The organism is Smaragdicoccus niigatensis DSM 44881 = NBRC 103563, assembly GCF_000380645.1.
Lineage (GTDB): Bacteria > Actinomycetota > Actinomycetes > Mycobacteriales > Mycobacteriaceae > Smaragdicoccus > Smaragdicoccus niigatensis.
The window spans coordinates 173015-288357 of record NZ_AQXZ01000014.1 but is presented as its reverse complement, the minus strand read 5'-3'; the positions used below and the strand labels follow the sequence as shown (position 1 = coordinate 288357).

113 protein-coding genes and 2 pseudogenes (2 of these 115 running past the window's edge) are annotated in these 115343 nt (G+C 64.3%); 41 read left to right on the top strand and 74 right to left on the bottom strand.

Annotation, left to right across the window (positions count from 1 at the left end):
- On the top strand, window positions 1–515 hold the 3' portion of the coding sequence (locus F600_RS0108370) for an FAD-binding and (Fe-S)-binding domain-containing protein (protein WP_018160156.1). The gene continues 2176 nt to the left of window position 1, outside the view; 515 of the gene's 2691 nt are visible here — the last part of the coding sequence; its start codon lies off the left edge, out of view; its stop codon occupies window positions 513–515.
- Here F600_RS0108370 and F600_RS30240 read toward each other — a convergent pair.
- From F600_RS30240 to F600_RS0108350, 4 genes are read right to left on the bottom strand one after another with little or no spacing between them, the layout of a single operon-like run.
- On the bottom strand, window positions 488–2710 hold the full coding sequence (locus F600_RS30240) for a sensor histidine kinase (protein ID WP_156024490.1): 2223 nt from the start codon (window positions 2708–2710) through the stop codon (window positions 488–490). The genes F600_RS0108370 and F600_RS30240 overlap by 28 nt on opposite strands.
- 5 nt (window positions 2711–2715) lie before the next feature.
- Window positions 2716–4947 carry an ATP-binding protein gene (locus F600_RS30235; RefSeq protein WP_018160154.1) on the bottom strand — a complete coding sequence of 744 codons (2232 nt, stop codon included), beginning with the start codon at window positions 4945–4947 and terminating at the stop codon, window positions 2716–2718.
- A gap of 2 nt (window positions 4948–4949) precedes the next feature.
- Window positions 4950–7178 (bottom strand): ATP-binding protein, encoded by a 2229-nt coding sequence (locus tag F600_RS0108355; protein ID WP_018160153.1) that lies wholly within the window; start codon window positions 7176–7178, stop codon window positions 4950–4952.
- A 41-nt stretch (window positions 7179–7219) separates the two neighbouring features.
- A complete protein-coding gene (locus F600_RS0108350) occupies window positions 7220–9451 on the bottom strand; it encodes an ATP-binding protein (RefSeq protein WP_018160152.1) in 2232 nt (743 codons plus the stop codon).
- 42 nt (window positions 9452–9493) lie between these two features.
- Here F600_RS0108350 and F600_RS0108345 point away from each other — a divergent pair, with 42 nt between their 5' ends.
- The 3 genes from F600_RS0108345 to F600_RS0108335 are packed head-to-tail and all read left to right on the top strand — an operon-like array spanning window position 9494 to window position 11879.
- The gene (locus F600_RS0108345) at window positions 9494–10462 is read left to right on the top strand and encodes a pirin family protein (RefSeq protein ID WP_018160151.1); all 969 of its coding nucleotides are present in this window, start codon (window positions 9494–9496) and stop codon (window positions 10460–10462) included.
- Window positions 10455–11357 (top strand): DNA-3-methyladenine glycosylase family protein, encoded by a 903-nt coding sequence (locus F600_RS0108340; protein ID WP_018160150.1) that lies wholly within the window; start codon window positions 10455–10457, stop codon window positions 11355–11357. Before F600_RS0108345 ends, F600_RS0108340 begins: the two co-directional genes overlap by 8 nt.
- A 39-nt stretch (window positions 11358–11396) precedes the next feature.
- A complete protein-coding gene (locus F600_RS0108335) occupies window positions 11397–11879 on the top strand; it encodes a glutathione peroxidase (protein WP_018160149.1) in 483 nt (160 codons plus the stop codon).
- A 198-nt stretch (window positions 11880–12077) separates the two neighbouring features.
- Here F600_RS0108335 and F600_RS27475 read toward each other — a convergent pair whose 3' ends face one another.
- The 5 genes from F600_RS27475 to F600_RS27470 all read right to left on the bottom strand — a co-directional run bounded on the left by F600_RS27475 (window position 12078) and on the right by F600_RS27470 (window position 18060).
- The gene (locus F600_RS27475) at window positions 12078–13007 is read right to left on the bottom strand and encodes an alpha/beta fold hydrolase (RefSeq protein ID WP_018160148.1); all 930 of its coding nucleotides are present in this window, start codon (window positions 13005–13007) and stop codon (window positions 12078–12080) included.
- Window positions 13008–13486: 479 nt separating this feature from the next.
- Entirely contained in the window at window positions 13487–14680 is a 1194-nt protein-coding gene (locus F600_RS0108325) for an AAA family ATPase (protein WP_018160147.1), read from the bottom strand.
- A gap of 73 nt (window positions 14681–14753) precedes the next feature.
- A complete protein-coding gene (locus F600_RS0108320) occupies window positions 14754–14960 on the bottom strand; it encodes a hypothetical protein (RefSeq protein ID WP_018160146.1) in 207 nt (68 codons plus the stop codon).
- 53 nt (window positions 14961–15013) lie between these two features.
- Window positions 15014–17458 (bottom strand): molybdopterin-dependent oxidoreductase, encoded by a 2445-nt coding sequence (locus F600_RS0108315; protein ID WP_018160145.1) that lies wholly within the window; start codon window positions 17456–17458, stop codon window positions 15014–15016.
- Between the two features lie 47 nt (window positions 17459–17505).
- Window positions 17506–18060 (bottom strand): TetR/AcrR family transcriptional regulator, encoded by a 555-nt coding sequence (locus F600_RS27470; protein ID WP_018160144.1) that lies wholly within the window; start codon window positions 18058–18060, stop codon window positions 17506–17508.
- Window positions 18061–18151: 91 nt separating this feature from the next.
- Between F600_RS27470 and F600_RS31565 the strand changes: the two genes are divergently transcribed.
- Window positions 18152–18847 (top strand): hypothetical protein, encoded by a 696-nt coding sequence (locus tag F600_RS31565; RefSeq protein WP_156024482.1) that lies wholly within the window; start codon window positions 18152–18154, stop codon window positions 18845–18847.
- On the opposite strand, the gene F600_RS32345 is transcribed toward F600_RS31565, so the two are convergent.
- A complete protein-coding gene (locus F600_RS32345) occupies window positions 18753–21194 on the bottom strand; it encodes an AMP-binding protein (RefSeq protein ID WP_018160141.1) in 2442 nt (813 codons plus the stop codon). The genes F600_RS31565 and F600_RS32345 overlap by 95 nt on opposite strands.
- Window positions 21195–21347: 153 nt before the next feature.
- Here F600_RS32345 and F600_RS0108290 point away from each other — a divergent pair, with 153 nt between their 5' ends.
- Window positions 21348–21560, top strand: coding sequence for a heavy-metal-associated domain-containing protein (locus F600_RS0108290; RefSeq protein WP_018160140.1), 213 nt, complete (start codon window positions 21348–21350; stop codon window positions 21558–21560).
- A complete protein-coding gene (locus tag F600_RS0108285; RefSeq protein ID WP_018160139.1) occupies window positions 21557–23689 on the top strand; it encodes a heavy metal translocating P-type ATPase in 2133 nt (710 codons plus the stop codon). The genes F600_RS0108290 and F600_RS0108285 overlap by 4 nt, the downstream gene beginning before the upstream one ends.
- On the opposite strand, the gene F600_RS0108280 is transcribed toward F600_RS0108285, so the two are convergent.
- From F600_RS0108280 to speB, 5 genes are all read right to left on the bottom strand, one after another.
- Entirely contained in the window at window positions 23682–25037 is a 1356-nt protein-coding gene (locus F600_RS0108280) for a reverse transcriptase family protein (RefSeq protein WP_018160138.1), read from the bottom strand. The two genes, F600_RS0108285 and F600_RS0108280, sit on opposite strands and share 8 nt — an antisense overlap.
- Window positions 25038–25136: 99 nt before the next feature.
- Window positions 25137–25886, bottom strand: coding sequence for an acyl-[acyl-carrier-protein] thioesterase (locus F600_RS0108275; protein ID WP_018160137.1), 750 nt, complete (start codon window positions 25884–25886; stop codon window positions 25137–25139).
- Window positions 25887–25897: 11 nt separating this feature from the next.
- Window positions 25898–26308, bottom strand: coding sequence for a DUF5313 family protein (locus F600_RS0108270; protein ID WP_018160136.1), 411 nt, complete (start codon window positions 26306–26308; stop codon window positions 25898–25900).
- 22 nt (window positions 26309–26330) lie between these two features.
- Window positions 26331–27167, bottom strand: coding sequence for a DUF2189 domain-containing protein (locus tag F600_RS27465; RefSeq protein ID WP_156024480.1), 837 nt, complete (start codon window positions 27165–27167; stop codon window positions 26331–26333).
- 14 nt (window positions 27168–27181) lie between these two features.
- Window positions 27182–28159, bottom strand: a complete 978-nt coding sequence (gene speB, locus F600_RS0108260; RefSeq protein WP_018160134.1) for an agmatinase — start codon at window positions 28157–28159, stop codon at window positions 27182–27184.
- 60 nt (window positions 28160–28219) lie between these two features.
- Between speB and F600_RS0108255 the strand changes: the two genes are divergently transcribed.
- Together F600_RS0108255 and F600_RS0108250 are read left to right on the top strand one after the other, a co-directional pair.
- Window positions 28220–29008 carry a carbon-nitrogen hydrolase family protein gene (locus F600_RS0108255; protein ID WP_018160133.1) on the top strand — a complete coding sequence of 263 codons (789 nt, stop codon included), beginning with the start codon at window positions 28220–28222 and terminating at the stop codon, window positions 29006–29008.
- The gene (locus tag F600_RS0108250; RefSeq protein ID WP_026306302.1) at window positions 29005–30690 is read left to right on the top strand and encodes a flavin monoamine oxidase family protein; all 1686 of its coding nucleotides are present in this window, start codon (window positions 29005–29007) and stop codon (window positions 30688–30690) included. Before F600_RS0108255 ends, F600_RS0108250 begins: the two co-directional genes overlap by 4 nt.
- Here the strand turns inward: F600_RS0108250 and F600_RS0108245 are convergent.
- The 12 genes and pseudogenes from F600_RS0108245 to F600_RS32680 form a co-directional block, all read right to left on the bottom strand.
- A complete protein-coding gene (locus F600_RS0108245; RefSeq protein WP_156024479.1) occupies window positions 30687–32600 on the bottom strand; it encodes an acyltransferase family protein in 1914 nt (637 codons plus the stop codon). The genes F600_RS0108250 and F600_RS0108245 overlap by 4 nt on opposite strands.
- 126 nt (window positions 32601–32726) lie before the next feature.
- Window positions 32727–33734, bottom strand: a complete 1008-nt coding sequence (locus tag F600_RS0108240) for a DUF5685 family protein (RefSeq protein WP_026306301.1) — start codon at window positions 33732–33734, stop codon at window positions 32727–32729.
- A gap of 150 nt (window positions 33735–33884) precedes the next feature.
- Complete coding sequence (locus F600_RS0108235) at window positions 33885–35339, bottom strand: NAD-dependent succinate-semialdehyde dehydrogenase (RefSeq protein WP_018160129.1); 1455 nt, start codon at window positions 35337–35339, stop codon at window positions 33885–33887.
- Window positions 35336–36679 (bottom strand): 4-aminobutyrate--2-oxoglutarate transaminase, encoded by a 1344-nt coding sequence (gabT, locus tag F600_RS0108230; RefSeq protein WP_018160128.1) that lies wholly within the window; start codon window positions 36677–36679, stop codon window positions 35336–35338. Before gabT ends, F600_RS0108235 begins: the two co-directional genes overlap by 4 nt.
- A 49-nt stretch (window positions 36680–36728) precedes the next feature.
- Window positions 36729–37904, bottom strand: coding sequence for an ABC transporter permease (locus F600_RS0108225; RefSeq protein WP_018160127.1), 1176 nt, complete (start codon window positions 37902–37904; stop codon window positions 36729–36731).
- A complete protein-coding gene (locus F600_RS0108220; RefSeq protein WP_040630907.1) occupies window positions 37901–38809 on the bottom strand; it encodes an ABC transporter ATP-binding protein in 909 nt (302 codons plus the stop codon). The genes F600_RS0108225 and F600_RS0108220 overlap by 4 nt, the downstream gene beginning before the upstream one ends.
- 53 nt (window positions 38810–38862) lie before the next feature.
- On the bottom strand, window positions 38863–39534 hold the full coding sequence (locus F600_RS27460) for a response regulator transcription factor (protein WP_018160125.1): 672 nt from the start codon (window positions 39532–39534) through the stop codon (window positions 38863–38865).
- The gene (locus F600_RS0108210) at window positions 39531–40898 is read right to left on the bottom strand and encodes a sensor histidine kinase (RefSeq protein ID WP_018160124.1); all 1368 of its coding nucleotides are present in this window, start codon (window positions 40896–40898) and stop codon (window positions 39531–39533) included. The genes F600_RS27460 and F600_RS0108210 overlap by 4 nt, the downstream gene beginning before the upstream one ends.
- A gap of 158 nt (window positions 40899–41056) precedes the next feature.
- A complete protein-coding gene (locus tag F600_RS0108205) occupies window positions 41057–42148 on the bottom strand; it encodes an acyltransferase family protein (protein ID WP_018160123.1) in 1092 nt (363 codons plus the stop codon).
- A gap of 181 nt (window positions 42149–42329) precedes the next feature.
- On the bottom strand, window positions 42330–43313 hold the full coding sequence (locus F600_RS0108200) for a CobW family GTP-binding protein (protein WP_018160122.1): 984 nt from the start codon (window positions 43311–43313) through the stop codon (window positions 42330–42332).
- Window positions 43314–43326: 13 nt separating this feature from the next.
- Window positions 43327–44466, bottom strand: coding sequence for an acyl-CoA dehydrogenase family protein (locus F600_RS0108195; RefSeq protein ID WP_018160121.1), 1140 nt, complete (start codon window positions 44464–44466; stop codon window positions 43327–43329).
- Window positions 44467–44880: 414 nt separating this feature from the next.
- Window positions 44881–45435: pseudogene (locus tag F600_RS32680) on the bottom strand (DinB family protein); the annotation flags it as partial.
- Between the two features lie 96 nt (window positions 45436–45531).
- Here F600_RS32680 and F600_RS0108185 point away from each other — a divergent pair.
- Window positions 45532–46482: a helix-turn-helix transcriptional regulator gene (locus tag F600_RS0108185; RefSeq protein WP_018160119.1), complete on the top strand. Its 951-nt coding sequence runs from the start codon at window positions 45532–45534 to the stop codon at window positions 46480–46482.
- Here the strand turns inward: F600_RS0108185 and F600_RS0108180 are convergent.
- The 3 genes from F600_RS0108180 to F600_RS0108170 form a co-directional block, all read right to left on the bottom strand.
- Entirely contained in the window at window positions 46479–47462 is a 984-nt protein-coding gene (locus F600_RS0108180; RefSeq protein ID WP_018160118.1) for an Acg family FMN-binding oxidoreductase, read from the bottom strand. The two genes, F600_RS0108185 and F600_RS0108180, sit on opposite strands and share 4 nt — an antisense overlap.
- 115 nt (window positions 47463–47577) lie before the next feature.
- Entirely contained in the window at window positions 47578–49794 is a 2217-nt protein-coding gene (locus F600_RS0108175) for an MMPL family transporter (RefSeq protein WP_018160117.1), read from the bottom strand.
- Window positions 49795–49895: 101 nt separating this feature from the next.
- Entirely contained in the window at window positions 49896–50513 is a 618-nt protein-coding gene (locus F600_RS0108170) for an FHA domain-containing protein (protein ID WP_245541494.1), read from the bottom strand.
- A gap of 88 nt (window positions 50514–50601) precedes the next feature.
- Between F600_RS0108170 and F600_RS0108165 the strand changes: the two genes are divergently transcribed.
- Window positions 50602–52527 (top strand): serine/threonine-protein kinase, encoded by a 1926-nt coding sequence (locus F600_RS0108165; RefSeq protein WP_018160115.1) that lies wholly within the window; start codon window positions 50602–50604, stop codon window positions 52525–52527.
- 109 nt (window positions 52528–52636) lie between these two features.
- Here F600_RS0108165 and F600_RS0108160 read toward each other — a convergent pair whose 3' ends face one another.
- Together F600_RS0108160 and F600_RS0108155 are read right to left on the bottom strand one after the other, a co-directional pair.
- Window positions 52637–53425 carry an alpha/beta fold hydrolase gene (locus F600_RS0108160; RefSeq protein WP_018160114.1) on the bottom strand — a complete coding sequence of 263 codons (789 nt, stop codon included), beginning with the start codon at window positions 53423–53425 and terminating at the stop codon, window positions 52637–52639.
- Window positions 53418–53684 carry a DUF1272 domain-containing protein gene (locus F600_RS0108155; RefSeq protein ID WP_245541493.1) on the bottom strand — a complete coding sequence of 89 codons (267 nt, stop codon included), beginning with the start codon at window positions 53682–53684 and terminating at the stop codon, window positions 53418–53420. The genes F600_RS0108160 and F600_RS0108155 overlap by 8 nt, the downstream gene beginning before the upstream one ends.
- 13 nt (window positions 53685–53697) lie before the next feature.
- Between F600_RS0108155 and F600_RS0108150 the strand changes: the two genes are divergently transcribed.
- On the top strand, window positions 53698–54336 hold the full coding sequence (locus tag F600_RS0108150) for a TetR/AcrR family transcriptional regulator (protein ID WP_162141399.1): 639 nt from the start codon (window positions 53698–53700) through the stop codon (window positions 54334–54336).
- A gap of 166 nt (window positions 54337–54502) precedes the next feature.
- Here F600_RS0108150 and F600_RS32675 read toward each other — a convergent pair.
- Window positions 54503–54670 (bottom strand): annotated as a pseudogene (locus F600_RS32675) (DUF1707 SHOCT-like domain-containing protein); the annotation flags it as partial.
- Window positions 54670–55128 carry a PadR family transcriptional regulator gene (locus F600_RS0108140; RefSeq protein ID WP_211220049.1) on the bottom strand — a complete coding sequence of 153 codons (459 nt, stop codon included), beginning with the start codon at window positions 55126–55128 and terminating at the stop codon, window positions 54670–54672. The pseudogene F600_RS32675 and the gene F600_RS0108140, both read right to left, overlap by 1 nt.
- A 300-nt stretch (window positions 55129–55428) precedes the next feature.
- Here F600_RS0108140 and F600_RS0108135 point away from each other — a divergent pair, with 300 nt between their 5' ends.
- A complete protein-coding gene (locus F600_RS0108135) occupies window positions 55429–56280 on the top strand; it encodes a VOC family protein (protein WP_018160109.1) in 852 nt (283 codons plus the stop codon).
- On the opposite strand, the gene F600_RS0108130 is transcribed toward F600_RS0108135, so the two are convergent.
- Together F600_RS0108130 and F600_RS0108125 are read right to left on the bottom strand one after the other, a co-directional pair.
- Complete coding sequence (locus F600_RS0108130; protein ID WP_018160108.1) at window positions 56277–56744, bottom strand: hotdog fold domain-containing protein; 468 nt, start codon at window positions 56742–56744, stop codon at window positions 56277–56279. The genes F600_RS0108135 and F600_RS0108130 overlap by 4 nt on opposite strands.
- Before the next feature lie 9 nt (window positions 56745–56753).
- Window positions 56754–57197 (bottom strand): PaaI family thioesterase, encoded by a 444-nt coding sequence (locus tag F600_RS0108125; RefSeq protein ID WP_018160107.1) that lies wholly within the window; start codon window positions 57195–57197, stop codon window positions 56754–56756.
- A gap of 112 nt (window positions 57198–57309) precedes the next feature.
- Between F600_RS0108125 and F600_RS0108120 the strand changes: the two genes are divergently transcribed.
- Together F600_RS0108120 and fdxA are read left to right on the top strand one after the other, a co-directional pair.
- Window positions 57310–57885 (top strand): TetR/AcrR family transcriptional regulator, encoded by a 576-nt coding sequence (locus F600_RS0108120; RefSeq protein ID WP_018160106.1) that lies wholly within the window; start codon window positions 57310–57312, stop codon window positions 57883–57885.
- A gap of 41 nt (window positions 57886–57926) precedes the next feature.
- Window positions 57927–58253 carry a ferredoxin gene (gene fdxA, locus F600_RS0108115; RefSeq protein WP_018160105.1) on the top strand — a complete coding sequence of 109 codons (327 nt, stop codon included), beginning with the start codon at window positions 57927–57929 and terminating at the stop codon, window positions 58251–58253.
- Here fdxA and F600_RS0108110 read toward each other — a convergent pair.
- The 11 genes from F600_RS0108110 to F600_RS0108060 all read right to left on the bottom strand — a co-directional run bounded on the left by F600_RS0108110 (window position 58247) and on the right by F600_RS0108060 (window position 67481).
- On the bottom strand, window positions 58247–58690 hold the full coding sequence (locus F600_RS0108110; protein WP_018160104.1) for a GNAT family N-acetyltransferase: 444 nt from the start codon (window positions 58688–58690) through the stop codon (window positions 58247–58249). The two genes, fdxA and F600_RS0108110, sit on opposite strands and share 7 nt — an antisense overlap.
- On the bottom strand, window positions 58687–59106 hold the full coding sequence (locus F600_RS0108105) for a globin domain-containing protein (RefSeq protein WP_018160103.1): 420 nt from the start codon (window positions 59104–59106) through the stop codon (window positions 58687–58689). The genes F600_RS0108110 and F600_RS0108105 overlap by 4 nt, the downstream gene beginning before the upstream one ends.
- Before the next feature lie 28 nt (window positions 59107–59134).
- Window positions 59135–61018, bottom strand: coding sequence for an ABC transporter ATP-binding protein/permease (locus tag F600_RS0108100; protein WP_018160102.1), 1884 nt, complete (start codon window positions 61016–61018; stop codon window positions 59135–59137).
- Between the two features lie 59 nt (window positions 61019–61077).
- Window positions 61078–61380, bottom strand: a complete 303-nt coding sequence (locus F600_RS0108095) for a hypothetical protein (RefSeq protein WP_156024476.1) — start codon at window positions 61378–61380, stop codon at window positions 61078–61080.
- A gap of 90 nt (window positions 61381–61470) precedes the next feature.
- On the bottom strand, window positions 61471–62313 hold the full coding sequence (locus F600_RS0108090; RefSeq protein WP_018160100.1) for an alpha/beta fold hydrolase: 843 nt from the start codon (window positions 62311–62313) through the stop codon (window positions 61471–61473).
- A 30-nt stretch (window positions 62314–62343) separates the two neighbouring features.
- Complete coding sequence (locus F600_RS0108085) at window positions 62344–63531, bottom strand: hypothetical protein (RefSeq protein WP_018160099.1); 1188 nt, start codon at window positions 63529–63531, stop codon at window positions 62344–62346.
- A gap of 6 nt (window positions 63532–63537) precedes the next feature.
- Window positions 63538–63996 carry an MTB12 C-terminal domain-containing protein gene (locus tag F600_RS27450; protein WP_081628765.1) on the bottom strand — a complete coding sequence of 153 codons (459 nt, stop codon included), beginning with the start codon at window positions 63994–63996 and terminating at the stop codon, window positions 63538–63540.
- 404 nt (window positions 63997–64400) lie between these two features.
- Window positions 64401–65588 (bottom strand): hypothetical protein, encoded by a 1188-nt coding sequence (locus tag F600_RS0108075; protein WP_081628764.1) that lies wholly within the window; start codon window positions 65586–65588, stop codon window positions 64401–64403.
- Window positions 65589–65594: 6 nt separating this feature from the next.
- Window positions 65595–66053: an MTB12 C-terminal domain-containing protein gene (locus tag F600_RS27445; RefSeq protein ID WP_018160096.1), complete on the bottom strand. Its 459-nt coding sequence runs from the start codon at window positions 66051–66053 to the stop codon at window positions 65595–65597.
- A 291-nt stretch (window positions 66054–66344) separates the two neighbouring features.
- Complete coding sequence (locus tag F600_RS0108065; RefSeq protein WP_018160095.1) at window positions 66345–66725, bottom strand: nuclear transport factor 2 family protein; 381 nt, start codon at window positions 66723–66725, stop codon at window positions 66345–66347.
- Between the two features lie 9 nt (window positions 66726–66734).
- Entirely contained in the window at window positions 66735–67481 is a 747-nt protein-coding gene (locus F600_RS0108060) for an SDR family oxidoreductase (protein ID WP_018160094.1), read from the bottom strand.
- A 74-nt stretch (window positions 67482–67555) separates the two neighbouring features.
- Here F600_RS0108060 and F600_RS0108055 point away from each other — a divergent pair, with 74 nt between their 5' ends.
- Window positions 67556–68047 (top strand): RrF2 family transcriptional regulator, encoded by a 492-nt coding sequence (locus F600_RS0108055; RefSeq protein ID WP_018160093.1) that lies wholly within the window; start codon window positions 67556–67558, stop codon window positions 68045–68047.
- On the opposite strand, the gene F600_RS0108050 is transcribed toward F600_RS0108055, so the two are convergent.
- Complete coding sequence (locus tag F600_RS0108050) at window positions 68048–68566, bottom strand: hypothetical protein (RefSeq protein ID WP_018160092.1); 519 nt, start codon at window positions 68564–68566, stop codon at window positions 68048–68050.
- Window positions 68567–68689: 123 nt separating this feature from the next.
- Here F600_RS0108050 and F600_RS0108045 point away from each other — a divergent pair, with 123 nt between their 5' ends.
- Window positions 68690–69739 (top strand): YncE family protein, encoded by a 1050-nt coding sequence (locus tag F600_RS0108045; RefSeq protein ID WP_211220048.1) that lies wholly within the window; start codon window positions 68690–68692, stop codon window positions 69737–69739.
- On the opposite strand, the gene soxR is transcribed toward F600_RS0108045, so the two are convergent.
- Entirely contained in the window at window positions 69736–70203 is a 468-nt protein-coding gene (soxR, locus tag F600_RS0108040; protein WP_018160090.1) for a redox-sensitive transcriptional activator SoxR, read from the bottom strand. The two genes, F600_RS0108045 and soxR, sit on opposite strands and share 4 nt — an antisense overlap.
- A gap of 80 nt (window positions 70204–70283) precedes the next feature.
- On the opposite strand from soxR, the gene F600_RS0108035 reads away from it, so the two are divergent.
- Complete coding sequence (locus F600_RS0108035; protein ID WP_018160089.1) at window positions 70284–70976, top strand: SDR family NAD(P)-dependent oxidoreductase; 693 nt, start codon at window positions 70284–70286, stop codon at window positions 70974–70976.
- On the top strand, window positions 70976–72016 hold the full coding sequence (locus F600_RS0108030) for an S-adenosylmethionine:tRNA ribosyltransferase-isomerase (protein ID WP_018160088.1): 1041 nt from the start codon (window positions 70976–70978) through the stop codon (window positions 72014–72016). Before F600_RS0108035 ends, F600_RS0108030 begins: the two co-directional genes overlap by 1 nt.
- Here F600_RS0108030 and F600_RS27440 read toward each other — a convergent pair.
- A complete protein-coding gene (locus F600_RS27440; protein WP_018160087.1) occupies window positions 72013–72693 on the bottom strand; it encodes a GntR family transcriptional regulator in 681 nt (226 codons plus the stop codon). The genes F600_RS0108030 and F600_RS27440 overlap by 4 nt on opposite strands.
- Before the next feature lie 108 nt (window positions 72694–72801).
- Between F600_RS27440 and F600_RS0108020 the strand changes: the two genes are divergently transcribed.
- The 5 genes from F600_RS0108020 (at window position 72802) to biuH (ending at window position 78257) form a co-directional block, all read left to right on the top strand.
- Complete coding sequence (locus F600_RS0108020; RefSeq protein ID WP_040630795.1) at window positions 72802–74337, top strand: ABC transporter ATP-binding protein; 1536 nt, start codon at window positions 72802–72804, stop codon at window positions 74335–74337.
- Window positions 74334–75380, top strand: coding sequence for an ABC transporter permease (locus F600_RS0108015; protein ID WP_018160085.1), 1047 nt, complete (start codon window positions 74334–74336; stop codon window positions 75378–75380). The genes F600_RS0108020 and F600_RS0108015 overlap by 4 nt, the downstream gene beginning before the upstream one ends.
- Window positions 75377–76297, top strand: coding sequence for an ABC transporter permease (locus tag F600_RS0108010; RefSeq protein WP_018160084.1), 921 nt, complete (start codon window positions 75377–75379; stop codon window positions 76295–76297). Before F600_RS0108015 ends, F600_RS0108010 begins: the two co-directional genes overlap by 4 nt.
- 38 nt (window positions 76298–76335) lie before the next feature.
- On the top strand, window positions 76336–77475 hold the full coding sequence (locus F600_RS0108005; protein ID WP_018160083.1) for a BMP family ABC transporter substrate-binding protein: 1140 nt from the start codon (window positions 76336–76338) through the stop codon (window positions 77473–77475).
- A gap of 74 nt (window positions 77476–77549) precedes the next feature.
- Window positions 77550–78257: a biuret amidohydrolase gene (gene biuH / locus F600_RS0108000; protein WP_018160082.1), complete on the top strand. Its 708-nt coding sequence runs from the start codon at window positions 77550–77552 to the stop codon at window positions 78255–78257.
- Here biuH and F600_RS0107995 read toward each other — a convergent pair whose 3' ends face one another.
- The gene (locus tag F600_RS0107995; protein WP_018160081.1) at window positions 78258–79052 is read right to left on the bottom strand and encodes a PIG-L family deacetylase; all 795 of its coding nucleotides are present in this window, start codon (window positions 79050–79052) and stop codon (window positions 78258–78260) included.
- Window positions 79053–79180: 128 nt separating this feature from the next.
- Window positions 79181–79390, bottom strand: a complete 210-nt coding sequence (locus tag F600_RS0107990; RefSeq protein WP_156024475.1) for a hypothetical protein — start codon at window positions 79388–79390, stop codon at window positions 79181–79183.
- 348 nt (window positions 79391–79738) lie between these two features.
- Here F600_RS0107990 and F600_RS0107985 point away from each other — a divergent pair, with 348 nt between their 5' ends.
- Entirely contained in the window at window positions 79739–80620 is an 882-nt protein-coding gene (locus tag F600_RS0107985) for a DUF5995 family protein (protein WP_156024474.1), read from the top strand.
- Entirely contained in the window at window positions 80620–81468 is an 849-nt protein-coding gene (locus tag F600_RS0107980; RefSeq protein WP_018160078.1) for a DUF5995 family protein, read from the top strand. Before F600_RS0107985 ends, F600_RS0107980 begins: the two co-directional genes overlap by 1 nt.
- Before the next feature lie 28 nt (window positions 81469–81496).
- Here F600_RS0107980 and F600_RS0107975 read toward each other — a convergent pair whose 3' ends face one another.
- A complete protein-coding gene (locus F600_RS0107975) occupies window positions 81497–81925 on the bottom strand; it encodes a hypothetical protein (RefSeq protein WP_026306296.1) in 429 nt (142 codons plus the stop codon).
- Window positions 81926–81990: 65 nt separating this feature from the next.
- On the opposite strand from F600_RS0107975, the gene F600_RS0107970 reads away from it, so the two are divergent.
- Complete coding sequence (locus tag F600_RS0107970; RefSeq protein WP_040630885.1) at window positions 81991–82629, top strand: CPBP family intramembrane glutamic endopeptidase; 639 nt, start codon at window positions 81991–81993, stop codon at window positions 82627–82629.
- Here the strand turns inward: F600_RS0107970 and F600_RS0107965 are convergent.
- The 3 genes from F600_RS0107965 to F600_RS0107955 form a co-directional block, all read right to left on the bottom strand.
- A complete protein-coding gene (locus tag F600_RS0107965; protein ID WP_156024473.1) occupies window positions 82589–83536 on the bottom strand; it encodes an NAD(P)H-binding protein in 948 nt (315 codons plus the stop codon). The two genes, F600_RS0107970 and F600_RS0107965, sit on opposite strands and share 41 nt — an antisense overlap.
- 70 nt (window positions 83537–83606) lie before the next feature.
- Window positions 83607–84092 carry an anthrone oxygenase family protein gene (locus F600_RS0107960; protein WP_018160074.1) on the bottom strand — a complete coding sequence of 162 codons (486 nt, stop codon included), beginning with the start codon at window positions 84090–84092 and terminating at the stop codon, window positions 83607–83609.
- A gap of 9 nt (window positions 84093–84101) precedes the next feature.
- Complete coding sequence (locus F600_RS0107955; RefSeq protein WP_040630882.1) at window positions 84102–85007, bottom strand: NAD-dependent epimerase/dehydratase family protein; 906 nt, start codon at window positions 85005–85007, stop codon at window positions 84102–84104.
- A gap of 150 nt (window positions 85008–85157) precedes the next feature.
- On the opposite strand from F600_RS0107955, the gene F600_RS0107950 reads away from it, so the two are divergent.
- Window positions 85158–85706: a dihydrofolate reductase family protein gene (locus F600_RS0107950; protein WP_018160072.1), complete on the top strand. Its 549-nt coding sequence runs from the start codon at window positions 85158–85160 to the stop codon at window positions 85704–85706.
- Between the two features lie 62 nt (window positions 85707–85768).
- On the top strand, window positions 85769–86416 hold the full coding sequence (locus tag F600_RS30230) for a hypothetical protein (protein WP_018160071.1): 648 nt from the start codon (window positions 85769–85771) through the stop codon (window positions 86414–86416).
- A 1-nt stretch (window position 86417) separates the two neighbouring features.
- On the opposite strand, the gene F600_RS0107940 is transcribed toward F600_RS30230, so the two are convergent.
- On the bottom strand, window positions 86418–87272 hold the full coding sequence (locus F600_RS0107940; protein ID WP_018160070.1) for a 3-hydroxybutyryl-CoA dehydrogenase: 855 nt from the start codon (window positions 87270–87272) through the stop codon (window positions 86418–86420).
- A gap of 146 nt (window positions 87273–87418) precedes the next feature.
- Here F600_RS0107940 and F600_RS0107935 point away from each other — a divergent pair, with 146 nt between their 5' ends.
- Window positions 87419–89167, top strand: a complete 1749-nt coding sequence (locus tag F600_RS0107935) for an N-acyl-D-amino-acid deacylase family protein (RefSeq protein ID WP_018160069.1) — start codon at window positions 87419–87421, stop codon at window positions 89165–89167.
- Window positions 89164–89766 (top strand): TetR/AcrR family transcriptional regulator, encoded by a 603-nt coding sequence (locus F600_RS0107930; protein ID WP_018160068.1) that lies wholly within the window; start codon window positions 89164–89166, stop codon window positions 89764–89766. Before F600_RS0107935 ends, F600_RS0107930 begins: the two co-directional genes overlap by 4 nt.
- Window positions 89767–90105: 339 nt before the next feature.
- On the opposite strand, the gene F600_RS0107920 is transcribed toward F600_RS0107930, so the two are convergent.
- Window positions 90106–90747: a hypothetical protein gene (locus F600_RS0107920; protein ID WP_156024472.1), complete on the bottom strand. Its 642-nt coding sequence runs from the start codon at window positions 90745–90747 to the stop codon at window positions 90106–90108.
- A gap of 310 nt (window positions 90748–91057) precedes the next feature.
- On the opposite strand from F600_RS0107920, the gene F600_RS0107915 reads away from it, so the two are divergent.
- Both F600_RS0107915 and cspE read left to right on the top strand, forming a co-directional pair.
- Window positions 91058–92110 (top strand): alpha/beta fold hydrolase, encoded by a 1053-nt coding sequence (locus F600_RS0107915; RefSeq protein WP_018160065.1) that lies wholly within the window; start codon window positions 91058–91060, stop codon window positions 92108–92110.
- Between the two features lie 246 nt (window positions 92111–92356).
- The gene (gene cspE, locus F600_RS0107910) at window positions 92357–92560 is read left to right on the top strand and encodes a transcription antiterminator/RNA stability regulator CspE (RefSeq protein WP_018160064.1); all 204 of its coding nucleotides are present in this window, start codon (window positions 92357–92359) and stop codon (window positions 92558–92560) included.
- Window positions 92561–92785: 225 nt separating this feature from the next.
- Here cspE and dnaB read toward each other — a convergent pair whose 3' ends face one another.
- The 5 genes from dnaB to rpsF form a co-directional block, all read right to left on the bottom strand.
- Window positions 92786–94180: a replicative DNA helicase gene (gene dnaB, locus F600_RS0107905; protein ID WP_018160063.1), complete on the bottom strand. Its 1395-nt coding sequence runs from the start codon at window positions 94178–94180 to the stop codon at window positions 92786–92788.
- Between the two features lie 440 nt (window positions 94181–94620).
- Window positions 94621–95073, bottom strand: a complete 453-nt coding sequence (gene rplI / locus F600_RS0107900; protein ID WP_018160062.1) for a 50S ribosomal protein L9 — start codon at window positions 95071–95073, stop codon at window positions 94621–94623.
- A 14-nt stretch (window positions 95074–95087) separates the two neighbouring features.
- A complete protein-coding gene (gene rpsR / locus F600_RS0107895; protein WP_018160061.1) occupies window positions 95088–95342 on the bottom strand; it encodes a 30S ribosomal protein S18 in 255 nt (84 codons plus the stop codon).
- Window positions 95343–95382: 40 nt separating this feature from the next.
- The gene (locus tag F600_RS0107890; RefSeq protein WP_018160060.1) at window positions 95383–95898 is read right to left on the bottom strand and encodes a single-stranded DNA-binding protein; all 516 of its coding nucleotides are present in this window, start codon (window positions 95896–95898) and stop codon (window positions 95383–95385) included.
- 89 nt (window positions 95899–95987) lie between these two features.
- Entirely contained in the window at window positions 95988–96275 is a 288-nt protein-coding gene (gene rpsF, locus F600_RS0107885; protein ID WP_026306295.1) for a 30S ribosomal protein S6, read from the bottom strand.
- A 130-nt stretch (window positions 96276–96405) separates the two neighbouring features.
- Here rpsF and F600_RS31115 point away from each other — a divergent pair, with 130 nt between their 5' ends.
- The gene (locus F600_RS31115) at window positions 96406–97782 is read left to right on the top strand and encodes a glycosyltransferase 87 family protein (protein WP_018160058.1); all 1377 of its coding nucleotides are present in this window, start codon (window positions 96406–96408) and stop codon (window positions 97780–97782) included.
- On the opposite strand, the gene F600_RS0107875 is transcribed toward F600_RS31115, so the two are convergent.
- Genes F600_RS0107875 through F600_RS0107865 form a run of 3 tightly spaced genes read right to left on the bottom strand, consistent with a single transcriptional unit; the run spans window position 97665 to window position 101783 of the window.
- On the bottom strand, window positions 97665–99179 hold the full coding sequence (locus F600_RS0107875; protein WP_081628776.1) for a glycosyltransferase family 87 protein: 1515 nt from the start codon (window positions 99177–99179) through the stop codon (window positions 97665–97667). The genes F600_RS31115 and F600_RS0107875 overlap by 118 nt on opposite strands.
- Window positions 99180–99189: 10 nt before the next feature.
- Entirely contained in the window at window positions 99190–101325 is a 2136-nt protein-coding gene (locus tag F600_RS27425; RefSeq protein WP_018160054.1) for a transglycosylase domain-containing protein, read from the bottom strand.
- Window positions 101326–101351: 26 nt separating this feature from the next.
- A complete protein-coding gene (locus F600_RS0107865; protein ID WP_018160053.1) occupies window positions 101352–101783 on the bottom strand; it encodes a DUF5318 domain-containing protein in 432 nt (143 codons plus the stop codon).
- Between the two features lie 83 nt (window positions 101784–101866).
- Between F600_RS0107865 and F600_RS31560 the strand changes: the two genes are divergently transcribed.
- The 4 genes from F600_RS31560 (at window position 101867) to F600_RS0107845 (ending at window position 104908) form a co-directional block, all read left to right on the top strand.
- The gene (locus tag F600_RS31560; protein WP_162141396.1) at window positions 101867–102169 is read left to right on the top strand and encodes a DUF1707 domain-containing protein; all 303 of its coding nucleotides are present in this window, start codon (window positions 101867–101869) and stop codon (window positions 102167–102169) included.
- A gap of 21 nt (window positions 102170–102190) precedes the next feature.
- Window positions 102191–103081 (top strand): DUF1707 SHOCT-like domain-containing protein, encoded by an 891-nt coding sequence (locus tag F600_RS0107855; RefSeq protein ID WP_018160051.1) that lies wholly within the window; start codon window positions 102191–102193, stop codon window positions 103079–103081.
- Window positions 103082–103253: 172 nt separating this feature from the next.
- Window positions 103254–103820, top strand: coding sequence for a PadR family transcriptional regulator (locus F600_RS0107850; RefSeq protein ID WP_026306293.1), 567 nt, complete (start codon window positions 103254–103256; stop codon window positions 103818–103820).
- A complete protein-coding gene (locus tag F600_RS0107845; RefSeq protein WP_018160049.1) occupies window positions 103817–104908 on the top strand; it encodes an inositol-3-phosphate synthase in 1092 nt (363 codons plus the stop codon). The genes F600_RS0107850 and F600_RS0107845 overlap by 4 nt, the downstream gene beginning before the upstream one ends.
- Before the next feature lie 150 nt (window positions 104909–105058).
- On the opposite strand, the gene F600_RS27420 is transcribed toward F600_RS0107845, so the two are convergent.
- The 6 genes from F600_RS27420 to F600_RS0107815 all read right to left on the bottom strand — a co-directional run bounded on the left by F600_RS27420 (window position 105059) and on the right by F600_RS0107815 (window position 111446).
- On the bottom strand, window positions 105059–107218 hold the full coding sequence (locus F600_RS27420; protein ID WP_081628762.1) for a transglycosylase domain-containing protein: 2160 nt from the start codon (window positions 107216–107218) through the stop codon (window positions 105059–105061).
- A gap of 141 nt (window positions 107219–107359) precedes the next feature.
- Complete coding sequence (locus tag F600_RS0107835) at window positions 107360–107803, bottom strand: GyrI-like domain-containing protein (RefSeq protein WP_018160047.1); 444 nt, start codon at window positions 107801–107803, stop codon at window positions 107360–107362.
- Window positions 107800–108255, bottom strand: a complete 456-nt coding sequence (locus tag F600_RS0107830; protein ID WP_026306291.1) for a GyrI-like domain-containing protein — start codon at window positions 108253–108255, stop codon at window positions 107800–107802. The genes F600_RS0107835 and F600_RS0107830 overlap by 4 nt, the downstream gene beginning before the upstream one ends.
- 31 nt (window positions 108256–108286) lie before the next feature.
- Window positions 108287–109147 (bottom strand): carbohydrate ABC transporter permease, encoded by an 861-nt coding sequence (locus F600_RS0107825; protein ID WP_018160045.1) that lies wholly within the window; start codon window positions 109145–109147, stop codon window positions 108287–108289.
- Window positions 109147–110163 (bottom strand): carbohydrate ABC transporter permease, encoded by a 1017-nt coding sequence (locus tag F600_RS0107820; protein ID WP_018160044.1) that lies wholly within the window; start codon window positions 110161–110163, stop codon window positions 109147–109149. Before F600_RS0107820 ends, F600_RS0107825 begins: the two co-directional genes overlap by 1 nt.
- Window positions 110164–110186: 23 nt before the next feature.
- Complete coding sequence (locus F600_RS0107815; protein WP_018160043.1) at window positions 110187–111446, bottom strand: ABC transporter substrate-binding protein; 1260 nt, start codon at window positions 111444–111446, stop codon at window positions 110187–110189.
- A gap of 344 nt (window positions 111447–111790) precedes the next feature.
- Here F600_RS0107815 and F600_RS0107810 point away from each other — a divergent pair, with 344 nt between their 5' ends.
- Both F600_RS0107810 and F600_RS0107805 read left to right on the top strand, forming a co-directional pair.
- Window positions 111791–112540 (top strand): DUF2786 domain-containing protein, encoded by a 750-nt coding sequence (locus tag F600_RS0107810; RefSeq protein ID WP_018160042.1) that lies wholly within the window; start codon window positions 111791–111793, stop codon window positions 112538–112540.
- On the top strand, window positions 112537–113070 hold the full coding sequence (locus tag F600_RS0107805; RefSeq protein ID WP_018160041.1) for a TIGR04338 family metallohydrolase: 534 nt from the start codon (window positions 112537–112539) through the stop codon (window positions 113068–113070). Before F600_RS0107810 ends, F600_RS0107805 begins: the two co-directional genes overlap by 4 nt.
- A gap of 7 nt (window positions 113071–113077) precedes the next feature.
- Here F600_RS0107805 and F600_RS0107800 read toward each other — a convergent pair whose 3' ends face one another.
- On the bottom strand, window positions 113078–114145 hold the full coding sequence (locus tag F600_RS0107800) for an ABC transporter ATP-binding protein (RefSeq protein ID WP_018160040.1): 1068 nt from the start codon (window positions 114143–114145) through the stop codon (window positions 113078–113080).
- Window positions 114146–114328: 183 nt separating this feature from the next.
- Here F600_RS0107800 and F600_RS0107795 point away from each other — a divergent pair, with 183 nt between their 5' ends.
- Window positions 114329–115099, top strand: a complete 771-nt coding sequence (locus F600_RS0107795) for an LLM class F420-dependent oxidoreductase (protein ID WP_018160039.1) — start codon at window positions 114329–114331, stop codon at window positions 115097–115099.
- 9 nt (window positions 115100–115108) lie between these two features.
- Here F600_RS0107795 and F600_RS30215 read toward each other — a convergent pair whose 3' ends face one another.
- Window positions 115109–115343 carry the 3' portion of a YVTN family beta-propeller repeat protein gene (locus tag F600_RS30215; RefSeq protein WP_018160038.1) on the bottom strand. It continues 782 nt past the right edge of the window, so the window shows 235 of its 1017 coding nt (coding positions 783–1017); the start codon falls outside the window, past its right edge; its stop codon occupies window positions 115109–115111.

The following is a 115343-nucleotide window of genomic DNA, read 5'->3' as shown; positions in this document are numbered from 1 at the left end:
CCGTCGACGCCCTGTGGCCGCACGTGAGCCGGGGTGGACTCATCGTCGGCGTCGAACCGTCGTGCCTGGCGGCTCTCAAGAGCGATCTACCGGAATTGGTAGACGACGCAAGAGCCCGGCAGATTGCCGCCGCGACCCGCACGCTCGCACAGTTCCTCCTCGAGCAGCCGGAATGGCAGATCCCCGACCTGCAGGGGAAGCGATTCGTCGCCCAACCGCACTGTCACCAGCACGCAGTCTTCGGATTCGCCCACGATCGGTCCTTGCTCCGAAGGGCCGGCGCCACCGTGACCGAAATCAGCGGGTGTTGTGGCCTGGCGGGCAACTTCGGCATGGAAACCGGGCACTTCGACGTGTCGATGGCGATCGCCGCCAACGGAATCGGACCGGCCCTCGCGACGGGCGAAACCCTGCTCGCTGACGGCTTTTCGTGCCGCACGCAAGCCGCACAGCTCAATGCACCCGCGCTCACCCTCGCCGAAGTGCTCTACGCGGCGATGGGTACCGGCAGATGAACCCGTAGCCAGGTGACCGTGTCGGCTACCGTCAGCTGAAACTCGCCGTCCGCCAAGGCATCCCGCACCAGAGCTCGGACGTTGTCGGTGCTGTCGCTCACCACGCTCACGGTCACCGTCTCCTGGGACGACGACACCACCAGCCGAACCCGATTGTTCGAGCCCTCCACCAGGTGATCGATCGCCGCGGCGATCGGTTCGATGTCCTGGTCGGCGAGATCCGGTGGCCGCGACTGGACGTCGAACGTCACGTCAACACCTCGGTCAGCGGCCGCATCGAACACCGGCCGCAGACGCTGCATGAGGGGATGCTCGAACGAGTCTGCCTGCGCGAAGAGCCTGCGCAGACGCGAGTACTCGGCCTGCGCCCGCTCTTGGACCCGCACGTCTCCGGCCTGAAGCGAACGATCGGCCAACCCGCGGAGCAGAACGATGACCTCGGTCGTCAGTCGTTCGAACCGCTTCCGGTAGTCCTGCTGCAGGGCTTGTTCCACCGCGAAACGCGTTTCCGCGGCGTGCTGCCCGCGACCGAGGTCGTCGGCCCGGTGCACGGCTTCGGCGAGCAGCCAGCCACAGAACAAGCCCGCGAACTGCATGCTCGCGATCGCCGCGAGGTTGTAGCCCGCCCACTCGATGACCGGCCCGCTCGGATCCCGCCACACCATGATCACCGTGTCGATGACCCACATCGCGCCGAGGATTGCTGTCCCGATCCAGACTCGACGCCACGATCCGACCCATCCGCACAGCACCGCCACCACGGCCCATCCCACGGCGTTCGTCACCCAGTTCTGCGGGCTGAGGAAGTCCGAGGTCGGCAGCGTGACGAGGTACCAGTGGTCGAGAACGGCCAGCAGCACGACCCACAGCCAGCGTAGGAACATGAACCGCTCGCGCACGAGCAATGTCACCACGACCCACGTACCGAACAGCATCGCAGCGGTGACGGTCGACAGCCCCCACTTGATCCCGTCGACCCCGAACACGATGAGCACCAGTTGTATGAGCAGGAGAACCTGCGCGAACGCGAGCCCGTATTGAAAGCTCCGCAGCACTCGGCCGACATCGGTCGGTGAACTGGCCTCGACCTCGACCGACGGCGCAACCCAGCCCAGCGACACCGTGGTACCCGCACCCGGCGAACTCGAAATCTCAGCTGATCCGTTCGCTCGTCGCATGCGTTCCTCGATCGAAAATCGCAATCCGAATCCGAGCCGGGGTTCGGTGGGATCGAATCCGATCCCGTCGTCGGTCACCGTGACGAGGTCCGGGGTGACGTCCACCTGCACCGAGGTCGCGAACGCATGCCGGTCGACATTGTTGAGCGCTTCCCGAACGGCAGCCATCACCGAACCGGCGATCAACGGGCTGACCACGACCGGTCCCGAACTGCGCACCGTGACCAACGTCCGGCACTCGGCGCCGACCCGCTCCAATCCGGCCACGAGGTCGACCTCGAGATCCGAGCCGACAATGTTCGACGAATCAGTCAGCACGGCGACATCGCGCGCCGCCTGAGTCGCCAGTCGCTCGGGATCGAGCCGGCCCGCATTGGCGACCATGAGGAGCGTCGACGCGGCCGTATCGTGCAGGGTCGCGAACTGTTCTCGCTCGTACCGGATTCGGGCCACCGCAACGCGCTCCCGCAACTGGGCCCGGCGCGCCTCGGCATCCGCGGTATCGCTCGCCGCGGCCGCCTTGAGCACCATCCGACGAATCCACGTAGCCGCCCACCAATTGAGCGCGAAGATCATGACGGTTGAACTCGGTGCCCCGAAGAGGAGCTGATCGCCGACGGCGCTAGACACCGTCACGGCCGCCATCACCGCGAATGACCACCGCTTCTGACGCGATATCGCCACCGAGACGACGACTGGGTACGCGAGCACCCGGGTCACCGACTGGGTGATGTCCGCGACGGTCGCGGGCACGATCGCGAACTCGAGCAGGGCCGCGACGACCACGATCGCGACATCGCACACGAGATAGCGCGCCGACAGGTCACGGCGGCGGAGCCGCCAGACTGACCAGACCACTGTCAGCCCGAAAAGGACAACACCGGTCACCGTGCGCCCGGACTGCGACAGGTAAACCAGCGACACGAGCAGGAATGCGGCGTTCCGCATGACCAGCGCGACGATGTCGGACTGCTGCCGAATGCCAGCTTGAACAAGGCCCGGAACGGGCCGGACCATCGCACTCACGCGGCAACGACCACCGGGAGGTGTACGCGAAGCCACGTCACGCGGTCGGCGACCGTCAGCTGGAACTCCGTACCCGCCAGCACATCGCTCGCCTGCGCGCGGCAGCGATCGATGCAGTCGCTGACCACACTCACGGTCACCCGCTCATCGGACGATGAGACGACCAAGCGGACCCGATCGCTCGACCCCTGAACCAGCTGATCGATCGCGGCGGCGAGTGGCTCGATGTCCCGCTCGGCGAGATCCGGCGGCCGTGACTGCACGTCGAACGTCACCTCGACCCCGCGCTCAGCCGCTGCGTCGAAAACCGGGCGGAGCCGTTGCATGAGGGGATGCTCGAAGGAGTCTGCTTGCGCGAAAAGCCTCCGGAGGCGGGCGTACTCGGTCTGCGCTCGCTCTTGCACTGCGGGCTGTCCGGCACTGAGCGACCGATCCGCCAGCCCACGCAGGAGCTCGACGACCTCGGTCGTCAGCCTTTCGAATCGCTTGCGGTAGTCCTCCTGCACTGCCTTTTCCACGGCCAGATGGGTCGCCGCCGTGAGCTGTGCGTGGCCCAGGAGCTCCGCCCGGCGCACCGCCTCGGCGAGAAGCCAACCGAAGAACAGCGCACCGACCTGCATCGATGCGATTGATGCAAGGCCATACCCCGCGTACTCGACGACCGCGCTGGTCGGGACCCTCCACACCATGATCGCGCTGTCGATGACCCACATCGTGACCACCATCGTCGCGGCCGCCAGGACGCGCTGTCGACTTCTGACCCACCCCGCGAACACGGCGACCGTGGCCCAACCCACCGAGGTCGAGACCCAGTTCTGCATCGTCAACATCTCACGGGTCGGCAGTACCGCGAGGTACCAGTGGTCGAGCAGTGACAACGCGATGACCCACACCCACCGCGCCGGCGTGAGATCGGCGCGCACGGCAATCACGACAATCGGTCCGGTGATGGCGAGCATGGCGATCACCGCGGCCGGTAAGCCCAGCCCGATCGCGCTCAAACCGCCGTACGCGAGAAACACCATCTCGGTCAGGACCAGAATCTGGGCGGCGGCGAGTCCGTACTGATAACTGCGCAGCACCCGGCTCACGTCGATCGACTGCTCGGGATCGTCATCGACCGGCGCCTGCTGCCACTGCAGCGAGACCGTCGTGCCCGCACCCGGGGAACTGACGACTGCCGACGAACCACCGGCTCGACGCATCCGGGCGTCAATCGACGCACGCAAACCGAAGCCGGCACTCGCCCGCGCGGGGTCGAATCCGACGCCGTCGTCGGTCACCGTCACCGCCTCCGGAGCCACTGTCACCCGAACCGACGTGGCACAAGCATGCCGGTCGACGTTGTTGAGCGCCTCCCGCACCGCCGCCGCGACCGCTGCCGCGATCAGCTGCGACACCACGACCGGCCCGTCTGACCAGACCTCGACGGGAGTCGAGAACTCGGCGCACACTCCCTCGACGCATGCCACGAGGTCGACCGTCGAATCCGATCTGACCCGGCTCGTTGCCTCGGTCAAGATGGCGATGTCCCGCGCAGCCTGGTTCGCCAATCGATGCGGATCCAGTACATCGGTGTCCGCGACCATGAGAAGTGTCGAGGCCGCGGTGTCGTGCAGCGTCGCAAACTGCTCACGTTCGAATCTGATCCGCGCCGCCGCGACCTGTTCCCGGAGTTGGGCCCGACGCGCCAGGGCATCCGCCGCATCGCTTTCCGCACCGGCCCGCAGCACCATCCGCCGCACCCACGTCGCCGCCCACCAGTTGAGCGCGAAGATCGCAATGGTCGAAATGCTCGGGGCCCCGAAGAGCACGTAATCCCCGATTCCACTGGCCGCCGAGATCACCGCCGCGATCGTGAACGACCATCGCTTCGGCTGTGCGATCGCGACGGATACCACCACCGGGTACGCGATCATCCGCGTCGACGCCATTGACAGGTCGGCGACTGTCACCGGCACGATCTCCGACTCGAGCAGCGCGGCGGCGACCACGAACGCGACGTCGGCGACCAGCAACGACCGCGACAGGTCCCGACTGCGCAACCGCCAGACCGACCAGACGAACAGCAGCCCAAACAGCACGACTCCGGCGACCGAGCGCGTCGTCTGCAGCAAATACACCACGGCGACCAGCGCAAATGCCGAGTTGCGCATCAGGAGCGCCACCACTTCGGCCTGTTTGATGATGCCGGTCTGAACCAAGCCCTCGGCGGGCGGCAAAGTCATCCTCACGCCGCCACAGCCACCGGAATGTGTACGCGAAGCCACGTCACGCGATCGGCAACAGTCAGTTGATAGTCACCGTCGGCGAGCGCATCGCGCACCTGCGCGCAGACCGCGTCGTTCGAATCGCTCACGATGCTCACCGTCACGTGCCCGAGGGACGACGAAACGACGAGACGAATCCGCTCTTGCGCACCCTCGACCAGGTGGCCGATCGCGGCGGCCACCGCTTCGAGGTCCTGCGGTGCGAGCTCGGGCGGTCGCGACTGCACATCGAGCGTGATGTCCACATTTCGTCGTGCCGCGGCGTCGACCAACGGCCGCAAACGCTGCATGAGTGGATGCTCGAAGGACTCCGCCTGGGCAAACAGGCGCCGAAGACGGGCGTATTCGATGTGCGCCCGATCCCGGACCGCGGGCCGGTCGACTGGCATCGTGCCGTCGGCGATGCCACGCAACAGACCGACGATGTCGGCCGTGAGGCTCGCGAAGTGGCGCCGGTAGTCCTGCTGCAGAGCCTCTTCGACGGCGCGGTGGGTCGCGATCCGGTACCGCTGCTCACCGAGCCGCGCAGCGACTCGTACGGCCTCGGCAAGAACCCACGCACAGGCAATTGCCGCGGCCTGCATGGTCGCCACAGAGGCGATCCCGTAGCCCGAGAATTCGATCATTTCGCTGGTCGGCATTCGCCAGACGCGAATCGCGCCACGAATCACCCAGTACCCGAAGATCAGTCCGACGGCGATCGCCGTCCGGCGGCCGCTTGCGACCCACCCGCTGAGCAGGGCCACCAAGACCCAACCGACCGCAATCGCCACCCAGTTCGGAACGGCGGTCAGAAGGCCGGGCGGGAGAGTCGCGATACGAAACAACGCAACCACCACGACGATCGTGATGCACACCCAGCGCAGCCTTTCGGCGCCGAAGCGAACGACGACAACGGCAAGCCCGCTCATGAGGAACAGTCCGGAAATCACGAGTGCCGTAATCGGCGACCGGATACCTGTGAAACCGCCGAAGCCGATCACCAGCATCTCGATGTTGACCAGGAACGATGCTGCCGCAAGCCCATATTGGAAACCGCGCACCACACCCGCGACGTCAATCGGTTTGCCGGCCGGCTCGGGCGGAACCACCGGCCACATCAGTTTGACGATCGTTCCGGCACCCGGCGCGCTCGACACCGAACCGGTTCCGCCGGCGCGCCGCATCCGCCCCTCGATCGAGAATCGCAGCCCGAATCCGCGACGTTCGTCTGGGTTGAAGCCAACTCCATCATCGACGATCGACACCCGGCCCGGCTCGACGTCGATCGTCGTTCGACTCGCGCCCGAGTGCCGATCGACGTTGTTGAGGGCCTCCCGCGTGGCCGCCGAGACCAGCGAGGCGATGAGCGACGGCACCATGACCGGACCCTCGTGCGTGACGGTCACCGGAGTCCGGCATTCCAGGCTGACCACCTCCACGTGGTCGACCAGATCGACCTGCCAGTCCGGATCCACGACCTCCGAACCAGTCGTCAACACCTCGATGTCGCGCGCCGCCTGCGCGGACAGTCGTTTCGCGTCGAGGCCGGAACTGTCGCCGACCATCATCAACGTCGACGCCGCGGTGTCGTGGAGCATCGCGAAGTGCTCGCGTTCGAACCGGATGCGCGCGGCCGCGACCTGCTCGCGCAGCCGCGCCCGGTGCGCTTCGGCGTAGGCAGCGTCCGCGCTCGCCGCGGCGCGCTGGATGAGTCGGTGCACGCAGGCTGCCGCGGCCCAGCTGAACACGAACGCGGCGAGCGAGATGTCCAATCGCCCGAACAGAATCAGGTCTCCGATAGCGGCGGCGCCGGTGACCACGACCATCACGGTGAACGACCACCGCGTCGCCCACACCACGCCAGCGGCGACGATCATCGGGTAACCGATTGCCCGGGTGGCGGACATCGATGCGTCAATGATCGTTGGCGACACGATAAGCGGCGCGAGCAGCCCCGCCGCGACGACAAAGCCCACGTCGCCAACGCGCAACAGGCTGTCGTTCCGGGTGTAGATGCGGAACGACGACCAGATCAGCAGAGCACCGAACAAGGCGATGCCGACGGGGGTCTTCGCGGACTGGATCAGATAGACGAGTGAGACGAGAAGAAACGCGACGTTTCGCCCGACGATTGCCACCACGCGTGCTTGCCGGAACACACGTGTCTCGACAGAGTTGGCGGATTCCGCCGTCATCGAGGTCGGCACCCTTTGGATTGTGTCACGTCCGACCAGCGCAGAAACGGGTCTCATACACTCACCGGCACCGGAAAATGCACGCGAACCCAGACCACGGAGCCGTCGGTTGTGAGCTCGTAGCGGCTACCGTCGAGCCTGGCGCGGACATTGTCGACCAAATCCGACTCGCAGTCGGACACGACGCTGACCGTGACTATCGACGGTGACGACGTCACGACGAGGCGGACGCGGCTACGGGCACCGTCGATCAGGTCGTTGAGAGCCGATACCGTCTGCGTCGATTCCTCGACCGGAAGGTCTGGCGGCCGGCTGTCGAGGTCGAATCCGACGGTCACCCCCCGTCGCTCGGCTTCGTCCAGACCGCGCCGCAGGTGCTGGACCAACGGATGGTCGAAGGCATCCGATTGTGCGAAGAGCCGGCGCAAGCGGGCCGACTCCGCACGCGCGAGTTCCTGCACCTCCGGATCGTCGGACGCGATCGGACGGTCCGCGAGAAGCCTCAGCACGGGAATCACGGTCCGCGCCAGGTCCGAGAATCGTTCCCGGTAGTCGGCTTGCAGCGCCGCGGCGATGGCCTGCTCGGTCTGCAATCGCGTGCGCTCGGCGTCGAGCTCGCGTGAACGCAGAACGGACGTTCGCAACAGTCGCGCGAACAAGACCGCGAACACCTGCAGTGTGCCGATCGCGACCATCATGTAGCCGACGTAAGCCGCCGAGTTCGGCGAATCCGATCGCGCGAGGATGATGACGGAGTCGATCGTCCATGTGGCTGCCACCGACCCCAGCGCGAGAGCGGTTCGTGGCCGGCCGGCACCGACCAGCAACGCGACGACTCCCCAACCGTTGACGCCGAACACCCAGTTCTGGCCGCCGATGAGCCCCTGCTCCGGAAGCAGGAGAAGTGCAATCGGACTCAAGAGGAAAGCAAACGGTGCATACCACTCGGCGAGGCGAACAACCACACCCGCGGTCGCCAGGCCCGCGATGACACTCGAGGCAAGCGTGAGCGTGATGAGCAACAACTGTGCCCACAGGTACGGGACGGGCGCGGTGAAGACCCTTGGCACTAGTTCGAGAGTGGCGACCAGCGAACCGGCCGCGATCCCGTAGCCGAATCCACGCTGCACTCGATCCGGATCGATCGGCGATTCGGGGCGGTCCGACGGTTCGTCGTCCGGCCACGTCAAACGCACTTGGGTGCCTACTCCCGGCACACTTTCGACGGTGCCCTCGCCACCGGCACGGCGCATCCGGTCCTCGATCGATGCGCGGATTCCGTACCCGGCGTTTCGGTACGCGGCGAACCCGACACCATCGTCGGTGATCGTGACCAACCGACCCTGCACGCTCACATCGACGTGGCGCGCCTTCGAATGCCGGTTCGCGTTATTGAGAGCTTCGCGGGTCGCGCCGCATACGGCACCCAGAATTGTCCGCGTGACCGTGACCGGACCGGACGAAACCAACCGGGCCGAGCACTGGCACTCCGCGCAGACCTCCGCGAGGGCGGCGACGAGGTCGACCTGCGCATCGTTGCGAGCGGACTTCGCAGCAGCTTCCAGCCGCACCACATCGTGAGCGGCTTGCTGCGCCAAACGGTCTCGGTCTGGCGCAGACCCGTCGCCGACCATGAGCAGCGTCGAGGCAGCCGTGTCGTGCAGGAGCGCGAGTTGTTCTCGCTCGAAGCGCCGACGAGCCTGGGCGACCTCACTGCGGAGCCTCTCCACGCGGACCGCATCGGAGAGTTGGTCCGCAGCGAAGGCCGCACGGACGAATCCCCAGCGAATCGCGGCGGCCACGAAACCGTCGACCAGTGGGTAGAGCACGGTCGGATCGAGAGAGCCATCAACCAGCCAGTGCCCGAACAGGCACGCCAGGATCGCGCTCCCGATGATCGGTGCGGAAATCCGGGTCGGCATCGAGATCGCTACCGACACCACGACGGCTTCCGCGATGGCCCGCGTGAAAGACATGCTCGGATCCCCGAAGCCGGGACCCACAAGGAGCACCTCCGCGGCACACAGACCGGCACCGAACACGCCGTCCGCCACGACCCAGCGGAATGACAACGAGAGGGTGAGCAGGCGGCCGACTCCCCAAGCGAATGTCGCGGCCGCAAGCAGGTTGCCCCAATGCGTGTGAAACGGCTGTGCGAGATACACCACGGCGGCGAACAGGAACACTGCGTTGCGGACCACAGTTCCGAGGGCGTTGGCCTGAGCCAACGCACCAGCCTTGACGAGACCCGGGAGACCGGGTTCGACAATCGGCTGACTACGCATTCGCGAAGGGGCTTTCGGGTCGGACGGGCCAGGTGTGGGGAAATGATGCCACGAACGAGCCGCCAGGATCCGGCGCACAATGGGAACGTGAACTCGGTCGAAGTGATCTCCGCTCGGGAAGTTCCCCTCGGGGGTGTCCGTGGGATGCCGGTCAAGAGAACGATTCCGCACAAGAAGCGGTCGTTCATCGGCGCTTGGTGCTTCGCCGATCACTATGGGCCCAGCGATGTTTCGCACACCGGCGGGATGCACGTCGCCCCGCATCCGCACACCGGACTCCAGACTGTCAGCTGGTTGTTCACCGGCGAGATCGAGCACCGCGACTCGCTCGGCACGCACGCGTACGTCCGCCCCGGACAACTCAATCTCATGACCGCAGGCGCCGGAATCGCGCACTCCGAGGTGTCGACCAAGAGCACGACGCTTCTGCATGGGGTTCAGCTGTGGGTCGCGCTGCCGGAAGTGTCGCGTGATGCGGCACCGAATTTCGAACACTACGAACCTGGCGTCGTCGCGTTGGCGGGCGGTGAGCTGCGGGTCTTCCTCGGCGCGCTGGCCGGCGACACCTCCCCGATCGAGACGTTCACCCCCCTGCTCGGCGCCGAGCTGACGATCGCGCCGGAATCGACGATCGCTCTCCGGGTCGATCCGGAATTCGAGCATGGTGTCCTCATCGACCACGGCGCGGTGACCGTGCAGGGCACGCCCGCGAACCGCTACGAACTCGCGTACGTCTCGCCTGGCCACCGACATCTGACGATCGCCACGGGCGACGGGCCGGCCCGGGTGCTTATTCTCGGCGGCACTCCGTTCGGCGAGAAGATCATCATGTGGTGGAACTTCGTCGGCCGATCGACGGAGGAGATCCACGCCTACCGCAAGCAGTGGCAAGCCGAGATCGGCGACGGGGTTTTCGACGGCGATCACCAGTTCGGGCCCGTCGTCGGCTACCTGGGTCGATCCATTCCCGCACCGGCGATGCCGACGACGCCATTGTTGCCGCGTGGCTGAACGCTCCCTGCACACCGCGATTCCGGTCAATCTGGCGCTGACGCTGTCGCCGCTGGGTCGGGGCCGCGGCGATCCGACCCATCGGCACGAACGGGACGGCAGCATCGTGCGCGCGTCCCGGCTGGTCAGCGGCCCGGTGACCTATCGGATCTGGCAGATCGGCCGACACGACATTCGGGCGCAGGCCTGGGGCGCGGGTACCGCGGAGTTCCTAGACGGACTCGAGCGATTTCTGTGCCTCGACGAGGACCTCTCCGACTTTGCCCCCGCGCATCCGAAAATCATCGACGCGCACCGTCGCTTCCCCGACCTGCGGATGGTCCGCACCGGCCGCGTCTTCGAGTCGCTCGTGCCGGCGATCCTGGAGCAGAAGGTGCACGGCATCGCCGCGCGTAACTCGTGGCGAAAGCTCGTCACGAAGTTCGGCGAGCCCGCACCCGGACCACACCGCCTGACGCTTCCGCCGCCCGCCGAGGTGTGGCGAATGATCCCGTCGTGGGAGTACCACCGCGCGAACGTGGACCCGCAGCGATCGCGCACGATCGTCGCCGCCGCGAAGTCCGCTGATCACCTCGAAGCCGCGGCCACGATGGATCGCACCGAGGCGGAGAAACGACTGCGCATGGTTCCCGGTATCGGCGTCTGGACCGCGGCCGAGGTCGGACAGCGGGCGCTCGGCGACAGCGATGCCCTGTCGGTGGGCGACTTCCATCTCGCCGCGATGGTCGGCTGGACGCTCGAAGGCCGCCCCTTCGACGACGACGAAATGGTCGAGTACTTGAATTCGGTTCGGCCGCATCGCTATCGCGCGGTCCGCTTGCTCGAGGTGGCCGGCTTCGCGGTCAAGCCGAAGTTCGGCCCGCGCACCGCGGTCACTGATCACACGTGGCACTGAGCCGGAATTACCCGGGGTCTTTTGGCGTTGTGACAAATCATGGCTGACCTTCGCGAAATCGAGCTGACTCTGATCGACGGCTCGACCACTTCCCTTGCCGACTACGAGGGGCGTGCGGTTCTTGTCGTCAACGTCGCCTCCAAATGTGGGCTGACCCCGCAGTATGCGGCGCTCGAGCAGCTTGCTCGGGACTACGAAGACCGCGGACTGTCCGTACTGGGCGTGCCGTGCAATCAATTCGGCGGCCAGGAGCCTGGCTCGTCCGAGGAAATCCAGACCTTCTGCTCGACGACCTACGGCGTGACGTTCCCGCTTCTGGCAAAGACCGACGTCAACGGCCCGGGCCGCCACCCGCTGTACGACGCACTCACCCAGATCGAGGACGCGGACGGCCATTCCGGCGACATCCGCTGGAACTTCGAGAAGTTCCTCATCGCACCCGATGGAACGGTCCAGCGCTTCAAGCCGACGACTCAGCCGGACTCACCGAAGATCGTCAGCGCGATCGAAGCAGCACTGTAATCGTCGATTTCTGCCATTCTCTTGGGAAAACGTTAGAAATCTGAATATTGACGTGTCGTGGGCCACACCGTGTGTTAACGGTCGACCCGCCTAAGCCGAAGTACAGATGTACCGGTGCGCGTTCTGCAGAGCAGGGGAAGACGCGCTACGTCCGGACTTGCCTGTTGGCACTGCAACGGCGCAGCGCCAACGGGGACTTCACCCCACCAGTCCGAGCCGTCCGCCGCTGGATCGCAATTCCATCCAGACCTTCTCGACGAGCCTCGACACCGATTCCGCGACATCCGCCGCACGCTCGATCGTCACGCTGTGACCCGCGCCGTCGAGGCAGATCAGCTCCGAATCCGGGAGCACGTTCGCCATTTCGACCGAGTGCTCGAACGGCGTCATCAGATCGCGCGTACCGCCCATGATGACGACCGGCAGTCCGCCGAACAGTGCCAATGAATCCGACTCGTCGTATTCGACGAAGTCGTCGAGGAATCCCGTCATCGTCACGACCGACGTCTCGTTGACCATCGCCGTCGCGAACGTGAGCAGGCGGGGGTGCACTCGCCAGGACCCGAAGGACGTGTGCCGAACCAGCGGCAACGCCATGAATCCGGTCAGTTTCTTGCCGACGCCCATGGCCCGTGGCGCACGGCGAACCGCACGCCGCACCAACGTGAGTGGTCGTCGAATGACGTAGCGTCCGAGGCCGGCCTCCGTCAGACCGCGAGCAGCCGTCGAGATCAGCGCAATACCCACGACTCGGGCACCGATCATCTCGGGATGCAGTCGCGCATAGGCGAGCGCCGACATTCCGCCCATCGAATGCCCGACGAGGACAACCTGACCGGCCGGGCACATCGCCCGCATGACAGCGGCGAGGTCCAAGCCGAGTTGCTCGACGGTGTACGTCTCGGGAGAGGCATGGCCGGAGGCGCCGTGGCCGCGGTGGTCGTAGCAGACGATCCGCAGGTCGGCACGTTCCAACTGGACCCGGACCGCGTCCCACGAACGCGAGTGCAGGCAGTGGCCATGCAGGAAGAGGACGGTGAGAGCGGCATCGGCGGGCCCGTACTCCCAGACCGCAAGCGGCACTCCGTCGTCAGCCTCGACGAAGATCCGGCGACCGGACTGCTCCATTGCAGGTTCTCCGGCCGCCGTGGTCTTACGCCGGCGACTGAACAAATCAGACGCGAAAACTCCGCTGGTAGACATCATTGGCTCCCAGTTCACGGTGGTGTATCTCTAGTGTCGGTGTGACGCACGTCACTGTTAGCAGAACCGTGCGTGTTCGTTCCGGTTGATGCGAATTCGTTATTGACCTGCGTTTATTGAATTTCTAACTACTTCTACCGTCAGCGCGAGACGGGTCTAGAAAGAGTCAGACAACGCCCGGCCGGAGGGTGGTCCTCCCTCGTCGCGCACCACTACTAGCGACATCGAGCGACTGAGCGACAACCGTCGGCACGCCCTCAGCCGGACAGCGATCAGAAGAGAGGTGTGCGGGCAAAATTAGGGCGTCAGAGAAAAATTTCGCCCACACAACGAGCAGCCAACTGCCGCTCAGTCGCTCACTGTCGCTGATAGCGGTCGCCGATGAGAACCCCACACCGTCGCGCCTAGCTCTCGTCCGCCTGTCGACGCAGGTACTTCCCGAAGTGCGGCACCGTGAAGCCGATCGTTCCGCGCTCGGCCGAGTAGATCAGCCCCTTCTTGATGAGTCCGTCTCGCGCGGGTGACACCGAAGCCGGCCGGCGACCGAGATGCTTCGCGATGTTGGCCGTCGACACCGGTCCGTCGTCACCCGAGAGGTCAGCCATCGCCCGCATGTACTCGCGCTCCGCGGGGGTCGCGCGCTCGTAGCGAGAACCGAAGAATCCGACCGCAAGCTCTTCTTCGGCGATCGGTGCCGCAACCTTGACGTCGCGCGCGGTGATCGGGCTGTCGGCCGCCTCGTCCCACGTCGCCTTTCCGTACGCCTGCACGAAGAACGGGTAGCCATCGGCGGCCTGGTACAGCAGGTCCAGGGCCTCGTCGGTGAACTTCACGTCCTCGCGCTCGGCCGGCAGGATGAGCGCCTGGTCGAACGACTTACGATCGAGCCGATCGATGCGGTGGTAACTGAACAGCCGCTCCGAGTACGACTTCTGCGCCGACAGCAGCGCCGGCAGGTGCGGGAGGCCCGCACCGACGACGATGAGCGGCAGGCCGTTCTGGCTCAGTTCGTGGCAGGCACCGCAGATCGCGGACAGGTCATCAGACCGGATGTCCTGCATCTCGTCGATGAAGATCCCGATCCCGACGCCGACGTCCTGCGCCAGGGAGGCCGCATCCATGAGCAGCTCGACGAGGTCGATCTCCATGTCCCCGGAGTCCGCCCGGCCGCTGACGGCCGGCACGTCGATACCCGGCTGCCACCGGTCGCGCAGCGCCTTGTCGGCCGACGCGCGCAGGGCGAACGCCTTCAGGACACCAAGGAATTCATCGACACGCTCGGAGTCGCGATGTGTGCCCGCGACCGACCGGATCGCCATGTGCAGCGCCGACGACAGCGGACGCCGAAGGTCCTGATCGGGGCGGGCTTCGATCTTCCCGGTGCCCCACCCACGCGCGATCGCCGCGGAGCGAAGCTGGTTGAGCAGCACCGTCTTTCCGACGCCTCGAAGGCCGGTGAGAACGACCGAACGCTCCGGCCTCGACCGGGAGATTCGTTCGAGCACGACATCGAAGGCGTCGAGCTGTCGGTCACGACCGGCAAGCTCCGGCGGGCGCTGTCCGGCGCCGGGGGCATAGGGGTTCCGAACCGGGTCCATGGACCGAAGTTAAGGCGGCGCGAGGACAATATCGGCATCTCTAGGGCGTGTCCTAGAGGTCGTTATTCATCCCTTAACTTGCCGCAACAGAATCGCTGCGCGCCCCTTGGGACAGACGCCAGTAGGCCAGCCGTTCGACCAGCTCAGGCAGCGCGCCCGGTGGCGTGCCGCTCAGGTCAGAACGACACATCTCGACGGTTTCCTCGATCACCTCCGCCGGAATCCGCGGAAACTGCATAGACAGTCGCGTCACGGTCGACTCGATCAAGGATTTCGTCATTGGTCCCTCCAAGTGGTACCCAATCTCTACCCGGAGAGAACGAACGCCAAACGTCAGACGGCTTCCACCCGTGCCGGAACGTACTTGTGCCACGGGGTTCCCGCGATCGGATCCTGGTACCGCGTCGAGGTGAGGTCGTTGGGCGAAATACCGACGCCCGCACCACCATCTGCCGACGTCACGTTGTCGACGCCGAGTCCGTTCGGCAGGGTGACGTGGCCCGACCGCAGGGTGTCGGTGATCTCCGCCGTCGTGACGGCAGAACCGGCTTCAGTTGTCACGCGAACCGTCGCGCCGTTCTCGATGCCGAGGTTCTCCGCGTCCTCGGGACTGATGCGAAGCGATCCGCCGGAGTCCCGACGACGCCAACCTGAATCGCGAATGATCGTGTTCGCCGTGAACGCGCGCCGCTCACCCGCGGCCAGGACCAGCGGATACTCGGGGGTCGTCCAGCCCGGTTCCTCGTCCCGAAGCTTGTGCATCTGAGCGACGAGTTCCGGAATGTGCACTCGGAAGCGACGGTCGGGATAGCGCACGTAGCTCCAGGTGTCTGCCCACTCGTCGACGGTGAACGTCACGCCAGAGCGCTCGTTCAGCACCGCCTCGAAGAGCTTCTCGCCCGGCTCGAGTCCCTTGCCGGTGAACCCGGCGCCCCGAACGCCCTTCGGGTACGTCGTCGCACACATGTGCGCCACTCCCCACAGCGACGCCGCGCCCCTGAGCTTGGGCGGCAGGGTTTCGCCGAGCGTCTCGTACAGAACGAAGGATGCGACCTTCATGAGCGAGGGATCGGCCATTGCAGCCGAGAAGAACGCGACCGCGAACGCCGATCGACCCGCGTGGGCCGCCGACCGCAGACGCTTGATCGTCGTATCCGGAACAACCTTCAGCTCGCGCATAAGCCGCCCATAGATCTCCGGCTCGGCCAGCGTTCCGGGCAGCGGGTCGAGGATCGGCGCACGCAACTGAAAGGCGTTGTGCGGGAACTCGAAGTTGAAGAACGTCGACTCACATTTCTCGAACTGTGAGCTCGCGGGCAGCACGTAGTGTGCGTGACGTGCGGTTTCGGTGAAGGCCACGTCGACCACGACGACGAGGTCGAGCGCGTCGAGGGCCGCTTTGAATCGCTCGGACTCGGCGATCGAGTGCGCGGGATTGGAGCTGTCGATCCACATGCACCGGAAGCGATCCGGGTGATCGGTGAGGATCTCGTCGGCCATCGAGTTCGCCGGAATGAGACCGGCGATGATGCGCGCACCGGTGACCGGTGTCGTGCGCGAGCCGCTGCCGCCGGTCGACACGGACACCGTCGGTGCCGGCATGCGGCTGAGCAACTCCGCGTACGCCGAGTTCGTGATCGATCCGGCGCTGCGGGTGGCGAGACCGGTCAGTCCGGAGACCGCGGCCGCACCGTTCCGCATGGCGGAAGCGATCGCCTTCTGCTTGATGACCTCGACGCGCGTGGGCTGCTTGCGCGGACGCGGCGCACCTCCGCCGGCGAGCGGCACGAACGACGAGTGCATCGACATCGTGCCCGGCTTCGCGAAGTTGCCAGTGAGGATCCAGAGCAGTTTCTGTAGGTACGACGACAGCGTGCTGTGCGGTGCCTGCTGGATTCCGAGGTCTTCGTAGGTCGCGACGGTTTCGGACTCGCCGATCCGGCGGGCGGCCTGGCGAATCAGATCGGCGTCGACACCACAGCGATCCGCGAAAACATCGACATCGACAGCGCGCAAAGCGTCGAGAACCGGATCGATGTCGACGGTGTGCTCGGCGATGAAGGTGTGATCGAGCAGGTCTTCCTGAACGAGGACCGCGCCCATGGCCGCCAGGCACCAGGCGTCGGTGCCCGGACGAACCTGCAGGTGAATGTCCGCCAGGGCAGCGGTCTCCGTCCGGCGCGGATCGAGCACGATCATCGTTCGCTTCGGGTCGGCAGCCATCTCCTTGAGGACCGGCCGGGCCCGCGGGAAACTGTGCGACTGCCACGGGTTCTTGCCGACGAACACGACGGTCTGCGCGTGCTCGAAATCGCCCTTGGTGTGGTTGCCGTACATCTTGCCGTCGACGAACATCTCGCCGGTCTTCTCCTGGGCAAGAGCATTGCTGTAGTACTTCGAGCCGATGGCGGCCTGGAACGCTGTCGAATACGTGCGGCCGAGGTGGTTGCCCTGGCCCGCGCCGCCGTAGAACAGGATGTGCTCACCGCGGATCGTCGAAATCTTCGCGGCGATCTCGGAAATCGCGGTGTCCCAGTCGATTTCCTCGTAGGTGCCGTCCGCGCGACGACGCAACGGAGACGTCAGGCGCTTGCCGCCGTTCTGATAGTGATCCAGGCGCATGGCCTTCTCACACGTGTAGCCCTGCGAGGCGGGGTGGTTCTTGTCGCCACGGATCGTCTTGAGCTTGCGGCCCTCGAGTTCCACGGTGATGCCGCAGTTGCATTCGCACAGGATGCACGCGGTGACCTGCCCTTTTGCCTTGGGTTCAGCAGACATCGTTTCCCCGCTCCGTCGCATTATGACGATCGATATAATCGCTGACGTTAGCCTCCGGTCAGCTGGGTCGTCAAGAACCGTTCGACGCGATCGAGCGCGTCCGTCGACTTCTGTGCCTGACACACGAGGAGCGCGCCTTCGATCGCCGAAACCGCAGCTGAGGCTGCGTCCTCCGCCTGGTCGACGGCATATCCGGCCTGCCACAGCGCGGCCGACAGCGCGCGTTGCCACATGACGAAGGCCTCGCCCGCGGCCGTCGCGGCACCCGGAGATTCCGCACCTGCCAGGGCACCCGCAGCGACCGGACATCCATACTCGAAGTCGCTGTTCACCAGCCTCTTTCGGAAGTAGTCCACGATCTTCGCGAGCGCCTCCGACGGTCCACGCTCAGCGCAGAGACGGTTGATCACCGCGGTCATGAGACGTCCCGCGGCCAGCGTCGACTCCTCCGCCAACTGCGACTTTCCCGCCGGGAAGTAGTGGTACATCGAACCTCGCGGACCCCCCGAACGCTCGATGACATCGGCGATCGAGGTACCGGCCACACCGCGCTCGGCGAACATCTCGATGGCGCCGGCGATGATGCGATCTCGTGCGTCCATACGGACAAGTTTATGTCATTTGGTATATCCGCTGGTCGCCTATCTTCTGGAATCGGCCGCGCACGCCCGCGCAAGGTGAGAAATTCTGGGCATGTCGATTCGCGCCGCGCTTGCCTTGCTTGGCGCTGCGCTCCTACTGACCGGCTGCGGATCGGGAAATTCCTCCAATGTCTCCACGACAACGTCGGGCGAGTCGGCGGCGACCGGCGTGTTGAATATCAGCACAGTCGACGAACACGGCAAGCCAGTCCCGAGCGTCGAGGTCGAGATCGAGCGCGCGCTCGACTGCGACATCGCACACAAGACAATCTCGCCGGGCACCTCGTTCACGAACCACTTCAGCGGGACCACGGACAAGACCGGAAAGGTCGAGCTCAAGGACTTGCCGCTCGGCTGCTACAACATCAGCGTCGACGATCCGGCGGGCCGACACTTGGCCGCCGGAACCGCGCACGCGGCCTTCCTCACCGATACGGATCCCAAACAGTCTCTCGAGCTGAAGTTCGGAAAGTCCGGCCACGGCGCGAGCGGCGAGTGCGACCCGAAGGAGATCTCCGACGATCTCGACCTCCCCCCGGAGCAGAAGAACGCTCAGGCGACGATCGTCGAGTGCGAGCCGAACTGGTCGATCATCAGCTGGGACGTCCCGGGCGACTCGCAGCGAGCAGTTCGCGTGTTCGGCGACAAGTGGGTCACCTACGTGAAGTTCCCAACGGACCGGTGCTGGCAGCAGGCCAAGCACGACGGAGCTCCGAAATCCTTCCAGAAATACTTCCAGTCCTGCTGACGAGCCACCACATGGCGATCCCCGCCACGAGGCTCAGCGCGATCGCCGGGAGATGATGCCCCGCCAGCGGTTCCAGGATCTGCCAGTGCACGAGGTAGATATACAGCGACGCCCCGGCGAGGACGGTCAGCACGGGGATCACGAAGGCCGGCACCCGCACGGTCGGAAACCAGATCAGCACGACGATGCCGCCGAGGACGATGAGATCGCGCTGCGTGGTGTTGAAGTAACCCATCGTCGACATCGCCGCGGCGACGGTCACGACCAGGCGCATGTGGTTCGACACCGCCTTCGCGGCGGCCCAACCGATGACGAAGAAGAAGGTCGCGTGCAACGTCGACCAACGCTGATCGCCGGAGTGGAAACCAAAAGCGTCGAACCGCACCAGCAACGCGACGGCGAGCACGCTCAACGCGAACCCCATGGGGAACTGGCGCTCGAGGCGATCTACCTGTGGAATCGCGATCACCGCCGTCGCAAGCAGCAGAATCTGCACGATGATCTCGATAAACCACAGATGACCCTGCGTCGGCCCGTCCGGCCCCAGGATCTTCTGCATCAACAGGAGGTTCGTCACGCCGTAGTAGTGGGTTCCGGCGGCCATAACGACGCCGATCCACAGAATGGTCGGCACCGCGATTCCGACGACCGTCGACAGCGCATGCCGCACGCGTTCGACTCGACTCTTGCCCGTCAGCACGAAGCGCGCGAAGTTGAAGCCGGCCACCCCGAGCAACACGTGCGCACCGCCCCACAAAGCGAACAATCCCGCATGCGACCCGACGACGAGAACGATCGCGACTGCGCGAAGCACCAGACTCGTCTCGACTGAGCGCAGCCCAGACTTGCGCACCGCGGGACGCAGACCGCCAACCGGAGTCGTGTGCCAATTCGGTGGGAGATGCCCGAGGAGTCGCTCGAGACGTACCGACATCGTGACGTAGGACAGCGAGTCACCACCGAGGTCGACGAACGCGCTCGACGCCGAGACCTCATCGCGGCGAATACCGAGAACGTCGGCGAACAATGCGCGGACGTCGGAGATGTCGGCCAGACCGGCGCTCAGCGTCCGGATCGTCGGGTAGTCCGGCTTGCCGGAGGGCAGACGCGGAATCGCGTCGACCGCACACTCGGTGATCGCACTGCGCGGCAGCCCCGAGATCGCCGCCACTCGACCGATCACTCCGGTGTCGCCTTCGACCGCGACGACGAGCGTGCCGTCCGATTCGGCGCAGCAGGCGGAGATCCCGTCTTCGGCCAACTCAGACTCAATGCGCTGCAGGTCAATCCGCAGGCCGAAGATCTTCGCGAAGCGCGACTTCCGGCCAATGATCTCGACCAGGCCGTCGCTGGTGAACCGAGCGAGGTCGCCGGTGCGGAGCCGGTCGAGAGTGCGGCCCAAACCGAGGTCGGAGTCGCGTTCGGCGTAGCCCATCATGACGTTCGGGCCCGAGTAGATCAGCTCTCCCGCATCGTCGATGTCAAAGCTTCCCCCGGGCACCGCGACGCCGATGCTTCCGGGATGGTCGACGGCGAGATCCGGAGGCAGATAACCCATGCGCGCAGTCGCCTCAGTCGCGCCGTACATGACGTAGAGGTCCCAGCCGCGGCGCTGACCGAGTTCAGCGAAGTGACGCACTCGATCCGGCCCGAGACGCCCGCCGGCCTGCGTGACGTACCGCAGCGACGGCAGATCCATCTCGTCGAAGCCGGTGCGATCGAGCAGGTCGAACGTGTGCGGCACACCCGCGAACGAGGTGCAGCCTCGCTTCCGGAACTCCTCCCAGAACTCGCGGTCGACGACCGAGTGCTCGTTGAGCACGATCGAAGCACCGACGAGAAGGTGGCTGTGGAGCACCGAGAGGCCATAGCAGTAGTACGGCGGCAGCGTCGTGATCGCTCGGTCACCGCTGGTCAGATGCAGATAGCCGGCGATGGACGCCGCATTGGAGAGGACGTTCTCGTACGACAACCGCACGAGCTTGGGCGACCCTGTCGAGCCTGAGGTACTGAGGAGCAAGGCGAGGTCTGGGTGCAGGTCGTGCTCGGTCGTGCGGCGGATCTCGGTGGTCGCCCACTTCCCACTCCGACTCGCAATCACGACGTCCGGATCGTAGGTCGCGACGACGTCCCGATTGTTGGAGCCGGCGAGCAGGACGACATTGCCTGCCGACAGCGCGCCGAGGTAGTTCACGATGCCGTCGATGTCGTTGTCGGCCTCGATCAGCACCAGTCGTCGCTCGGTGCCGAGCTGATCGGCGACTTCGCCGACTCGATCCGCCAGCGCCCGATAGGTCAATTCGAGGTCACCACAGACAAGTGCGGACTGACCCTCGAACTGTGCCAAGCGCGCAGCCAGCTCCCCAGGGTTGGTTAGGCTACGCACACTTGTCAGGCTAGCGGCTTTGGACAGGTTTACCTAACTCTTTGTCAATAGGCCCTCTCATCGATGGCGAACTACCCTGGCGACCACATACCCCAAGGGGGTATAGTGGCTTGCATGGCAACCACCGAATACCAGGTCACCGGAATGAGCTGCGGCCATTGCGAGGCCTCGGTCCGCGAGGAATTGAGCAAGATCGGCACGATCCAGCAGATCGCCGTCAGCGCGAAGACCGGCAAGCTTGTCATCACCTCATCCGAGCCAGTCGCGGATGCCGACGTAGTCGCCGCGGTCGACGAAGCCGGATACCAGGCGGTTCGAGTCGCATGACCAGGACTGAAGCGCCCGCCGCTCTCGAACTCGAGATCGGCGGAATGACGTGCGCTTCGTGTGCCGCGCGCATCGAGAAAAAGCTCAACAAGCTCGATGGCGTCTCGGCGACCGTCAACTACGCGACCGAAAAGGCGCAGGTCATCGGCAATCTGCCCGTTGAACTTCTCATCGCTGAGGTCGAGAAGGCCGGCTACACCGCGTCGCTGCCGCGAACGGACGAGACACCGGACGTCGAGCTGTCCACGCTGCGCCTCCGGCTCATCGTCGCAACCGTGCTGGCCATCCCCGTCATTGCCGTGTCCATGATCATGGCCCTCCAATTCCCGGGCTGGGAATGGGTGGCGTTCGCGCTTGCAACCCCGGTCGTGTGGTGGTCGGGCTGGCCGTTCCACCACGCCGCGTGGACCAACCTCCGCCATGGCACGTCGACGATGGACACCCTCATCTCCGTCGGTACGGGCGCATCGTGGCTGTGGTCCCTGTATGCGCTGACGATCAGCAACGGTCACATCTACCTCGAAGTCGCCGCGGGCGTCACGATGTTCGTTCTCGGTGGCCGCTACTTCGAGAAGCGCTCGAAGCGCCAGGCTGGTGCCGCATTACGCGCCCTCCTCCAACTCGGCGCCAAAGACGTTGCGGTCCTGCGGGATGGCATCGAAGAACGGATCCCGACCGACCGACTGCGAGTCGGCGATGAGTTCGTTGTTCGTCCGGGCGAGAAAATCGCCACCGACGGCATCGTGCTCAGCGGTTCGTCCGCGGTCGACCTGTCGATGCTGACCGGCGAATCGGTGCCCGTCGACGTCACGGTCGGTGACTCGGTCACCGGCGCGACGATCAACGCCGGTGGTCGGCTCGTCGTGCGTGCCACACGCGTCGGCAGCGACACGCAACTGGCCCAGATCGCCAAGCTCGTGGAAGACGCGCAATCCGGAAAAGCTGAGGTCCAGCGCCTCGCCGACCGCATCTCCGGCGTCTTCGTCCCCGTCGTCATCGGCATCGCCCTCGTCGTCCTGGCCGGCTGGCTCCTGACGGGCCATTCGGCGAATGACGCCTTCACTGCAGCCGTCGCCGTCCTGATCATCGCGTGCCCCTGCGCCCTCGGCCTGGCCACGCCTACCGCACTGCTAGTCGGTACGGGTCGCGGCGCTCGCATGGGAATTCTCATCAAGGGATCTGAGATCCTCGAAAGCACTCGTCGGGTCGACACCATCGTTCTCGACAAGACCGGCACTGTCACGACCGGTCGCATGGAGCTTGTCGACGTCATTCCGGTTTCAGGCGTGGAGCGCGATGAACTGCTCCGGATCGCCGCAGCCGTCGAGAATGCGTCCGAACACCCGGTGGCGATGGCGATCGCACGTGCAGTTCCCGAGCTCCCGGTCGTCGAAAGCTTCCAGAACGTCGAAGGCCTGGGCGTCACAGGGGTCGTCGAAGGTCATGCCGTCGTCATCGGCCGGGAAGCACTGCTCGCCGACTACGGGGTCGTGATCGATGAGCAACTCCGCGCCGCCGTGCAGAACGCACAAGACCGGGGTCGGACCGCGGTTCTCGCCGCGTGGGACGGTGCCGCCAAGGGCGCTCTTGTCGTCGCGGACACGGTCAAACCGACGAGCCGCGAAGCGATCGCGCAGTTCAAGGACCTTGGTCTCACGCCCATCCTGCTCACCGGCGACAACGAGCGGGTGGCCCAAGAGATAGCGCGCGAGGTTGGGATCGACCAGGTCTTCGCCGAGGTGCTTCCGCAGGACAAGACGAACGTCATCGCCCGGCTTCAACGCGACGGCAAGGTCGTCGCGATGGTCGGAGATGGCGTGAACGATGCCGCCGCCCTCGCTCAAGCCGATCTCGGGCTCGCGATGGGTACCGGCACCGACGTGGCGATCGAAGCGGCGGATTTGACGCTCGTCCGCGGTGACCTGCGCAGCGCAGCCGATGCGATCCGACTGTCGCGCCGAACCCTCGGCACGATCAAGGTGAACCTCTTCTGGGCGTTCGCCTACAACGTCGCCGCGATTCCGCTCGCGGCAACTGGCCTGCTCAACCCCATGATCGCGGGAGCCGCGATGGCGAGCTCGAGCGTCTTCGTCGTGGGCAACAGCCTGCGGCTGCGCCGGTTCACGTAGTCCAGTCGACCTCGGCGGCCAGGTCGAGAAGCCGCTCACGCCGGTCCGGGTTGGTCTCCCCGATCCAGCTGATGAGGCCCAGAACATGTGCCCGAAAGTCCGCATGGCCACCGCGATTCTGCGCGGCGGCGCCGGTTCGAGCGGCGTTGTGCAGGATCGCGCGCACCTTGTCGTAGCTGTCCCGCGGAACCTGGGGGTGGTCGTTGACGACCAACCCGGCGAGGATCTGCCGCTGGTGCGATCGCCGAATGAGCGTCTTCTGGCGGTTCACGAAGAGACCTTCAGCCGCGATGATGCGCTCGACGGCGCTGACTATCGACCCCGCGTTGATGCCATCGGCACCGGAAAAGGCCAGGTCGTCGGCATAGCGCGTGTAGGTCATCCCCACGCGAAGCGCGAAACCGGACAGCCGTCGATCGAGTCCACGCGCGGCCAAGTTGCCGAGTTTGGGCGATGTCGGCGCACCCTGCGGCAGATGCGGAACCCGGAGAAATGTTCGTTGCTCGTGGTCCAAACCCCGCAACGCGGCAATCGACGAGGCATTGGTGCTCAAACCCGCGAGCGATCGTGACACCACCTCCGAGTAACCCATGGCCTCGAAGATCGCACGGACGCGCGGTTCACCGATGCTCGAGAAGTAGTTCTTCAGGTCCATACGGATCAGCAGGCCGGCACTGCTGTGCGGAGCCGAGAACGTGGCTGGGTTGCGTCCGGATTCGAACCCGTGACACGCGCTGTGGACCGGCAAGCACGCCAATATCCGGCGGTTGATGGTCCGCTGAATCTCCCGCAATCGCGGCTTGGGAGCTTCGACCAATCGACGACCGGACCGCCTGGGCAGCTGCCGATAGCGATAATGCGACAGCGGGCCGCTAGCGGTCCGCAACCAACCTCCGCAGTCCGCGAACCAGTCCAGCTCGCTCGGGGTCAGGTTGAGAAACTGCGCGAGCGCCGAGACGTCTGGCAACTCCGGAACGCCAAACCGCAAGGGTTTGGCGAGCGGCGGGTTGAGGTCGATTTCCCAGCGGAGCGAACGTAGTTGGGCCACCAGCGTCGGATAAGGCTCGATGGGCTCGAGCGGTACGTTGTCGATGACCTGCGACGCCAACGATTCCGCCAGACCTGCTTCGACAAAGCCGGCGAAGACCTCAGCGAGGTTCTCCCGCCGCCAGGAAAGCTCCCTCCGGCCGAACGCGCGCGCGATGGCTTGCGCGTGCGGGAGTGAAAACCGGCCCTGCATCAGTGGGCGCGCGACGGTGGCCGACGACCTGCTCTTGTCTTTGTCGCCGGGCCGCACGCGGAGCGTGCCCAGCGGCTTCGGACGCTGTTGCCAACTGATTCGACGCACCCAGGGGTTACCCCTGAGACAGACCTTCTCGGTCCTCGCTCACCGCGCCACCGTCGCACAGTGCCGAGAGTAACCGATCAGCAAACCGGCTGGGACGCCCTAGGGCAACGCCATAACCGCGGCGCGCGTACGAACTTCGTCGCCTACCGCAAACGCGATCTGGAGGGTGCCGTCGGATTCGAGTTCGGTCCAGATGCGGACGTCCTCACCGGAGGTGATGGGCTTGTTGTACTCGATGACGTACCGGTGCGGAATGCTCGTGATGTCGCTGTGGTTGGCGGTCACCTCGTGGATGCCCTGCCAGTAGGCCGAGTTCGTGACGTGCTTCCACATGTCGATATCGGTGCGGCGCACGTGGAACTTGATGGACGCCTGCTTCGAGACCGGGTTCGAGAGCCACGACTTCCACTTGAGTCGGTGCTCGGAGGTGGTGTCGCCGATGGTGTTGATGAACTCATCCGACATGCGGGCCGGTGCCTGGGTGTTCAGGTTCATGCAGATCCAGAAGGCCTCGGTCTCGACGAGGCCACCGTCGCCGCCATCGAGCCGGATGCGCATCGAGCACCAGCGACTCGACAGGGCGGCACACCAGCGCCGCGCGCGCAGCTGGTCCGGCCACTTGATCGGCTCGATCACGTCGATGACGGTCCGGCGGACGATCCAGTGGGGATGCGATTCATCCATTCCGTTGGCGATCAGATGCTGGAAACCGGCTTCCTGCAGGTAACGGGCGATCCCATCGGGGCGGACTTGGTCGCTTTCATCGAGGTCGCTCGACAGAACCGGCAGCGTCGTTTCGAAGATATGTCCAGATGACGGCACCGGCATCATGGTCGAGGACTTCCACATAGGTGAACTCCCTACGTTGGCGGGTTTGCCTCATCTTCGAGCATCTCGGGGCGATACCTGGCGTAGTAAGCCTGCATGTCGGGCGCTTCTTTTTCGCGGCGTAACTGATCCACGAGGTCGCCGTCCATGCCGTGCTTGTTGAGGCGGTATCGACGATAGACCGGATTCAGGGCAATCGCGAAGTAGACGAAGGGCAGGGCCAACGGCATCGTCATGATGAGTTTCGTCACGATGTCCGTCGGAAGCAGATAAACCGGCGCCAGCACGAGCACCACGGGCGTCGTCACGCGGACCACGAAGCGCGTCGCCGCACCCTTGCTGATGAGGTCGTTGCGAACCCAATCATGCAGGTCAGGAGGCAAAACCGCACCCAAGCAGTACCGCAGGTACTGCCACACGCTCGGTTTCTTGATTCCTGTCACCCGACCATTGTCTCAGGAATACCTACTGCGGTGGAGGCGGCGGGAACGGAGGCTGGCCCCCGGGTGGCTGCTGCGGCGGGTATGGCGGGTACGGAGGTTGGTTCGGATACTGCGGATACGCAGCTTGCGGTCCGACATCGGCAGGCGAAATAGGGCCTTGGGTCAGAGTCCGGAAGGCGAACGAGGACGAGATCATCACCATCGGCATCGTCACCAGCAGACCGAGCCCACATGGGATCGCGCCGACGATGAGGAGTCCGACGTTCGCGAGTGCGAGAAGCAACAGCGGACCGACGTTCTTGCTGGTCAGTTGGTAGCTCGCGCGCACCGCCGAGACCGGATCCAGTTGCTTGTCCAGCGCGAACGGCACCGTGAAGTACGTCAGGAACATCGCGACTGCGAAGGCGACGAAGGCCACGAGCCCGAACAGAAGAAGAACGACGAGACTGCCCGCCGCCACGGCCAGCGCGCTCCCGATCACGAAGATCACCCACGGGATGACACCGCCGAGCACGGTTGCCAGCAGGGAGGCGCCGAGCACGCGGGGCCAGTTGTCGATCTTGAAGAAATCGGCGAACTCCGGTTTGCGGCCGTCGAGTTCGAAGAGGGCTCCGCGGAACGAGGCGACCTGGAAGACCGCCGCAATCGCCATCCCGACCAGCGTGAAGAAGAGGCTGACGACGTACGGCATGCCGGAACTGATGAAGTTGTCGATGATGAGGACGACGCCATAGGCGACGATCAGAAGAATCCACCACAACGGGTTTGCGGCGAACTTTTTCCAGCCGTAGACGATCGCGGCCGAGGTGTCGACGGTGGGCGTTTGCTGCCAGCCCGAGGGCGATGGTGGATAGTTCATGATCATTCCTCCCGTTACTTCTCTACCATCACCGAGAGCAACTCGTACGCCACATGAGCTGCAGCGATACCGGTGATTTCGGCATGGTCGTAAGCCGGTGAAACTTCGACGATGTCGGCGCCGACGATGTTCAGCCCCTGCAGGGCTCGAATGGTGTTGAGCAATTCACGAGACGTGAGTCCGCCGGCTTCCGGCGTTCCGGTTCCGGGGGCGTGCGCGGGGTCGAGAACGTCGATGTCGACCGAGATGTAGACCGGCCCGCCGGCCAGACGCTTCATCATGCGCTCGACGACGCTTTTCAGCCCGTCGACCTGGTAATCGTCCGAGCGAATGACCTGGAATCCGAGGATGCTGTCATCTTCGAGGTCGGCCTTGCTATACAGCGGACCGCGGATGCCCATGTGTTGCGACCGCTCCAGGTCGATGAGCCCCTCTTCGCTCGCCCGCCGGAACGGCGTGCCGTGCGTGTAAGCCGCGCCGAAGTAGGTGTCCCACGTGTCGAGATGGGCGTCGAAGTGCAGGACCGCCACCGGACCGTGGTCCCGTGCGATCGAACGCAGGATCGGAAGTGCGATCGTGTGATCGCCGCCGAGGGTGAGCACCTTCGAGCCGTGTTTGCGCAGCTCGGTGACCTCGGCGTCGATCGTCTCGATCGCCTCGGTGATGTTGAACGGATTGACGGCGATATCACCGGCGTCCGCCGCCTGCTGATCGCCGAACGGGAATACGTCGAGAGTCGAGTTGTACGGCCGCAGGAGTTTCGACGACGCCCGGATGTGGCCGGGACCGAATCGAGCGCCGGGCCGGTAGGTGGTTCCCGAGTCGAACGGCACCCCCAGAACCGTGATGTCCGGGTCGGTGACTTGGTCGAGCCGCGGCAGCCGTGCGAATGTCGTCGGCTCGGCAAAACGCGGCACGCGGATGGCATCCACCGGACCGATGGTCTCGCGACCGTCCGGACGCGCGCCCCTGATGAATCCCTCGTGAGTCATGTCGCGGACGCCTCCACTTGGTGGTTTCCTGATCTCAACACTACTTTCGTGCGAGGCCTCATGCTGACCGTCGCGTTGTACCAAGGACCTGAATCCGCTGGCGTCCCAGCCAACCTCGCCTCGATCGGCGCCGCCGCGGCTCGCGCTGCAGCGGCCGGAGCCCAGATTCTCATCACGCCGGAGATGTCGGCGACGGGCTACAACATCGGCTCGTTGATCGCCCAACTGGCCGAACCCACCGACGGTTCGATCTTTCAGGCGGTGGCCGACGTCGCACGCCGCAACGGGATCGCGGTTGTCTATGGCTTCCCAGAGTCGAACGGTGATCGATTGCCCTACAACAGCATTCAGGTCGTCGACGGGGACGGAAAGTCCGTCACCACCTACCGGAAAACCCACCTCTTCGGGTCCGACCGCACCTACTTCACCCCGGGCGATCGGTGGATCGAGCAGTTCGAACTCGATGGCGTCCGATGCGGACTTCTCATTTGCTACGACGTCGAATTTCCGGAAAACGTTCGGGCACATGCCGACTCGGGGACCGAGCTCCTCATTGTTCCGACTGGACTCATGGATCCATACGGCCACGTCGCCACTCACATGGTGCCGACGCGCGCGTACGAGAGTCAGTTGTTCATCGCGTACGTCAATCGCGTCGGGACCGAGGGTGAACTTACGTATTGCGGCCTGAGCTGCGCGATTGCGCCCGACGGGACCGAACTCGCGCGAGCAGGTCGTGGCGAGGAACTCCTCGTCGTCGACATCGATCCCGGCCAGCTCGCCAAGTCCCGCGCGGAAAACACGCACTTGGACGATCGCCGCCGAGACCTCTACCGGAGCATCCGATGACTCAACCGGTAGCTCCCCACTCTGACGCTCCGGAACCGGGCAAACCGCTCACGATGTTCGGGCCCGATTTCCCCTTCGCCTACGACGACTATGTGCGAAACCCAGTGGGCCTGGGCTCGATCCCGCACGAGGTTCATGGCACTGAAGTCGCGATCGTCGGTGGCGGGGTCGCGGGCATCGTCGCGGCCTACGAACTCATGAAGATGGGTTTCCGACCCGTCGTGTACGAAGCCGACCAGATCGGCGGGCGGATGCGGTCGGCGCCCTTCGAGCAGGCGCCCGGCGCCATCGCCGAACTCGGCGCGATGCGGTTCCCGCCATCGTCTACGACGCTGTGGGAGTACTTCGCCAAGGTCGCGATTGAGACGTTCCCCTTCCCGAATCCGCTGGCCGCGGCGACACCGAGCACGGTCGTCGACCTCAAGGGCGAGACGTACTACGCCCGGACTCTCGACGAGCTGCCCGCCGTGTTTACGCAAGTCGCCGACGCTTGGCGGCAGACCCTCGAAGACAGCGCCGACCTGCATGCCATCCAGACCGCGATCCGCGAACGCGATGTCCCCACGCTGAAATTCCTCTGGGACAAGCTCATTCGCGAACTCGACGATCAGACTTTCTACGGCTTTCTAGCCGCTTCCAAACACTTCCCTACATTCAGCTTGAGAGAGATCTTCGGCAAGGTGGGATTCGGCACCGGCGGCTGGGACACCGACTACCCCAGCTCGATGCTCGAGATCCTGCGCATCGTGCTGACGGAAGCCGACGACAACCATCGCGGGGTCATCGGCGGCTCACAACAACTGCCGCTTCGGCTGTGGAAGCGGACACCCCGACGAATTGCGCACTGGCCGGACGGGACGTCGCTCGAATCGCTGCACGAGGGGGACCCGCGCCCGGCGGTCACCAGCATCCGGCGCACGCATCCGCGGAACTACACGATCGCCGACTCGTCCGGCGAGATCCGCACCTATCCGGCGGTCATCGTCACCGCACAGTCGTGGATGCTGCTCAACAACATCCACTGCGACGACGACCTGTTCCCCGCTGACCTGTGGGCCGCGATCGAGCAGACGCACTACATGGGCTCATCGAAGGTGTTCGTGCTGGTCGACCGCCCGTTTTGGAAGGACAAAGTCGCCGGCGGGCGCGATTCGATGTCCATGACGCTCACCGACCGGATGAGCCGGGGCACCTACCTGCTCGGCCACGGTGATGGCCCGGCCGTCATGTGCCTCTCGTACACCTGGGAGGACGATTCGCGGAAGATCGTGCCACTCGACGCCAACGAACGCATGGAGCTCATGCTCAAATCGCTCCGCGCGATCTATCCGAACGTCGACATTCGCAGCCACATCATCGGGACCCCGAAGACCATCTCATGGGAAACAGAACGGCACTTCATGGGTGCGTTCAAGGCGAATCTGCCGGGCCACTACCGCTACCAGGAACGGCTCTACACACACTTCATGCAACGCGACCTGAGCGCCCGGCATCGCGGGATCTACCTCGCCGGCGACGACATCTCGTGGACCGCGGGGTGGGCCGAAGGCGCCATCACCACCGCACTCAACGCCGTGTGGGGCGTGATGAATCAGTTCGATGGCCAAACATCGCCCGCGAACCCCGGCCCGGGTGATCTCTTCGACGACATCGCTCCGCTACGTCTTTCGGACGATATCTAGCGCGGTTCGTAGAACGTCGTAGAGATCGGATACGTCTTGGTGGCGAAGTACCAGAGGTCGCGCGCACGCTGATCCGACAACATCGAGTTCTCGGCTTGCACGTCGATCGTCACCACCGAATAGTCACTGCGGTAGCGAATCTGCACGCGATTCGGCTGGCCCGGAAACGCCAACGACCGAACGATGGCGGCCTCGCCTACCCCTGCGATCGATCGCGCCTGCCCATAGAACTGCGAGTGCTGCTGCGTCTCATCGATGACCCGCGCAGCCGACCTCTCATCGGTACACCCAAACGCAGAGGCGGTGACGTAGAGACCAGCCGTCGACAGCGTGTAGACCGCGCCCGGACTGTCGACCCGACGACAACTCGCGATGAACCACGCCAACTCACTGTCGATGCGCTGTCGCGGGACCGCTGCCGCGATCGCCATCGGGCCGGAGTCGCGAACCCCGAGATCGACTTTCGGCACGTAGGACAGCAGGGGCTCGACCCCCTGCTCGCGCATCTCCGCATTGACGGTGGTCCAGGCTCGATCCGCGGACGACGGCCACGTCCCGACGACATAGCAACCGACTGCCACCACGGCCAGCGCCGCCGCAACCGCCCCACGTTTCACCCGGGGAGGCCAACTCCCCGTATCGGGCTGCCGGACGAGGAAGGGCCTCTCGACGAACAGCCACGACAGGACGGCAAGTGCCGTCGAGATCGCCAGCGTCACGGCCGCGAGTCCCAGCAACGTCGAGAACGGACCCCACGAATCGAACCACTGACCACGGTTCTCGATATGGATGAGCGGCTCGTGAATCAGGTAGATCCCGAAGCTGACCCACCCGATGAGGCGCAGTGGGAGCCACTCGAATGGGCGGCGCAGGGCCGGGTGACCGAACGCGACGAGGTAGACGCCGGCCGCGATCAGCAGCCCGAACACCGGGCGGTAGTAGACCTGTTCCAAGGGGTCTCGGCTGAGCCAGGCCAGCTCGATAAGTCCCGCGCAGACGGCTGCCAACGCGATTGCCGACGCGGCCAACGACCCGATAAACCGCCCGGACGCGCCGTTGACCTGCACTCTTGCCAGGACGACGCCCAGCCCAAATGTCAGCAGGAACGCGGGCAGGCTGTTCACGAACATCCCGCTGAACCAGAAGTCGAAATCGGAGCTGAATCCGCTGAGCAGCAACGTCGTGGGGTCGCTGTGCTTGATCGCCGCCTCGATGACCGAGTCCATAGACGTTGACCACAGCCAGATCCAGCCCATTGAGACGGCGCCGAAGAGCGTGAGCGACAACCACCACCGGCGGCCGAGGAAGGCCAGAACCAGCACAGGAAGTAGCGCGTACCAGGTCATCTCGATCGTCAACGTCCACCAGGGGAAGCTGTTGAAGTTGAAGTCGGAGTACGCGATCGGAACGTAGCCGTGCAGAAAGAGCAGGTGCGCGCCGATGTTGATCAGCCCGGTCGTGCCGGTGAGCATCTGTTCGGGAGTCTCGTCGAGGAACCCGAAGATGCCGAGCACGAGGAAGAAGCACAGGTAATAGGCGGGCACGATTCGGAGAAGACGGCGCCGCCAGAACTGGCGCAGGCTCGGTCTCGGCGTTCCCTGCTGTCGAGCGACAAACCACGGCCGGGCCAGCAGGAACCCGCTGAGAACGAAGAACAGGTCGACCCCGAGGTACGCCCGCGCGAAGATGAACCCCACGTCGACGCCGAAAAGCCGTAGCTCACCATGCGCGATGGCGACGCCGAGGCAGTGGTAGACCAGCACGGACAGGACCGCAACGGCACGCAATCCGTCCAGGTACGGTTCATTGCCCGACCTCGCGGCCGAAATGCCCAGGAACGCACTCACGCGGTCGGGCGCCGCCTCGACAGGTTCGTCGAGGGGCGTCGGTGGTGCGAGCGTGAGTGTCATGACCTCCCCGTCGGTCCGCGTGATCCTCGCATGGGCGAGCACTCGTACCGCCCGCGACAAACTGTATTCGGCGAATTATCGGCAAATGTAGAGCGTTTGCTAGACGGCCCAATACGACGCTCGATGTCAGCAGTCGCAGCCACAGTCGCAGCAGCAGTCGTCGCAGCAGCAGGCACAATCGCCACAGTCACAATCACATCCGATCGGCGGCTTCCGCTCCCCAGTGCACGGCGCGGTGTGCTCGAAACAGCACGCGTACCCGGTGCAGTACCCACCGACGAGCAATCCGACGCCAGTCAGTAGTCCCGGGCGTTGGACCGGTTCCTGCGCCGACGCGAGGGCTCGGTTGGTCCCATGGACCAGGATCGTCGACACCGGCTCCGGATCCGCCAAGGTCAGGACCGCAGTTGCACTTCGCACTTGGTCACGCGCACGACCGAGAAGGTCATCGACCTCGGCCAACGACGTCCCCGTCGCGTCGATCGGATTGAAGGCACCGCGTTTGCGATCGACCTTGAGATCCGCGACCGCGTCGCTCAGATGGGCGATCCGTCCGATCGCTCGACCAATCGTCCGCAGCGGAACAACATTCTCCGGTCGATCGGCGAGCACCGCAGAGTGCGCGTACAACTCCCCGGCGCAGAACTCGGCGGGCCAGGTGACCTCGTCGAGAGCGATGCCTGCGCATTCCCTTGCCTTCTGCGATGTGATCGCGGTCCACAGCGGTTGAACGTCGAGTCCGATGCGACTTCCGCGCTCGTGCGCTTCGGCGCGCCACTTTCGCGCGGGACGCTTCGACAGTCGCGCACGAAACCGCCCGTCACCGTCGGCCGCCCAGTCCGTCGCCTTGGCCGCCCCGAGCAGCAACGATGCGGTGGCTGCGAGTTCTGCACCAGCCGAGTCCGACGTCACGACGGACGCTGTTTTCATGCCTCGCAGCGGGCACGGACCCGCAGTCCGACGCGATGCGCGCCCGGACTGAGCCTCGGTCAGGAGGCTGAGGACGATCGCGTCGGTGTTTGTGGTGGCCCGTGCCACCTGACCGTGCCCATCGCGCAGGGACAGACACAGACCGCACATGTGCTCGCGCCACGCCTCTTTGCCCGAGGCACACGGCCGGACGACTCCGAACATGCATTCACTGTGGCAGCGGTTTTCCAGCCCGCCGCCGAGACGCGCCGATGGACACCAATCGGGGACACCGACCTGTGACCTATCGTGGTCAGTCGTCGAGAATGCCATCGCTGCAGGTCATCGATGGGACATCACCCTGGGTCAGGAACTCTAAGGCAAGGCGATGTACTTCGTTTCGAGGTACTCCTCGATTCCTTCCGACCCCGCTTCGCGGCCCAGGCCCGACTCCTTGACGCCACCGAACGGTGCCGCGACGTCGGAGATGATGCCGCGGTTGACGCCCACCATTCCGGACTCGACGGCCTCCGCGACACGCAGAGCGCGGCTCAGGTTCTGCGTATAGATGTACGCCGCGAGCCCGTATTCGGTGTCGTTGGCGGCCGCGATTCCGGCTTCCTCACCGTCGAATCCAGCGATCGCCGCAACCGGGCCGAAGACTTCTTCCTTGAGGATTCGGGCATCCACCGACACCCCATCAAGGACGGTCGGCGGGTAGAAGTAGCCCGCGCCCGAAAGTGCCTCACCACCGCAGGTGATGCTGGCTCCCTTGGCGACCGCGTCCGCGACGAGATCCTGCACCGTTCCCCGCTGCTTCTCGGTGATCAACGGCCCGACCTGCGAACCTTCTTCGACTCCATTGCCCACGCGCAGCGCGGCCATGCGGTCCGTGAGCTTGCGGGTGAACTCCGCACGGACCGAGTTGTCGACGTGAATGCGGTTCGCGGCCGTGCACGCCTCACCCGTGTTGCGCATCTTGGCGGCCATTGCGCCGTCGACCGCGGCGTCGAGGTCAGCGTCGTCGAACACGACGAACGGCGCATTGCCACCGAGTTCCATCGAGGAGTTGAGGACGTGCTTCGCGGCCTGGGCCAGCAGCAGCTTTCCCACTCCGGTCGAACCGGTGAAGGTGACCTTCCGCAGGCGTGGATCGTCGAACATCGGGTCGGTCAGCGCCGCGGCGTGCGAGGTCGGGAGGATCGACAGGACGCCGTGCGGCAGTCCGGCCTCCTCGAAGACCGTGCCGAGCATGAGCATCGTGAGCGGAGTCTCCGCGGCGGGCTTGCACACGACGGTGCAGCCGGCGGCGAACGCCGGACCGATCTTGCGGGTGCCCATCGCGAGCGGGAAGTTCCACGGAGTGATCGCGAGCACCGGCCCGACCGGCTGCTTCATCACGAGAATCCGGCCCGTACCGGTCGGCGAAGTCGTGTACCGGCCGTTGATCCGGGGTGCCTCCTCGGCGAACCAGCGAATGAACTCGCCGCCGTAGGTGACCTCACCATTCGACTCCGCGAGCGGCTTGCCCATCTCGAGAGTCATGAGCATGGCGAGGTTGGGGCGGTACTTGCCGTCGATGAGTTCCCAGGCCTTGCGCAGGATCTCGGCGCGCTTGCGGGACGGCGTCGCCGCCCACTCCGCTTGCGCGGCCACTGCTGCATCCAATGCGCGGGCGCCGTCTTCGGGACCGGCGTCGGCCACCTCGACCAGGACTTCGCCGGTCGCGGGATTATGAACCGGGAAGCGCTTGCCGGACGCGGCCGGCGTCTGCACTCCACCGATCCAGAGATCCAGCGGTACTGCCTTGAGGGCTTCTTCCGGAGTCATGCGTGACCTGCCTTGTTTCGCAGAACCGAGCCGAGCACTTCAAGTCCTTCCATCAGCAGATCGTGGCTGATCACCAGGGGTGGCAGCAGCCGGATGATGTTGCCGTAGGTGCCGCACGTCAGAACGACGACGCCCGCGTTGTTCGTCGCGGTCGCCACCTCTTTGGTGAGCACCGCGTCTGGTTCCTTCGTACCCGGTTTCACGATTTCGATCGCGATCATCGCGCCGCGACCACGAATGTCGCCGATGACGCCGGTGTCGGCCTGCAGCTTCTCGAGATAGGACCGGGACAGCTTCTCCAGGTGCCGCGCACGCGCGGGCAGGTCGGCCGCGGCCATGTAGTCGATCGCCGCAATCGCGGCCGCGCAGGCGACCGGGTTTCCGCCGTACGTGCCGCCGAGCCCACCGGGGTGGACCGCGTCGAGAAGGTCCGCACGCCCGGTGACAGCCGCGAGCGGCATTCCACCGGCGATGCCTTTGGCCATCGTGATGAGGTCCGGAACGATGCCTTCGTCGTCCGATGCGAACCACGAACCCGTTCGGGCGAACCCGGTCTGCACCTCGTCGGCGATGAACACGATGCCGTTCTGTTTGGCCCAGTCCACTATCGTCGGGAGGAACCCGGGCGCGGGAACGATGAATCCACCTTCACCCTGGATCGGCTCGATGATGAGCGCCGCGACCGACGAAGCGCCGATCTGCTTCTCGATGCGGTCGATCGCGTCCGCGGCGGCTTCCTTGCCATCGAGGCCGTCGCGGTACGGGTAGGAGGCCGGCATCCGGTAGATCTCCGGCGCGAAGGGGCCGAAGTTCGTCTTGTAGGGCATCGCTTTCGCGGTGAGCGCCATCGTGAGGTTCGTGCGGCCGTGATAGGCGTGGTCGAACGCGACGACGGCCTGGCGCCCGGTTGCCAGGCGGGCCACCTTGACCGCGTTCTCGACCGCCTCCGCACCCGAGTTGAACAGCACCGTTCGCTTCTCGTGGTCGCCCGGTGTGAGTCGGTTGAGCCGCTCAGCGACCTCGATGTACCCCTCGTACGGGGTGACCATGAAGCAGGTGTGGATCAGTCGCGCGGCCTGATCGGCCACCGCCGCCGCGACCTCCGGATTCGACGCTCCGACACCGGTGACGGCAATACCCGAGCCGAGGTCGATGAGCGAGTTCCCGTCCACATCGACGATCACGCCGCCGTCCGCGTCCACGGCATAAACGGGAGCGGACGAACCCACCCCCGCTGCCACGGCCTTGCCGCGTCGAGCAGCGAGTTCGAGCGATTTCGGGCCGGGAAGCGGGGTGACGAGTCTGCGCTCTTGCGCCAGTCGGTACACGATGGCGGTCATCTACAGCCTCCGGGTCGTCCACGGTCGGAACCGACTCTGAGCTTGCCACCTAGCCGACGGGCGCGAGTGCCTTCCGCCAGGACAACTTTCCGCCGGTCTGCATCAGCGAGTGGCGGTAGGCTCGTTCGCCGACGTAGATGACTCCGGCCGCGAACAATCCGGTGATTCCGAGCGACAGCACCGGCTCCCACCAGGCGACGTCGCCGGCGAGCAGGCGGGCCGGCATCGCAATGACCGAGGCGATCGGCACGTACGAAACGATCACCAGGGCATTGCCGGACAACCCGAAGCTCGCGAGGTACACCGCCATCAGCGCATACGTCATCGGCGCCGTGGTCGTCTGAATGTCCTCATTGCGTGAAGCCAGCGCGCCGGCCACGGCATACAGGCACGCCAGCGCCAGGAATCCGATCGCGAAGAACGCGATGAACCAGGCCACGGCCCAACTCAGACCGGGCAGCAGCCCCGACAGATCCGTGAAGGACAGGGCGACCAGGCCGGTGGCGCTATAGAGCACGACCTGCGCCAACGCGAGCACTGCGTTTCCGACAACCTTGCCGCTGAGGAGGTGTCGCAGCGGGATCGCCGTCGCGATGATCTCCACGAGACGCGATTGCTTCTCCTCGACGACGCTCTGCGCGATCTGAATGCCGAACATCATCGCCGCCATGAAGAACAAGATGGCGAACGCGAAGGTGATCAGCTTGATCGCACCCGAGTTGTCCTGCTTGCCGTCGAGTCGGTCGACCTTGAGGTCGGCACCCTTCATGAGGTCTTGAACCGACGTCCCCGCAGCGGCAGCGTTGGCGTCCAGGACACTCATCCGCACCGACTGTTCGACGGCCGTCTTCACCGTCAGGTCGACTTGGTCGTCCGAGCTCAGGGTCCATCCGCTCGGCCCGTTGTACAGCCAGGCATCGGCCTTGCCGTCGTCGACGGCCGCCTTCGCGGCCACGTCGCTGCTGACCCGGTCAACCTCGATCGTCACCGTGTCGTCGGCGGTATGCGCAATCTTGCTGGCGCTAGTCACGAGGGCCTCGGCGGATTGATCGGACACGACGATCGTGTGGGTCGATTCCTTGCTGCTCTGCCACACGCCGAACGCCGCGCCACCCGCAATGAGCAGCATCGTGATGAGCGTGGACACGACGAAGGCTCGGTTCGTCAGGCGGACATGGATCTCGCGGGTGGCGACGATGATCCAGGGCTGTGGCTGGCGGTTCATGCCGTCACCTCTCGGTAGATCTGCGCGAGGCTCGGGCGCTCGGGCGAGAACTGTTGGATGGCACCGCGATCGAGGGCCTTGGACAAGAGGTCCCGTTCGGCGCCCGCATCGATGATTTCGAGGAGGACCGACGGTCCCGCGAGGTCGACGACGTGGATTCCGCGCTGGTCACGAACCCAGCCGGCGTCACCATCGAGGACCAGCCGGTGCCGGAGGACCGAACGCGACTGCAGTTCGTCGGGAGTTCCCGACGCGACCACATGGCCGCGCGCGAGCACGACCAATCGCTCACACAATCGCTCGACAAGATCGAGTTGGTGCGACGAAAAAAGCACCGGAACGCCCTGCGACGTGTGTTCGCGCAGGAGGTCGACCATGCTGTCGACGGCTGCCGGGTCGAGACCGCTGAACGGCTCGTCGAGAACGAGTGCCTGCGGCTGTCCCATGAGTGCCGCGATGATCTGCACCCGCTGCTGGTTTCCGAGCGACAGCTTCTCGACGTGGTCCTTCGCACGCTCGGCCAGACCGAGGCGCTCGAGGTGGTCGAGAACCGATTTCCGGGCCGCCGACGTGCTCATTCCACGGAGTCGGGCCAGGTAGATGAGCTGATCGAGAACCGGCTGCTTCGGGTAGAGCCCGCGCTCCTCCGGCATGTAGCCGAAGGTGCGGCGATCGAGTCCGGTGATCGGATGACCCTGCCAGTGCACTTCACCGCTCGTCGGCGCGAGAACGCCCATGGCCATGCGCATCGTCGTTGTCTTGCCGGCCCCGTTGCCACCGACGAACCCGGTCAGCAGACCGCTCGAGACGGTGAAGCTGACGTCATCGACGGCCCGGACCTCACCGAACGTTCGCGTCAGATGCCGCAATTCGAGGTCGCCGCCGCGCTCTTTGCTGTGCTTCATGATCTCCACCGTATGGGCGTCGCGGCGCACGCGGATCCGACGCGCGGTGGAGATCAGCCGTGGCCGTCGAGGTCGGCTTCCCCCGCGAGGATGAGTCCGGCTTCGTAGGCGAACACGACCGCCTGGACTCGGTCCCGAAGGTGCAGTTTGGCGAAGGCATTCGACAGATGCGTTTTGACCGTGGCTTCCCCGAGGACGAGGTGCGCCGCGATCTCCGCGTTCGACCAACCTCGTCCGACGAGTCGCACGACTTCCAGCTCGCGCGGCGTCAGGGTTTCAATGCGCGGATCTGACTGTGGCGCCGACTGTTTCGCGGCCATGCGGGAGATCACCCGCCGGGTGACCTCGGGCGCGAGCAGCGCGTTGCCGGCCGCGACCGTGCGGACGGCATGGATGAGATGGTCGGCTTCGGAGTTCTTGAGGAGGAACCCGCTCGCACCGGCGGCTAGACCGTCGAAAACGTAGTCGTCGCGGTCGAACGTCGTGAGGATGAGCACCCGCGCTTCGGTCGACATGACGATCTCCCGGGTCGCGGCGATGCCGTCGAGGATCGGCATCTGAACGTCCATGAGGACGACGTCAGGTCTCTGATTTCGCGTCAGGTCGATGGCCTCGCGGCCGTTCGCCGCTTCCCCCACAACCTCGATGTCGTCCTCGACACCGAGAATCAGTGCAAATCCAGACCGGATGAGCGCCTGGTCGTCGACCAGTACGACCCGGATCATTTCGATTCTCCCAACGGAAGGCGCACCCGAACTCGATAGCCGCCGGTCACTCGTGGTCCGATCTCGCTGACTCCACCGTGCGTCGACAGTCGTTCCCGGACACCGAGAAGGCCGAGTCCGGAGCCGGAGGTTCCCGGCCGTGGGCGACCGTCGTCGACCACTTCGACCTCGGCATATCCGTTCGCGAACCGTGGTTGCGGGGCATGCGACACCCGGACCGAGACGTGCGCTTTGGTAGCGGTCGAATGCCGGCGCACGTTCGCCAGCGCTTCTTGAACGGTCCGGTACAACGAGAGTCCGATCGGTGCGGATACCGCGGAAAGTGCACCAGGTTCGTCCTCGACGACGTCGAGCGTGACGTCGAAGCCGGTATCGCGTACTTCGTCGACCAGCCCGCGCACGTCGGGAAGGTTTGGTTCGGGCGCACGGTCGTTCGCGTCGACCGGGTCGGAAGACCGCAGCGTCCCGAGCAGTCCGCGCATCTGGGTCACGGCGTCGCGCGACGAGGTCTCGATCGAGCGCAGCGACGCCTCCGCGATGTCCGGGTCGCGGCGCAGCATCCGCTGCGCGGCCGAGGCCTGGACGCCGATCACCGACACGTGGTGGGCGACAACATCGTGCAATTCACGCGCGATCCGCAGGCGCTCCTCCACGACGGCCTGACGTTGGAGGTCCTCGGACTGCCGCTCGATCGTCTCGGCCTGTTCCACGAGGCGCGCCCGCTGCTGAGCGGCACGCCACGCAGCCTGCCCACCGAGCACTGCGCCCCCGAAGTAGACGATGTTGACCATCACCGTGTACGTGATGAAGGCCGCGATCGGCGCGAAGAGGCCTTGGTGCGGAATCTGCTTGCCGTTGTGGCTCAGGATGTCCTCGATGCCGCTCCCGACCGCGAACTGCCAGGCGATCCACCCGAACATGACGACGAGCACGAGCCCGACGACGATGACCATCGCCCGGCGATCGCGCGCCCACGCCACGCCCGTGAACAGCGCAAAGAAGTACAGGATCTGTAGCGGCATCGACGACATGACCGCCGGCATCGACAGACCCGTCACGAGCATGTGCAGCGACAGCAGCCCCGCGATGGTCAGCGGGTACACACGGCGGAACGCGAGCGGGATCGCTGCGGTGATGACCGCCAAATGCGGAACCCAGCCGGGGTACGGAATGCCGGACAGCATGTCGATCGAGCGCATGAGTTCGATCCCGAGAATGCCGACGAGGGCGAAGATCAGCGCGATGATCGAGTCGGTGCGGCGAACGCGATCGAGGTCCTGCGGAATCCGCTCCCAATCGGAGTCGGCACCAGCCCAGCTTTCGAGTCGAGACATGACGTCTCGAACCTCGACTGACCGGGCCATGGCGTCAGACTAACTTTGACGCCGGCCACCACGGATCCCCCGCGCGGCGGATATCTTCGATCACGCTTTCTTGATCGCCGGGCGACAAGTCTCTCAAAAAACCGCTTGTACAAAAATGGAGGTTTGTACAAGCCGATTTTCGAGAGAACTGTCGCTCGCTACTTCGCGGTGCCGCGCAGCTTCGCAGGCAGCTCGAAGAGCCAGTGCTGACCGGCAGCCACGAGGGCCATCTTCGTTCCAAGGGCCATGAGAACGACCACCGGGGCGACGGCTAGCGGCGTGACGAAGACGATGCCCGGGATCGTGGCGAGGTCCGGGACCTGAATCAAGCCGTAGACCACGATCGCGATCATGATGTCGAACATCAGGTAGACGCCGATGGTGTTCTTGCCGATGTAGTTGAAGACGTCCCCGATCCAGGTACCAGCCATTCGCGAGGCGACGAGCACACCCAGGACCAGACCCGAAGTGGAGACGAGGATCTTCAGCCCGTTGAGACCGTGAGCATGTCCCAGTCCGTAGATCACCGAGGTCGCGACGTAGACGGCGACGCTCGCGGCGATCCAGCGGTTGCTGTCGTAGTTCGAGATGCGGACGACGATCTCACGGAAGTTCAGGCCGACGAGGAAGTACACGAAGTACTCGGCGAGGTTGTTCCAACCGAAGTTGACGATCGTGACGTACTGCGCGGTGATGTTCAGTGCGATCGCCAGCCCGAACTGGACCTCGAGGGTCTGGTTGCGCAGCAGCTTGGCGACGACGCCGAAGACGGCGAGACCGTAAATGAACCACAGTGCACTGTTCGGGACATAAATCCCGGTGATGATGCTCTGGAATTGCGCGTACCCGTCGTGGCGAGTTTCTGCCGGCAGAATGTTGTGCACGACGAAGAAAAGAACGGTCCACAAAAGGTAAAGGTAGAAAAGGTGTGCGGTACGACTGCGCAGCATTGTCGGCCACGTCATTGCAATGGTCTTCTGCGCGAATAGGCCCGAAGCGACGAAGAAGAGCGGCATGCGGATCGGCTGCAGGGAGCCGTTGATCGACTCCCAGAACGGCGCGACCAGGTCATGGCGGACCAGCATGTCGGTGGAGTGAAGCAGAACGACCAGCACGATCGTCATACCTTTGGCGATGTCAACCCAGGCAACACGCTGCTTGGGAGCCTTCGGCGCGGTGATCGCGCTCGCGAGGTGGTCGTTGTGCTGCGGCGAAACCTCCGCCGCGCTGACGCTCAACTCCGAGCGCATTCAGATCAACTCCTGCAAGTCCAATTATCAAAATCCGGCGAATCTAAATTCGCGATGAACTGGACATTACCGACCGGTTTGTAAAACCGGAACATTATTCACCCGAATTGCGGCGGCAATCACATATGCGACGGACATCACAATTCTGAATATCAAAGATCATTTATGCCAATGTGCGCGCCTACGCGCTCGCGCGCACGTAACGACCGAACACTCGGCCATCGCCCGGCTCCTCGGACTGGGCCAGAGCGGCTTCGACCGCAGACCGAACGACCTCGACGTCGATCCCCATCCCGATCGCCACCAGCTGATTCGGTCCGCCCTTGCCCCGCGCAGCGGCAATGTGAATCGACGCCCCGACGACGTTCACGACATACCGTCGCCCACCAACATTGACCTGGCCTTTGATCCGATACACACCGGCCGGCGGCTTCTCGAGAAACTCGATCAAGGCGTCCGGGTCGACAGCACCTGAGCTTGAAACGCTGACCGACGAAGCATGCACATGATCATGCGGATGCTCGACGTCGGCAAGCAGTTCCCGAAACGACAGCTGGCCCGACTCCTCCTCGCCGCTGACATCGAACAGCAGCTTGGGATCGATCCGGCCCCCAACCGCACCGGTCACGTACACGCCGGGATTGCGCTCACGGACCCGGCCTTCGACGCGAGACACCACTGCCTCCGGATCGATCACCTGGTCGAGCTTGTTCACTACGACCAGTGACGATGCGGCATATCGAAGGGGCGGCAGCGGGTCGCGATCAACCGTGTCGAAGTGGTTAACCGCATCGACGACATCGACCACTCCACCCGGCCGCACGCCCGAAACCCCGCTGAAGCCGATGATCCGCTGCAGCGCGACCGGGTCGGCGAGACCGCTCGCCTCGACGATGATCGCGTCCAGCCCGAGCTTGGGACTCGCGAGCTTCTCGAGAGCTTTGTCGAGGCCGCCCTCGTCGTCGAGGCAGCAGATGCAGCCACCCGAAATCGACGCCGGCTCATCAACCTGACCGGTCACGAGTCCAGCGTCGACGTTGATCTCACCGAAGTCGTTGATCACCACACCGATTCGCGCGGCGGGCGTGCGGAGGACGTGGTTCAACAGGCTCGTTTTGCCAGCTCCGAGGTATCCCGTCAGAGCGATGACTGGAATTCGGCGCACGGCGCCAGCCTAGTTACCGCGCCAATGACCGCGAAATCACCAACCGCTGAATCTGGTTCGTGCCTTCGAAAATCTGCATGACCTTAGCCTCGCGCATGTACCGCTCGACCGGAAAGTCCGCGGTGTAGCCGTAGCCACCAAGCACCTGGACCGCATCGGTGGTGACCTTCATGGCCGCGTCGGTCGCCACCAACTTCGCGACGGAAGCCTGGCGCGAGTACTCGAGCCCAGCGTCCTTCCGGCGAGCCGCGTCGATGTAGGTCGCGCGCGCCGAGTCGACCGCTGCAGCCATGTCGGCGAGCACAAAGCCCAGGCCCTGGTGGTCGATGATGTGCTTCCCGAACGCCTCGCGCTCCTTCGCGTAGGCGACCGCATCAACCAATGCACGCTGCGCCAGACCTGTTGCCACGGCAGCGATTCCGAGCCGGCCGGAATCGAGGGCGCTGAACGCGATCTGCAGCCCCTGGCCCTCGTCGCCAAGCCGGCGGTCTGCCGGCAAGAAGGCGTCGTCGTAGTTCGCCGTCGTCGTCGGCACTGCCTTCAAGCCCATCTTGTCCTCGGGCTTCCCGAACGACAGGCCTTCGGTGTCCCCGGGAACGAGGAAGCAACTCACGCCCCGCGAGCCCTCGCCCGTCCGCGCGAACAGGGAGTAGAAGTCGGCGACGCCACCGTGCGTGATCCACGCCTTCGTGCCGTTGATCCGGTACCCATCACCCTCGGCGACTGCCTTGCACCGCAGCGCGGCCGCATCCGATCCGGCCTGCGGCTCGGACAGGCTGTAGCCACCGACCTGATCGCCGGACAACATCTCGGGCAGCCATCGTTGCTTCTGCTCATCTGTGCCAAAGACGTACAGCGGATGGCACGAGAGGCTGTGCACGCTGACGGCGACGGCGACCGCAGCCCACCGGCTCGCGATCTCTTCGAGAACCTGCAGGTAGACCTCGTATGGCTGGCTACCCCCACCGAACTCCTCGGGATACGGCAGAGAAAGCAGGCCAGCGGCGCCAAGCGCGGAAAAGACCTCCGCCGGGTAGGTGGAGGTCTTTTCGCACTCAACAACGCGAGGTTCGAGGACCTTGTCGCACACCTGTTGGGTGAGTTCGAGAAGGTCGTGTGCTTCGGGGGTGGGAAGCAGTCGGTTAACGGTCATTAACCGATTATGACAGGATCGGCCGAGCAAAGCGACGGTGGAATGTCACCGCTCCATAAGTCCAAGAACGTTTCCGAACGGATCGATCACCGACGCCCAGCGGTAGGCCTCACCCGCACGGATCGGCTCATGCTCCGAACCTCCGCGCTCGAGCAGATCCGCAATCGCCGACTCGAGCCCCTCGACCTCCCAGTAGACGACCGAGCCCAACGCATTGTGGTCATCGGCGTACTTGCGATCGAGAATGCCCAACTCATGACGGTTCGGGCCGACTCGCCACTCGACATACTCCGGCTGGACGAAGTACGGCTCGGCACCCAGCAGCTCGCTGTACCACTCGGTCGCCTTGACCAGGTCGTCCGCGTGCAGCCGAACAGTGCTGACCCCGCGGGAGAAGCGCACCGGCTCGCGACGCCACGACTTGAGGAACGGCAGATCACCGAGACCATCGCGGGCCAGCCCCAACGAGAACATCTGCGCACCATCGAGACTCTCGCGAATGATGTCCGCATGGCCGGCATGACGGGCGAGCTCCTCGATGACGTGCATCCACACCCAGCGGACCGACCAGGTCACATCCTTCGGGAACCACGGCGCCTCGGGAACCGGAACCGGCGTCGAGAGGTCGAGCGAATCAACCGCATCGAGAACCCGCGCCGAGACGTCGTCGAAGGCGGCAAGCTGAGCCGCGAGATCGCCATCGAACCGGAATCCGTCGTGGTGCGACTCGGGGTCCGCTTTGCGGCTGTCCCGCTGCGGTGCGGCGAGCGCGGTCCCGAGCCAGTGTTCCTGCACCTGGGTCACGTGCTTTATGAGTCCGCCGACCGTCAGGGCGCTCGCACTCCGCGCCTTGCCGGCCTCGGCGTTGGTCAAGCCATGGGCCACGACCCGGAAGGCGTCCTGCTGCTGGGCGAGAAAGGCGCGGATCGAGCTGACTTCATCGTTGACCGGCGGAACGTGGAACGGCATTTCTGGCTCCTTGTTAGAGGGCGAATCCCTTGACACAACGAGCGTCTCGCGCAAATAGGACTGATCCGGTCCGCTATTGCGCGCAAACTTTCCAACATGAGCCAAACGACCGAACGCGTCCTGCGATTGCTCGCCCTGCTGCAGACGCGACCGCAGTGGACGGGCAACGAGCTCGCGGAACGACTTGGTGTCACCGGCCGCTGCATCCGTCGCGATGTCGAGCGCCTTCGCGAACTCGGCTACCCCGTGAGTGCCGTCCAGGGCGCTGGGGGTGGCTATCAACTGGTCGCCGGAAAGGCTATTCCACCGCTGCTGCTCGACGACGATGAAGCCGTCGCCATGGCGGTGGCGCTGAGATTCGCCGCCGCAGGCACGCTGGCCGGCGCCAGCGAATCGGCGCTGCGGGCACTGTCCAAACTTGACAAGGTCATGCCGCCTCGCCTACGGGCGGAAGTCCGCGCGATCCAGGAGGCGACGGACGTCCTCGGCGGACCCCCGCAGGCCGAAGTCGACGGCGAAGTACTCATGGTCCTCGCCCGCTGCTGCCGGGATCTCACCCGCGCCCGATTCAGCTATCAGGCGCGCGACGGCGCGGAGACCGAGCGGACCGTCGAACCCGTGCGCCTCGTGGCGACGGGCCGGCGCTGGTACCTGATGGCGTGGGACCTCGACCGCGACGACTGGCGAACGTTCCGGCTCGACCGCATGTCCACGGTCACCGCTTCGACCTTCAGATTCCGTTTCCGCGAGCATCCCGATCCGGTCGAATACATCCGTCGATCGATCCGCTCCTCGCCGACCGAGTTCCGCGTCCGAGTTCGATTGCTGGCCACCATCGACGAAGTGCAGCAACGCATTCCGTGGACCGGCGGCACTCTCACCAAGTCTGGCTCGGCGACGGTCCTCGAGTTCACCGCCGGCACTCTGGATTGGCCGGCGATGCACCTCGCCCGGGTCGGCATCCCGTTCGAGGTGCTCGAGCCAGCCGAATTCCGCGAAACGCTTCGGGCGCTCGGTGATCGGCTGGCAGCCGCGGCGGCGAGCTAGCTCGCGATCTCGAGGATCTCCTCAACCGACCGCCGGGGGGTCAGCGACGGTTGGAGTCCTCCGGCGGGAGGCGCTCCGATCCGGATGAGAACCTGCGGAAGGACGTTGCCCCCCACCAGTTTCTGCACGATGAACCGGCTACTCGAGAGTTCGACGACGTGCGTCACCGTGCAGGTCGCATACCCGGCCATGGTCGCCTCGAGCAGCACCACCGACATCGCTTCACCGCAGCGCAGGATGTCCGGAAGGTTGTCGGTGTCCGTGGACAACGCGACAATGACCGCGCCGTCGGCACCCGATTCCGGGTCCGCTGGCTGGGCGTCGTCGAGAACCGGAAATGCGCGTCCGATCGGCACTTTGGCCGAGGTCTCCGCGGACGGAAGCATCTGTGGTGGGACTCCTTCACGGTCGTGGACGTGTCCCGTCCACCAGTGCAGTTCCGAGTGGTACTTCGAGTCGTACCGCCGCATGGAGCCGGCCAGCGACGACGCGCGTTCGAGGTCAGCGCGGACGTTCGCCGGCATGACGGTCATGAGCACCGAGTTTCCGAGCGTGTGCCGGAGGACCGTCTCGAAGGTGGACCACCCCGCGGGTGGAGCGAACGGCGACCGATCGCTGCGCCGCAGCTTGATGGCTTCGATCCGGTCCCGTTCGGCGTCGGTGACGTAGCCGGACCGGACGAATTCGACGCGCGCGAGGAATCGCGGGTCGTTGGGATTCGGAAATCGCTCGACGAACGACCGGTACCCCATCGACGCCATCGCCGCACGGAGGTGATGCAACGCGCCCCCGCAGCTCAGGATGAGCTCGCGTCCGGCGGAATCGGTTGCGGAGATCAGCCGCTCAGGATCGGCGTAGAGCTTCAGACCGTCGCGATCGAAACGCCAGCGCCACGGCTGACTGTTATGGAGTGACGGCGCGCGCGACGCCAGAGCGACCGCCTTCGTGATGATGTCTGTGCGCGGCAGCGTGACCGTCATCGGAGCTCCTAAAAGGTGCAGTGACCTGTGAATACACCCAACGTTAGAAGGCTTCGGCAGCGCGCGCCGGTGTCGAAGGTCCCCACGTCGCAGGACCGTCGACACCTTTGTGAGGTCAGACTTTGACGAGTTCCTTCTCGTGGTCGTCCGCCGGCAATTCGTCGGTCAGCCCGAATCGGGCATGCAATCTGTTCAACGGCCACGGCGCCCACCAGTTGGCGCGTCCGGCGAGTTTCATGAACGCCGGAACCAGGAGGCCTCGGATGAGGGTCGCGTCGGCGAGCACCGCAAGCACCATTCCGACCGCGAACAGCTTCATCATCGACACTTCGGCGAAGATGAGACCGCTGAAGACGATCGCCATGATCAACGCAGCGGCGGTGACGATGCGGCCGGTGTGTGCCAGACCGATGGCCACCGCGCGTTCGTTGTCCGCGGCGGTTTTTCCTGACGACAGCCATTGCTCTCGAATTCGCGACAAGAGGAACACTTCGTAGTCCATCGAGATGCCGAATGCGATGCAGAACATGAGCACCGGCATGTTCGCCACGAGCGACCCGGTGGTGGCGGAACCGAACGCCCCGAGGTGCCCGTCCTGGAAAATCCACACCATCGCACCGAACGTCGCCGTGAGCGACAGCAGGTTCATCAGCAGGGCCTTGATCGGAAGGACGACACTGCCGGTGAACAGGAACAACACGATGAACGTCGCTCCGGCGATCAACCCGAGGGCGAGCGGAAGCCGGCTCACGATTCCGTCGACGTTGTCTTCGTTCCACTGCGCCATGCCGGTGAACAGCGTCTCCGTGGGGGCCTTCACCGCATGCAACGCCGTCAGGTTGTCCTCGCCCGCAGCGCTGAACGGATCGAAGCTGGTCGCCACCGTCAGATATGCCACGTCGTCAGCGGCACCGGTCTGACCGATCGGCGGACCGACGGGCGTCCCGTCATGGAACGAGCCCATGGGTGCGGTGACGAGGTCGACGCCGTGGACCTTGGACAGTTCCGCGGCATAGGTGCTCAGCTGCTCGTCATTCAACCCGCGGGTATCGGGCAGGACGATCGTGACTTCCTTCGCCGGACTGGTGTCGAATTTCGTACGGAGATCGTCGCCGACCACGCGGGCGGTGTGGCTCGTCGGGAGAACCCGGTCGTCGGGGTAACCGAGGTTCAGGTGGAGGAACGGGGTGCCCACGGCGAGAAACGCGGCGGTGATCAGCACGGCGACCGTGGCCGGGCGCCGCATGACCCCGCGGGAAACGCGGTACCAGAACGTCTTCTCCAGGACGATTCGCCCCTTGCGGCTGTGTCGGCCCGTCATCAGCCGGCGGCGAAGCAACGTCATGCACGCGGGCGCCACGATGATGGCGGCCGCAGAGGCCAGCACGACGACGGCGACGCCGGCGTAGGCGAACGACCGCAGGAAGTACATCGGGAAGACCGCCATCGCCGCGAGCGACAGGGCAACCGTCAACGCGGAGTAGAGCACCGTGCGACCGGCGGTGTTGACCGTACGGATCAACGCTTGCTCGCTGTCCCGCCCGGTCGAGAGCTCTTCGCGGTACCGGTTCACGATGAACAACGCGTAGTCGATCGCCAGCGCCAAACCCATCACGGTGGTGAGGTTCATGGCGAAGATCGAAACGTCGGTGACCATCGTCAACCCGCGCAGGATGGCCGTCGTACCGACGATCGCGAACATTCCGACGATGAGCGGGAGCGCGGCGGCCGACAGCGAGCCGAACACCCACAGCAGAACCAAGGCCGTCAGCGGGATGGTGATCATCTCCGCCTTGAGCAGGTCTTTTTCCGACTGCGAGTTGATCTGCTCGTACAACATCGCCGATCCGCCGGCCCGCACGGTGACGCCGTCTCGGGTCTCGGGGATGGTTTCGGCAAGTTCGCGGCCGCGATGCGGGGCGGTGGAGTCGGTGCCCTCGATCTCCGCGACGACCAGCCCGATCGTCCCGTCCTTGCTCTTCAGCGACGCGTTGGCGCCGGCTGGCGCGGACCAGTAGGACGTCACCTGCCGCGAGTACGGCGACTTCTTGAGCGTGTCCTCGACCTCGAGTCCGCGTGTGCGGGCGGCGGCGCTGTCCGCACCGGCGGGAGCGATGACCTCGAAGACGATGTCGATCGCACCGCGATCGAAGTGGTCCCGCAGAAGTTGGGATGCGCGATGGGACTGCGAGTTCGGATCGTCGTAGCCACCGGACGACAGTTTCGACGCCACGGGAGCGCCGAATACGCCGGCTGCGATCAGCGCCAGGAACGCGGCTATGAGCACGAACTTCGGCCAGCGATGGGCTACCTTGGCGATCCTGGTCAGCACACTTCCCCCTACAAAACGGCCTCGTTGCCGATGTGAACACCGCTAAGGTAACGCCCCGATTGCTGGGCGTCGCCCTACCGCAGTAGGAGATTTGCGCCTCGCTAGAGATCGCGTTCGGAAATGATTCCGTTCTGAAGTGCGAGTTCTGCCAAGCGAACTCGCTTCTGGTTCTGGGGCAGATCCTCGACGCCGAACTTGGTGAACAACGCCCGAAGGTGGGTCTTGATGGCGTCGACACTGAGGAACAGTTCCGCCGCGATCTGCTGATTTGCGGCGGGGCTCGCGAACGCGGCACCGTGCTTGTACGGCCGGCACAGGGCGATGAGCACCGAGCGTTGGGTCTCGGTCAGTGAGCGCATCGTCGGCGCGGTCGAGGCCGCGAGGCGCGTCTCCTCATCCCGAGTGAGGTTGAACTCGTGGTAGGTCAGCACGACGCCACCGATACGGATACGGTCTCCAGCATGAAGTCGGCGCCGACCCGTCAGTCGGTCGGTATTGACGAACGTACCGTTCCGCGACAACCCGTCATCGACGATCGTCCAGTGAGTGCCCATCCATTCGATCGTCGCGTGCAACCGCGACACTTCGTTGTCCCACGTGAGGGAAATGTCGGCCTGCGCCGACCGACCGATCGTCACGCGCTGCTTCTCTGGAGACAGTTCGACTTCCAGCGGCCGCCCACTTCCGTCGGTGAACCTCAGTCTGGGCCCGTCGTGCACTATGCCTCCTCTCCACGCCTGGACAACGGCTCGTACAGTTATTCCATTGACTGGATTGTATATTCACCCGCATCGGGTAAGGATTCGCATGAGCACACATGATCCGAAGCATCATGCGCCAGTCGAGGATTCTGACCCGACTGTCGCCTCGGCGCCCAGTCTGCGCGACGAATCCGACTCCACCGGTAAGTGGACGGGCGAATTCACGGTCGGCCCCACAAAAGATGTTGATCTGGATTCGATCCAGGTGGGCGACCAACTCGAAGACTTCGACCTCATCACCCAGCTAGGCGAAGGTGCGTTCGCCCGCGTTTTCCTCGCCCGGCAGCGTTCCATGCAGCGCATCGTGGCCGTCAAGGTCTCCGAAGACCACGGAAGCGAGCCGCAGACGCTCGCCCAGCTCGATCACGACTACATCGTCCGCGTGTTCGACCAGGCAATCGTTCCGGGCACCGGTCTCCGACTGCTCTACATGCAGTACCTCTCCGGCGGCACGCTGCAGAACCTCCTGCACCGCGTGCGCGAATACGAGCCGGCCAAACGGAGCGGCCAACTGTTGCTCGACTCGGTCGATGCCTCGCTGCGTTCCCGCGCCGAGATCCGTCCCTCGGAATCGCAGACTCGTGCATTGGTGGCCGCTCTGAGCTGGCCGGAAACCGTGGCCTGGCTGGGCCGCCGTCTCGCCGAGGCCCTCGACTACGCCGACAAGGTGGGCGTCCTCCACCGCGACATCAAGCCCGCGAACATCCTGTTGTCGTCCGAAGGCGTGCCCAAGCTCGCGGACTTCAACATCTCCTTCGCGCGCAGCATCGGAAACACGAGTCCGGTGGCCTACTTCGGCGGATCGCTCGCCTACATGTCACCCGAGCAGCTCGAGGCGTGCCACCCGGATCACCTGCGCAGTGCCGGCGACCTCGACACCCGCAGCGACTTGTACTCGCTCGGCGTGGTGCTGTGGGAACTACTGACCGGCACGCGCCCGTTCACCGATCGCTCGCAGACCTCGACTGACGGCAGCGAGCTCGTTGCCATGCTCAACCTTCGTGCGCAGGGAGTGCCGAACTCCGCGATCGATGCGCTGCCGGAGAACTGCCCGACAGCGCTACGTCGCATTCTGCTCAAATGCCTGGCCCCCGATCGTGAGGATCGCTTCGCACGCGGAAAGGAACTCGCACAGCAGCTCGACATGGTTCTCGACGAGCGCGCTCGCGAACTGGTCGATCCGCCCGCGGAGAGCTGGCGCAAACGCCTGCGCAAGTGGTCAATTCCGGTCGTGGCGATAGCAGCCGGTGTGCCCAACGGCCTCGCCAGCTTGTACAACATCCAGTACAACCAAGTGCTCATCGTCAACAAACTGCCGCCCGACGCACAGACCCGCTTCCTCGTGATCACGGCGATCATCAACGGCATCTTCTTCCCGACGGGCATCGCGGTACTGATCTACATCTCCAGATTCATGCTGCGGGTCCCGCATGGGCTCCGGCAGGGCAAGACCTTCCCGCCGGAGGAGATCGCGAGAGCACGCTCGGACACCCTCGTCACGGCAGACCGCGTGGCCGCGGTCGCGCTGGGTCTGTGGCTGCTGGCCGGGTTGCTGTTCCCGCTGACCCTCGAGTTGTCGACCGGCAGCATCGACTGGAAGGCGGCCTTCCACTTTTTCGCGTCCCTGGCGGTCTGCGGATCGATGGCCGTTGCCTACCCGTTCTTCATGGTGTCGTTCTTCGTCGTCCGAAGCCTCTATCCGGAATTGCTGCCGTACTCGCGCGACACCAGCGGAGACCGGCAGAAACTGGCGTCACTTCGCCGGCGCAGTGTCGTCTACCTCTGTGTCGCGGCCTCGGTTCCATTGGTCGGCGTGACGGGACTGTCCTTCATCCCGGTCGCGGATCTCCCCGAAATGGTGTTGTCGGTGCGCATTCTGTCGATGGGCGGAATCCTTGCGTTTATCGGCGCTTACTACCTGTTCCGGCAGACCGAGGAAGACCTGTCCGCGCTGCAGCGGGTGGTTGCGTAGCTGAGCCCGGGCGACAAACGCACCCCTGCCAGCTAGTTCCAACCCGAACTTGCGGCTGGCCGGGGTGGATCCGGACAGAAGGTGTGCGGATTTCAAGCACGGGTGCCGCTCAGGCGCGCCCCGTGACTGCGAGGCGGTCGAGCCAACCGCACACTTCGTCCACGACCGGCGATGGATGCTTGATCCACCCGACGTGGCCGCGAGGCTCGCCGAGCCGCTTTCGGGTCACGCGCGCGCCGGGGAATTCGGCGACGAGGCCGTCAACCGCTCCGTCGGGTGCGAAATTGTCTTCGGGAAAAGACAGCGCGAGCAGCGGAAATTCCCGCGTGCTGCGGTCGTGCTTGCCCCAACTTCCGGTGCGCGCCATCCGCGCCCAGTCGATGATCGTCTGCTTCGACTGGATGCCGAACCCCGCTCGGGTGCCGTCCAAGTAACCCTTGAGCCGTGCCTGCAGTTCGAGAAAGGTCGGCACGAACAACAGCGTCGGCAGGGAGGACAGCGGGAATCGGCGCCAATGATTTGTGCCCGATGCAGCGAGGGCGAGTCCGTCGAAGACCCCCGGACGCGCCGATTCGAGAACTGCCGAGAGCTGACCACCCATGCTGTGGCTCACGAAATACAACGGCTGCCCTGGCCTTCGACGGCGCATCTCGGCAGCGACCTCAGCCATGCTGTCGGCAAGGTCGGGGTAACTGATCCTTGAGTGGCGGCCGATTCCATTCGGCTGACCCGGATAGTCGGCGGTCACCGCGTAGAGGCCCCGCTGCTGAAACTGCTCGGCGGCGCGACGGAACTTCGACGCCGAGATCCCCATCCCGGGCCAGATGATCAGTGTGGGCCCGTCGGCGGGATAGAGGATTCCGATCGCACCGGATGACGTCGCGAACTGCTCAGCCAAAGACTCGCCCGATCACGCGGCGTGCCCGGTCCGGAAAGCGCTGGGCGATGTCAGCGACACCCGTCGTGCGCTTCGGCCGACGGACCAACTCGCCGCCACAGTTGGGGCACGCTGCGAGCTTGGCGTGGCAGTCGGCGCAATACGTGCACTCATAGCTGCAGATCCAGGCCTCGCCGTCGGCGGCGAGCGATGCTCGACAGATTTCACACTTCGACAGCATCTTGAGCATGAGACCCTCCGGCTTCATCGCCGTTTTCACATACACTCTGTATGTGAAACTGAATCCAATGCTGCCGGACGTGGGCATTTCACGCAAGGAGAACTCGGAACGAACTCGGGAATCGCTCGTCGACGCCGGGATCGAGCTGTTCACGACGCACGGATTCGCAGCCGTTTCCACGGTGCAGATCTGCGAGCGCCTCGGCGTCACACGCGGCGCGCTCTACCACCACTTCAACAACAAGACCGACCTGATGGAAGCATGTTTCAGCCGCGTCGATCATCGGCTCGTGGCCCGACTGGCAGCACTGGAAGCGACCGGCCCGACCGACCAGCTTCGGGCGACGTGCCGAGAATTCGTCGATCAACTCGGCGATCCGGTAGTGCGCCAGATTCTGTTCGTCGAGGCTCCGGCCGCACTCGGCTGGGCGCGGTGGCGCGAACTCGACGGCGGCAGGTCACTCGAACTTGTGCGAAATCAGCTGGCCGCGGTCGCGGATGCCGGACTTCTCGGCACCCACGACCCGCGGGTTCTGGCTCACCTACTGCTGGGGGCTCTTAACGAACTCGCCATGTTCGTGGCGGCATCATCGTCGACCGACCGTGCCACGGTGCTGGCCCGGCAGGAACTCGAGCTACTGCTGAATGACCTGCTATCGAGTACCGGTACCGCATCCGACGACGGCGACTGAAAACGAACATTCCGAGAAGCACGAAAAGCACCCACGGAACAACATTCACCACGGCGATGAAGCCGACGACCGCCGCCATCATCACGACCATCGGCGCCAACATGAACACCGACGGACCGCGGCGCCGCACAACCGGAATCGCTCGCTGTGGCACCGGAAGGTCCGCGAACAGTTCGGTCAATTCGCGGTCATAGGTCGCGGCCCACGCCTTGCTGACCCGCTCCTCGTACTCCACCACCGACAGCCGGCCGGCGACCAGATGGTCGCCGAGCGCCGAGGCCGCAGCCTCGCGTTCAGCGTCGCTCGCCCGCACCGCGGATCGTTCGACCAACATCATGACTCCTCGGCTTCATCGTCGCCGTCAGCGAGGATGCCGTAGAGGCGGCGACGCGTGTCTTGCAGAACTTCCCGTGCGCGAGCCTGTTGCGCCGGACTTCCAGTCGCCATGACCTGCCACAATGCCGACGCCGTCTGGCCGAGAAGGGGACGGAATCCGTCGTCCTCAGTCGACGCCTCAGCGAATGCCTCCCACGGCGCGTTCACCTCGTCAGCGTTGGCCGCGACGTAGTTGTTGCCTTCGGCGGTGAGACGAAAGACCTTGCGGCCGTTGTCATCTGCCGCCTCGACTAGACCTTCGTCCTCGAGCTGCTGCAAGGTCGGATACACCGAGCCAGGGCTCGGCTTCCAGGCGTCACCACTGCGCGAGCTGATTTCCTGGATGATCTGGTAACCGTTGCGCGGCTCGTCGGCGAGCACCGACAGAATCGCCGCGCGCACGTCCCCACGACGCACCCTCGGTCCGCGTCGCCCGGCCCACGGCGGCGCTCCCCAGCCCTTTGCCCACGGCGGTGGTCCACCCCAAGCCCCCCGGCCAGGTCCGTACATTGCCCAATTTCCGGCCCCGTGTGGGCCGCAATGCCGTCCGAACATCGTTATCCCCTCCGATCCTTCGCGACAGTTTCACGATATATCGCGATCGGATCGTCAGCCACGAAGAATTTCCTGACAAATCCGCGGCAATCGAGGACCGGAACTGTCCTAGATCGGCAGCAGACTCGTCAAATGACAGACCAACCGGAAAGGGAACGAATCATGACTTCACCAGACCGCTACATCGCCGGTGTGCCCTGCTGGGCAGACACCGACCAACCCGACCAGGACGCGGCCGCAGCCTTTTACGGCGGCTTGTTCGGATGGGACGTCGAAAACGTCATGCCGGCCGAGGCGCCCGGCAAGTACCTCATCGGCCGCCTCGGCGGTGGCGATGTCGCCGGCATCGCCGCATACCAGGAGGTCGGACCGCAGATTCCAGTGTGGAACACCTACATCTGGGTGGACAGCGTCGAGGAGACGGCCGACAAGGTCCGCGCCGCCGGCGGCACCGTCGTCCAGGGCCCATTCGACGTGAACGACGCGGGCCGGAGCGCGGCATTCCTCGATCGTGAAGGTGCGCAATTCCTCGTGTGGGAGCCTCACCGACACCGCGGTTCGGCCGTCGTGAACGAACCAGGCAGCGTGAACTTCAACAACCTCAACACGCGGGACATCAACGCCGCCAAGGAGTTCTACGGCGCTGTCTTCGGTTGGGAGACGCTCGAACTCGGTCCCGGCATCATCTTCTGGACGCTGCCCGACTACGGCAAGCACCTCGAACTGCTGAACCCCGGAACGCTCGAGCGATTCGCCGAGTTCGGGCCCGCCGGATTCGAAAACGTGGTCGCAGCACTGGTACCGATCAGCGTCGACGACCGCGAATCCCGCCCGAATTGGGGAATCACGTTCGCCGTCGCCGACGCTGACGAGACCGTTGCGAAGGCCACCGAACTCGGTGGAACCGTCCTAGTACCGGCATTCGAAGCACCATGGGTGCGGATGTCGGTTCTGACTGACCCGGCCGGCGCCGTCTTCACCGCCAGCCAGTTCAAGCCGGAAAACGCCGCTTAGCGCTTCTTCTTGGGAGTCACGCGCATCGTGATGTCCGCGTGCACGACCTCGACGCCGTTGGTGTCGACGATTCGGACCGGAACGATCCAGTCGACACCATCGGTGTCGCTGAGCGGAGGCAACGCCGACTCAGCGATCGCCTGCAGGTCGGTTTTCGCCATCTTCAGGTATTGCACGGTCATGCCGACCGGAATCCATCGGTGGGTCGACGGGATCGTCACGTCGGTCATGGTTCCGGCGGCCAGTTCGGCGGCGTTGCAGCAGGCGATCGCGTGAACCGTCCCCAGGTGGTTGTGCACCTTGCGGCGGTTCTTCACCTTGATCACCGCGCGGCCGGGACCGAGCTCTTCGAATTCCGGCGAAATTGAGCCGAAGAACGGCGCCTTGAGACACAGGGCCTCACTGAAGATGGTCTTCCCGAACGGGAGTCGCTGGGCCTGCTGCCACAGGTCGAGAACCTTCATGTCGAGTCCTTACTTCGGGGTGTGAATGAGGCAGGTGGTGGAGGCGTGGGCGACGAGTCGACCGTCTTCGTCGACGACCTTTCCCTCGGCCGTTGCCGTACTGCGTCCGGCGTGGACGACCTTGCCGGTTCCGATGAGCTTTCGACCGTCGGTCGGGACCGTCCGGATGTAGTTCACCTTTATTTCCAGCGTCGAGTAGCCGATTCCGGGTCCTAGCGTCGAGTGAACCGCGCAACCCATGACCGAGTCGAGCAGGGTTGCGCAGATTCCTCCGTGGACCGAGCCGAGCGGGTTTGCGAAATCCGGACGCGTCGCGATCGAGAACGACACTTCGCCGAACTCGAGCTTCTCGTAGGTGAACCCGAGCAGGTTGCCGATGTTCGGCGCATCCTTGGGCGCGGTCATGAACATCTGGAGCAGTTCGAGCCCGGTAGGCCCAGCGTGATCGGTCATTTCCACTCCTTTGTGTAAAGACCAGGTGGTTTCGTCACTAGACCATTCAGTCTATTGAGAAAAGAACCTACACTTGATTGGACTGACCGGTCTATAGCGGAGGATGTGAACAGTGGCACAGGGACCACGGGAGCGTCTGCTCACCAGCGCGATCGCGCTCATGTGCGAGCGTGGCGTCCACGCAACCGGCCTCACCGAACTGCTGCAGCACAGTGGCACCGCGCGAGGTTCGATCTACCAACACTTTCCCGGCGGCAAGTCCGACCTCATGGAGCAGGCGACGTACGCCGCCGGTCGATTCATCAGTCGCCTGATCACGTCACTCCTCGAGACCAAGTCGCCCGATGAGGCCCTCGTCGGCCTCATCGATTACTGGATCTACGAACTGGAATCGAGCGACTACATCCGCGGCTGCCCGATCCTCGCAGCTGCGCAGAGCGGAGCCAGCGAACCCGCCATCCAGGCAGCAGCCGCGTCGGTGTTCCACGACTGGGCCGATCAGGTGACGGAAGCTCTTGTCGGGCTGGATGTTTCGCGAGCCCAAGCAGAGCCGCTCGCGAGCCTGGCGATCAGTAGCATCGAAGGCGCGATCACGCAGAGCCGCGCGCGCCGGTCGACGCAGCCGCTGGAAGACCTGAAGACGGTCCTGGTGCCGCTGACCAAGCACACACTGATGACCGCCGCTTAGCACCTTGCCTCCATAGACCGTTCGGTCTAATCTCACGTTTCATGACCTACGTGATCGCCGAACCCTGCGTCGACGTGATGGACCGCGCGTGCATCGAAGAATGCCCGGTCGACTGCATCTACGAGGGCGAGCGAATGCTCTACATCCACCCTGACGAGTGCGTCGATTGCGGTGCGTGCGAGCCGGTTTGCCCTGTTGAAGCGGTTTTCTACGCGGACGACGTTCCGACCGAGTGGACCGAGTACACGCAGGCCAACGTCGACTTCTTCGACACCCTCGGATCACCTGGCGGTGCCGCGAAGGCGGTCAAACAGAGCTTCGACGTGCCGTTCATCGCGGCCCTGGAACAGCGCGAACTCGATCACTGAACGGCGAGAACCATTCGAATACCCTCGCCGAACTGCGTCGAAATCCGGCCGACCTCGACAAATCCCGCGGACCGGTAGAACGCCAGCGCGTGCGGATTCGCATCGACCTCGATTCGAGCGATTCCGCTCGCGCGGGCCTCGGCCACCAGTCGATCGATCAGCGCGGTGGCGACGCCTCGGCGCTTGTGTTCCGGCACGACGAACAGATCCTCGAGTTCGCCCTCGGCGGTCCGTGTCGCGAATCCGATGATTGTCGAATCCACTTCGGCGACAAGGCATACCGACCCCGGCCCCACGCCTCCGCGCCACACCAGGTAATCCGGGTTCGCCAGCAGAACCTCACGCTCACCGTCGTTCGACAGCGATGCCGTGCGATAGACATGACGGATTTGCGGGATATCCGAGGCCTCAGCGGCCCGGATCGCGAATTCCGTCATGCGCGGTTGAACGGCAATCCGTCCGGTACGTCGTCCGGGCTTGCGTGGTACTTCCGCATGCCGATGGTCGCCGCGCGGAAGTAGTCGTGAATGCGCTGCCCGGTTTCACCGGTGATTCCGGAGTCACGTAACGCGTCCGCGAAGAGGGCGACACAGATCTCGTCCATCTCTTCGTGTTCTCCGTTGCCCGCGTGCATCCGCTGCATGACCGTCTCGTCGCCGTATCCGGCGGTGTACAGCGGTGGACCGCCGAGCGCTTCCGCGAGGTACGCAGCGAGTCGTTCGTCGTGCTGGGGATGAATTCCCCCGTGCGAAAACGGATGCTCAGCGACCGGATCGGCGAGGCACAGTTCATGCCATCGCCGGCACATCGCAAGCAGCGCGTCGAATCCGCCGGCGTCCTCGTACAGGCCCATGGCAGTCAGTATCGCGCGTCCGCACCAATCAGTTCGCGATGTCGTCGAGAGACCAGGTTCCGTCGCCGGCCAGCGTCAGGCGCTTGTCGTGGTGCACATCGACGGTGCTTCGGTGCGCGACCGAGACGAGGATCAGTCCCGGAAGCTGTTCTCGAACGGTCGAATACAACGTGTATTCGAGACCTTGGTCGATCGATGATGTCGCTTCGTCGAGGAACACGACCTTCGGCTGATTGAGCAGAATGCGCGCGAAGGCCACGCGCTGCTGCTCTCCCGGGGACAGGATGTGGTCCCACAGCTGTACCTCGTCGAAGCGGTCCGCGAGGTGCGGCAGGAAGACATCGTGCAGGACCTGGCGGAGTCGGTCGTCCGAGAATTCCTCGTCCTTCGCGGGATAGGTCAGTGCCGTCCGCAGCGGACCGAGTGGCATGTACGGCATCTGCGACAGGAACATCGTCTGACTACCTGGCGGGTGCGCGACATCGCCGTCACACCACGGCCACAGTCCGGCCAGGCTGCGCAGCAGAGTGGTCTTTCCACTACCCGAGGCGCCGGACACGACGATCGCATCCGACTCGTTCAGCACCAGCGAGAGGTCGTCGATCAGGCTCGTTCCATCCGGCAGGCGAACGGTGACCCGCGACAGCGTCACCGAGTCGTCGCTGTCGGTCGGAACGATCTTCGGCAGATCCCGCGCAATCTCGTCGGCGCTCAGCATTCCGTCGAGGCGGACGAGGGTCGACCGGAAGTAGGTGAACGCGTCGTACGAATTCCGCAGGATCGACAGCGAGTCGTGCACGTTGCTGAATGCCTGGGCCGACTGCGTCAGATCACCGAGCTTGATCTGTCCGGCGAACAACCGTGGCGCCTGGAGCACGATGGCGAAAACGGCCGCGACCTGGCTCACCGCCAGATTCCAGGCATTGAATTTGATGTCCCGGTAGACCAGGCGCCACCGGTTGTCGATCACCCGGTCGAAGCGTCGGAAGACCTCAGCCCGCTCGACTTCCTGGCCGCGGTAGAACGCGACCCGCTCCGCCGAATCGCGCAGGCGGATGAGTGCATACCGGAAGCTCGCGGTCAACGCCTGGAGCGAGAAGTTCAAACGGATGAGCGGACGGCCGACCCAGAACGCGATGACCGTCGCGATGGTCACGTAGATCAGCGCACCCCACACCAATGCGTGCGGAACGGTGGTTCCGAGCACGGTCAGCGGACCGGACAGCTCCCACAGAATCGTGGTGAACGAGACGATCGTCAAGCAAGAACCGATGACGCCCGGCGCCGGAACCACATATTCGCCCACCATGCCGCCGAACGCCAGTGAGTAGGCGCCACGGGTGAATTCGTCGACGTCCTGCTGGATTCGCTGATCCGGATTGTCGATCGTCGAATCCACGAAACGGGACCGGTAGTAGGCGTCGCCGCGCAGCCAGTCGCCGGCCGCCCGATTGTTGAGCCAGATACGCCAGCGGATCTGTAAAACCTGACCGATCCAGAACTCGAACATCGAGCGAACGACGTGGATCGTCGCCAGCACGAAGAAGACTTTCATGGCGAACCAGAAATCGTTCTCGGCTTGATTGAGTGCAGCTTTGTCACCCTGTGCGATCGCCGAGAAGGCGTTCTGGAGCGAGGTGTACAGGTCGTTGCCCTGATAGGTGAGAAGCACCGTCAGGCGTACGGAGGAAACCTGCATTACCAACACGACGGCGACAATCAGCAGGTCACGCCATTGAGTCCGGGGATCGAAGTAGCCCGCGCTGATTCGCCAGAATTGGCGTCCCCATTCCGTGGAGCGAATGAGAATCGCGCCGACGACCAGCAGCACTATTGCGGTGATCGCCGACGCTTCGGCGATCCACCACAAGCTCTTGAGAAGCTCATTTCCCCAATCGACCGAGGTCGTCATCGGCTCAATGTAAACGAGCCAATTCCGCTACCGGACCATGATCGAAAAGTCGAAACCTTTTAGTAAGCGGTTTGGGCGAATGAGTACGAGTGATAAACGATCGTGCAGCCCTTGGCCTGGTTCACCTCGGCCACAAACTGCGTCGCCGACTGGGTCTGGCCATTCGTCAGATACTTGTTGGCCTCGGCCGTGTAGTAATCGCAGGTTTCCCGCAAACCGGTCGAGGCTGGCGTCTCGTTGTAGTAGCCGTTCTTCAGCGCGTACGTTCCGGCCGGCACTTTCGCCTGGGCGACGGTGGTTGCCCCGAGCACCGAGCCAAGTGCGATCCCCGCCATGAAAACCCCGGCGCCAACTTGTCGCATGAACATGAATTCCCCAACTTCTCGATCAACTTTGTTGATGTTGATCGTGGTCGAAGTTCGAGAACCCAACCAGGTACCCCAGGGATGGACTCACCCCACCCCGGTGGATCCCGCCCGCTCCGCGATGATCGCCGCCAGTTCCTCGGGACAGTCGTCCGGAACCCAATGCGTGGCATCCAGCACTTCCAAGCGGTACGGACCAGTGACGTAGTCACCCGCGAGTTCGGCGGTCTTCCGCGCCATCAACCCGTCCCGTGTGCTCCAGACGTGCGTGGTCGGCACGGTCACTTTGCGCAAAGCCTCGGGTCCCGCGATGAACATCGCGCGGTACCAGTTGACGGCCCCGTGCATCGCACCCGTGCCAGCAACGTCATCGACGATTCGGTCGATCTGGTCGTCGACCATTCCGGTTCCCGCGAGCCCTTCTCGAAGCTGCTGTTTCATACCGAGTATTCGTTCCGGAATCCACGGCACCTGGAACGCCAGCATGTACCAGGACCGCATCGACTGGCTGCTCGTCAGACACGCCCGCAGGAACGCCACCGGATGCGGAACAGAAATGGAGACAAATGATTTCACGCGATGTGGGTGCCTCGCGGCGACGGCCCAGCCTACGGTCGACCCCCAGTTGTGGCCGACCAGATGCACCGATTCAGTGCCCAGCGCATCGATCAACGCGAGGGTGTCTCCGACCAGCGCCCCGATCCGGTACTGGAATCGACTTCGCGGACGGGCACCCGGGGAGTAACCGCGCTGGGTCGGCGCGAACGTGCGAAATCCGCGCGCGTGGAGATGCGGAACCAGGCGAGCCCAACTCGCGCCGGTTTGCGGAAACCCATGCAGGAGCACGACCGGAGGTCCGTCGAGCGGACCTTCGTCAATGACGTCGAACGTGTACTTACCGTTCGAGAAGGTCGTGAGCCGCGAGGACATATGCGTCCGATCTTTGCAGCCGACGGTGACTTACGGGCCCCACAGCCGGAACAAAGCACCCGCATCCGGAACCGGCACATTGGGCTCGATCTCTGGCGTCGGCGTCAAGACCGTGAGGTAGACGATCGTAGCGACCTGAGCCCACGACAGGGTCACCGCTCGATCGGCCATCGGTTCTTCGTCTGTCGACAGCACCGCGAACGCCACCACGACCAGCGCGGCCGTGCCGAAATTGCTGAACCAACGCATCCAGTCGGTGCCCGTGGCGAAGACCGCCACGACCGATGACCCCATCAGCAGTGCGATCGCGGCCGAGGTCCGTCGGTCGAGGCGAGTGAATCGCGACAGCCAGCCGAATCCGACCGAGCGGCGGATCCACAGCACGTGGACGACAACGAGCAACGCGCCGACCGTCAACTGGGCCAAATGCTTGGTGAGGCCAACGTAATAAACCTCGCCGATCGAATCGGAAATCCCCTGGACCAGGAATCGGAACACCGTCGGTCCACGCAGCGCGGCGTCCTCGCGAAGTTGCGTCGCCACCGCGGGAGTGACCTTCCCGGCAATGACGATGACCAATAGAGCCAGGAAAGCAGGGCCAACAGCCGCGCCGGAAAGGTGCACATTCCTTCGCCAGGACCGTTCTCCGGTGATGAAAACGACCGGAACCGCCGCCAGGCCCCAGATGAGCAGCGTCGCTTCGTGCACGAAAACAAGCACCGCAAGCACCAGGCCGAGACCTCCGACTGCGGGCAGCAACCACCGCCGCAGGCGTAAACAAGCGACGCCGGTCAGTACGAGAACGATCAGCGCGAGTTCGTCCGTACGGCGGTAGTACACCAGCTCATCGACGACGAACGGACTGCACGCGATCAGCAGAGCCAGGAACGTCGATGCCGTTGTCCACCGGCGCACGAGCAGTTCGAGGACGATGAGAATCGCGACGATCGGCACGACCCAGCAGATGATGAGCGCGGCGTTGACCGCGAGATCGGACTGGCCGGTGATCTGTCCACCGAGACCGCGGCGAACGAAACCGTACCGATAGTCGACGAACCACATCGACTTCGCATAGACGGAGTTGGGTACGGTCGCGGACTTCACCACCTGGAGTCCGACGACGGCAAGGAGAAAGACCCGCAGGAGAGCCGGCGTCAGGCGCAGCCCAGCGGAGGTCGTTTGAACAGTCGACTTTGGCCGTTCAAGAGTGATGGTCATGACGTCCTACACACATGCTCTCGAGGACAGCTGCAGGACCGAGGCGAGCCGGCAGGCGTAGTCCTTTTCGATTTTCCAGACTCCGTCGTCGTATACGAACGGAACTTGCTGAGGGTGTTTCTCGGACCACAGGTCGACGTCGGCGTCGACGATGATCGACTTCGGATCCCGCTGGACGACGCTCCGCACCTGGACCTGCGCGCCCTCATCGGTGTACAGCGACAGAACCTTCGAGACCAGGTCCGGGTCGGCCACACTGCCCTGCACCAGCCCCTGCTTCTCACCCGCCGAGATCTTGGGATCGGTGGCGTGAGCAAGCCACGCGTCCATTTCAGCAACGCTCGGGATCGGTGCACCCACCGGCGCTGGCGGCCGAACCGGCACCTGCCCGCCGCACGCCGCAACCACCGGCGCCAGGAGCGCGGCCGATATGACAAATCCGCTTCGGCACACCCTGGATCGCATAATCCGCCCGCCCCCGCTGGTTGGCTGTTTGATTGCTGAACTCGTCAACTAATCGGCGATCCCCCTGAAGATCAACCGCTAGCCACGGTAGCCCGCAAGGCGCGGCAATCGGATTTCCAGCCGTTAACGGTGTAGTAACGAATTATCCGGGCAAAAAGGTTGCCCAAGTTCAAAGAAGAGCCAGTCACATCGTTTACCTGCCGATATGGTCGGCGGTGGTCGAGAAATGGTTCAAAATTCAGCCATTGTTTCGGGAGTCCGAAATCGCATTTCGGCGGACACCCAGGAAGAAATCAGGCGCTAAACTCAAATGGTGCAGATTTAAATTGTTACTGGCCGTTGCGCCGGTTTGCCACAGGTTGCCGGAGCGGGCAGTCGCGGTGATCCGCGCAAAGCCCGTGCACTCACAAGCCCAGCAGCCGATGGGCCGCGCCGACATCGGGGATCGGAAGGCTTGGCTCGAATTCGGGCGTGGGCGACAGGATCGTGAGGTACGCGACGACCGCCACTTGGGTCCACGACACATGCACAGTTCGGCTCGACATCGGTCGTTCGTCGACTGCCAGCACGGCGAATGCGACCACCACCAGCGCGGTCGCGCCGAAGCTGCTGAACCAGCGCATCCAGTCGATTCCCGTGGCGAACACGGCGAAGACGGTGCCACCGGTCAGCGCAGAGACGGCGAGCAAAGTGCGCCGGTCGAGTCGAGTGAACATCGACACCCATTGCAGTCCGACCGAACGACGAATCCACACGACGTGGACCAAGATCAACAGCGCGCCCAAAGTGAGCTGGGCGAGGTGTTTGCTCAACCCGACGTAAGAGACCTCGCCGAACGAGTCAGCGATGCCCTGGGACAGGAAACGGAATACCGTCGGGCCGCCAAGCGCAGCGTCTTCACGGAGCTGCGTCGCAACTGCGGGCGTCACCCTCCCCGCGATGACGATCCCCACGAGCGCCAGCAGTCCCGGACCGACTGCAGCGGCAGACAAACGAATGTTCCTCAGTCGCGATCGGTTTCCCGTCACGAACACCATCGGAACGGCCGCCAGACCCCAGATGAGCAGCGTCGCTTCGTGCACGAAAACGAGCACCGCGAGAACCACGCCGAGCCCGGCCAGCGTCGGCAGCAGCGATCGCCGCAACTGAAGACAGGCCACTCCGACGAGGACGAGGACGACAAGTCCCAGTTGGTCCGTCCGCCGGAAGTAGGCCAGCTCGCCGACCACGAGCGGACTGCACGCGAGCAGGATCGCCAACGACGTCGATGCGGCTGTCCAGCGGCGGACCAGCAGTTCGAGCACCACGACAATCGCGATGATCGGCAGGACCCAGCACATCGCAATCGCAGCGTTGACCGCCAACTCCGACTGCCCGGTGATCTGGCCACCCAGTCCGCGTCGGACGAAGCCGTACCGGTAGTCGACGAACCAGGCCGACTTCGTGTAGATCGACAGCGGCGCGGTCACGCCCTTGAGGATTTGTACCGCGACAACAACGGCAAGAAATGCGCGCAACCCCGCGGGCGAAAGATGCAGTCCGGCGGGACGCTGTCGCCTTCTCGCCCTGGGCCGTTCGCTGGTGATCGTCATGGCGGCTCACACGCACGCGGGTGACGAGAGGTTGAGGACCGCCGTGAGCCGGCACGCGTAGTCCTTCTCGATCTTCCACACGCCGCCGTCATAGACGAACGGCACCTGCTGCGGACGGGTCTCCGACCAGAGATCGAGGTCGGCATCAACGATGATCGACGTCGGATCGCGCTTCACGACATCTTTGACCTGCAGTTTCGCGCCCTCAGTCGAGTACAGCGACAGCACCTTCGACACCAGGTCGGGGTCGGCGATACTGCCCTGAACAAGGTCCTGTTTCTCGGCGGCCGGAATCGTGGGATCAATCGCGTGACGGAGCCACGCGTCCATCTCCGTGACGGTCGGAATCGGTGCGGTTTCCGCATGCTTCGGCTTCGTCGGAACTTTGCCGCCACACGCGGCGACTGTCGTCACCAGGAGCACGGCGGCCAGCACCCACGCGCTGCGGCACACGCTGGATTGCATTGTTCCCCCACCCCGAGTCGGAACACGCTGGTTGACTGCCGGAAGACCGGTTACGACGAACGGAAAATTGCAACCGCGTGATTTCGACCCTTAACGGTGTCGTAACGAATATTGCAGAATTCAAACGTAACACAAACCCCATGTGCCACAGAAGTGGTTTCTCGATAGAGGCTTCTACCTGCGGAAATGCGTTCTATCACCCATTGGTGGTGTGAATTGTCGGTTATTGTTCGTGTGCACGAAACCATTCGTCCACTAATTTTCGACGGCCTTACCCACAATTGCGCGGGTTCAAACCTCTTTTTCTGAATTAATTGTTCCCTGGTGGTAGATCGCCCGCCAGTCGTCACCGGCGCGCTCCCACAAGGTCGCGCGCATAGTGATTCGCGTACCCGCCTGCACGAGTCGGTACGTCGCGAGGAAAACGTTGTCCGCGAGCTGCCGGATTCGGAAAGCGGAGATCTCCCAGGGCTCTTCGTCATCGCTCTCGAACCGCCGCTCGAGCACCGCCCACACCTCTTCGCGGCTATACCGCCGGCCCGAGGCACCGACTTCCCAGAAGTCCTCCGAGGTCTGCCTCAGGAAATCGGCGCGAGACGTCCCCAGCACCCGGTGATGAAACAGCGGTTCCCGCCGCAGAAGTTCGCCTTCGATGTCCGCCGAACCGTCCACGCGCCGACGCTATCGCGCGGCCAGCCAGCTGTCGAAGTCCCGCTCCGCGATCCAGGCGTTCACTCCAGGGGTGGGGATGAGGGTGGAGTCTTCGATGACAGTGCCGAAGTAGCCGGCCGAGTGGTCGGGCACGACCGCGCGCGACTCACCCTCGGCTTCGAGAACCCGTCGCACGAGCTCCGACAGTGGGATCGCCTGCGGGCCGGCGATCTCGACGACTCCGGCCGGGCCGTTGAGAACTGCGTCGACAACCCGATCGCCAACGTCGTCGGCCGCGATGGGCTGCAGCGTGGCGTCGGTGACGCGGACCTGGCCATCGGTCGTACTGGTGTCCGCAACCGTGCGCATGAACTCGAAGAACTGCGTCGCCTTGACGATCGTCGTCGGAACCGGCGCGCCCTCTAAAGCCTTTTCTTGGGCAATCTTGGCTGCCATGTAGAAATTGTCCGGCGCGCGCTCGGCGCCGACGATCGAGACCGCAACGTGGTGTCCGACCCCCGCCTCCACCTCAGCTTTCAGCTGGTTCGCGGTCGATGTCGTGAAGAAGTCGATGAGTGCCTGGGCGTCCCAGTTCGGCGGATTGGTGACGTCGACGACGACATCGGCTCCGACGAGCGCGTCGGCAAGGCCTTCGCCCGTTGCCGTGTTCACGCCAGTGCTCGGCGACGCCGCGAGGACCGTGTGCCCCAGCGCTTCCAAACGCTCGCGCACCTTCCTGCCGATCAGTCCGGTTCCACCCACGATGACGACCTTCATGACGCCCCCTAACTTGGATATTCTTTGTCCGATTACTATACTCAGACAAGAAGTGTCCGCGTCAAGGGGTGAGAATGAAGCTTTCCGACGGAGTGGAGTGGGCGCTGCACTGTTGTGTCGTCCTGCGCATCGCCGATTGCCCGACGCCCGCGTCGCACCTCGCGGAATTCCATGACGTGTCGCCGAGCTACCTCGCGAAGCATCTGCAGGGCCTCGCACGGGCCGGAATCATTCGCTCGATTCAAGGCAAGGGCGGCGGTTATGTTCTCGGTCGTCCCGCGAACGAGATCAGCGTCCTTGATGTCGTCGAAGCCGTGAACGGCGCGAGCCCGTCGTTTGTGTGCACCGAAATCCGGCAGCGCGGGCCGTGTCAGACCCCGCCCGAGAAGTGCGTGGCCCCGTGTGGAATCAACGCCGTCATGCTGGCCGCCGATGCGGCCTGGCGAGCATCACTGCGGGGCGTGACCATCGCCGACCTGGCGTCTCGCGGGGACAAGACCGCGAACGGCGATGGGACAGGCGCGCTGGCGCCAGCGCGGGAATGGCTGGCGAGGGCGCGCGACTAGCTACGGAGCCGCCTTGACCGGCTCTTTCTTCAGCGACGACAGAGACCGGAGCTGAATCAGCATCGCGACAACAAACGCGGCGATGATGACGGACCCGATGGCCAGGGTGATGTGGAATCCCACTTCGATCCGCAGAAGCGCCATGATGTCGCCCGGCTTGCGCACGCGGTGCATCTGGTCGTGCGGCCACCAGGTGAGTGTTTCCCAGCAAATCGCGGCATAGGCCCAACCGCCCAGAGTCCGGTGTGTGGTGAGGTTCCGGAAAAACGGGAACGCGACGAGCGCAAACACCAAACCGAGCCCGAAGATGATCGACTCGACGAAGTTCGCCGACCACATGGTCAGGTTGAACCACATCGGCGGAGGTGCATCACCGCCACCCATGCCCGGCATTCCGGTCATCTTCGGTGCCGGCCAGATGATCAGGTTCAGACCGTAGGTGATGAAGGTTGCCGCCGTCGCGATGCCGGCCAGCTGGAGCTTCTTGGGCCGCGTCAACGGCCAGCTGAAGTAGTACATGAAACACTCCCGCATCTTGAGAGTCAGATGTTGATCTTTAAGGTACAACCTGAGATTTTGCCGGTAACCGTTTCAGTCCCGAATCAGACACCTACTGTGAAGATCGTGTCTCAGGCCTCCGTGATGTCAAGACCTTTCCGCAATGTAACCATCGCCAGCGCGGCGGTCGCCCTCGCGCTCGCCGGCTGCAGCAACGGCGCCGAACCGGAATCGCACATCGGTCAGACCGCCAAGGTGAATCCGAGTTCCGCCGCGGCCGTCTCGAAAGCTCAAGCCGCCGTCCGGATTACCGGTGAAGTGTCATTCGGCGGCCAGTATTCCGCCGGCGGCGTCGCGTTCGATCCCAAGACCAAGATGGTCTATGTGGCGAACCCGCAGGACAACACGGTGTCCGTGGTCGACCCGAAGACGAAGTCGATCACGCGCAAGATCAACGTGGACAACCACCCGGTCGAGGTCGCCGTCGATGGCACGAACCTGTACGTCACGCAGGTCAGTGGGAACAGCGCCGACACCCGGTCGAGCCCGGGCACGTTCTCGTTCATCGATCTCAACTCCGGATCGGTGACCGACACGGTCAGTCTCGGAACCGGCCCCACGGGCCTGGCGGTCGACCGTGACGCACACGTCGCCTACGTCGCGCGTGCGCAATCGTCGGCGGTGACGGCGATCGACCTCAATTCCAAGACGACGCGAACGCTGAACATCATCGAAGGCGGGCGCTGCGGCGGAATCGCTGTCGACCCGACCACGCACCTGATCTACGGCGTCGACGGGAACAACGGGCGAGTCGTCATCGCAGACCCCAACGGCAACATCGTCGGTTCGGCTCCGATCGGTGAGATGCCGCGCGGCATCGGCGTCGACCCCGGCAACAAGCGGGTCTACGTCCCGAGCACCGCGGGCAGCATCACGGTGATCGACACCGAGTCGCGGAGTGTGGTTGCGACGATCGACACGGGAAGCTCGCCGGGCACGGTGGGCATCGACACCGGGTCGCACATCTTCTACTCGACCGACAAGGACGGAAAGGTCTTCGCGATCGACCCGGCCACGAACACCGTGCTCGCGTCGTTCGACGTGGGTTCGTTCCCCGCGACGCCCGTCGTCGACCCGGAAACCCACACCGTGTACGTCTCGGCGACAGGTGTGTTGTCGATCGTCGAGCCTTAGACCCTGGGATGGGGCCGCCGGAGCAGCGGTGGTAAGTACGCTGCTCCCGGCGGGTCCACCGTCAAGGCGGCCACATCGCCGGGGTTCGAAATCCAACATTTGCCCATCGACAGACAGCCACACCCGATGCAGCTGTCGAGGCCGTCACGTAGCCGCTTGAGCGCGTTGATCTGGTCATCGAGCCGGCCGCGCCAATGCTTCGAAATCCGCTTCCAGTCGGCGGCGGTTGGCGTTCGCCCCTCCGGAAGCTGATCGAGTTCGGCTCGAATCTCTTCGAGGGTGAGGCCGACATTGCTCGCGGCCCGGATGAACGCCAAGCGGCGCAGCACTATTCGCTCGAACTGTCGTCGGCCACCGGGCGTGCGGGCGGCCGAGATGAGTCCTTGGGCCTCGTAATAGCGCAACGCGCTGGGCGCGAAGCCACTGCGTTTTGCCACGTCCGTGACGGTGAGATGAGCCTCCACAAGAATCTCCTTGACTTCAAGTTCACTTTAACTTGAACAGTGGAGAGCGAACAGGGACTGAACTCAACCAAGGAGATCCCATGAACGTCGCTCTTGTCACCGGAGGTTCTGCTGGCTTGGGCCGTGCCCTCGTCACTGCGCTCGCGGACCGAGGTTGGACCGTCATCACCGACGCGCGGGACGGTTCCCGTCTCCCGCAATCACCGAACGTCATCGCGATTACCGGTGACATCACCGACGGTGTGCACCGAAGGGCGCTCCTCGAGCAGGTGAAACTCGCCGACCGCCTCGACCTGCTCGTCCACAACGCCAGCGCGCTCGGACCGCGCTCGGGCGATACGCGGTACCGCGCGTTGGCGGAGACCACGCCGGAGGACTTCCAAGACGTCTGGCGTCCGAACATCGGCGCGCCGCTGGTTCTGACCAGCCTGCTCTTGCCGTGGCTCGTCGAGTCGCGCGGGATTCTGCTCTCGATCTCGTCGGATGCCGCCGTCGATCACTACGAAGGCTTCGGCCTGTACGGCGCGTCCAAGGCCGCGCTCGACCACATCACCCTGACGTTCGGCGCCGAGAATCCGACGATCTCGGCCTACGCCGTCGACCCGGGAGACATGCGCACGGAAATGCACCAAGAGTGGTTCCCGGGCGAAGACATCTCCGACCGGCCACTTCCCGAAACGGTCGTCCCGCATCTGCTCGCACTCATCAACGCCCGGCCGGCCAATGGGCGCTTCCGGGCTGCGGACATCAACCTCGTGCAAGAGGTGGCCTGATGACACTGCTTTCTGAACAACCCGTCACGCGATTCCGAGCGAGCACGTTCGCGCCTGCTCCACCCGAGCGGCGCGGAGTCCGGCGCGACCACGTCCGACTCCTCGTCGGCCGGACGGCGGGTATCACCCACGCCCACTTCCGGGACCTCCCGGACTTCCTCGCGCCCGGCGACCTCGTCGTCGTCAACGATTCCGCGACCATGGCTCGGCAGGTCGACGGTGTGTGGGCGCGCGGCGAGGTCATCGTCCACTTCGCGATGGAACTCGATGACGGACGTTGGGTCGTCGAGCTGCGCACACCGCCGCGGGCTCAGCGATCGATTCTCGATGCCACGGCCGGTGATGTGATCGAGGCGTCCGAAGTTGAAATCACTTTGGTGCGGCCCTATCCCGAGGAGGGCTCATCGCCCACGGGATCTGGGAACCGGCTGTGGACCGCAGCGATCGTGGGGGACGTCGCTGCGGTCTCGGCGCGGCCTATCTCCTACGGCTACCTCGATCGTTCTTACCCGCTCTCCGACTACCAAACCGTCTTCGGATTTCGGCCGGGAAGTGCGGAGATGCCCTCGGCTGGAAGACCTTTCACTCACGAGCTGGTCACCCGGCTGGTCACCTCAGGCATAGCGCTAGCGCCGATAACCCTGCACACCGGGGTGTCCTCGCAGGAGACCGGCGAGGCTCCGCAGCCCGAACGATTCTCGGTATCGCCGTCGACCGCGCGCCTGGTCAATCAGACGCGCAAGGCGGGCGGCCGGGTGATCGCGGTGGGGACGACGGTAGTCCGCGCTCTCGAGTCGGCGGTATCTGCAGGTCATGTCGAAGCGGCATCCGGATGGACGACGCGAGTGGTCACGCCGGCTCAGCCCCCAGCGGTCGTCAACGGGCTCATCACGGGGTGGCACGATCCCGAGGCCTCGCATCTGCTTCTCGTCGAAGCGGTCGCCGGTCCCGAACTCACCCAACGGGCGTACGACGCAGCGGTCGCCGAAGGCTACCTTTGGCACGAATTCGGAGATTCGGCGCTGCTGTTGCCGGGCTAAGAGCCGTCCGCGCGCAACAGTGCGAGGACGTCCAAGCGAGTGTCGTCGATGTGCTGGAAAGTCAGCGATTCTGCTGATTCCGGATCGCGATTTCGAACTGCCCGAAGGATCGCACAGTGCTCGTTGATCGATCGGTCGTGACGGAGGTCAGCCGCCGGCGAGAAGTAGAACCTCGCCCTGGCTCCGAGTTCGGACACAGTCCGGGTGAGCTGCTCGTTCTGCGAGCAGCCCGCGATTGCCGTGTGAAACTCGGCATTGAGCTCGGCGAACCGCACCGGGTCATCCGTTCGGCGCTGCGCCGCGACGATCTCCTCCAGCTCATCGACCTGCACACTCGAGCGGCGAGTCGCACCGAGGCGAGCCGAGTACGGCTCGACACACAACCTGACCTCAAACAGGTCCGACAATTCCTGCGCGGTTCTCGATGTGACGAACGCGCCCTGGTGGCGTCGAATCTCGATCCAATGCCGAGCGGCAAGCACTCGCAGTGCCTCCCGGACCGGAATATGACTCACGCCCAGTTGCTTCGACAGCGCATCCGCGTTGAGCCGATCGCCTGGTTGCAGCATCCGCCGCAGGATCGCGTCCTCGAGTACCGCGACGATCCACTGCGCCAGATCACCCTCGAACTCCGCTCGATCGATCGGCGAGATTGCCGACAAGCCCACGGAGTTCATGCCCCAATCCTATAGATCCCGCGGACCCGTACTCGCCATCGGCGACGCTTAACAACCTTTTAACTGCGCGAAAATGCCTCGAAACAAGCCGAGTGATCCTATAGGACCGTGTCCGAAACCCAAGCTCCCGTGCGCACGATCTACCCTGTAGCGCTGCTCGAAGCGGTCCGTCTGACCAAGGCTTTCGGCGAGATCCGGGCGAACACCGATGTGAGCCTCAAGCTCTGGCCCGGCGAGGTCCACGCGCTCGTCGGCGAGAACGGCGCGGGTAAGTCCACCTTGCTGAAGATGATGTACGGAGTCTACACCCCGGATTCGGGAGCCCTGATCGTCGCCGGCAAAGAGGCCCCGCTCGGTTCGCCGGCCGATGCGCGCCGGCTCGGGATCGGCATGGTGTTCCAGGATCTGCGCCTCGTTCCCGCTCTCACCGTCGCCGAGAACATTGCACTCGCCCTGCCGGAAGGTCCGCTGCTGCGGCTGCGCGACCTGTCCCGACGGATCTCCGAAGCCAGCACCCGGTTCGGATTGGCGGTGAAACCGGACGCGAAGGTGGCACACCTGTCAATCGGAGAGCGTCAACGCGCGGAGATTCTCAAGGTGCTCATGACCGGTGCGCGACTGGTCATTCTCGACGAGCCGACGAGCGTCCTCGCACCTCAGGAGGTCGAGTCTCTCTTCGCTGTCATCCGGCAACTCCGCGAGCAAGACCTCGGAGTCCTCATCGTCACGCACAAACTCGACGAAGTTCGCGCCATCGCCGATCGCGCGACAGTCCTCCGGGCCGGGAAGACCGTGCTCGTCGGTGTCGACCCGGCGGACTACACCAACTCCCAACTCGTGGAGGCGATGGTCGGCCGTACCGTTGCCGACCTCGCGGCTCGACCCTCCCTGATCGAGACGAATGGACACCGCGCCCTCGTTCTCACCGGCGTGACCTGTGTCGGGGACCAGGGACATACGGCACTCAAGGACGTCACTGTCGAAGTTCGTCCGGGAGAACTCGTCGGTGTCGCGGGAGTCGCTGGCAGCGGACAGCGCGAACTGTGCGAGGTCGCGCTCGGGCTGCGAAAGCCTGCCACCGGCACCGTCGCAGTGAACGGGACCGCCGTTTCACATCCAGTGCAGGCACTCGACGCCGGGGCAGTCTGCGTTCCGGAAGACCCGGTGGCCGACTCTGTCGTCGAACGACTCACCGTGCTCGAACACATGGCACTCGACGGCAGACCGCTGCCCGCGCGCCGCATGGGAATCGCCTGGACTGATGTGAAAGAACGCACCGAGACGGCGAACGAGCGAATGGCGTTGAACATCGCACCTCGCGCGCGGCGCGTCAGCGAACTTTCCGGCGGCAACATTCAGCGCGTCATCCTGACGCGGGAACTCTCCGTCGACTCGACACTCGTCGTCGCGGCCTATCCGAGTCGCGGACTCGACATTGCAAATGCCCGTCGCACGCAGGAGTTGCTGCTCGAGCGTCGGGACGCGGGGGCCGGGGTGCTCATGGTGTCCGAGGATCTCGACGAACTCATGAGCATGGCCGATCGCATCGTCGTGCTGCACGACGGCCACATCAGCGGCGAGGTCGACCGTGCCCGGTTCGACCGCCAGACGATCGGCCAGATGATGATCGGACGGACAGCATGACGCGGGCCGTGTCCAACTGGAAGTTGTCTGCTTCCGTGCCGGTCGTCAGCCGGTGGGTCATCGCAATCAGCCTGGCGTTCATCATCTTCGGAATCCTGCTGATGACCCAGGGCGTCAACCCGTTCACCGGTTATGCCGAGATGTTCGCGTCGACATTCGAGCGGCCGCGTTCTCTCCAGCAGATCGCCATCGAGATGGCGCCACTCATCCTCGGCGCACTGGCGGTGGCGATTCCCGCGCGAGCAGGCCTGACCAATGTCGGCGGTGAGGGGCAGATCATCATCGGCGGAGTCGCCGCCGCCGGCGTGTTCCAAGTACTGGGAGACACCGCACCACCTGCGGTGTTGCTCGTGTCGATGCTCCTCGCGAGCATGGTCGCCGGCGCCGCGTGGGCCGGTATCGCCGCGGCGATGCGGTTGTGGGGCGGTGTCAACGAGGCGATTACGACGCTGCTGCTCAACTTTGTCGCGCTCGACGTCTTGCTATTTCTCATCTACTCGCCGTGGCGGTGGAGCCCGACTGGGCAGCCCGCCACCAAGGAACTCGCCGACCCGGCCAAGTTGCCGGTCATCAGCGGCACGAAGATCCACGTCGGCATCATCGTCGCTCTCATTGCGGTCGCCGTCGTCTGGTTCGTCCTCGAGCGCACCCGATGGGGATTCAAGATCTCTGTCGCCGGCGGAAACGCCGAAGCCGCGCGGCGGGCCGGCATGCGAGTCGGAATGCTCGTTCTGTCGGCGCTCGTGATCGGTGGCGCGCTTGCCGGACTCGCCGGAATGGTTCATTACGCCGGCGTCGAGTACAAGCTGCGTCCCGGTTTCGGAGCCCAGCTCGGGTACATCTCGTTCCTCGCGTGCTGGGTGGCGCGGCACCGGCCACTCCCGATCGTCGCCGCCACGTTCGTATTCGCCGCACTGTCGGTCGCGAGCGACAGCATGCAGCTGGACCTGCGCGTACCCGCGGCCTCGACGAACATCCTCACCGCTCTCATTCTCATCGCCGTTCTCGGCTGGACGTCCACCCGGAAGCAGGTTGCCGCATGAGTCTCATCGTGGACGTCGTCGCCGGTGGAGTACGTGGCGGTACATCGATCATGTACGCCGCCGCGGGCGAAACCGTGGGCGAGCGAGCGGGCGTCATCAATCTGGGAACCGAAGGTTCCATGCTGGTCGGGGCCCTTGCCGCGTACATGGTGACGGTCGAAACCGGTAGTCCGTGGATCGGCGCCTTTGCCGGAGCCACCGCGGGCGCAGTCCTTTCGGCAATACACGCCTATCTCGTGGTGTGGCGGCGGGCAAATCAGTTCGCTTCCGGTTTGGCGATGTTGTTCGTAGCGCTCGGCGCAACGTCGATGTTCGGTGCGGCCTACGTGGGACGCCCGGTCCACGGGTTTCACATCTGGAATGTGCCGGGACTGTCCTCGATCCCCGTGCTGGGACCGATCCTCTTCCGGCACGACCCGCTCGTTTACCTCAGCTTCGCGACAATTCCCGCCCTGTGGTTCCTGTTGTTCCGGACCCGGATCGGTCTCCTCATTCGCACTGCCGGTGAACGCGCGGACGCGCTACTGGTCCATGGCTACAACGTCCGGCACGTCCGATTGCTGGCAGTGACGTTCGGCGGCTTCCTCGCCGGGCTCGGCGGTGCCCACCTATCCATCGCCTACGCCAACGCTTGGTTCGAAAACATGGTCGCCGGAAGGGGTTTCATCGCGGTTGCCTTGGTCATCTTCGCGGTGTGGAGTCCGTGGCGGGTCATGGGCGGCGCCTACCTCTTCGGCATGGCGCTCGCGCTCAGCAGCGCACTTCAGGCCCGCGGGTACGCGTTCAACCAGTTTGCACTCGACGCGATCCCGTTCGTACTGACCCTCGTCGTCCTGGCCGTGCTCGGAAAACGAACGCTGACCTCCGCTCCAGCCGAACTCAAACGAGTCATCGAGAACGCACCCGCGCGCAGCTGACACCCCAAATGAAAGGAACCGGTATGTCCCGTTTACGAATGAGTCCTCGAAAAACGGCCCTTGCGGCCGGGCTGATCTCGGCCGCACTGGCGTTGGCGTCCTGTTCATCGGCGACCTCCACGAAGTCCTTTGACGGTGCGCCGGGTGCGGATACCAAGGCGGTCGGGTTCATCACCGTCGGCCCCAAGGACGACTTCGGATACAACCAAGCCGTGTTCGGCGGAGCCGACGCGGTGCGCAAAGCATTCCCGGGCCTCGAGGTCCTCACCGCGGAGAACGTTCCCGAGGACGACACGGCCGCCACGACCATGGAGCAGATGATCGACAAGGGCGCGAAGCTGATCTTCGCGACCAGCTACGGTCACCTCGATGCGGCGGAGAAGGTCGCGAAGGAACACCCGGACGTCGTCGTGGTGCAGCAGGGCAACACGATCACCGGTGAGATCCCGAAGAACTCCGGAACCTACTTCGGCACCGTGTACGAGCCGATGTATCTCGCCGGGATCGCCGCCGGTGCGGCAACGAAGACCGGCAAGCTCGGGTACGTCTACGCGTTCCCGATTCCGCAGACCATCGCGAACATCGACGCCTTCGAGCGCGGCGCACAGACGGTGCGCCCGGACGTTCAGACCATCACAGTGAGCACTTCATCGTGGTGCGACCCCGGTAAGCAGCAAGCCGCAGCCGACAGCCTCCTGTCGCAGGGTGTCGATGTCATGACCCAGCATCAGGACTGCACTGCCACCGTTATCCAGGCGGCAGAGAAGGCGGGCGCGATGACCGTCGGCTACCACGCTGACGCATCGAGTCTCGCGCCGAAGGGCTGGCTGACCGGCGCGGTGTGGGACTGGGGCCCGCTCTACACGGACATTGTCAAGACCGTCAAGGACGGCAAGTTCGTCGGAAGCAAGTACAACGCCAACTTCCGAGTGGGCTACAAGACCGGAACCAACCCGTTCGTCATGGCCGGTTATGGCCCGTCTGTCACCGACGAGACGAAGGCGAAGATCGACGCCGCGCGGGCCTGGCTCGCCACCCCCGAAGGGTCTCCGTTCGCCGGTCCGGTGAACGACCAGAACGGCGAAGTGAAGATCCCGGCAGGCCAGGTGCCCGACTACGCCAAGAACGACGAGATGGACTTCTTCGTCCAGGGCGTCGTCGGAACGCTGTCCAAGTAGGAGCCGGGCAGGACCGCCGTACGCGCGGCGGTCCTGCCCTCCGTGGCGACGCACTCATCCCCAGGAGTTATGCAATGAGTCCCCTTGTCTTCGAACAGATTGACGCCGAGCCCTACGCGTGGCCGTACGACGGTTCGTTCAGCTCGGCGACCACCGCCCTCATCAACATCGACTGGCAAGTCGACTTCTGCGGCCCCGGCGGCTACGTCGACCAGATGGGCTACGACCTCAACCTGACGCGAGCCGGCCTCGAACCCACGCAGCGCGTGCTGGCTGCCGCCCGCGAGGCTGGAATGACCGTCATCCATACGCGCGAGGGCCACCGACCGGACCTGTCCGACTGTCCGCCGAACAAGTTGTGGCGCTCCGACCAGATTTCCGCCCGCATCGGTTCACTCGGACCGTGCGGCCGGATTCTCACCCGAGGCGAGCCGGGCTGGGAAATCGTGCCCGAGGTCGCGCCCATCGACGGTGAACTCGTGATCGACAAGCCGGGCAAGGGGTCGTTCTATGCCACCGACCTCGACCTGCTCCTGCGTCTACGCCGCATCACGCACCTCATCTTCACGGGAATCACGACCGACGTGTGTGTGCACACCACGATGCGTGATGCCAACGACCGCGGCTATGAATGTCTGCTGCTGACCGACTGCACGGGCGCCACCGACCGCGGCAACTACGAAGCCGCGCTGAAGATGGTGACCATGCAAGGCGGCGTTTTCGGCGCGATTGCCGACTCGTCCGCGCTCTTGAAGGCGATGAGCAACGGCGCGACAGCCTGATCACTCGTCGAGGAACCAACCCTCGCGCATTCCCGGCGGCCGTCCCGGCTCGCTGTAGAACTCGGTCCCGAAGACTGCGGCGAAAACCTCGGGCGGCATCGCCATGAAGCTCCCGATGTCGGTCACCTGACTCGCGTGCGACTGCATCGCTGCCCGGCGCTGCTCGAGAAACGCGGAAACATCCACCTGCCAGTGGATCTCGGCTTCGGGCGTGCCCATGGGATTGCCGTCGTCCATCGGGCCGTCCGGATCGAAGCCGAAATCCTGCCCCGCGGCCAGCGCGAGGTCGCGGAACGCGCGCAGCCGGTCTCGGTTGAACGTCGCCTCCAGCACCCGCGGGCGTCGGACGGCGAGTTCGGCGGCCCGGTGCACGACGTGGTGCAGTTTCACGTGGTCCGGGTGACCGTAGCCGCCGTGCCAGTCGTAGCCCGTGACAATGTCGGCGTTCTCCTCATCGAGGATCTGCGCGAGACGTCCAGCCGCTTCGTCGAGGTCGGCGTTGTGGAAGTTGTTCGGCTCGTGATTCTGCTCCCAGCCGGTCATCCCCGAGTCCGAGTAGCCCAGCCACGCAACTCGGCTGGTACCGGTCGCCGCGGCCGACATGTCAGCCTCCTTGCGGCGCCGGTCGACCAGCGTCTCCCCAGGTGCCAGATCCTCGGGAACCTCGCCGTGGTCTCCGTTCGTGCCATAGACGACCACGACGCGATGCCCCTCCGCGGACGCCTTCGCCATCGACCCGGAGGTCTGCGAACTCTCGTCGTCGGGATGGGCGTGGACGAAGACGATGGTGGTCACGCCTTCATCCTGCCTGAGGGCACCGACAGAGTCGGATCACCTCAATGATTTCCTCCGGCACCACCGGTCCACGGCGTACGCCGTGGACACGGGGAACAACAACGCGACGAAGGGGCAGATCAGCGCGATTACTGGCGGATCCGTCCACCCAGGCCGACCCGGGCGGACTCCTGGCGGGCGGTCAGCGCAGACTCGACGTTCTCCGCGAAGTCCCCGATAAAGCGACGGCCGGCGTCGATCGCGGATTCGATCCGCTTCGCGACTTCCTCGTAGAACGCCTGTACGCGCTCGCGAGCTGCGTCGAACGTCCGGTCAGCGACTTCCTGGAATGTGGTCAAGATCAGCTCCTGCTCAGGTGGCGAATGGGTACGCCTCGAATCCGCGGGTGCGCGGTCTTCGTTGGCCATGAGCGCGGTCCGATCGACTCGGTCGAGGAACGTGTGGACAGGCTAGTCAATTGCAGTAGGCACTGTCAATGACACTCGCCGCTGTCATCGAAACCGGCAGAATTCGCCCCATCGGTGACATCGACCACGTCCAGACACCATTTGAGACGCTCCGCACAAAATTAGATTTACAAATCTATTCTTTTTAGACTCATTTCCTAACTGATTAATTTTGATGCGTTTCCCGCGTTATCAGCGGGTTTTTGTGCGCGCGATTTCCGATTTGTGAGGCGGTTCCAGATGCGGGTGGCTCGTGGCCGAAGATTCTTGGGTGCCAGCATTATTGGCGCTCTTCTGTGCACAATCCCGGCGGTCGCCGTCGGCTCCGCACAGGCCATGGCGGTATCGCCGGTGTCCGCGAAAAGTACTGAGTGCCGTCACGAATTCACCGGCGCAGACCGCACCGAACTAATTACTCTGAGTGATCCCTCGACACTTCGCGATCTGCATGACGCCCGCGATCGCGCGACGCGAATTCGCGCGTTGTTCGTCAAGAATCACGACTACCGCGGCACGTTCGCCGTCTTCTACAAAGCGGTCCTCGACGGCGCCGTCCCCTCGATCGACAACGGCGACTACGCCGACCGCGACTATGTGACCGCGGTCAGCCTGGACTTCTTCAAGCGCTACCTCGAGAACCTGCACGGCCATCTGACCGGCGGACCGGTCACTCCGTACTGGCAGAACTTCTACGACAAGACCGCGGAGTGCAACCTGTCGCCGGGACGGGTACTGCTGGCCGCGCTCAACGCGCACGTCATCATCGACCTTCCGCAGGCCGTTGCGACCGCCGGGTCGTCGCAGCGCAATTTCGACGACTTCATGAAAGTCGGAGACAGTCTGCAGGCGTCGACCTCGGTGATGTTCGCCGACTTCAAACAGGTCTACGGCGAGGACGTGTCCGGTTTCTTCGGCGGACTCATTTTCGGCGATGCGATCGATCTGGTCGTCGGACCCGGCGGTACGCAGTACACCGTGCTGCAGTCGGCGCGCGCCTACGCGTTCGCCAATGGGCTTGAGCTCCAAGGTTTCACGAAGGCAGGTGCCTTCGCACGGATGCATGCGAGCTGGCTCCTTGCCGAAGGGTTTGTCACGACGTCCGCAACTGCAGGAGCAATCTGATGAAGCGACTTCTCCTCGCCGTAATGATCGCGCTCGCACTTCCCATGGCGGGCGCTGGACTGGCAGATGCAACTCCGACGGCGACGAACGCATCGTGCCGCCATGAGTTTTCGGATGCGGAAATGCAGCGGTTGATCGCGTTGAGCGACCCGGCCCAGCTGCATGACCTCTACGACGCGCGAACCAAGGTCACCGAGATCGCGGGGATCTTCTCGCAGTACGCCGACTACCGCGGATTGTTCGCGATCTACTACCGCGACACCTTGAACTCGGCGATCCCCGCTCTCGAGGACACCCGCTACGAGGACATGCGCTGGGCGTGGGCTGCGAGCTTCGACTTCGTTGACCGATACCTGACGAACCTGCACGGCCACCTCACCGGCGGATCTGTGGCGCCGTGGTGGCAGCACCACTACGCGATGACCGCCGATTGTTCGAAGTCGCCGGGTCGAGTGCTCACCTCGGCACTCAACGCGCACCTCATCGAGGACTTCCCGCGCGCACTCGCGAAGGTCGGTACGACGCCGGCAAACACGGGTGACTTCTTCGCCGTCGGCAATGACCTCATCCCGACGACGCCGACGATCGTCGCCGACATCAAAGCGGTGTACGGCTACGACATGTCGCGCTTCTTCCAGCTGTATTTCGTCGGTGACGTGGTGGACCCGGTGTTCGGCGACGGGACGACCTCCTACGTGTTCTCGCAGGCCGGACGCGCGCAGTCGTTCTCGTTCGGACTGATGCTCGGGCCGAACCCGAACTCGCCCGCGGTTCTCGCGGCGATGGACGCGAGCTTCGTCGCGACCGAGGCAGCGATGGACGGGTTGGCGGCGTCGGGCGAGCTGTAGCGCAGCTACTCAGAGCAGCCTGGGTGCGTCAGCGGTCGGCAGGGACCGCCTCGTGTCCAGGCCGACCGGGAGTGATCCGTTGCTGCTTGAGTTCGGCCTCGTACACGTGCCGGACTCCGTCCGCGAGCTTGTCCCGTGCCGCCCGTTCCAGATCCCGCACAGTCGTCCAATATCCGTCGTCGAACTCCTCGACGACCTGAAAAGTCCACCGGCCCGCAAGCACATTCAGTCCGATGACTTCGGTGCGAATTCGGTCCGCCCAAGCGGCCTGCTCGGCTTCGTCGAATTTCTGTGCCGCGTCCGCGAACAACTTGTCGGCACGACCGACGAGCTGATGAGACGCGTACAGATGTCCACGCGCCTGCTCGACCGTCTCGAGCGCCTCCGACAACTTTCCCAATGCCTCGACCGTCGAATCGGACACTCCGCTCGGCCGACGTACCAACGAATCATCCATAGATGAGTGCATTCCCCGCTACTTCACGCTGAATCGGAGCTGAAGGATTGCGTACCGTGGAGGCGATGAACACCGACACCTCCGACGCCAAGCAGTCGGTGCCGACCTGGCGACTCGTCGCGGCCGGCGTGACGCTCGCCGTCGGGGCTTGGTGTACGTGGGCATCACTCCGAATAGCGCCTGGTGATCCGGACTTTCTGCCGATGGCGACGCTTCTCGCACTCACGTGGCTGACCGGCGCGATCGTCGTCGGGGGCCGGCCGAGGTTGGTCGAGGCGGGGAGTCGCTGGCGCCTGGCGATCGGCATTGGCGTCGCGCTGTGTGTGGCGTCGCTCGTGGGTGGCGCGTTGGTCCGATTCGTGCCGTATGTCGGTGAGATCGTCCTCGAGGTGCTTGCGCACAGCGCATCCGGACCGCTTGCGCTCATCGCCGTGGTGACCGCAGCCGCCGGACTAGCGGAAGAGCTCTTTTTCCGTGGCGCTCTGTATTCGCTGACGAAGGTCCACCCGATCGTCGTGACGACGTGCATCTATGCGCTGGTCACAGCCGCATCGGGCAACATCATGCTCGTCGGCGCGGCGGTGCTGGTCGGCGGTGTGACAGCGGTTCAGCGGTCGTTGACCGGCGGAATCGCCGTGTCGGTGGGGACGCACGTTCTGTGGGCTATGACGATGCTGTTCGCTTTGCCGCATCTGCTCGGTTGAGGTCGCCAAGGGCAACCTCGACCATTTCCGCATAGGACAAGGGCTCACCCGGCACGATCTCGCGGATCGCACGATCAGTGACCACCACCTCGGTTCCCATGGACTCCACCAGATTCCGCGCCACTGTCCGATCGACACCCGTGATCATCGCAATCCATCGCGCCGACATGTCGTGCACAGTGTTCGTCACGAGCCGCGCCCGAAAAATCGGTACGCGGATGATCGGAACTGTTGTCCCGTGGATGGCCTGCGCCGCGCCCTTCATCATCTCGACGTAGGTCAGCTGGTCGCGGCCGCCGATTTCGAACACCTGCCCGATCGCCCGTTCGTCACCGGCGACTCCGACGAGGTAGCGAATCACGTCGACGAGGGCAATCGGCTGACTGCGGGTCGTCGCCCAGTTCGGAACCGCCATGAGCCGCAACCGCCTGACGAGTAGACGCGTCATCTCCCAGGAGACGCCTCCGGCCCCGACGATGACGGCGGCCCGGAGCACGGTGACCGGTACACCGCTCGCCGTGAGAATTCCTTCGACCTCTCGGCGAGACCGCAGATGGGGCGACAGATGCACGGCGTCTGAGCCGAGGCCGCCCAGGTAGATGATCTGTTTGACCCCAGCGTCGGCAGCGGCCCGCCCAAATGACCTCGCCCCAGCGGCATCTCGCTTCTCGAAGTCCTTCGAATCCAGCGAATGAACGAGGTAGTAGGCGATCTCGACGCCTTGCAGCGCAGCCACCAGACTGTCCGGATCCAGGACGTCTCCAGCGACCGGCTTTCCCGGGCCCCGGTACCTGTCCGCATTGCGCGTGAGGGCGCGAACGTCGTGCCCACGCGCGACGAGTGCTTCAACGAGCGCCGACCCCACGAAACCGGTCGCACCAGTGACGAGAATGGCTGAACTCTGCACGTCGACTCCGTCCACCGATCTAGGGATGGCTTTCCCTTATCTCTACCAGTGAATCAACCTCACCGGCGGCTTAGCGTTCGGTGACAGCGAGAGCCCATCCGAGAAGGCCGAATGCCACGAGGGACAAAGCGGTCCGAACATGATTGGACATTTCCCAGACCGATGCCTTGAACGCAGCGCGCGCCGCTGCGACGTCAATCGAGTTCGGGTCACCAGCGGCCTTGAGCGCGTCGTTCAGGGGCACATTGATCGCAACGGTGAGCACGACTGCGATGGCGTAGAGAACCAAGGCGGCAACGACCCAGCCGAACGCCGCGGTCCGGAAAGTCAGCGCGGCAGACGCCGCAGTTGCCACCAGCGCGCCGAGGAAGCACCCGCCAATGAACCACGGATTGATGATCGCTCGGTCCATTGCCTGAAATGAGGCGACGAACGTCCGGTCGTCGGTAGTGCGAAGGCCGGGCATGATCGTGTGGCTATACAGCGCGAACGCCCCGGCGGTAAGGCCCATGGTGATGGTGGCGAGCAGGAGCGTAATGATCCGGATCGTCGGCATAGCCAAAAACTAGCCCGTCGAAGCGGTCGCTGCCCAGCCCTCACGCACGGTCGGATACTTCGGCGCCCACCCGGTTGCCCTGGAGAATTTGTCGCTGGAGACGCGGAGCGACCGCAAGACCAGATTCATGTTTCGGCCCCCGAGCGAGGCGAGCCGCCCAGGTCCTCGGACCCACTGCTTCTTCCCGACCGCGTCCGAAATAGCGTCGCCGAAACCGCGTTTGGTCACTGGCTCGCAGGCGACGTTGTAGATGCCCGCGGGTGCCGCGAGTGCAGCCACGACCGCCTGGCCCGCGTCCTCGAGATGAATCAGCGACATGTACCGCTTCGCCGGACCGAGAACGATCCCGAAATGCAGCCGGGCAAGCCCCATCATCTGAGCGCTTTGTACCGATCCCGGGCCGTAGAACAGACCGAATCGCAGCACCACCCCCGTGCCACCGGAATTCGTGAACTGCTGCGCATTTCCCTCCGCCACCGGCGTCGAGGTCACGATCGGCACGAGGTCAAGCGGCGCCGACTCGGTTATCCATGCATCGCCGCTGTCCGGATAGACCATGCAGATCGACTCCTGAACCAGTCGCGGTACCCCCGCGGCGAGCGCGGCCTTGGTGACGGCAGCCGACCCCTCGACGCGGATACGCGAGTTCGCCCGCCAGGCGAACGTGAACGGGAACATCGCCAGGCTCGGAATCGAGGTGGCGAGGTTGACGACGGCGTCGTGCCCGGCAAACGCGGTTGTCAGTTCCTCGGCGTCAAACAGCGAAACGCGCGCCGGGTTCGCGCCGAACTGCTTCGCCAGGGCGGCCTTCTCATCTGTCCGCGCGAGCGCAGTGACCTCGTGACCTGCATCGATGAGCGCGCGGACCGCGTATGGACCGACCGCGCCGGTTGCTCCGGTGACGAAAACCTTCACCACTGACCCCTTGCGTGTGAGTTGGCCCGGTCGCTACCGAAAGAATTTCAGAATTTCTTTTCGATCGGTGTCGCAACGGGGCATCCCCGTTCGTAGTCCAGTTGAAACCACCTCAAAACGCCCGGCCCGGGCGGACCGAAAGGACCTCCAATGTCTGCCAAGATCGCCGTTCACGAGTTCATCTCCGCCGATGGAGTCTTTGAATCACCAACCTGGACCTTCGAATTCGGCTTCGACCCGAAGATGGGCGAGACCATCGGCGCCATGTGCGCCGATGCGAGCGCGATCCTTCTCGGACGCAAGACGCACGAAATGTTCGCGCCGGCCTGGCGCGAGCGCACCACCGAGGACGACCCGGGCGCACCTTTCTTCAACGAGTCCGAGAAGCTCGTCGTCGGCTCGAACCCGCCGGCCGAGGAATGGAACAACACCACGTTCATCGGCAGCTACGACGCCGCCAAGATCCAGCAGCTCAAGGACGAGCGGGAGGGCACGCTGTACATCTCGGGCAGCGGCCAGCTGGTTCGCGCACTCCTGCAGGACGGGCTCGTCGACGAACTGCACCTGTTCGTCTACCCGATTGCTCTGGGTGCCGGCGAGAAGTTCTGGCGTGACGGCGAATCGACGAAGATGCAGCTCAACGGCCATGACGTCTACGCCAACGGCGTAGTGCACTTGAACTACGGGCCGGCAGCGTAGGTGGGAAAAGACCACCCCCTAGGTGGTCTGCCCAAGCACGGCACCTCTCCGTAACTTCGATCTTGACCTGGAAGCGCCGGGTCACGATGCACCTGAAGTTCGAGAGTGAGTGGGACGCAATGAAGTTGCGGTACGGGGCCGGGACGATGCTGTTTCTGGCGGGGATCGCCGGATGCGGTGCGCATGACGACGGCGCCGCTGGCCCGGCCCCGTCCACGGTGGCCCCACCAGCGGCGACGTCTTCACACGCGACCTCGACTCAGTCAGCACCGCAGCCATTGACCGTGGATGCGGGCCGGTTCGAACACCTGCCGGGGACGTACGGCTGGGTCTCGCCTTCGCGGAACATCAGCTGTGGAATCCAGCTGCACAGTGGCTATACGACATTCGGCTGTCAGGCACAACAGGCGCCGATACCGGCCGTCCACGGCAACCACGATCAGATGAACAGCGATGGACCCGAGCACGATCCCTGCATGTGGCCGACCCCGTCACCGGGCGTGATCTTCGAGGACGGGGTCCCGCGGCACATCTGCTACCACCAGGGCACGTTCATCATGGAATCCGCCGTCGAGGACCGGAGCATCCTCCAGTACGGCGAAACCATCCGGGTGGGCGACATGTCATGCACCTCCGAAAAGGCCGGAATGACGTGCTACCAGGGCGATCGCGGATTCTTCCTGTCGCGGGAAGAGGTGAAGATCTACTGAGCTAGGCGTATTCGTAGAACCCTCGGCCGGACTTCCGACCGAGGCGACCAGCCGCGATCATGCGCTTGAGCAGCGCCGGAGAGGCGTACTGATCGCGCTTGAACTCGTCGAAGAGCGAGTTGGCGATCGCATCGATAACGTCCAGACCGATGAGGTCCGCGAGCGCCAGCGGACCCATCGGGTGGCCGGCGCCGAACTTCATGCCGTTGTCGATATCTTCTTTGCTCGCGAATCCCTGCTCGAACATCCGGATCGCTTCGATGACCTGGCCGACGAGCAAGAAGTTGACGATGAATCCCGAGCGGTCACCGGTGAGAATCGGGTGCTTGCCGAGCCGCTCGGCGTGTGCCTTCGCGATCTCGACGGTCTCCGGGCTGGTGTCCAGCGCGACGACAACCTCGACGAGCTTCATCGCCGGGACCGGCCCGAAGAAGTGGATGCCGACGATGCGGCCCGGGTTCTTCACCGCGCCCGCGAGCTCGGCAATCGGGATCGATGAGGTGTTGGTGCCGATGACGACGTCCGGGGTGACGATCTCATCCAGTTCCCCAAGCACAGACTTCTTGAGGTCAGGGCTCTCGGGCACCGCCTCGAGGATGAGGTCGCAGTTGGCGACGTCGCTGAGTTCGGAGGTGAACGTGATGCGGCCCAGGATCTCGTCGCGCTTGGCTGCATCGATCCGGCCGCGCTTGACCTGCCCGTTCAGCGACGTCTCGATCCGCTGCTTCGCGCCGTCGAGGAACTGTGCAAGGTCTCGGACGACGACGCGCAAGCCGGCCGCTGCGTTCACCTCGGCGATTCCCATACCCATGTATCCGCCGCCGATCACGCCGACCGTCTTCACCTCGTGTCGCATCGCTGAAAACCCCTCTTTAACCACCCAGATCTGACATTTCGCACGATACAGCCGTACTGTGCCGGACGGTTAATGAGTGAGGTCAGGCTCACGCCGTAGTCGGCCGGGTCTTGCCAACTTAGAGACCGATCTGTTTCTATGTTCGTATGACGTACGACACAGTCATCAACCACGGCCGTTGGTTCGATGGCACCGGTGCACCCTCGGGCTACCGGCATCTCGGTATCCGCGGCGGCAAGGTGACTGCCGTCTCGTTCGAACCGCTGGACGAAGCCGGCGCGAACGTGATCGACGCCGAAGGCAAGTGGGTGCTGCCGGGCCTCCTCGACATCCACACCCACTACGACGTCGAGGTGCTGAACGGACCCGGCCTGTCCGAGTCGGTCCGCCATGGCGTCACCACCGTGATGATCGGCTCGTGCTCGCTGTCGACGGTGCACGTTGATCCCGAGGGCGCGGGAGATCTATTCGGACGCGTCGAGGCGATCCCGCGCGACCATGTGATCGCCGCGCTGAAACACTCCAAAGATTGGTCGAGCGCGCGTGAGTTTGTGGCCGCTCTTGATCGATTGCCCTTGGGCCCCAACGTGTTCGCGCTCATCGGCCACTCTGATATCCGAACCGCCGTCATGGGTCTGGACCGCGCGACTCGTAAGAACGAGAAGCCCACCGAAGCGGAACAGGCTCGGATGGAAGAGATGCTGACCGAGGCGCTGGACGCCGGTTTCGCCGGCATGTCGGCTCAGCAACTGCTCTTCGACAAGGTCGACGGAGATGTGGCCCGGTCGCGCACTCTGCCGTCGACGTACGCCAAGCAGCGGGAGTACTCCAAGCTCAACACGGTCTTGCGCAACCGCGGCCGCGTCTTGCAGGCCGGGCCCGACCCGACGTCACCACTGAAGACGGCCCGCTTCATCGCATCGACCGTCGGTTGGCGCCGCAAGAAGCTGAAGATGAGCCTGCTCTCGGCTGCCGACCTCAAGGCCGTGCCGTTTCTGGTGCACGCCTTCGGTCCACTCGGCAGGATCCTGAACAAACTCGGCGGCGACTTCCGATGGCAGCACTTGCCGGTGCCATTCGAGGTGTACGCCGACGGCATCGATCTCGTGATCTTCGAGGAACTCGGCGCAGGCGCGGAGGCCCTTCACCTGCGCACTCAGGTCGAGCGCAACGAATTGCTGAAAGACGAGGCCTACCGCCGCCGCTTCCGGAAGGAGTACGACCGCAACCTCACCCCCAGGGTGTGGCACCGCGACTTCTTCGACGCGGAGATCGTCGACAGCCCCGATGCAAGCGTCATCGGCAAGACGTTCGGAGCAGTCGGCGACGAACGCGGCGTTCATCCGGTCGATGCCTATCTCGACATGGTGGTCGAGCACGGTACGAAACTGCGTTGGCGCACAACGATTTCGAACCACCGACCCAAGTACCTCGACAAGCTCGCCACCGAACCAGCCGTCCAGATCGGCTTCTCCGATGCCGGCGCGCACCTTCGCAACATGGCGTTCTACAACATGGGCTTGCGCATGCTGCGCCGTGTTCATGACGCCGAACGCGCTGGACAGCCGTTCATGACTCTCGAGCATGCAGTGCACCGGCTCACCGGCGAGCTTGCGGACTGGTACGGCGTGGATGCCGGACATCTGCGCGAAGGCGATCGGGCCGACCTCGTGGTGATCGACCCACGGCACCTCAATGCGACGCTGGACGAGTACCACGAGGAAGAGGTCAGCCAGTACGGCGGTTTGAGCCGAATGGTCAACCGCAACGACGCCGCCGTGTCCGCGGTTTTCGTTGCCGGGCAGCAGGTGATCGCCGACGGTCGGCCGACCGAGACACTCGGTACCGAACGCACCGGACGGTTCCTCCGTGCGGCCGAGCAGGCCACCGCGTGAGCGATCGCCGCACGCAGGCGGAACGCCGGACAAAGAGCATCGGTCAGCTCATCGACGCAACGATCGACGCGATTGCCGACGTTGGCTACCACCGGACATCGCTGAACGAAATCTGTTCTCGTGCAGGGATTTCCCGTGGCGGTCTATTCCGTCACTTCGATTCCCGACTCGATCTCGTGGTGGCCGCTGCCGAGGAGGTCGGCCGTCGTCACGCGGCGCGATTCTCCGCACTCCGGGAAGCCGGCGCGATCGTCGACGCGGCCGACGCCGTTCGATTCGCGCGCGATGAGATCCGCGACCGAATCAACACCGTGTGGTTTGAGCTGCTGGTCGCGGCACGGACGGAACCCGAACTGCGCGAACGGCTCGCACCCGTTGCCGAGGCGCTGCTCAGCGAGCTCGAGGTGCTTGGTCTACAGATCGCCGATCAGTACCGTGTCGACCCCGCGCTCGCGCGGCTGGTCGGTACCTCGCTGATCCATATGTTCGACGGCGAAGCCATCTTCCGGGCCACGTACCCACGGCCAGACCTGGAGCAGGACCGAATGGACACGCTGATCTCAATTGCCGGGAAGCTGCCACGGCAACCAAGAACCTAGTAAATTCGGGCATGACCGCGCGAGTGGCTGACCTATGGACGGGAACTCGTACCGAGCCTGAAGCGGACGATGGAGACGACGATGTTTCGTTCACGGAAACCCGACCCAGCAGAAGATCTCCGGTGCTCCGAAGAGGTCCGTCACCAGTACGACCACTGCCCCGGACCGGCCGACGAGTTGCACGATCCGCCTACGGTGATCGCGCGCCACGTCCCGCATCCAAAGGACCCCGCATCCGAATTGCATCGGTGGGTAAGCGACCGCCTTCCGTTTCGGAACGTGGTCGATTACCTACGTCAGCCACGCTCCACGACGCGGGACTAGAGGCCCTGGGCCCGCTTACCCGTACGGCCGCTCCACGACGCCATTCGCGAGCATGAGGTTGTAGCCCGCCCGGTGGTTGTCATATGACGACGGGTAGTGCTCCGGCATGTGAATCGAGTACATGAGAACGTTGCCGTGCTGCTTGTCGCACACGATGTCCCCGTAGTTGCAGTTCATGACGGTGCCGGGCGGCATCGCCCTGAGGTCGGCGACGCTTCCCGGCCCTCCGTTGATCACAAACTTCGCGTTGCCCCGGTAGCCACGGCCGAAGTGCTTCGCGGCGTTCTCCGCGCGGACCGCGCCGATCGAGTGCCCGACCACAGTCGTCCGAGTGTCTTTGCAGTGGCGGTCCAGGTACGCGACGGACCCGATCAGGTCCTCAGCCGAGGTCTCGTCTCCATTGAGGCGCACCGCCGGCGGGCAGTGCGGGTTCGCCGGACCGGGAAGACCGGGCGGGTGATACTGACACGCCCCAATTCCCGCGTCGTGGCACAGCAGGATCGCTTCGCCTCCATAGTCCCGCGCAAACGCGGGCGCGGGCGCGATCAGCTGCCCGAGAGTCACGGCGCCGACGACACCGCCGACCACGCCGCCCCAGAGTCGACGTCGCGCTTGCGAGCGGTGATGCGATGGGGCAGCTTGGGAACGAGCGGTCATAACGTTCCTCCTCGGCGAGATGTCACACTTCATTAGAGGTCGCAGAAGCGGCACCCATCGCCGGTGTTGCCGATTCGATATGTTCGGCCAAGATCCTGTAGTAATCGTGTATTGCGTTGCAGTTCAACAATATTGGCCACAATGTAGGCGACTCCGTAACCGCGCCGACGTGCAATTGTTAGGCGAAACTCCGCGGCGGTGGTTTGAAAAGAGCGCAGTGCGGACCGCGATGCCATATGTCACAGACCCTTGCCCATCCAGGACCGCGGACGAGACCCTGGACAGGCTGTCTAACAAACCAGGAGAAGTCGTGGCAGAAGTATCGATTGCGCTGCGCAACCTCTGGGCGCTGTCGTTCGGCGACGGCGTAGAGCCGCGCGAGCCAACACCGTCGACCACGGTGTACGACGAGCCGCACCGGCACTTGCGTCGCTACCAGTCCGAGGTTCCGGCGACCGGCAAACCGGTTCTGCTGGTGCCGCCACTGGCCGTCACCATCGCGTGTTACGACCTTCGTCCAGGTCAGAGCCTGGTCCGGTTCCTGCTCGACGCGGGTCGCCCGGTGTACGTGATCGACTACGGCGAGATCACCTACAGCGACCGCCACCTCGGTTTCGAGGAGTGGACCGAGGACATCGTTCCCGCCGCCATTCGTCGCGTATCCGAGGAGCACGACGGCGAGACCGTCGACGTCATCGGCTGGTCCTTCGGCGGAACGATCAGCGTGCTGACCGCCGCTTCGCATCCCGAATTGCCGATTTCCTCGGTGACCGCCGTCGGAACGCCCTTTGACCAGCGACGCAACCCGGGATCGACGGTTCCCCGCGTGATCGGGCAGGTCACCGGCGGTCGCGAGGTCGTCGTGCCCACTCGCCTTCTCGGTGGAATCCCGAAGTACCTGGTGCGTGCGGGCTTCCGCGTGCAAGCATTCGACCGCGAGATCAAGAAGCCGCTCTTCATCGCGCGCAACCTCACCGACACCGAAGCCCTCGCCCGCATGCAGTCCGTCGATCGCTTCATGGCCGAGATGCCCGGTTACCCGGGACGGTTCTATCGGCAGGTCTGGCGTTCGTTGATGGTGCGCAACGAGATGTGGACGGGCACGGTCCGCCTTGCGCCCGGTACAACAATCGAGCTGTCGAACCTGCGCTGTCCGGTTCTGCTGCTCGGCAGCCGTCGTGACGTGTTGGCCCCGGCGGGATCGGTCGCGGCCGGTGTGGAAGTGCTCACCGGAGCGGCGTCCGCCCGGTTCGTCGAAGTGCCCGGCAGCCATCTCGGCATGATCGCCGGCCCGCAGGCACGCGAGACCAGCTGGGTGGCCATCACCGAATTTCATGCCGAAGCGAGTCTCGTGCGCGTTTGACCGCGTAATCCGTCGCATCAAAGTCCCGCGTGACGCGAGGGTTTGTCAAAGTACGTTAAGAGTCGCAAATGTTTGCCCGTGCACCTGCAAGCAGTCCACCACCCGGCCCTGAACGCGGTGTCGACGATCTCCCCTTTACCCGGCGGAGTCCTCCTGCGAGTGTGCTCGTCCATGGTCCATGGGAGAATGAATGCGGTGCTGTTCCGAACCGGGACAGCGCGCAATCAAAATAAGGGAGTCCCCAGCATGGCGCAGGGCACAGTGAAGTGGTTCAACGGCGAAAAAGGCTTCGGGTTCATCACCCCAGACGACGGCGGGCAGGACCTCTTCGTCCACTTCTCCGCAATCGCCAGCAGTGGATACAAGTCTTTAGATGAGGGCCAACGGGTCAGCTTTGAGGTCGGGCAGGGCCAGAAGGGCCCACAAGCCCAGAATGTGACGCCGGTCTAGAACGCTTGGTTCCGACTCAGACGTCGAACCCGAAAAAAACCGTCCGTGCCTGTTCCCAGGTCCGGGCGGTTTTTGTATGAACACACGTGAATACGAATCCCGACCTTGAGCCCGAGATCGCCCATCGCACCTTCGCGACGCAGGGACCGTGCCTCTTGATTCGTCGCATCGCAACCCGCGCTGATTGCGCAACGCGGGTTGCGACGCTTCCTGCCTACCGCGTGACTAACCCCGAGCCATGTCGACGAAACGCGAGAGGTGGAGCTGGTGGGCGACCGTGATGGTCGCGGTCGGGCCGGCACGGTGCTTGCCCAGGATGATGTCGGCTTCGCCGGCGCGCGGGTCGTCCCGTTCGGTCGCGTCCGGCCGGTGCAGCAGGATGACCATGTCGGCGTCCTGCTCGAGCGAACCGGACTCACGAAGGTCGGAGACCTGCGGCTTCTTGTCGTTGCGCTTCTCCGAGTCACGGTTCAGCTGCGAGATCGCGATGACCGGAACCTCGAGCTCCTTCGCGAGCAGCTTGAGGCTTCGCGAGAACTCCGAGACTTCCTGCTGACGGGACTCGACCTTCTTGCCGGACGTCATCAGCTGGAGGTAGTCGACGACGATGAGCTTCAGGTCGTGTTTCTGCTTCAGACGGCGGGCCTTCGCGCGGATCTCCATCATCGTCATGTTCGGAGAGTCGTCGACGAACAGCGGCGCCTCGGAGATCTCGCTCATGCGGCGGGCCAGACGCGTCCAGTCGTCGTCGCTCATGCGCCCGGCACGCATGTCACCGAGCTTGACCTTCGCCTCGGCGGACAGCAGACGCATGACGACCTCGGTGCGGCCCATTTCGAGCGAGAACAAGACGGAGGCCATCTTGTGCTTGATCGAGCAGGAACGCATGAAATCCATTCCTAGCGTTGACTTTCCAACACCAGGTCGCGCCGCGATGATGATCATCTGCCCCGGATGCAGGCCATTGGTGACCTCGTCGAACTCTGTGAAGCCGGTCGGGATACCGCGCGAGACACCGCCGCGCGAGGCGATGGAGTCGATCTCGTCCATGGTCGGCTGCAGCAGCTCTTCAAGCGCGATGAAGTCTTCGGTGCTGCGGCGCTCGGACACGTCGTAGATCTCGGCAGACGCACGGTCCACGACGTCGGCGACGTCCTGGCCGTCCGCGCCTGCGTAGCCGTACTGGACGATGCGGGTGCCGGCCTCGACAAGCTTCCGCAGGATCGCCTTGTCGGCGACGATCTTCGCGTAGAAGCCGGCGTTGGCGGCGGTCGGAACGGTCTGGGTGAGCGTCAGCAGATAGGGCGCACCGCCGATGCGGCGAAGTTCTCCGCGCCGGTCCAGCTCGGCGGCCACGGTGATCGGGTCAGCGGGCTCACCACGACCGTAGAGGTCCAGGATTGAGTCGTAGATCGACGAGTGAGCCGGTCGGTAGAAGTCCTGCGACCGGATCTGCTCGATGACGTCAGCGATCGCGTCCTTGCTGAGCAGCATGCCGCCCAGGACCGACTGCTCGGCGGCCAGGTCTTGCGGGGGCTGTCGACCGAATTCCTCGCTGGCTGGCGGCTCCTCCGGGTTTCGCTCGAAGCGTCCGCGCCCACGCTCGTCGACAACCGACATATACCGACCGTCCTCTCGCCTCAACAACCAAAGTGCCCGCTTGGGACCCACTCGTTGTACCGCCGACCACTGACAAGTTGGCCTTCGATAACCGAGTCAGAACCGTGACCGGACGAACTTATGAGCAATGAGAATTAGTGCCAAATCGGACTGTGCATAACGTTGGGGATTGCCTGTGCACGCCGCGCGAACACTTTGTGCACCTCTTGTGGATAACCTGAGGATAACTGTTCATGAAACGGTCGTTCTCGCAGGTAGACCGGCTGCTCAGAGTTCAAACACATGTGGATTCTTTTTCTTCGGCGTGTCTCGACAGCCGTGCCAGCCGGGCGTGTTGTGTGACCTGGGCCACCTAGCACAGGCCCTCCGCGAGCCGCAATCGAAACGAAATCAGGCCCAGTGGAAAGTTTCCACTGGGCCTGATTTTGAACGATGAATCGTTATGCCGAAACGACCTGCAGGTCGAAGCTGACCGCCACGTCCGGGTGGAGCGCAACGCCCACCTTGTGCTTGCCGGTCGACTTGATGTGCGCCTTCGGCAGCTCGATAGAGCGCTTGTCGACGACCGGGCCACCGGCTGCCTTGAGGGCAGCAGCGACGTCAGCCTGCGACACCGAACCGAACAGCTTGCCGCCGCCGGCGGACTTGACCGAGATCGAGATGGTCTCGATGGCCTCGATCGCAGCCTTCAGCTCCTTGGCGTGGTCGAGGTCGCGGACGCGACGCGCTTCCTGAGCGCGACGGATGCCCTCGACCTGCTTCTCCGCACCACGGCTCGCGAGAATCGCGAGGCCACGGGGCAGCAGGTAGTTACGGCCGTAGCCGTCCTTGACCTCAACGGTGTCGCCAGGCGCACCGAGGTTGTCAACATCAGCGGTAAGGATGAGCTTCATGTGTCAACCCCTCCTTAGCGTGTGGTCGAGACGTAAGGCAGCAGAGCGACCTCACGCGAGTTCTTGACCGCGATCGCGATGTCACGCTGGTGCTGGACGCAGTTTCCAGTCACGCGACGTGCGCGGATCTTGCCCCGGTCGCTGATGAACTTACGAAGGAGCGCAGTGTCCTTGTAGTCGATCGGGTGCTTGTTACCGGTCTTCTTTTCCTTGCAGAAGGCGCAAGCCTTCTTCTTCACGACCTTTTCGCGCGCTGGCGCTTTAGGCATGGTGAGTCTCCATCTGGGATTGTCTGAACGCTCTCAGCGATCAGAAGGGGGGTTCATCGTCTGCTTGCGAGCCGTACGACGCCGCCGGGGCGCTGCCCCACGGGTCGTCAGCTGGGCCCTGGTTTCCACGGCCTCCACCTCCACCGGAGTTGGAGCCGTACCCGCCACCGCCACCGGCACCGCCGCCACCGCGGCCGGCCTTGTTGACCTTGGCCGTGGCGTACTTCAGCGAGGGGCCGACCTCATCGACTTCGAGCTCCACGACAGTGCGCTTCTCGCCTTCGCGAGTCTCGTACGACCGCTGCTTGAGGCGACCGGTCACAATGACGCGGCTACCGCGGGTCAAGCTCTCGGCCACGTTCTCCGCGGCCTCGCGCCAGACGTTGCAGCGCATGAACAGCGCCTCGCCGTCTTTCCATTCATTGGAATTACGGTCGAAGTTCCGCGGAGTCGCGGCCACGGTGAAGTTGGCCACCGCAGCACCCGCGGGGGTAAAGCGCAGTTCAGGATCGGCAGTGAGATTGCCGATGATCGTGATTATCGTTTCGCCAGCCATGTAGGTTGCTCCTCGCTTTAAGCCAATGACGCGGAGGGTCTGAAGTCCGTCCCTGCGAACCTACGCTGCAGGTCCGACAGGTCCAAGGCTCACTTGTCGCGCCGGAGCACCTTTGTGCGAAGAACGCTCTCGTTCAGGTTCAACTGACGGTCGAGCTCCTTCACGGAGTCCGGGTTCGCGCTGAGCTCGAGGACGGCATAGATGCCCTCGGCGTTCTTTGCGATTTCGTAGGCGAGACGACGCCTACCCCAGATGTCGACCTTGTCGACCTTGCCACCATCCTGACGGATCACGTTGAGGAACGTGTCCAGGGACGGAGCCACGGTACGCTCGTCGAGCTTCGGGTCGAGAATGACCATCATTTCGTAAGGACGCACGGGACTACATCACCTCCTCTGGTCTAATCGGCCACGGACTTCCCGTGGCAGGAGAGTCGCCTGCGTCGGCAACCTGACCAGGCTACCGGACATCAAGCCTGCAGCCCTAATTGCCCCTAGGGTGGAACCCATGCGCACTGAACTGCACAGCAAACGCCTTGCAGCAGTCGTACTTCTGATGTGTGCGCTGACCCTTTTCGCCGGCTACCTGAACAAGGCCAGATGTGCGGAAGGCGCCGTCCGGCCCGACGGCCGAACCGTCGTTTTCGACCAGATCAAGGACAAGGACGTCTGCTACTCGGACATCCAGCTCCTGTGGCTCGGCCGAGACATCAACAACCACGTCTTCCCTTACCTCTCGGGCAGCACCACGCCGGACGGCGCGATGGTGGGCGGCAGCGTCGAATACCCGGTCTTGTCCGGTGTCCTCATGTGGATGGGCGCCTATTACGCCACCACGGACGGCGAGTTCCTCAAGTACTCGGCTCTGCTCATGGCGCCGTTCGCGCTGCTCACCGCCTGGATGCTGGGCCGATTATCCGGACGGGCCGCATTCTGGTGGGCAATCGGGCCACCGCTGGTTCTGTACGCATTCCACAACTGGGAACTGCCGGTCGTCCTTACCTCAGTTGCGGCGATCTACCTCGTCATGGCGACGAACTTCTCGCTGCGAACCCGCGGAGTGCTCGGCGCCGTCATGCTCGCGTTGGGCTTCTGCCTCAAGATCTATCCCGGCGCCTTCGTCCTGCCCTTGATGATCTACATCCTGACGGGCGGGCGGGACGGGAAGGAACTCGACCGCCGCGCTTATCGCGGATTCGACATCGTCGGCGCCGCACAGGCCGGCTTCGCCGCGGCGGTCACGGTGGTCGTCGTCAATGTCCCGTTCATCCTCGGCAATTACGAGGGTTGGGCAGCGTCGTTCATTTTCCAGCGCAATCGCACGGCGGACATCACCACGAACTCGATCTGGTACTGGGGTTACCACGCGATCTACGACGCCGCCGCCACCGATGACAAGGCGTACCAAGACCTCGTCAGCACGCTCTCGCCGCTGCTGATCCTCATGTCGTTTGCGCTGGCCGCGGGCTGGGGTTTCCGCCGATACCTCCAAAACGGGACGTTCAACTGGATCGGCGTCAGCGGCGCGATGCTGTGCAGCTTCATGCTGCTCCACAAGGTCTACTCACCGCAGTACGCGCTGTGGCTCATGCCGTTCCTCGTGCTGATCGCGGTGCCGTGGCCCATCGTGGTCGCCTACATCGCCGCGAACGCGTGCGTCGGGATCGGCATCTTCCGCTACTTCTACGCGCTGTCGCACGGCATCAACCCACTGGCCGAGGAACGCATCGTGCAGGTCGGCGTATGGAGCCAGTCGGTGCTGCTCGTCTACTTCTTCGTGACTTTCCTGTGGGCGAAGTCCCGGATATCCGTGGCACCGTCGAGCACACCGCCCACTGGGTCATCGACTCCGGACCGTCTGACCAAGTCCTCGCTCGGCCGGTAGATCTGCCGAACGATCAACACGCAGAGGGCTACGACCGCCAAGTCGCGAATGATGACCGTGCCGGTGAACCACTGCTCGGGCAGTCCCTTGTGGTCAGTGCCCAGGTAGTAGTACATCCGGGGCGCCCACACGAATGCATCGATCGCCATCCAGACCAGCAGGATCCGTCGATGTGGGAGCGCGAGCACCGCCAGTGGAACCAGCCACAGCGAGTACTGCGGGCTCCACACCTTGTTGGTCAGCAGGAAGCCCGCGACGATGAGGAAGCACAGCTGGGCGACCCGCGGTCGGCGCGGTGCCGCCACGGCCAAGTACGCGACGCCGACACACACCAGCGCGAACAGTCCGAGTGACACCAGGTTCAGCACCACTGGCGTCTCGCGCGACGCGAGAGGTCCGTCCAGGCCCGGCCAGCGCGTGAACGACGTGATGACGTTGTAGATCGAATCCGGATCCTGGTGACGAGAACTGTTGAGGCGGAAGAACTCCCACCAGCCGTTCGGGTAGAGCAGCGCGATGGGCAGATTGATCGCCACCCATGTCCCGACCGCCGCGGCCGCGGTGTTCACCCACGTGCGGACGTTTCCCGTACGCAGACACAACGCCAGAAGCGGCAACAGGAAGAACAGCGGATACAGCTTCGCCGCCCCGCCGACACCCAGCAGGACACCGGCGAGGACCGGCCGTTTTCGTGCCCACGCGAGCAGACCTGCCGCCGCGAACGCGGTCGCCAACGCATCGAAATTTGTGAACACATGGACCACGACCAGCGGTGAACAGGCCGCGAGTGCCGCGTCCCACACCCGCCGGCCGGCCAGCATCGTGGTCGCCCACATGGTCACGAGCCACGCCAGTGCGAGCCCGACCGCCACGACGTTGAAGTAGATGACCACTTGCAACGCCTGCGGAAGCCAGTTGGACGCGTCCCACGCCTTCGCGATCCGCATCGACAGGTACTGATACAGGCCCGTGACGACCGGATACTCCATGTACCGCATGTGCTGGGAGCCGTCGGAGTCGACTTCGGACCAGGATGCCTTGTACGGGAACTCGCCGAGATTGAGTCGCTCGGCACCGTAGAGCGGAATCGTGTCCGAGTAACACATCGCGACGTACTGCCGGCTGCCACCCCAGTCGAGGTTCAGCTCGCCATACGGACCGTTGTCGATCTGCTGGATGCACGCGGCCTTGCCGAACCAGCCCAAGGACAGGAACACGATCGACAGAACCAGGATCACGCGCAGGGGCGTGAAGAACCTGGCTCTGCCGATCACGGCATGGTCGCCAACCGGACCACCGACGAGTGCCGACCACGAGGAAGCTAGTACGTCGTTGCGGCTCGGCAGATCTCGATCCGCTTCCCGACGATCGGCGCTCAGTTCGGCAGGTGCAGTCACCTGCGCCACGTTACCGCCGACGGATCCCGAACGGTCCGGCTGTCGTCGTGGTGGTATCGCCCGGAACCGACGTGTCCGTCGCGCCAGGGTTACTCGACGGTGCCGCGGAGCTGGTGGCCGTGACGTCCCGGCAGACGAAGCCGGTGCAGACGCGTGTCGTGTCCGCGGCCTTCGAGGTGGTCGGGCCCGAGTAGTCCGGAACACCGGCCACACCGTTGATCGGCGCAGGCGTCGGGAAGCTCTCGATATCGGTGCCCTCGAGAGCGCCGTCCATCGTGTACTTCCAGATGTCCGACGGGAGCGTCGAACCCCAGATCGAGCCACCCCACGAGTTCAGCGCGGCCTTCGCGTCGAAGGAACCGACCCACACCGCGGTCGCGAGCGACGGGGTGTAGCCGACCATCCAGCCGTCCTTGTTCTGGCCGGTGTCGCCGTACTGGGCGGTACCGGTCTTGGCAGCCGAGGGACGGCCACCGGCAAGCTGGTGGTTGTTCGAGTAGGCGGCGATCGGGCGCAGGGCCGCGGTCACGTTGTCCGCGACGGCCGCGCTGACCTCACGGTCACCCTTGGGCGTCTTGCGATCGAGCAGAACCGCACCATCGGCGGTCGTGACCTTCTGGACGAAGTACGGCTTGTGGTAGACACCCGATGCCGCGAACGTCGCGTAGCCGGAGGCCATGTCGAGCGGGCGGGTCTGGTACTGGCCCAGGATGACACCGATCTGCGTGCCCGAGCCGTCCTGCTCCTCGAGGGTCTTCTTGATACCCGGCAGCGAACTCGCCACACCAACGCGGTGCGCCATGTCCTTGACCTTGTTCGGTCCGTCGTCGAGCGCAAGCTCCATGCGCACGAAGCTCGTGTTGAGCGACCGCTTCGTGGCCTCAGCGATCGTGCAGACACCGCAGGAGGCGCCTTCACTGTTATTGATCGTCACGCCGTAGATCGAGAGCGGCGAGCTGTCGTACATCGTGGCGAGCGACTTGCCGGCCTCGAGGTTGGCCGCGAGACCGTAGGTCTTGAACGACGAACCGGTCTGCAGCGCGGCCTGGGCCCAGTCGAGACCGGCTCCCTTGTCGCCGCCGTAGTAGGCGCGAACCGCACCCGTCCGCGGGTCGATCGACACGACCGCGGCGCGGAGGTTCGACGGCTGACCGTCGAGAGTCTGCTTCACGCCCTGCTCAGCGGCCTCCTGGGCTGGTGCGCTGATCGTCGAGACGATCTGCAAGCCCTCGGTGTTGAGCTGCTGCTCGGTGATGCCGTTGTCGTTGAGCTCCTTGATGATCTGCGCCTTGAGCAGGCCCTTCGGGCCGGCATCCTCGGCCGGGTTCGGCAGGTCCTTGATCTTGACGAAGTCGGTCGGATAGACCTCTTTTGCGCGCTCGGCGGCGGGCAGGTTGCCCATCGAGACCATGCCGTCGAGAACGTAATTCCAACGATTCTTGGCACCGGTCGGATTCGTCTCCGGGTCCAAGGCCGTGGGCAGCTGGATCGACGCTGCGAGCACCGCGCCTTCGGCGACGGTCAGCTTCTCGACCGGCTTGTTGAAGTAGGCCTTCGAGGCGGCGGCGATGCCGTAGGCACCACGACCGAAGTAGATCGTGTTCAGGTACGCCGCGAGGATGTCGTCCTTGCTCCACTCGCGCGCCATCTTCGTGGAGACGACGAGTTCGTGCATCTTGCGGAAGATCGTGCGGTCAGAGCCGACGAGTGCGTTCTTCACGTACTGCTGCGTGATCGTCGAACCACCGCCCGCGCTCTCCCGACCGAGCAGGTGGTCGCGCAGGGCGCGTGCGAAACCGGAGACCGAGAATCCCGCGTTCGTGTAGAACGTGCGGTCCTCGGCCGCGAGCACGGCCTCCTGCACCTGCTTGGGAACCTGGTTCAACTGAACGCTGGTGCGGTTGCCCTCCGGCGGAATGACCCGCGTGATGATGGTCTTTCCGTCATCGCCGAAGATCGTCGCGACCTGATTGGTCTTGATGTCGTTCGGACTCGGCACCGAGACGATCAGGTAGCTGAGAACGAACGTGACGACCGGCAGCACGATGAGGACGACCGCGGCGATGACGAGCCATTTCCTCCACTTCCGTTTCGGTGCGGCGGGACCGGAAGCAGATGCGTCCGGGGCGCTGTTCTCAGTGCTCACAGGTGCTTTCTCCTGATCGTCGTTGACTAGTCGGTCGCCGCACGGCGGTTGGGGGGTTCAGTCTTGGCGGTTCGGGTCCGGCGCGCTTTCGGCACCGGAATCGCACCCATCACGTAGGACTGCACGAGGTGGTTCCAGCTGCAGGTCCGGCACACCTCGACGACGTGCACCGAGAACTCATCCCGGGTCGTCGCGAGCTGTTGGAGTTCCGCGTTGGTTCGAGCCGAGCCCGAGACAGGTCCCAAGGTCTCGCCATAGACCCAGGAAACTAGAGTCAGCTGCTCTTTGCGGCAGATCGGGCAGAGAACTTCGCTGGGCCGACCGTGAAACTTCGCCGCCCGCAACAGATACGGACTAGCGTCGCAAACTTCGCTCACTCCGACCCGGCCTGCGTACACCGCAGCGAGGAGGGACCTGCGCTGAAGCGCAAAGTCCACAATCTGTCGCTGGAGTCGCACCTGTTCAATGTACGACGCGACGACGAACCTTGTACTCGGCGCGGGATGATTGGTCGGACGACTTGGGGTCCTACGATCCGGGTGTGTCACCTCGAAATGAAGATCGATCCCGCGCGAGCAGCGTGGATCGTGCCGAAGCCCTTGCCGCGATCTCGCGTGGCTACTCACTACACGCCTTCGGATACGAGGAGTACCGCGACCGCGTAAAGCGGGCAAACGAGGCACGCACCCGAGAAGAGCTCTACCTGGTTGTTCGCGATCTCGAACTGGACGGCACGCTCCCCGAGGATTACGACGAGAAGTCCGGCCGCTCCGGTTCGATCGTTCCGGTACTGCTGCTCCTCGTCCTGATCTTGGTCGGGGTCATCGCCGTGCTCGTGCTTTAGAGCAGCTTTACACTCCTTCCCATGAGCGTCTTCGGCAGGAATGAGCGAGCCACCGACTTTGATCGGGCGGCGACCTGCACAACTCTCGACAATGCCTATGGGCAAGGTCAGCTCGACACCGCGGAGCACGGCAACCGGGTCGCCGCGGCTATGAAGGCGAAGACGCTCGGCGAACTCGACCAGCTGACCGTCGACCTGCAGCGTTCGGCGCCCACCCCCGGCTACTCGCAGCCGATGTCGTCGTACGCCGAGCCGAGCGCGACCTATGCCCAGCCCTCGTACGCGCCGCCGTCCTATGCGCAGTCCTCCCCGCTCATGCGGAGTGGACGCCCGTCCGGGATCGGGCTCGCGGTCGTCGGCGTGATCGTCGCCGTCGTCGTCGGGCTCGGCGGACTGTTCGTGTTCAGTTCGGTCGGCAGCTCGGGATCGTCGTCCGGCGGCAGCTTCTTCGGCGGCGCCGACCCGATCGTGGTCAACAAGATCGACCTCATGACGGCCGACGGACTCCACAAACTGATCCAGAACGCCAAGGACCGATTCGGGGACACGACATTCGACGAGGTCGTCATCTACCCCGAGTACGCGATCTTCACCAAGTCGGTGCCCAACGAGCCGAACCGCGCGGTCCGATACACCTGGCGCGGCGGATTCGACAACGGAAGTCCGACGCCGCGAACCGGTCAGGACGTGCCCGTCGACCTGTCGCAATTGAACGTCGAGGCGGCCCTCGGACTCATGGCTGGAGCCCCTCAGTCGTTGAACGTGCGCGACGTCACGTCGCGATATTTCATCATCGGCGGGCCGTTCGCTCCGCTGAGTGTTTACGTTTCCAACGCATATTCCGAAACCGGTTACCTCTCAGCAGGTCTCGACGGAACTGTGCAGTCGGTTTACCCGAACGCACCGCGCTGAAACCGCCTCCTACAAAACACCCCCAAAACCTCGGTTTCCGTTAACCGTACGGTCGTTTTGTCGTGGTCTGATCGTTCCTTTTTTATATCGCGGCGATATAGTGGGGAATCGCATCTAGCAGTTAGATGCAACAAAGATTCCACGCTAGAGAATGCGATCAAGGAGGTGGCCCGTGCTAGAGCTCGCTGTACTCGGGTTGCTTCAGGAATCGCCCATGCATGGCTATGAACTGCGCAAGCGGCTCACTGGCCTGCTGGGAGCGTTTCGCGCCTTCTCGTATGGCTCCCTGTACCCGGCGTTGCGCCGGATGCAGGAAGAAGGGCTTATCGCCGAGGACAACGGCCCCGATGGTGCGGTCGTTCGGCGAGCACGGCGGGTGTACGAAATGACGCCCCTGGGCCGGGCCCGGTTCGCTGAACTGGTCTCCGACACAGGGCCGCAGAACTACACCGACGACGGTTTCGGCGTCCACCTGGCCTTCTTCAACCGCACGCCGGCCGAAGCCCGGATGCGGATTCTCGAAGGCCGCCGTCGCCAGGTCGAGGAACGACGCGAAGGACTGCGCGACGCAGTGCGTCGCGCCAGCGGTTCTTTCGACCGCTACACCCGTCAGCTTCACCAACTCGGCCTCGAGACGAGTGAACGAGAAGTGCGCTGGCTAAACGAACTGATAGCAGCAGAACAGACCTCACCGGATAACCACACCGGAGAAGAAGAAGGAAAAAGGAGCAGGAAGTGAGTGAAAGGGACACCGCGGTCCGCGTGGCCATCGTGGGCGTGGGGAACTGCGCCTCATCCCTGGTCCAGGGCGTCGAGTACTACAAGGATGCAGACGAGTCGGCCACTGTGCCGGGCCTGATGCACGTTCGCTTCGGCAACTACCACGTCAAGGACGTGAAGTTCGTCGCGGCGTTCGACGTCGACGCGAAGAAGGTCGGTTTCGACCTTTCGGAAGCGATCTTCGCGAGCGAAAACAACACCATCAAGATCTCGGACGTGCCGCCGACCGGCGTCACCGTCCAGCGAGGCCCGACCCTCGACGGCATCGGCAAGTACTACGCGCAGACCATCGAGGTCTCCGACGCAGAGCCGGTCGACGTCGTTCAGGCCCTCAAGGACGCCAAGGTCGACGTCCTCGTTTCCTACCTCCCGGTGGGTTCTGAGGAAGCTGACAAGTTCTACGCGCAGTGCTGCATCGACGCTGGAGTCGGATTCGTCAACGCGCTTCCGGTCTTCATCGCTTCGGACCCGGTCTGGGCCAAGAAGTTCGAGGACGCCGGCGTCCCGATCGTCGGTGACGACATCAAGTCGCAGGTCGGTGCCACCATCACCCACCGTGTGATGGCGAAGCTGTTCGAGGACCGCGGTGTCGTTCTGGACCGCACCTACCAGCTCAACGTCGGTGGAAACATGGACTTCAAGAACATGCTCGAGCGTGAGCGTCTGGAGTCCAAGAAGGTTTCGAAGACGCAGGCCGTCACCTCGAACCTCACCGGACCGCTGTCGGGCAAGATCCACGACCGCAACGTCCACATCGGCCCGTCGGACTACGTCCAGTGGCTCGATGACCGCAAGTGGGCGTACGTGCGCCTCGAGGGTCGCGCCTTCGGTGACGTGCCGCTGAACCTGGAGTACAAGCTCGAGGTCTGGGACTCGCCGAACTCGGCCGGCATCATCATCGACGCTGTCCGTGCTGCCAAGATCGCGCTCGATCGCGGTATCGGCGGCCCGGTGTTCCCGGCGTCGGCATACCTGATGAAGTCCCCGCCGATCCAGATGGAAGACACTCAGGCTCGCGTCGAGCTCGAGACCTTCATCTACGGCTGACCTGCATAACAGATCGGGCAGGACTCTTCACGGAGAGTCCTGCCCGATGTGCATTCCGGGCTCAAACGATTTGAGGCTGGGAGGGCGTCGTCATCGATATATGTCGATGGCGATGCTCTCCCAGCCTCTTACCGTTTCAGAGCGCGGAGATCAGCCGACCGGGACGAAGAACCCGGGGAAGATCTCGACCTGCTTCTTCTCGGCGGGCGCGGCCGGCGCGTCCGGCTTCTTGGCCGTACCGCCGCCACCACCACCGCCGCCGGTGCCACGGCTGCCCGAGCCGCTCGTACCGACGTAGGAGTTGGACGGAACGCCCGCCTGCCCGCCGATCGGGTCCGGCCACGGGAACGACTCGACGTCGGTGCCTTCCAGCGAATCCTCCATCGTCAGCTGCCAGATGTCGGACGGGATACCCGAACCGTAGATCGGGCCGCCCCAGCTGTTGTAGATCGGCTTGCCATCGGCCTTACCGACCCACACCGCAGTGGACAGCGACGGCGTGTAGCCGACCATCCAGGCGTCCTTGTCGTCACCGGTGTCGAGGTACTGAGTGGTTCCCGTCTTCGCCGCTGCCGGACGTCCGCCCCACAGGTTGTGGTTACGCGACCACGCCGGGATCGGAAGCATCGCCTGGGTGAGGTTCTCCGCAACCGCCTTCGGCACGGTCTGCTTGCCGGCGTCGCCACCGTTGTTCAGGAGCACCTCGCCGTCGTTGGTGACGACCTTCGACACGAAGTACGGCTTGTGGAACACACCCGACGCCGCGAATGTCGCGTACGCCGACGCCATGTCAATCGGCCGAGTCTGGTACTGGCCCAGGACGATTCCGGTCTCCGGCTCGCCCCCGTTCTCCGTCAGAGAGATTCCGTTGACGCCGGGGATGTGCTCCGGGATGCCCGCTGCGTGGGCCATGTCCGCGATCTTCTGCGGACCGTTGTCCATGCTCAGCGCCAGTCGGTAGAAGGCCGTGTTCAGCGATCGCTTGAACGCCTCCGCAATCGTGCACTTGCCGCAGCTTTCGCCGTCGACGTTCGTGATGCGAATGCCGTGGACCGTGAGCTCCGAGCTGTCGTAGCGCGCCGAGAGCGGGATTCCGTCCTTGAGCGCCGCAGCCAGGCCGAACGTCTTGAACGAGGAACCGGTCTGGAGCGGAGCCTGCGCGAAGTCGAGTCCGGCTCCGTCGTCACCGCCGTAATAGCCCTTCACGGCGCCGCTACGCGGATCGATCGAAACGACCGCAGTGCGGAGCTCGTCGTCCTCGCCCTTGAGACTCTGCTTCGCCGCGTCCTCGGCCGCCTGCTGGACCTTCGGATCGATCGTGGTCGTGATCTTGAGTCCGAGAGTGTCGATCTGCTTCTGCGTGATGCCGGCTTCGGCAAGTTCGTGCAGGACCTGCGTGCGGATGTGTCCTTCCGGACCCGGTGCTTCACCGCCGCCGATCTGCGACAACGGGATGATCTTCGGGAAGCCGGCGTTGTCGCGGTCAGCCTGCGTGATCGTCTTCATCGAGACGAGGCCGTCCATCACGTAGTTCCAGCGCAGCTTGAGCTCGTTGAGGTGCGTCTCCGGGTCGAGCGCCGAAGGACTGCGGATAACGGACGCGAGAACTGCGCCCTCCTCCACCGTGAGCTTGCCGACGGGCTTTCCGAAGTAGGCCTGCGACGCGGCCGAGACGCCGTAGGCCCCACGACCGAAGAAGATCGTGTTCAGGTACGCCGCCAGGATGTCGTCCTTCGACCACTCGCGCGTCATCTTCGTGGCCAGCACGAGCTCTTTGAGCTTGCGGGTGATGGTGCGCTGCGAGCCGACGAACGCGTTCTTCACATACTGCTGCGTGATCGTCGAGCCGCCGCCGGCGCTTTCCTTGTCGAGTGCGTTGTCCCGGGCCGCGCGCAGAATGCCGCTGATCGAGAAACCACTGTTCGTGTAGAAGTCGCGGTCCTCGGCCGACAGCATGGCCGCCTGGACCGGCTTCGGCACGTCCGAGAGGTTGACCTCTACGCGGTTGCCCTCCGGCGGGACGATCTTCGCCACGACCGTCTTGCCGTCGTCCGCCACGATCGTCGCGACCTGGTTGACGGCCATGTCCGAGGGACGTGGGATGTCACTGCCGGCGTAGGCGAACGCGAACAGAGCCGCGGGCACCACGAGGGCGAGGACGACAAGCGCGACCAAGACGCGCAGCCACAGGCGGCGACGCCGTCGCGGTGGCTGTCCGTTGTCATTGGTCGTCGGGGGCAGATCGTCGACGGGAGGTTTCGCGTCGAACAGGGTGGCTGAGTTCAATGGTCTTCCTAACGCTCCCAGCATTGGGCGGGCCGAGGCCGACCGTAACCTGAGTCACGCCGCCCGCCCAAGGGCCGACACTGCGAGATGCGGGAACGCGGCCCTATCGTGACCGGTTCGCTGATGGGGCGTTAGGTACCCGAGACTCGTGGCGCCAAAACTTGATTAGGCGATGGAAACGTACAGCTCGATCGAGGTGTCACTCACGAAGCGTTCGATATCGACGCCGAACGTGCGGGTGATGAGGCCTTCGGATTCCGCGCGGCGGATTTCCGCCCAGGCGGTACGGGTGAGGTCGTAGGGCTTGCCCGAGACGGTGACCTTCGCGTAGCGACCAGCCGGAATGCGGGTCAGAAGATCGCCGTCATCGGCTTCCTCGGCGGTGTCGCACGCGTAGCCGAGCACCGCGGCACCGCCGGAACCCTGGGCCATGTAGGCGGCGACGCGAGGCCCGGGACGGGCGCGGTCGAGGTAGCGGTCCCACGTGTAGTTGATGAGGTCGAGGTCCTTTGGGCTGACTCCGCGCCCGGATAGCGGGAGTGCGTACCCAGCAACGAGATAGCCCGGCAGTTCGACGAATTCGACCGAGTTCACGACGGGAGTACTCACTTACCGCTCTCCTCGGTGATCGCAACGTAGACCTCGACCGATGTGCTGCTCGGGTACTGCTCGAAATCGCCGCTGTAGGCGCGCTCGATCCGCTCGCGATCCTCTGCTTCCCAGATGCGTTGCCACAGAGCGGCAATCACGTTGCCGAGATTGTCTCCAGACGCCGTGAACACCGCGAAGCGGCCCGCTGGCACGCGCGCAAGGATGTCTCCCGGCTGCAGGTCGTCGATCGTGGCGCACTGGTACCCGAGGATGTGGGTCTGGTAGGACGACATCTCCGGCAGGAAGTCGACGTAGGCGGTGCCCGGACGGCCCGGAAGCTCCCGGGTGAGCATCTCGCGCCAGGCCTGCTCGACGCGAAGGCGGCGGACACCCTCGATCGCCATTGCCGGACTGCGAAGAACAGTGCCCGCGACCAGCGTCTCCGGCCGCTCGACCACGCTAAACGTCACTCGAGCACTCCAACTCAGATTCCGTGTCCGACTACTTCACACCACCGGCGGTAAGACCCGAGATGATCCGCCGTTGGAACACCAGCACCATGATCACAAGCGGGATCGTGACAATCGTTCCCGCTGCCATCACAGCAGCATACGGCGGCGAGTACGGGTCAACGCCGGTGAATCGTGCAATGGAGACAGTAACCGGTTCGGTCGTCTCGCGGGACAGAAGGCTCGCGAGCATGTACTCGTTCCATGCCGCGATGAAGGCCAGGATCGCGGACGTGAAGACCGCGGGAGCGGCCAAGGGCAGCAACACCTTCTGGAATGCCTGCCAGCGGGTCGCGCCGTCGATCCGGGCTGCTTCCTCTAGCTCCCACGGTAGATCGCGGAAGAAAGAGGTGAGCGTGTACACCGTCAGCGGCAGGACGAACGAGATGTTCGGGATGACGAGGGCGCGATACTGGCCGATCCACCCCAGATCGGTGAAGAGCTGGAACAACGGCGTCACCAGCGCGACCGCCGGGAACATCGATGCGGCCAGGATGAGCCCGGCGACCAGCGCTTTGCCCCGGAACTCCAGGCGCGCTAGCGCGTACGCCGCGAAAATGCCGATGATCAGGGCGACGACCGTGGTCGCGGCACCGATGATGAGGCTGTTCTGCAGCGCCCCGAGGAAGTCGTTGCCCGTGCTGGTCGACAGCGCATCCTTGAAGTTCTGCATCGTCAGCTGGGTCGGCCACGGCGTCGTGTCGTAAACCTGCTTCGAATCGCGCACGGCCGTGACAATCATCCAGTAGAACGGCGCGAGGCCCCAGATGAGGATGAGGGCGGCGGCGAGGTAAGTCCGCGCCTGTGCGCCAGAGAGGCGAAATCGCTTGAGCTGCAATGGAAGTGTCGTCATCAGTGTGCCTCTTTGGAGTTGGCCACTGCGTTCGCTCCGAGGAACTTCACCATGATGAAGGCGACCGCGAAGATCACGACGAACACGATCGTCGACAGTGCCGAGGCGCTGTTGTAGTTCTGCTGGTTGACCTCACCGACGACGAGAATCGACAGTGTCGTGGTCGGCGTGCTGCCACTCGTGCCCTGCAGAATCGCCGGAAGGTCATACATGCGCAGCACGTCGAGCGTGCGGAAGAGCACCGCGACCATGAGTGCCGGCTTGACCAGCGGAAGCGTGATCTGGGTGAACCGCTGCCAGGCGCTCGCACCGTCGACCCGCGCCGCCTCGTAGACATCCTTCGGAATCATCTGCAATCCCGCGAGAATGAGCAGCGCCATGAACGGCGTCGTCTTCCAGACGTCGGCGATGATCACCGCGAACCGCGAGGCCCACGGGTCGGTCGTCCAGGCGACCTTGGTACCGAGAATCTGATTGGCGATGCCGTCCTCGGCGAAGATGAAGAACCACAGCTTTGCCGTGACCGCCGTCGGGATCGCCCACGGGATGAGCACGCTCGCCCGCAGCGCCGAGCGACCGATGAATGTCCTGCTCATGACGGTCGCCATCCACAGACCGAGGCCCGCTTCGATCGTCACGGTGACGACTGTGAAGAAAAATGTGATGCCCACCGAGGGCCAGAAGTCGGCGGCCAGGTTGCCGTCGGGGCACGAACCCCAACCGGCACCGCAGTCGCCGGTGATCCAGTAGAGGTAATGCGTGAATCCGGCGAAGCCGCCTTCTTCGAACCGACCCGTCGTCGGGTTGAGCCCGCGGTCGGACTGGAACGACAGATATACCGCACGCAGCACCGGATACGCGATGACCACTGCCAGGACCGCCATCGTGGGCCCGATGAGCCACACCGCACGTAGGTCGCGTTTGCGCTTGCCATCCGCTCCGGCGGAGGGCAGGCCGGACGTACCGGCCTGCCCCGCCACGACGGCGGCATCGTCTGCGATTGCAGAGTCAGCCATTGTCACTCCCTCTGATCCCAGACTTACTTCGCGGCGGCCTTGATGGCGGCCGACATGTCCGTGAGCGCCTGGTCAACCGTCTTCTTACCGGTCAGCGCGGCGTAGGCGTTGTCCTGGATGGCCTTGCTGACGCCGTCGTAGAACGGCGTCACCGGACGCGGCTTGGCGTTTTCGAGAGCAGCCTTCAGAGCCGGGAAGTAGCCGTACTTGTCGACCAGTTCCTTGTCGTCGTACAGGCTCGCGAGCACCGGCGGGAACGAGTTGTTGGCGAACTCGGTCTGTGCCTCGGTGCCTTCGACGAACGCGATGAAGTCACGGGCCGTGGCCTTGTGCTTCGAGTTCACGTTGATGGCGTTGTTGTAGCCACCGAGCGTCGATGCACCCGCGCCGTTGTCGCCGACGATCGCTGCGACGTCGTACTTGCCGACGATCTTGGAGTCGTCACCGGCAGCCTTGTCGTACATGTACGGCCAGTTGTAGGCGAACAGCGACTTGCCCGCGAGGAAGTTGGTGTGGGTGCCTTCCTCGTTGTAGCCGGTCGCCGCCTTCGGAATGACGCCGTCCTTGTACGCGTCGACCAGAGCCGTCAGACCAGCCTTGGCTTCCGGGGTGTCGAGGGTCGGAGTCTGTCCGTCCTCGCCCACGATCGATCCACCCCACGAGTTAATGAACTCCGAGGTGTTGACGGTCAGACCTTCGTACTGCTTGAGCTGGGTGACGAGGCAGTCGACCTTCGCGGTCTTGGCCTTGGCGCAGTCCGCGGTCAGGTCGTCCCAGGTCTTCGGTGCCTTGCTGACCAGGTCGGTGCGGTAGTACAGGAGCTGCGCGTTGGTGTTCATCGGAGCGGCGTAGACCTTGCCCTTGTAGGTCGCGCTCTCGACGGTCGCCGGCAGAACCTTGCTGGTGTCGACGGCGAGCTTGCCTTCAAGCGGCTCGACCCAACCGTTGGCGGCGAACTTTCCGGTCCACACGACATCGAGGGCCATGACGTCGTACTCGTCGCTGCCGGCCTCGAGCGACTGGGTCAGCTTCGCGAGCTGCGAGTCGGCTTCACCGTCGAGCTCCTTGAGTGAGACCTTCTCGTTCGCGTGGTTCTTGTTCCACATGTCGACGACGGTCTTGACCGTCGCGGCGTCGTTCTTGCCCATGGCCATCGTGATGTTTCCACGGCTGTCCAGGTTCTCACCGGCGCCACCGGCGGCCTTGTCGCCGCTCGAGCACGCGGCCAGAACGGCCACCGTGGAAAGACACGCGGCGATCGCGGCCTTCTTGTAGACCCTCATCTGGTTCCTCTCTTGGTGACGTTGAACCGTCGGGGGGACTGTGCCACGGATCACCCCTCTTACCCAGTACGCGACAGCCGCGTTAGCCCCTTTGTTGTCAACCTGTGTTCCCGCTTTGTCTGACTGGTTGTACAGGGTGTGTTGCGGTCGTGTCGGCACGCCGATTTCGCCTGTCCCCGGTTGATGTCCTCGCCCTGACCTGTGCGAACGTTTCTGAGCATGGGCCACGAGGGTGGTTGACCCACCGGCCCGCACGGCACGTCCCAGGGACTTGTCCCAGGGATTGCGGTGGAGCGGGACGCGGCATACGCAACTTGTCACAGGCACGTCCTAGGCTGTCGACCGTGCCTTCCGACAAGCTGCTCACCCGCATCGCAGGACTCCTTCGGCAAGCCGAGGGAACGGACAACCCACACGAGGCTGAGGCGTTCATGACGGCCGCGCAACGCCTCGCGACCCAGTCATCGATCGATCTCGCGGTTGCGCGCGCCCACAAGGCGAGCAATAGCCGTCCGAGCGGCCCGGTTCACCGCGTCATCCCCATCGGCGAGTCGGGAAAGCGGGGCCTGCGCACCTACGTCCTGCTGTTCGCCCGCATCGCACACGCCAATGACGTTCGCTGCGACGTCGCCCACAACTCGACGAGCGTGCACGCGTTCGGGTTCGAACCCGACGTCGATACTGTCCAGGCCCTGTATTCGAGCCTGGTGATCCAGATGGTCCGAGCCTCAGATTTCTACATCAAGTCCGGCTCCTACCGGGACGCGGGCGTCGCGGCGGTCACCGCCCGTCTGAACTTCCAGACGGCCTACGCCCAGCGCATCGGCCAGCGCCTGGCCGACGCCAAATCCGCTACCGAATCGGAGGCGGTTCGACTGTCCGAACCCGGGACGGCCCTGGCGCTGCGAAACAAGGAACTCGAGCTCAAGGACTACTACCGCACGGAGTCGCAGGCGCGGGGCACGTGGCGTGGTGGACGCACCGGAGCGGAGTACTCTGCCTCGGCCCGCCAAGCCGGCGACCACGCTGCTCAGCGCGCGAAGCTCGGTGCGGATACCGAGCTGTCCACGGCACGTACCCGCCTGACTTCATGATCGATCGCGACAGCCAAAGGTCGCGGGTCTACGACGCCGAGAAACTCGTGCGCGCGATGTTCGACAACGTGGCGTCGAGCTCTCGTCGAGAGGTGCAGCTCCACGGGTCCACGATTACGCTCCCGATCGAGCGTCGGTTCGCGTCTGTCGAGTCGGTTCAGGACTACGTCAACCGCGTTCTGTCCCTGAACTGGGTGCGAAATACGTGGCCAGAGGCGGCGGATCCAGTGAGGGTCCGTAGCCGCGCAGGCCAGGCAGCCGCTCACTATGAGCCGGAATCGGCAACCATCGCCGTTCCGCCCGGACTGCCCGGTCGGGGTTGGGCTATGCGCGAGCTCGTGGTTCTCCACGAGCTCGCGCATCACCTTGCACCCCGCACTCCAAACGGAGCACCCCACTCCTCCTCGGACTCACCCCACGGACCGGCATTCCTGGGTCGGCTGCTGACTCTCGTCAGCGAGCTGATCGGAGCCGAGGCGGCTTTTGTCCTGCGCGTCACGCTGCACGATTGCGGAGCGCAGGAAGGCTAGATCTTCGCTAGATCAGTCGGTTCCCCGTGTCCGCAGCGAAGATGTGTATTTGTTTGGGTTCCGCCTGCAGCTGCAGGCGCGAGCCCTTCGCGGGTGGATTCCGCCAGTCGACGCGGGCGACGATCTGGAGCTCCCCATTCGGGCCGCGGGTGCGGCCGTAAACATAGGCGTCCGAACCGAGTTCTTCGACGACGTCGACTTCCATCTCGATGCCCGAGGAAGCGACCACGAAGTGCTCGGGGCGGATGCCGATGACGACTTCCTTCGACTGCCCGGTTGCATTGCGGGGTAGCGCGATCTGCTGTCCGCCGAGTTCAATGACACCGTCCGAAACCGGGAGTGTGAACAGGTTCATCGCGGGCGATCCCATGAATCCGGCAACGAAGACGTTGATCGGCTTCGCGTACAGCTCGCGCGGTGTCGCACACTGCTGCAGGACTCCGTCCTTGAGGACAGCGACCCGGTCACCCATGGTCATGGCCTCGACCTGGTCATGGGTCACGTACACGGTCGTGGTGTCCAGCCGTCGCTGCAATTGTGCGATCTGCGTGCGGGTTTGCACGCGGAGCTTCGCGTCGAGGTTGGACAACGGTTCATCCATGAGGAACACCCGCGGCTGCCGGACGATGGCACGTCCCATGGCCACACGCTGTCGCTGTCCGCCGGACAACGCCTTCGGCTTGCGGGCGAGGTAGGGGTCGAGTCCGAGCAGCTTTGCTGCCTCGTTGACTCGCTTGTCGATCTCCGGCTTCGGCGTTTTGGCGAGCTTCAGCGCAAAACCCATGTTCTCCGCGACCGTCATGTGCGGGTACAGCGCGTAGTTCTGGAACACCATCGCGATGTCCCGTTCCTTGGGCTCGAGCCGGGTGACATCGCGGTCGCCAATCAGGATCCGTCCGCCGTCGACGGTGTCGAGGCCGGCCAGCATTCGTAGAGAGGTCGACTTGCCACACCCGGACGGACCGACGAGCACGAGAAACTCGCCGTCGCCGATCTCCAGGTCGAGGCCGTTGACCGCGGGCTGCGACGACCCGGGCCACAGCTTGCTCGTCTTCTCGAAGGTCACTGACGCCATGGAACGAAAGTGTGGGTCCTCCGCCCGGCGATCCCGAGCTGCGAAGCGCCGGGCGCGCCGAATCGATACCCTTCTGAAATGAGCCCTGAAGCGCCCTCGCGAAGCTCGTCAAAAGCGGACGACCCGGAGCATCGCAGGGACGCAGGACCGAGGAGCGAGGAGCGAAGGTAGGACGGTGCACGAATGAAGATCAGAATCGGCGTTCAGCTACACCCACAGCACGCCCCGAACTATGGCCTCATCCGCGACGCGGTGCGCCGCTGCGAAGACCTCGGCGTCGACATCGTCTTCAATTGGGACCACTTCTTCCCGCTGTACGGAGACCGAGAAGGCGCGCACTTCGAGTGCTGGACGATGCTCGGTGCGATCGCCGAGCAGACCGAGCGCGTCGAGCTCGGTGCCCTTGTCACCGGCGGTGGATACCGCAATCCCGACCTGCTCGCCGACATGGCCCGAACCGTCGACCACATCAGCAACGGCCGACTGATTCTCGGCATCGGCGCAGGTTGGTACCCGAAGGACTACGACCAGTACGGGTACGAATTCGGAACGCCCGGCACCCGCCTGAAGCTCTTCAAGGAATACCTGGCCAGGATCGACGCGCGGTTGAAGGTGCTCAACCCCGCCCCCGTCCGCAAGATTCCGATCCTCATCGGAGGTGGCGGTGAACGAAAGACGCTTCGCCTCGTCGCCGAGTACGCCGACATCTGGCACTGCTTTGGCGACCCGGAGACCTACCGACACAAGATCACGGTTCTCGACGAACATTGTTCGGCGGTGGGAACTGACCCCGCCCACATCGAGAAGTCCCATGACTGGCCGGACGCCGAACGCGCACAGGACTTCCTCGACGAAGGCGTCACCCTGTTCACGATCGGAACCGGTGGTCCGGACTATGACCTGACCAAGGTCAAACAGGCTCTCGCCTGGCGGGACGCACACAACGGCGGATAGGTCAGGACATCACGGCTGGCGCACCGAGATCGACCGATCCCCGGAATTGGTCACCACCACCAGGTGACTCCCCAGGTCGACGGCCACCGCGCTCGGTGCCGTACCGACGTCGACCGTGGTCGTGACCTTTCCCGTCCTGAGGTCGACCAAGGCCAGTCCGCGGCCATCCACGGACACGTAGGCCACGCCTGACCCAGGGTCGATTCCGATGCCCTGCGGTCCATGTCCCACTGTCCAACGCCCG

Excerpts from the sequence above, each read along its gene's own strand:
- F600_RS30240 (WP_156024490.1), bottom strand. The coding sequence starts at position 2,710 with ATGGTCCGGCCCGTTCCGGGCCTTGTTCAAGCTGGCATTCGGCAGCAG.
- F600_RS30235 (WP_018160154.1), bottom strand. The coding sequence starts at position 4,947 with ATGACTTTGCCGCCCGCCGAGGGCTTGGTTCAGACCGGCATCATCAAA.
- F600_RS0108350 (WP_018160152.1), bottom strand. The coding sequence starts at position 9,451 with ATGCGTAGTCAGCCGATTGTCGAACCCGGTCTCCCGGGTCTCGTCAAG.
- F600_RS0108345 (WP_018160151.1), top strand. The coding sequence starts at position 9,494 with ATGATGCCACGAACGAGCCGCCAGGATCCGGCGCACAATGGGAACGTG.
- F600_RS0108335 (WP_018160149.1), top strand. The coding sequence starts at position 11,397 with ATGGCTGACCTTCGCGAAATCGAGCTGACTCTGATCGACGGCTCGACC.
- F600_RS27475 (WP_018160148.1), bottom strand. The coding sequence starts at position 13,007 with ATGGAGCAGTCCGGTCGCCGGATCTTCGTCGAGGCTGACGACGGAGTG.
- F600_RS0108325 (WP_018160147.1), bottom strand. The coding sequence starts at position 14,680 with ATGGACCCGGTTCGGAACCCCTATGCCCCCGGCGCCGGACAGCGCCCG.
- F600_RS0108320 (WP_018160146.1), bottom strand. The coding sequence starts at position 14,960 with ATGACGAAATCCTTGATCGAGTCGACCGTGACGCGACTGTCTATGCAG.
- F600_RS0108315 (WP_018160145.1), bottom strand. The coding sequence starts at position 17,458 with ATGTCTGCTGAACCCAAGGCAAAAGGGCAGGTCACCGCGTGCATCCTG.
- F600_RS27470 (WP_018160144.1), bottom strand. The coding sequence starts at position 18,060 with ATGGACGCACGAGATCGCATCATCGCCGGCGCCATCGAGATGTTCGCC.
- F600_RS31565 (WP_156024482.1), top strand. The coding sequence starts at position 18,152 with ATGTCGATTCGCGCCGCGCTTGCCTTGCTTGGCGCTGCGCTCCTACTG.
- F600_RS0108290 (WP_018160140.1), top strand. The coding sequence starts at position 21,348 with ATGGCAACCACCGAATACCAGGTCACCGGAATGAGCTGCGGCCATTGC.
- F600_RS0108285 (WP_018160139.1), top strand. The coding sequence starts at position 21,557 with ATGACCAGGACTGAAGCGCCCGCCGCTCTCGAACTCGAGATCGGCGGA.
- F600_RS0108275 (WP_018160137.1), bottom strand. The coding sequence starts at position 25,886 with ATGTGGAAGTCCTCGACCATGATGCCGGTGCCGTCATCTGGACATATC.
- F600_RS27465 (WP_156024480.1), bottom strand. The coding sequence starts at position 27,167 with ATGAACTATCCACCATCGCCCTCGGGCTGGCAGCAAACGCCCACCGTC.
- speB (WP_018160134.1), bottom strand. The coding sequence starts at position 28,159 with ATGACTCACGAGGGATTCATCAGGGGCGCGCGTCCGGACGGTCGCGAG.
- F600_RS0108255 (WP_018160133.1), top strand. The coding sequence starts at position 28,220 with ATGCTGACCGTCGCGTTGTACCAAGGACCTGAATCCGCTGGCGTCCCA.
- F600_RS0108250 (WP_026306302.1), top strand. The coding sequence starts at position 29,005 with ATGACTCAACCGGTAGCTCCCCACTCTGACGCTCCGGAACCGGGCAAA.
- F600_RS0108245 (WP_156024479.1), bottom strand. The coding sequence starts at position 32,600 with ATGACACTCACGCTCGCACCACCGACGCCCCTCGACGAACCTGTCGAG.
- F600_RS0108240 (WP_026306301.1), bottom strand. The coding sequence starts at position 33,734 with ATGTTCGGAGTCGTCCGGCCGTGTGCCTCGGGCAAAGAGGCGTGGCGC.
- F600_RS0108235 (WP_018160129.1), bottom strand. The coding sequence starts at position 35,339 with ATGACTCCGGAAGAAGCCCTCAAGGCAGTACCGCTGGATCTCTGGATC.
- gabT (WP_018160128.1), bottom strand. The coding sequence starts at position 36,679 with ATGACCGCCATCGTGTACCGACTGGCGCAAGAGCGCAGACTCGTCACC.
- F600_RS0108225 (WP_018160127.1), bottom strand. The coding sequence starts at position 37,904 with ATGAACCGCCAGCCACAGCCCTGGATCATCGTCGCCACCCGCGAGATC.
- F600_RS0108220 (WP_040630907.1), bottom strand. The coding sequence starts at position 38,809 with ATGAAGCACAGCAAAGAGCGCGGCGGCGACCTCGAATTGCGGCATCTG.
- F600_RS27460 (WP_018160125.1), bottom strand. The coding sequence starts at position 39,534 with ATGATCCGGGTCGTACTGGTCGACGACCAGGCGCTCATCCGGTCTGGA.
- F600_RS0108210 (WP_018160124.1), bottom strand. The coding sequence starts at position 40,898 with ATGGCCCGGTCAGTCGAGGTTCGAGACGTCATGTCTCGACTCGAAAGC.
- F600_RS0108205 (WP_018160123.1), bottom strand. The coding sequence starts at position 42,148 with ATGCGCTCGGAGTTGAGCGTCAGCGCGGCGGAGGTTTCGCCGCAGCAC.
- F600_RS0108195 (WP_018160121.1), bottom strand. The coding sequence starts at position 44,466 with ATGACCGTTAACCGACTGCTTCCCACCCCCGAAGCACACGACCTTCTC.
- F600_RS0108185 (WP_018160119.1), top strand. The coding sequence starts at position 45,532 with ATGAGCCAAACGACCGAACGCGTCCTGCGATTGCTCGCCCTGCTGCAG.
- F600_RS0108180 (WP_018160118.1), bottom strand. The coding sequence starts at position 47,462 with ATGACGGTCACGCTGCCGCGCACAGACATCATCACGAAGGCGGTCGCT.
- F600_RS0108165 (WP_018160115.1), top strand. The coding sequence starts at position 50,602 with ATGAGCACACATGATCCGAAGCATCATGCGCCAGTCGAGGATTCTGAC.
- F600_RS0108135 (WP_018160109.1), top strand. The coding sequence starts at position 55,429 with ATGACTTCACCAGACCGCTACATCGCCGGTGTGCCCTGCTGGGCAGAC.
- F600_RS0108130 (WP_018160108.1), bottom strand. The coding sequence starts at position 56,744 with ATGAAGGTTCTCGACCTGTGGCAGCAGGCCCAGCGACTCCCGTTCGGG.
- F600_RS0108125 (WP_018160107.1), bottom strand. The coding sequence starts at position 57,197 with ATGACCGATCACGCTGGGCCTACCGGGCTCGAACTGCTCCAGATGTTC.
- fdxA (WP_018160105.1), top strand. The coding sequence starts at position 57,927 with ATGACCTACGTGATCGCCGAACCCTGCGTCGACGTGATGGACCGCGCG.
- F600_RS0108110 (WP_018160104.1), bottom strand. The coding sequence starts at position 58,690 with ATGACGGAATTCGCGATCCGGGCCGCTGAGGCCTCGGATATCCCGCAA.
- F600_RS0108105 (WP_018160103.1), bottom strand. The coding sequence starts at position 59,106 with ATGGGCCTGTACGAGGACGCCGGCGGATTCGACGCGCTGCTTGCGATG.
- F600_RS0108100 (WP_018160102.1), bottom strand. The coding sequence starts at position 61,018 with ATGACGACCTCGGTCGATTGGGGAAATGAGCTTCTCAAGAGCTTGTGG.
- F600_RS0108095 (WP_156024476.1), bottom strand. The coding sequence starts at position 61,380 with ATGCGACAAGTTGGCGCCGGGGTTTTCATGGCGGGGATCGCACTTGGC.
- F600_RS0108090 (WP_018160100.1), bottom strand. The coding sequence starts at position 62,313 with ATGTCCTCGCGGCTCACGACCTTCTCGAACGGTAAGTACACGTTCGAC.
- F600_RS0108085 (WP_018160099.1), bottom strand. The coding sequence starts at position 63,531 with ATGACCATCACTCTTGAACGGCCAAAGTCGACTGTTCAAACGACCTCC.
- F600_RS27450 (WP_081628765.1), bottom strand. The coding sequence starts at position 63,996 with ATGCGATCCAGGGTGTGCCGAAGCGGATTTGTCATATCGGCCGCGCTC.
- F600_RS0108075 (WP_081628764.1), bottom strand. The coding sequence starts at position 65,588 with ATGACGATCACCAGCGAACGGCCCAGGGCGAGAAGGCGACAGCGTCCC.
- F600_RS27445 (WP_018160096.1), bottom strand. The coding sequence starts at position 66,053 with ATGCAATCCAGCGTGTGCCGCAGCGCGTGGGTGCTGGCCGCCGTGCTC.
- F600_RS0108060 (WP_018160094.1), bottom strand. The coding sequence starts at position 67,481 with ATGAAGGTCGTCATCGTGGGTGGAACCGGACTGATCGGCAGGAAGGTG.
- F600_RS0108055 (WP_018160093.1), top strand. The coding sequence starts at position 67,556 with ATGAAGCTTTCCGACGGAGTGGAGTGGGCGCTGCACTGTTGTGTCGTC.
- F600_RS0108050 (WP_018160092.1), bottom strand. The coding sequence starts at position 68,566 with ATGTACTACTTCAGCTGGCCGTTGACGCGGCCCAAGAAGCTCCAGCTG.
- F600_RS0108045 (WP_211220048.1), top strand. The coding sequence starts at position 68,690 with ATGTCAAGACCTTTCCGCAATGTAACCATCGCCAGCGCGGCGGTCGCC.
- F600_RS0108035 (WP_018160089.1), top strand. The coding sequence starts at position 70,284 with ATGAACGTCGCTCTTGTCACCGGAGGTTCTGCTGGCTTGGGCCGTGCC.
- F600_RS0108030 (WP_018160088.1), top strand. The coding sequence starts at position 70,976 with ATGACACTGCTTTCTGAACAACCCGTCACGCGATTCCGAGCGAGCACG.
- F600_RS27440 (WP_018160087.1), bottom strand. The coding sequence starts at position 72,693 with ATGAACTCCGTGGGCTTGTCGGCAATCTCGCCGATCGATCGAGCGGAG.
- F600_RS0108015 (WP_018160085.1), top strand. The coding sequence starts at position 74,334 with ATGACGCGGGCCGTGTCCAACTGGAAGTTGTCTGCTTCCGTGCCGGTC.
- F600_RS0108010 (WP_018160084.1), top strand. The coding sequence starts at position 75,377 with ATGAGTCTCATCGTGGACGTCGTCGCCGGTGGAGTACGTGGCGGTACA.
- F600_RS0108005 (WP_018160083.1), top strand. The coding sequence starts at position 76,336 with ATGAGTCCTCGAAAAACGGCCCTTGCGGCCGGGCTGATCTCGGCCGCA.
- biuH (WP_018160082.1), top strand. The coding sequence starts at position 77,550 with ATGAGTCCCCTTGTCTTCGAACAGATTGACGCCGAGCCCTACGCGTGG.
- F600_RS0107985 (WP_156024474.1), top strand. The coding sequence starts at position 79,739 with ATGCGGGTGGCTCGTGGCCGAAGATTCTTGGGTGCCAGCATTATTGGC.
- F600_RS0107980 (WP_018160078.1), top strand. The coding sequence starts at position 80,620 with ATGAAGCGACTTCTCCTCGCCGTAATGATCGCGCTCGCACTTCCCATG.
- F600_RS0107975 (WP_026306296.1), bottom strand. The coding sequence starts at position 81,925 with ATGGATGATTCGTTGGTACGTCGGCCGAGCGGAGTGTCCGATTCGACG.
- F600_RS0107970 (WP_040630885.1), top strand. The coding sequence starts at position 81,991 with ATGAACACCGACACCTCCGACGCCAAGCAGTCGGTGCCGACCTGGCGA.
- F600_RS0107960 (WP_018160074.1), bottom strand. The coding sequence starts at position 84,092 with ATGCCGACGATCCGGATCATTACGCTCCTGCTCGCCACCATCACCATG.
- F600_RS0107950 (WP_018160072.1), top strand. The coding sequence starts at position 85,158 with ATGTCTGCCAAGATCGCCGTTCACGAGTTCATCTCCGCCGATGGAGTC.
- F600_RS0107940 (WP_018160070.1), bottom strand. The coding sequence starts at position 87,272 with ATGCGACACGAGGTGAAGACGGTCGGCGTGATCGGCGGCGGATACATG.
- F600_RS0107935 (WP_018160069.1), top strand. The coding sequence starts at position 87,419 with ATGACGTACGACACAGTCATCAACCACGGCCGTTGGTTCGATGGCACC.
- F600_RS0107920 (WP_156024472.1), bottom strand. The coding sequence starts at position 90,747 with ATGACCGCTCGTTCCCAAGCTGCCCCATCGCATCACCGCTCGCAAGCG.
- cspE (WP_018160064.1), top strand. The coding sequence starts at position 92,357 with ATGGCGCAGGGCACAGTGAAGTGGTTCAACGGCGAAAAAGGCTTCGGG.
- dnaB (WP_018160063.1), bottom strand. The coding sequence starts at position 94,180 with ATGTCGGTTGTCGACGAGCGTGGGCGCGGACGCTTCGAGCGAAACCCG.
- rplI (WP_018160062.1), bottom strand. The coding sequence starts at position 95,073 with ATGAAGCTCATCCTTACCGCTGATGTTGACAACCTCGGTGCGCCTGGC.
- rpsR (WP_018160061.1), bottom strand. The coding sequence starts at position 95,342 with ATGCCTAAAGCGCCAGCGCGCGAAAAGGTCGTGAAGAAGAAGGCTTGC.
- F600_RS0107890 (WP_018160060.1), bottom strand. The coding sequence starts at position 95,898 with ATGGCTGGCGAAACGATAATCACGATCATCGGCAATCTCACTGCCGAT.
- F600_RS31115 (WP_018160058.1), top strand. The coding sequence starts at position 96,406 with ATGCGCACTGAACTGCACAGCAAACGCCTTGCAGCAGTCGTACTTCTG.
- F600_RS0107855 (WP_018160051.1), top strand. The coding sequence starts at position 102,191 with ATGAGCGTCTTCGGCAGGAATGAGCGAGCCACCGACTTTGATCGGGCG.
- F600_RS27420 (WP_081628762.1), bottom strand. The coding sequence starts at position 107,218 with ATGCTGGGAGCGTTAGGAAGACCATTGAACTCAGCCACCCTGTTCGAC.
- F600_RS0107825 (WP_018160045.1), bottom strand. The coding sequence starts at position 109,147 with ATGACGACACTTCCATTGCAGCTCAAGCGATTTCGCCTCTCTGGCGCA.
- F600_RS0107820 (WP_018160044.1), bottom strand. The coding sequence starts at position 110,163 with ATGGCTGACTCTGCAATCGCAGACGATGCCGCCGTCGTGGCGGGGCAG.
- F600_RS0107815 (WP_018160043.1), bottom strand. The coding sequence starts at position 111,446 with ATGAGGGTCTACAAGAAGGCCGCGATCGCCGCGTGTCTTTCCACGGTG.
- F600_RS0107805 (WP_018160041.1), top strand. The coding sequence starts at position 112,537 with ATGATCGATCGCGACAGCCAAAGGTCGCGGGTCTACGACGCCGAGAAA.
- F600_RS0107800 (WP_018160040.1), bottom strand. The coding sequence starts at position 114,145 with ATGGCGTCAGTGACCTTCGAGAAGACGAGCAAGCTGTGGCCCGGGTCG.
- F600_RS0107795 (WP_018160039.1), top strand. The coding sequence starts at position 114,329 with ATGAAGATCAGAATCGGCGTTCAGCTACACCCACAGCACGCCCCGAAC.